Consider the following 115,343-nt stretch of genomic DNA (forward strand, 5'->3'; position numbering starts at 1 on the left):
TAATCCTGCTGAAGGGCCATCTACTGGTGTACCACCAGGAAAATTAACATGTATATCATATTGATGTGCAGGGACACCAATTGATTTTAAGTATGTAACAACCGTTTCGACAGACGCACGTGCCATACTTTTTCGTTTAATTGATTTGGCTTGTGTACCTAAGGTTTCTTCTTCGGCGATTCCTGTAATCGTAACATTACCATTATTTGTAGCTGGAAGAATGAGCACTTCAATTGGTAGTAAATGACCAGTATTTGGTCCTGATACACCTAATCCATTAATTCTTCCAATTTGATTTTTTGGTAAAATGCGCTGCGTCATCTTAGGTATTAATTGACTAACATCGGCAACCCAATTTACATCTGCTTCATTTATTTCTTTTCTTTTTTGATTTTTTGCTACAGTTGAAGCAATCTGTATAATATTAACTGCTTCACGCCCATTGTTTGCATAAGTAGTCAACAAATCTAGCGCTTTCGTACTCAAATTACTTCCAATCTTTTCAGCTGCTCTTGTACCAATAAGCTTCATATCATTTTGATCTAGTGCTTTAAAATAGATTTCTAAACATCTAGAACGAATTGCCGGCGCTATTTCTTCAGGCCTTCTAGTCGTTGCACCAATTAATCGAAAGTCAGCAGGCAACCCTTCCGAGAAAATTTGATGGATATGTCGTGGTATTTGCTCATTCTCTTCACTATAATAAGCACTTTCAAATAGTACTTTTCGATCTTCTAACACTTTAAGCAACTTATTCATTTGGGTTGGATGTAGCTCTCCAATTTCATCAATAAATAGAATTCCACCATGGGCATTAGACACGGCTCCTTTTTTGGGTTGAGGAATACCTGCCTGCCCCATCGCACCTGCGCCTTGATAAATTGGATCGTGTACTGAACCAATAAGTGGGTCAGCAATGCCTCTTTCATCAAATCTTGCAGTCGTTGCATCAAGTTCAATAAAAGGTGCAATTCTTGAAAACGGTGAATCTTTACTCTTTTTTGCCTCCTCTAATACTAAACGAGCTGCCGCTGTCTTACCTATACCTGGTGGACCATAGATTAAAACATGTTGTGGGTTACTATTACAGAGCGCTGCGCGTAATGCCTCAATCCCTGCTTGTTGTCCGATCACATCGCTTAACGTTTTTGGGCGAATCTTCTCAGATAATGGCATAGTTAATTGAATTCGTTTCATCACATGTAATTTTTCTAACTCTTTTTTTGATTCTTTCTCAACGCCATGTTTCGTTGCACGTTGACTTTTAAGTAAATTCCAAAAATACAATCCGATAACAATACCAAAAAAGAGTTGAATCATCATGACAACACTAACAAGTTCCATTTTTTACCTCCAATAAAAAAATAGTAAATAAAGTTGAAATAAATTAGATCTTCATTTTCTTATATTTTATATAGGTTTTTAAACGATACTTGTTAGTATTTCCGCAAATGTTGAAGCTAAACAACGTTTTTTTAATTCCTTTATATGTACTAGAAATCCCTTGCTATCTACATAACAAGGGATCTCTAACACATTGTATTAGCAAAAGTTACGCACTCTCTTTTGGTGACTGTTTGTTTTTATCTTTGATTGTTCCATCTTCTAAGACTAACTTAGGATGACCATCTTCTAATATTACAGTATCTTTTGTAATAATACATTTAACAATATCATCACGTGATGGAAGTTCATACATCACATCAAGCATAATATTTTCTAGAATAGATCGCAAGCCACGAGCGCCTGTTTTACGTTCGATGGCAAGTTTAGCAATTTCTTTTAATGCTTCTTCTTCAAATTCTAGATCAACATGGTCCATTTCAAATAACTTCACATATTGTTTTACAAGTGCGTTTTTTGGTTTTGTTAGAATTTCAATCAATGCTTCTTCATCTAGCGGCTCTAAACTTCCAATAACAGGAAGACGACCGATAAATTCTGGGATCAGACCAAAACGAAGCATGTCTTCTGGTAGTACTTTGGATAATAGAGCGCCTTTATCTAAATTATCTGTTTCAGTATCTGCGCCAAAACCTATTACTTTCTTACCTAATCGACTTTTAATAATTTGTTCAATTCCATCAAATGCTCCGCCACAAATAAATAAGATATTTGTGGTATCAATTTGAATAAATTCTTGATGTGGGTGCTTTCTTCCTCCTTGCGGTGGAACGCTAGCAGTTGTACCTTCTAAAATTTTTAATAATGCTTGTTGAACCCCTTCACCAGAAACATCTCTTGTGATCGAAGGATTTTCTGATTTTCTAGCCACTTTATCGATTTCATCGATATAGATAATACCTTTTTCAGCTTTTTCTACATCATAATCTGCTGCTTGAATCAATTTAAGTAAGATATTTTCTACATCTTCTCCCACATAACCAGCTTCAGTTAATGATGTAGCATCCGCGATCGCAAAAGGCACATTAATAATACGTGCTAATGTTTGAGCTAATAATGTTTTACCGCTACCGGTAGGTCCAATCATGGCAATATTACTTTTTGCTAGCTCCACATCATCTGTTGCTTTCGGTGCATTAATACGTTTATAGTGATTGTATACTGCTACTGAAAGGTTTTTCTTTGCTTTCTCTTGACCGATTACATAATCATCAAGAATCGTACGAATTTCTTGTGGCTTTGGAATATCTGTGAATTCCACTTCTTCTTCTGAACCTAATTCTTCTTCGACAATCTCGGTACATAATTCTATACATTCGTCACATATATAAACGCCTGGACCAGCTACAAGTTTACGAACTTGATCTTGGCTTTTTCCACAAAATGAACATTTCAATTGTCCTTTTTCTTCATTAAACTTATACATCTATTTCACCCCTCAAGTGTAAGTATCTACTGAAACAGGAAACAGAGCATGCGTAATATTCCCTATTACTTCTTCTTCACATCATATCAGATAAAAGCACCTTAATAAACTAAAATACTCTATCAGTTATTCTATACAGTTTACCCATTCCAATCACGCAATAAACTTTGCGATTAGAACTATAACCAAGTCCGTCATTATTCAAAACAGAAGATGTTGTAATAATCGTTATCATATATAAGGTACATTTCATTATGTATAAAATTAAGTATTTGTCAACTATTATATGTTATATGTATGTAGCAGTTAAAAATGTACTTATATTTCATATTATGTAGAGAAACAAGACAACAAATGCCTTGTTTCTCAGTAATTGAATCCTTATTTCGCGGTACTATTTTCTACTAAGAAATCAATTGCTTTCTTAAATTTAAGATCTTCTTTAATGGCATCTGTGTTGCCACCTAGCATTTGAGTCAATTGCTCAACATCTACTTGATACATGCTAGCCATTGATTCTAATTCTTTATTAACGTCTTCTTCTGTTACTTCCAATGCTTCTACATTAGAAATTGCTTCCAATACTAGATTTGTTTTCACACGTTTTGTTGCATCTTCTTTCATTTGCTCTTTCAATGCATTCTCATCTTGTCCTGAGAATTGGTAGTACATATCCATTGTCATACCTTGCATTTGTAGTCTTTGTTCAAATTCACGAAGCATACGATCTAATTCTGTTGTTACCATTGCTTCTGGAATATCAACTTCTGCATTCTCAGATGCTTGATTAATTAGTGATTCACGTTTGTTATTTTCAACTTCTTTTTCTTTTTGATCTTGTAGACGTTTTTTGGTTTTTTCTTTTAATTCATCTAAAGTCTCTACTTCTTCATCTACATCTTTTGCAAATTCATCATCCATTTCTGGTAATTCTTTTGCTTTGATTTCATGAATAGTAACTTTAAAAGTAGCTTCTTTTCCAGCTAAATCTTCTGCATGATATTCCTCTGGGAAGGTAACCGTTACTTCAGTTTTTTCTCCAGCTTCTTTTCCAACTAGTTGTTCTTCGAAACCTGGAATAAATGATCCAGAACCGATTTCTAAGGAATGATTTTCAGCAGCTCCACCTTCAAAAGCTTCACCATCAACAAATCCTTCAAAGTCAATGACAACGGTATCGCCATCTTCTACTTTACCTTCTTCCTTAACAACAAGCTCTGCTTGATGTTGGCGTTGATGTTCCAATTCATGTTCTACATCTTCGTCAGTTACCTCTACAGATTCTCCTTCTACTTCTAAACCTTTATATTCACCTAATGTTACTTCTGGTTTCACTGTAACATTTGCAGTAAAAATAAGTGGTTGTCCTTTTTCAATTTGCTTGATATCTACTTCTGGTTGATCAACTGGTTGAATTCCAGCTTCATCAATTGCATTAGCATATGCTTCAGGCAAAATGATATCTACTGCATCTTGGTATAATGATTCTACACCAAAACGTTGTTCAAACATTCCACGAGGTATACGTCCTTTACGAAACCCAGGTAGTTGAACGTCTTTTACTACTTTTTTGAATGCTTCGTCTAATGCTTTATTAAATTGCTCTGCATCCACTTCAACAGTTAAAAGGCCTTGATTGCCTTCTTGTTTTTCCCATTTAGCTGTCATATTATTTCCCTCCAAAAATCTTATAAAAAATTCTATTTGCCGTTCATTCATTGTACGATTCTACTATACGAGGCCGAACGCAAATTACAACCACTTTATTATAACATAAACGTGCTCCCTTTCAACATTTAGTCATTGGGAACCTAAATATACACCTTAATTCTTCATCAATGAAAAGTATACTTTTTCATAATATAATAGATCTTCTATGTATAATGCAAGGGTTTCACTAACGGATTTAGATTGTATTGAAGCTTCATCCATAAATGAAGCAGAAGCTAAGTAAATAATCGCTTCTTTTATTTGTTGAATATGTATGTTTTCCGAAATAAACGGATATAAAACAAAAAAGTACCGATAAAGCATTTGATCCGCTAATTGATACAAGGAAGGATTTTTCTGTTCGATATCCTCTAACTCTTTTTTAACTTTCTTATAAATGGGATCATCCGTCATATACGGATGTGAGTTTGGATTAATTTTCATTTTTTTAGAAAACTTTTCTATCTCTATACATCCATTATAATCGTTAGCTTGTAACAAACTAAGAATAACTGTTTTAACCATTGGATTAACCAATGGATCTACGAGCATATTTTTAAAAGAAGAGATAAAAGGAGTGATATCCGTATGGTGTAAATGATTAACAAGATGCCACTGTAGTACATTATCTTCTTTTTTCACTGCTTCTTCCAATTGTTGCAAAGTTGCTGTAGTCTGTTTATCTGTTTGTTCTTTTAAAAGTGTATCATTTAATTGATATAATGTATTTAGTTGTGATCGATAAGGCTCAGGTACCTGTTCTTCATTATCAAATACATCATCAATTAATTCAGAAACATTCTTATATTTATTCGCCTGAAATAATAAAGTTGCATAGATATGTACATAAGCAAAATAATAATCATCTTTTTTAGCCAGTAATTCTTCACATAGAATTTCTGCTTCCTTTTGCTTGCCTAACTCAATAAAACACGTAAGTTTCGCCATATCAATTTCCTGGTTACTGATTTTATAATCCAGTAAAATATTTAGCTGTTCCAATGCATCTTGATATCTTTTATCTCGTACTAATTGAAAAGCTTTTTCCTCAATTTTATCCTTCCATTTTGGAAAGATAACTACTTTTTTATCATGTTGCTCCATGATCAACCCCTACTCTCAAAATCAAATTTTTAGAGTCACAGCATCCCTTCATTATTATTTATTTGATCCTTTAGTCATTCCTTCCCTTTTATTCATTATTTCAAACAATCCAGTTGCAGACAAGCCTGCAAAGCCTCCAGCCCATAATCTTAATACAAGATCCATTGTTGTGAAAGGGTAACTTATTGCACCAATTATAATACCAATAATAAAGCTAATCATCGGAATAATATTTTTAGGTAATGCAACTGTTTTTTTCACTAATTCAACAAGGGCAGTAACGATCGGCAAAAGCACTGTAGCAAACATCATTACTTGTTCCATTATACCCACCTCCACTATAGCATACGATGAAGAAGAATGGAAAATGAATATAGACATTGAGATTATACAAAAAAAATCAACACAAAAGATGTTTTTGTTTCTAATATAATCTAAACTTATTGTTTCTTTGTTTAGTGGATAAACACCTTTCCCAATTCCTTTTCTGTTCATATACTAATTTTAGTAATAAATAATTAAAAGTAGGTGATTAATTTGGCTGTGTTATGTGATGTCTTAAATAGGGGAGGCATTGTCTCTTGCTTTTTGAGTGATAGTAATGGTGATCCGATTGACCCATTTGATCCTTCGTCAAATTTGTGTCAAGAAATGAATGGTAACTCAGATAAAAGAAAAAATGTTCCTGTTATTCTCCCCTCTGGAGAAGAAATTGTATTACAAAAAGTAATCATACAAAAATCAGGCTATATTGTTGTAAAAGTGTCAAATGGAAGGAATACTTGTTTTTCAGATCCTATTCCCTTTAATAAAACAGAAGATATATTACTTTGTGCACCTGAAGGAACAACTGTAGATTGTAGAATTACTGATTTTGAATGTTCAGCAACTATCAATTGTCAAAATAGTATTTATAAATCCGTACAAGTTAATCTAGATATTTGTCAAAGTATCCAAGCAGTAGCAAATGCTACTATTAAGGTGGATGAAAGGTTCTGTCAACCTAGAGACCAAATTTCACAGAATCGTTGTGGTACACCTTCGATTCCATCAAATTGTAACGTGTTAGAACACCATAATAAAGAAAATAATTCCCAAAATATTCAAAAGCCAACTAATGAAGATTGTAAAGAAAATCAGCCAGAAAAAATCTGTATTAATGTACCAAAAGTATATGATTGGACGATACAACAAACAACAATAAATATTAGAAAAAGTGCAGCAGAAGTACCTTTCACATGTAACATTTGCACACTTGAACTATTTGCACCAGATAAAATTACATGCGAGGGTACCATAACTGGCAGACTCACTTGCGATGACATGCCCGTTCAGGGAGCACTCATTGAATTTAGCAATTTTCCAGCTATAGGCACTTTCACACCTAATCCTGCCACAACAGCGGCAGATGGGACATTTTCTACTACATTAACTATCCCAGAAGGCACTCCTCTCCTCTCTACAACTGTTACAGCTAGTACCGTAATAAATAATAAGCCACTATCTACATCTGTTACTTTGCAAGTTGAATGTCCAGGTGAAGCATGCCCTTGTAAATTCAGAATCGGTGTAGAGGGAGGAGCAGCTCCTACAACTGTAAATGTTACTAGAAACGGTGTTCCTACTACTTTGTCTGGCACCATTAATGTTACGGCTATACAATGTTTTACAGCAGCTGCTATGTGTAATCCAGCAGTAGATAACTTTAACGTTAATTTCGGGGATAACGGTAATACAATTAACTTTGTGAATGGTAGACGAATAGAAATTGAATGTGATGGAAACACATTTGCAAGAGTAAGGGGTGTAGCTACGGCCACAGGGAACTTCTTGCCTAATGGATTATATGAAGTCACTATAACCTTAACAATTGGTGCTGGAGATATAGGTGTGTGGACAGTTAATGCATCAGATATGCAAGGGAATACTTTCTCAACTACTTTCTCAGCTGAGATAACTCCAATCACATTTATTGGTGCTTGTGACGAACGACCATAGAAAGAAGAGACAATGTGGTAATGTTTCTTTCCTTTTTAAATAAAGGAATATTCTAAAATTTAAGCACAAGCACAGATAAAACGAGACGCATGTAAAATAATCAATTAATGGGGAAGAGTAAAGAGGTTTCTATCCATTTAAAAAAGAGGAGTGTTTTAAACACTCCTCTTTTCATATTAATTCTTTTTATTATGTTTATGCTTTTCTTCTTCTAATTACAAAGGCGAATCCAATTGCCATCATAATCAAACCAATCAAAATTAAAGTATACATGTTTGTTGCTGTATCAGGAAGTTCTGACGAATCTGAATCTTCATCCTGATTGTTGTCAGTTGATTCGTTATCTGATGACTCACCATCAGATACCTTTGCTAACGCTGAGATTGATTGCTCTAAATCAACAATTGACTTATCAACTTCATCCTGTGTTGCATCAGCATTGGCTAACACTTCTTTTGCTGCTGCTAGCGCAGTGGTAAACCCATTCCAGCTATCAACTGTATAATCTGATTCCACTTTCTTTTCAGCAGCAGTTACAGCAGTTTCAAGTGCTGATTTGTCTACTTCTACTTCTTCGACTTTTTCTTCTAGATTATTTTTAGCTTCAATTAAAGCTGTCATCGCTGCATCTACTTCTTCTTGCGTTACTTCATCATCAGCTAATGTAGCATTCGCTGCTGCTAATGCAGTTGCAAAAGCATTCCAGCTTTCTGCTGTATAATCTGATTCAACAATCTTATCTGTATTAGATATTGCTTGTTCTAGATAGGACTTATTAACTTCTTCAACTTTTTCTTCTAATTGCTTAATCGAATCATTCAAAGCGGTTACAGCTGCATTGACTTCTTCTTGTGTAGCTCCAGCATTAGCTAGTACATTATTTGCTTCTGCTAGGGCAGTGGAGAACACGTTCCAGCTAGCTGCAGTGTAGTCTGACTCTACTTTATCCTCTGCATCAGATACAGCGGTTTCAAGTGAAGATTTATCAACTACTACCTCTTTATATAGGTTAAACTCTGCACCAGAACCAAACTCTTGATCAGTATCAGAATCAGCAGTAATCACTTTAAAGTTGATATAGGACGCTTCAACTGGTTGATCGAAGCCGACATATTTAACCGTATTATCGAAGTCATCTCCGTCGTTCCAGTCCAATTCAGCTTTCATTACTAACTGAGCATCTTCTGCACTGTTACCAGCGTAGATTTCAAAGATATCGACTCTACCGTTTGTTTGATTTTTACCAGTATAGTTCTTATCCTGTCTTGGTAAATAAGAGAATCCTTCAATGGTTTGCACTTCACCTAAATCAATTTCCACGTCATATGGCCATTCTATTGGTGTAGCTCCTGTCCAATCTGAATGCCAATGAGTAGAAGAATCGCCATCAAACATCTTATCTACAGGTGATTGGTCATATTCACTGCTTGCAGAATAGGTCCAGTTTTCTCTGTTGTAAGTATCAACATTATCTGGTACCTGCGTACCAACAAGTGGTACTTCTACATCGGAAGCAACTAATCCTTCTTCAGCTTCTAAAAGCTTTGCGAGTAATGCATCCACCTGATCTTGTGCTAAATCATCTTTATTTTCAAGTTGTCCCTCTACATAGCCAATGCTTTCATTAAATGCATCTACACTAGCTTCAGTATAATTAGTAGTATCTAGGTTCTTTAATTCATCTAGATATGTCGTTAATTCAGTTGTGTCGCCTTTTTCAACTAACAACGCTTTCGCAGATTCAATACTTGCTACTGCATCGTCAAGTTCACCTTGTGTTGCTTCAGCATTTTCGAATACACCATTCGCTTTTGCGTAAGCGTTTTCGTATGTGCTATAAGATGAAGTTGTATAGATCGATCCATCTAGTTCTTCTGATAATAAAGTTTCTAAGCTAGAGCGATCAGGTAAAAAGCTTTTATTCGTTGAAGTATTCATTTCATAAATAACTGGCTCAACGTCGCCCCAAGTCAACTTAATTTCAAAAATGTTTTCATAGAATGGATTGTAAATGGTATTTAAACTTTCATCTAAAACACCTAACTCAACCCACTCGTCTTCCCCAACTCTAGCGGTTACTGTAGCATTTGACATTGCATTAGAGCTTTGAACAAATGTCATTACACTTACATCTGTATCTTCTGATAGACGGTAAGTAAATGATCCTTCTGTTTTATTCGTCATATTCGGCTTAAACGCTGTTGTCAAATCTCCATCTTGAAGACGTTTAGGGCCAAATCCTTCTTGCTCAATTGGATCTACTACATAAGTTGGATTATTTTCTGTTCTTACATATTCTCCGTCATTAATAACAATTTCATTAATTTGAGCAAATCTGTGTAGATAATTAGCTGTAATTAAAATTCTAATATATTTGGCCTCGATGCCACCTATATCATCATTTCCATAATAATAGTTTCCTGGATTATCAGAATCATGTGTGTATCCATCTGCTATCAAATCTGCATAATCTGATTCACCGTCAGCAAGATTATCCTCACCATCACCTAAAGTAATAACATCTGTCCAATTCTCATTATCCATGGATAATTGAACTTTAGCATCACGGATATAGTTTATATTATTTTCATCATTATAGACTCTTAAACTATTAAAGATTCTAGGCTCGCCTACGGAATAAGTGATATATTGACCTGGTCTTTGGAAATCCGTGAAGTTCGCACTTGTTCCAAATTCTTTATCAAAAGGAGCTAATAGTGTACCCGCGTTTCTTGAGTCACCATCACCATACCATTGAGAGATTCCGAAATCTGAATCTACAAAACTTGGCCCGTATTTTTCCTTAGACTGTACGCTAAATTCGTTAAGATCAAAAGTAATATTTTCATCAGTATTATTGATTAGTCTTACGTATCTAGCAATAGTTCCTTCATTAGGAGTTGTCCACTCTACTTCATTTGCAGAAGACTCCAATGTTAGTTGATCACTTGTTGTGTTCACAGTAACATTATCTAATTCTTTAAGACGTTCTAATTTAACACCCACATATTCTTGTGGTTTTAGAGTAATATTTGTTGTTTGAACTAAACTTGTATTTTCTAGTGTATGTTCGGCTGAAATGCTTTCGTAATTTCCGTTATTTGTATACGTGTATTCAGAAGATACACTTGCCTTTTCAACTCGAATCTCACTAAATTTAATCCAAAAATTAACTTCTTGTAGATTTCTCAAACGTACATATCTTGCTTGAATACCAGTTAAATCCTCTTCAACTTTATCCATTCCAGAAGCTGCACCATCATACGTCTTATACTCTGTATAAGTCTCACCGTCAGTTGAATATTCTAATGCATATTTTCTCCACTTATCACCATTATCTCTACCAACAGCAAAATATACTTCGCCTATATCAGTTACCTGTTGTAGGTCAACACCAATATAGTCACCCACAACTGAAGTATCCTTCTTGTCCCCTGATGGATCATACCAGATATATGAACTATCATTTCCATCAAATAGATTGTCTTCCGAACCTTGATACACACTAAAGTGATCGGGAACGATTAGGTTGTATTGTAATTCACCTTGTTCATCTTCTTTATCATTTTCATTGATAACAATATCTTTAATTGCAAACCAAGTTCCATTACGGTCTTCTGTTGCAATAAGGCGAACACCTTTTGCTTCAAGGTCTAAGTTCTCTTCTACAACTTGAGCAACATGGCCATATTCAGCACCAGGTACGTCAAGCCATTCTTCCCCGTCTACTGTGTACTGTAATTTACTTGCACCAAACGTATCGGCATCATTTCCATTACGACCTAATTCAAATCGCACTGTATTAATCTTTAAAGGTTTTTCATAGGATAAGCCAATAAATGTTCCAGCACTAATAGAACTAGGGCTTTTATAGATAACTTCACTACTCTTATTATTATCTAATAAATTACTTAAATCACCTGTTGGATTGTCTGTACGGTTTGTAATAACTTTAGCTGGATTACTATCAGGGTCTACTATTGACTGTACCTTAACTGATACATCACTTAACAATGTTTCAATAAATGGTACAATATGCTGCACCCCTACTTCAGCGTATTGATAGTGATCAATGTATAAGAATGGGTGATCCTTCGATGCATTGAAGGAAGCTTGTCCTTCACTATAATTTTCCCATACAGCAGTCTTATCTCCCTGCTCATGAGCAATCTCTGCATTTAACAAAGAAATAGCTGCATTTGCCGTATCAATAGCACTATCTAACCAATAAACAATCTGATCTTTCGTTCTTTCGTTTCCAGGATTTTCTTTGTACGTAAGTGCTGCATCGCGAATAACTTCAAATTCTGTAATTAAATCCTGTGCTTGCTCTGTAATACTTCCACTACCTAACGCTTCTTTAAATGCATTTAATTTTGGAGCTAGTTCCACAGACTCCTCTAATTTAACTACACGAGAATCCATATCTTGGTTAATCATATGCTTAGATAATTCTTTTAACGCATTAGAAGCTGGCGTTTCATTAATATTTAAATGATCCATGTATGCAAAAGAATCTTCCCAGTTTTGTTGTGCTTGTTCAGCACTATCCCAAATGTTCCATGCATAATCTGCATTAGCAAAAATCGCTGATTTACTTGCTTCTGACTGTTGCATTGGGTTTAATACAATACCTTCAATATAATCGGGATTAACATTAGGATGTAGAAATTCTTCATTACCACCCATAATTAAGTGTTGTTTTGAATTATCACTACAAGGCCAGTTAATCCACAAATATGGTGCACGTCCTGCATTATTTGTGAATGATTCCGTAAAGTTTTGAGAAACCTCTCCCCAAACTCTACCTCCAGTTTGAATAATGCTTACAGATTCAGGCATTTGATCTAATGTCTGGATTTGGTTACTGTCACCCCAACCCATATAATCATTTGGACAGAAAACCATATCGGTTACTAGACCTTCATAGTTTGCTTGTTGTTCGATTAACCAATTGGTTAAATCAGTCATCAATCGAACATATGTCTGAGGACCTTCAGCAGGTACTCTTGCATCGTCCGCTAAAATAGAAAATTTACGAACACCAGCATCCAACAGTTGCGTGAATTTACGCTTCACAACTTCTAAGTCTTCTTCATAATGTGCATCTGTATCAAAACGAACTGGATCATGCATAAATGTATGCAACGCATACACGTATCTAGTTTTACTTGCATTACCCGCTTCAGCAAGTTTACTAATTTCAGCTAGTTCTTCCTCTGAATACAATTCTCTCCAATTTTCATTATGCTTTGGATCGTCCTTTGGTGCATAAATGTAAGAGTTCATTTTAAACTCTCCACCGTATTTCATTAATTCTGCACGATCTACATTAGACCAAGGCGTTCCATAATACCCCTCAATAAAACCTCTACCTTTTACATCAGCATAGTCTTTAATCGTTAACTCACGAATAGTGTTACTTTGCATTTGCTTGAAAATATGCTTTACAGAAGTTACACCATAAAAAGCAGAATCAACATCTTTACCTAATATAGCGATTACATTGTTGTCAATAGAGACAATATGAGAATCTAATTTCTCAAATAATGTCGGATCGGTTAATCCATTATCAGTAAAATATTGATCAACATATCCATTTGATTCAAATGTACCTACTAAAATATTAGTCTTGCCTTCTACTATTTCAGTAGACTCTGTAGATTGAATGTTTTTAATAGCTAATACTTCTTCCACCCGTTGTTTCGTATACGAATCTATGGCAGATTCATATACCACATTCACCGTTTCACTTAATTCGAATTGCTCATCTTGATAGTTTAATTCGTGTGGATTTGGGTAGATTGTATAAGTCTCTGCTTCAGAGTCAGCTGAAGCTGCAGACACCGGTCCAATTGAACTAAGCATCGGACTAAATACCAAGGTAAATATCATTAGTAAATGTAAAAATCGACTCTTCTTCAATATGATCCTCCTCAGATGTTTTTGTTTGTTCATTCACAAATTTGTGAATGCGTTATCAAATTTGTTGTAATCGCCTCCTCACCAAATTTTACTACTTACAATCTAACTATATCCATGTTGTCTATACCAGTCAATATGTTTTTAATAAATTTTGAAATTTTTTTAGGGATTTTGTCACATAGTAAATCTAAAAGTGAATTTTTATCCAGAAACTAGTCTACTAATGGATTTTTCTTCTATTTTGGAAATTTCATATTATACTATTATATTTTAAATTGCGACTGATTCATTGTTAGTGACTAAAGATTGGATGATTAGGAAGGATGAGAAAAAATATAAAAAAGAGATTTTATTTAAAAGAAATGCAGCCTCGAATGATAAGATAGCTGTTAAAATAACAGAAAGCAAATATAACTATTTTTTACTAAATTTAAAAATCAAAGTAACAACAACAGAGATTATTATATAAATTAATACCCAAATAAAAAATGATTCATTGAAAACAGTAAAAGTTAAGACAGTAAAAACGATCAATGTCAATAATGGCATCACAAACCACTTTTTAAATATAAAATAGCCCATTATTGAGGCTACAATAATAATGATCGGACATATAAATAATGCAAAAAGAAATTCCATATTGTTTCATACCTCCCCTTAAGTTTTATTTCCATTCACAAACAAAAAACCTCACAACCGTTGAGGCTGTAAGGCTTTAACTAGCGTCCCAGGAGAGATTCGAACTCCCGACCCACAGCTTAGAAGGCTGTTGCTCTATCCTGCTGAGCTACTGGGACATATGGAGCGGGTGAAGGGAATCGAACCCTCGACATCAGCTTGGAAGGCTGAGGTTTTACCACTAAACTACACCCGCATATTTTTTAAAAGTAACTTATCATTTTTTTACGTAAGACATGTCCCTGCATCTACTAGCTGATTCAGGATGTTGCATGCTTCGGGACAACTCGCTGCATTTTCGATGATGTTTCGCTCGTGGCTGAGGTTTTACCACTAAACTACACCCACATATTTTGTTTGCATTATGTAATCTATTGCTTCTCTCGTAACAGACAAGATTAATTATAGTAATTATAGATGTATTTGTCAATGATTAATTAAAAAAAAGTTTGCGGGAGGGAATTGTTTCTCCCGCAACAGCTTTTATTAAAGTGTTGTTTCAAACGCTAAGTCTTTCACTTCATTCCCTTTAATATCATAAAAAGTAACAGTAAATGTACCTTTTTGATTCCAAGAAGCAATTGCATATGTTTTTTCTTCTCGAATACGTGGGAGTCGAATACTGCCTGGATTTATTATAATATGATCTTCCAATTGCCAAACACCTGCAATATGTGAATGACCATGACATATAATCTGTGCACCAAATTCTTCCGCACGATACGAAACTGGCATTAGTGACATTTTCACATTATGTAAATGTCCATGTGTAATGAAAAATTTTACATCTTCTACATAAAAATCTAATTCATTTGGATATCGAGAATCGAAATCACAATTTCCTGCAACTTTCATAAAATGCCTCATTGGCTCTTCATCAAAATCTAATTCTGAATCACCACAATGAATCATATAGTCTACTTGTTCTTTATACTTGTCTTTAATAGCAACTAACTCGTCGGTCCAGCCATGGCTATCACTGATAATTAATACACTTGGCATGTGATCACTCCTTACTGCTCTTTTACCCAAGATTCCAGCTTCTTTAACGCATTTCCTCTATGACTAATCGTATTTTTTTCAGATGCTGAAAGTTCTGCCATTGTTTTTTCCATTTTTATTGGTTGAAAGATAGGATCATAACCAAAACCATTTTCACCAATTGGTTGATGGGTAATTGTTCCTTCACATGTACCTCGTTTAGTAATCGTTTCTGCACCTGGCCTGGCAACTGCTAATACACAAACAAAACGTGCTGAACGACTTTCATCCGGTACGTCTTTCAATTCAGTTAAAACTTTATGTAAGTTATCTTTATCATTTTTATCTAAACCAGCATACCGTGCAGAATAAACACCTGGTCTTCCATCTAAGTAATCAATCTCTAGGCCAGAATCATCCGCTAACACCGGCATACTCAAGGATTTTGCAATCGTCTCTGCTTTTAGTATTGCATTTTCTTCAAAAGTGGTACCTGTCTCTTCAACATCCTTTATTGGCTTTTCTAAATCAAGTAAAGATAGTATCTCAATATCGTATTTATCAAACAAATGTCGAAAGTCTTGTACTTTTCCTTTATTTTTTGTTGCAATTAACAACCTCTTCATTCGTTATTCCTCTTCCTTTGCATCTAAAAATTGTTTCCATTTCCCAATTGCTTCTCTCTGCTTCTCAAAAATTTCTTTTAATCCTTGATCAGCAAGATTTAACATCGTTTGTAATTGAGCTGGGCTGAATGTTGCTTCTTCTCCTGTTCCTTGTATTTCAACAAACTCCCCTTTACCTGTCATCACAATGTTCATATCCACGTGTGCTTGCGAGTCTTCTTCATACTGTAAGTCTAAGATCTCCGACCCATTCGGCATCACACCAACAGATGTGGCTGCTAAATAATCAGTAATAGGCAATTTCTTTAGAACCGCTTTATCAATAAGCTTACCAAAAGCTAATACCATTGCAACAAACGCTCCTGTAATAGAAGCCGTTCTTGTTCCACCGTCCGCTTGTATCACATCACAATCAATCCAAATCGTACGTTCACCGATTTTATCTAAGTCAACAACAGCACGTAACGCTCTACCAATCAAACGTTGAATTTCCATTGTTCTACCCGAAACTTTCCCTTTAGAAGATTCACGAATATTGCGTTGATCTGTTGCTCTTGGAAGCATAGCGTACTCGGCTGTAATCCAACCTTTTCCTTGCCCTCTCATAAATGGTGGGACGCGATCTTCAATACTTGCATTACATATCACTTTCGTATCACCAACTGTTATCAAAACCGAACCTTCTGGATGCTTGGTATAATTAGTTTCAATTGTTATATCGCGCAATTGATTTATTTGACGATTATTTGGTCTCATTTTTCATTCATCCTTCCTTGTCATACTAACTTATCTTAACATATTTTCGACTAATTCGAGAAATTTCATGTAAAAAGAAATTAATCTATTTCATGAAAAGTTTAACTAGTGGCAAGCCTTCAAGAATAGATAGTAAACAGGTTACACGTATACTTGTACACCATAAAACAATAACTTCATATAAATTATTTAGAAATAACATGATTTTCTGATCTTAAAAAAAAGAGCTGAAAATACACAGCTCTTTTCTCAAGATTATAAACTTCCGGTTGGAACAAATGTATCTCTTGTAACAGGCTCTGTATACGGAACACCATGCTCATTAAACACTTGGTCTATGCCCTCTACTTCCACTGAAACCGCATCAACTTCTGTTTTATCGGTTAATGTCCGAACTAGCGTCTCCATCACTTCATCAGAAATCGAGGAAGTATTCTCATCATTCAGTATCTCTTTACTAAACATAACGCGTAAAACACCATCATCTACTGTAGGCTCATCCAATATGGATACATTTGGATTAAAGACATTTAGTAAATTTGAACTATAGGACGGTCCTTCTAATAATGCTTGTACCATCGATTGATAATCTGTTTGCTCGTCCATTTCTACATACTGTGTTACCGGTACATAATAAAACTGTTCATCTTGTTGCATTGGATAGTAAAGCGTAACAGCTTTACTATCCATTAGATCAATCCCATCTGGACTATAAATGTTTATTCCATCGGCACGAGAATACCCCTCTTGTAGTGGCGTTCCATTCACAGGCATTTCCGATTGTTCATAGCCATTAATCCAGAGCGTAATTCTGTCTACATTATCAAATTGTGTCAGAGTATAGGTCATTGCTTGAATAATCTCTTCTTCTTCTTGTGGTTGATAATTCGTAAATTCTTCCGATACATCTACGATTAGTGTACCATCTGCTTGAAGATTTAATCCTATTATTTGCGTACCAGCAGGCAATACTGCTTCAAATCCATTAGGTAACATGGATGATACTGGTCCATCTTTTATTAAATATTCCAATACTTGTTGCGCTACGGTGTCTGTTTTTGGTAACTCAACTGTTTGTGGTACAATTAATCCTTCTTCATTTAATAAATACAATTCACGAGGAATCGTTTCTGCTTCAGGAGCTTGTACCTCTATCCCTTCTCCCTCTTCAGATGTATCACTTGCTTCACCAGTTGCTTCTTCACTTGATGGATCTTTTGGCACATCTATCTCTTCTAATGTTTGTTCTCCTTTAAATAATCCACACCCAGTTGTCAACAAGAGTACAAACAACATAAGAAACCCCATACATAATTTCCGTTTCAATTCTACACTTACCTTCATGCTTTCCCCTCCTACGATGGTTTGTACTATTATGTATACGAGCATGTTATTTAAAATAGACCATTTGAATCTTAGAAAAACAAAAACAAGTGGTTTGTCCCACTTGCTTAGGTAGTTGTAAGGTATGCTGTTTCTAATGTTGTAATTGGAATATCTAACCACTGTTTTGCGATCTCTGCAAATACTTTCGAGGATCCAGTTGTATAAAAAGCATGTTTGGGTACACGTTCTCCCTCATACAACAATGATTGATAACCTAAAATTGCACTTACTTCACGAGCAGTCTCCTCACCAGAAGAGATAATGGTTACTTCTTCTCCCATTACAGCTTGAATCGTATGTTTTAACAATGGGTAATGTGTACATCCCAATATTAATGTGTCGATAATTTGCTGATTTTTTAATCGTTGCAAAGAATCATTCACAACATGGTAAGCTTCATCTCCAGTTAAAACCCCTTTTTCCACCATTGGAACAAATCGTGGACACGCCAGATCATGTACTTCAATTTCAGAATGTATACTATGTAGTGCATCTGGATATGCTCTACTCTGAATTGTCCCTTCTGTTCCAATCACACCAATCTTCATATTTTTTGTCATTTTTATCGCTGCGCGAGCTCCTGGCTGAATTACACCAATTACTGGGATAAGTAATTTTTCTCTAAGTAAATCTAACGTGAAAGCAGTCGCAGTATTACAGGCGATAACTAACAATTTAATATTTTTTTCCATTAGAAAATCAACCATTTCCAATGTATATTGGATTACTTCTTCTTTTGGTCTCGGACCATAAGGACACCTTAAGGTATCTCCTAAATAGATTAGTTGTTCCTTTGGTAATTGACGCATAAGCTCAGTAGCTACTGTCAGACCACCAACTCCTGAGTCAATGACTCCTATCGGCTGATCCACATAAATCCCCTCTTCTTTTGTTACATTTTGTTGTTTTTTTCTTTATCTATTTTCATTTGATTATGAAGCAGTTGTAGAATATCATAAAGCATGTCCACTCGACCATGGGGTACATCATTTAGCACATCCTTAAGGTATGCTTGCCTTTTTTCAATTACTTCACGAATAATCTGCTTTCCTTTATCTAATAAATGTATTCGAACAACACGTCGATCTTTTGTATCTTTTTTTCGTTCTACTAATAAGTTTTTTTCCATTCGATCAACTAAATCAGTTGTTGTACTAAATGCTAAATTTATTTTATTCGATAATTCACCAATTGTTAAATCTCCATCTTCTAATAGCCATTGCAAAGCAATAAACTGTGGTGTCGTAATTGGATAATTATTTAAAATTTCTCGTCCTTTTTGTTTGATAATACCCGAGATATAGCGTAATTCTTTTTCAATCTCTGCTATTGTTGTTGCACTTTTTATTTCCTTCACGAGGGCAATTCCTCCTTTAATAGTACATTCATACTGTATCATATCATTTTTTAAGGTGGGATGGATATATTTTGTCTATAAAGCTCGGAGAAAGACTGCTTTTTAACGGATTTATCTGTGACTTCTAACTGGAATTTATGTTATAATATAACAAATACTACAAATATGTGCTTGGACGATATATCACTGTTTATCTTTGGAGGGGAAAAATGAAAAAAATCTATCTTTCACTTGTTTTATTTGCTTTAGTAATTAGTATATTCCTTTTTATTCAAAGTAAAAAGGACTTAAGCATCTATCAAACTGATGTACATTTTTCTGATATACATATACTTGATTTTACATTAGTCAATGCTGACAACAAATTGTATATTCCCCCAAACTACAAATTCAAGAAAATATTAGATAATAACATTAAGGATATAAAGATAGAGCTATTGTACAATGACCAACACATCAATGCTTGGGTATTTCAATTCGATCATCAAAATCTTATCGAACAGGATTCTGATTTTATCATTGATAATGTAACATTTGATAGAGACGATTCTATCGCATTTAAAGTAGCTTATCTTAGAGATGGTGAAGAAGTTAATTTAGTTGATGAAATGAGGCTTGCTGAGATCTTGCATTTAGGAAATTAATAGTGATCTTGATGTAGGACTTTAAATGCTGTGCAAATTTAAAAATAGATTGGTAACTGAAAATGAATGTATTGATACTACGAAATGTATATACTGTTGAATACTACTATTGTTTGTAACTTTATTCTGATGCAAAAAACCGACTTTCAGAAACGAAAGTCGGTTTTTATTAGAGCTTTAGTTCCCCCATACGAAGAAGCTCTACCACAGCTTGCGAACGCCCCTTTACACCTAGCTTCTGCATTGCGTTCGAAATATGATTCCTTACTGTTTTTTGGGATATAAACAGTTCCTGGGCTATTTCTTTTGTTGTTTTATCCTGTACTAAAAGCTCAAACACTTCTTTTTCTCGTTTGGTCAGTAATTGCTTCGGCCTGTAGTCACTATCCTTCAAGTCTTAACCCCTCCTTGCTGTTCTTAGAGCCGCGCTTTGAAGGGTATTTATTTAGTCAGAGTATTTTATGTTCTAAAATTCGTTTCTGTGCTTGCTTTATCATCTTTTATAATAAATACACGGTTGTCCTACTATATCTAATGAATTAAACCACTTTTCTTCGCTTGTTCAGAAACTTTTCTAATTTGGGCATCCAAAGGTTTTTTTAATAAAATAGCAAATAAAATGGCCACGATCATGAATGAAAATAAAACAAGTATATCTCGAACGACAATTTCTATCACCATTCCTCCTACTGCCTCACGTAATAAACTAATCGCATACGTAAATGGTAAAAACGGATTAATTGTTTGGAAAAACGAGGGTGCTACTTGAATTGGAAATGTACCACCAGATCCGGATAATTGAAGTACTAACAAAATAATTGCTAGCCCTTTCCCTACATTCCCAAAGACAGAAACAAGCGTGTAAACAATCGATATAAATACCATGCCAATAAAAATAGCAAAGAGCACAAACCAAACTGGCTCTTTCACATAGGCATCTAAAATAAACAAATCACCTAATGTTACAATTAGTGCTTGCATCAATCCAATGCTGGCAAAGGTTAAACCTCTACCAAAATAAACATGATGATGCTTATAAATATCTTCCCTGTTATGAACATCAACTGTTAATAAAGAAATTAGTAATAATGCTCCAACCCACAAACTTAGTGTCGTATAAAATGGAGAATTAGCTGATCCATAGTTTGGAATTGGGAATACTTTATTCTCACTTAATTCAATCGGATTGGCAAGAAAATCACTTTCCTGTTCAATATCGTTCTTCAATAATTGAATAATGTCTTCTAAATTGTGGTTTCCTTCAAACTGTCTAATTTGATCAGCTGTATGTCGCACCGTATCTTCTAAGCCAGGTAGATCATTCTGTATAATATCAGCTATCTTGTGAACTGATTTTTCCAAACTAGGAAGCCGATTGTTAATAAAATCTGCAACCTTATCTACTTCTTTTGTCGCTTCTGGTAAGTCTTTTTCAACAAACGATGCTGCTCGTTGCATTTGCTCCTTTATCTTAGGGAATTGATTCTGATAAAAACGTACCGCTTGATTAACTCCGCTTTCTACATCATCAAGTTTTTCATTTATTGTTATCGCTGTTTGATGAATTTTATTCCCTATTTCAGGTAGACGTTCTTGTAATTCCTTAATCCGCTTTTCCCCATAATTTAATGATTCTTCTGTATTCTTTAGGATGACCTCTACTTTTGATAACGCTTCTTGTGCTTGCTGTAAATTGTCACTAGCGTTCGCTGCACTCTCCTCTATATGGCCAATCCCTTCATCTATAGCTGGAGAAGTTGTTTGATCATAGTCTGTAACAAGTGTATTAGCTTGATTTACAGCTTGATCTGAAACTGCTATCAAGCGTTCTGTTTGACTGTCAGTAATGTTTAGAATATTATTTTCCATCTTCGTTAACATGTCTTGCTCAGATTGGAAACTCACTTGCAATGCTTGCAGATCACTGAAGGTTTTTTCTATATCGTTATTACTTGTTTGCTGATTAAGTATTTCCAATAATTGTATGGATTGATCTATACTAGATATACTTGACTTTAGATTACTTAACAGCTGTGGGATAGCCTTTTCGATTTCAGAAGTAGTTAACTCGTTATGATCTAGTTGAACAGCAAACTGATGGACAGCACTAGCTGTTTGCTGATAAAGTAATATATTTTGCTTTAATACAGGGTTAACTGTATCTAAAGCGCCACTGTTATTTTCTAAATAGTCACTGATCGCTTTTGCAAACGCTTCATTATTTTCTGCAATTTCTTTCATTTCAGGTAACGCATCTTGTGCCTTATCCACTACATCCTGTGCTTTTCGTATGTCCTGCAATGTATTAGCGACCAATTCTTCAATTTTTGCAAAGTTTTTATCCACGTCAATAATGGTATCAGCTAATTGTTTTATTTCTGGCATTTTATCTTGTAATGTAACAATGCCTTCTCCTACTTTTTCTATTTGTGGCATTTTCTCATTTAATCGAACCACACTATCTGCAGCATCCATTATTTCAGGCATGACTTCTTGAAGTTCTATTACTTTTTCTGCTTGTTTATTAATTTCGGGTAATTTCTCTTCAAGAGTAATGGCCTTATTTCCTAAGGCCTCAATATCCGGTAGTCGCTCTTCTAATGCAAAAACCTTATTTTCTATATTACGGATAGTTGGTAATTCTTTCTCTAATTCTATACCTATTTCATTGAATCCGGTCAATACCGCTTGGCTAACTTGCTCGACAAAGCTTTCACTTGTCTGTTTTACGATGGTGGAGGCACCTGTAGATGTCATTTTCGGTGCAATGGCGTTAATTTTCTCATTTACACTATATTCAATAACCGGTCTAATTTGTTCATCCTCTAATAATGTGGCAATCTTTTTAGAAAAATCAGTCGGTATATAAATACTGGCATAATATTCTCCGTGTTTAACACCTTGATCCGCATCTTTTTTTGAGACAAAGGTCCATCCAAGTGCATCATTATCTTCTAAATTCTCAATAATTTGATCACCAATATTGAGGCCGTTCCCTCTTACCTCCGTTCCTTGATCAGCATTTGTAACTGCAATAGCGATATCACTTGTATTGGAATACGGATCCCATGATGCTTTTAAATTAAACCAAGCATATAAAGAGGGGAGCACCATTAATGCAACAATTAAGAATGCTGCAACAGGCGTTTTTATAATATTTATCCAGTCCGTTCTTACAATTTCTATAATCTTTTTCATGTTTACACCTTCTATATTTTCGTTTCATTAACATGGATGTTATTGTAAATCTTTCTCTTTTAAATGTCACGTCATTTGTCTATTTCATCTTATATATTAGTAGAAATGACCGTTGCAATCTTTTTCTTTTCAAGCGATAATATAAGCAGGTTATTGGTAGGAAGGGGAAAAATTAGTGCATAATAATTTACAAAAAACAGAGGATATTGCAAACCAAATGCAAACAACAGGTAGCGGTTATGATTTACTTCGCTATGTTTGTTTACCAGATTTGCTTGGAAAAGATGCAACAACAATCCTTTACATACTTGGGAAAAATATGGCTAGACAGATAAAATGGGAATCTCTAGATCAAATAAAAGACTTTTTTTACAAAATCGGTTGGGGAGAATTAGTTGATGTGAAAGAAAAGCGTAGGGAATATATTTTTGAATTAACTGGCGCAGCTATTACTCAACGAATGAAACAAGACATTATCACTGATTATCGACTCGAGGCAGGTTTTTTAGCAGAAGCAATACAGCAACTAAAGCAACTGGATTGTGAATGTATCGATGAAATCAAATCGAGAAAAAATGTTGTGGAATTAAAAGTACTTCTATCAAAATAAATAAGCTAAAAATTATGATGCACCTTATGCGTAGAGCGTTTAAAACTTCTACATTTAAGGTGCATATTGTTATTAGTCATCTTTTTTTCTACTTAAATGATCCAGAATCGTTTGTGCCGTTGGTTTAGGTATCCCTAATCGCTGGAGTTCTTCTATTGTTGCTTGCTTGATCTCAGTAATGGATTTGAAATGTGTTAATAATAATTTTTTGCGTTTTTCTCCGACACCAGCAATGGCGTCTAACTCTGACTTAAACGCACTCTTCCCTCGTAATTGACGATGAAAGGTGATTGCAAATCGATGGACTTCATCCTGAATACGCTGGATTAAGTAAAATTCTTGTGATTTTCGATCCAACGGTACTGTCTCTGGAGGTACGCCATATAGTAATTCACTTGTCTTGTGTTTATCATCTTTGGCTAAACCACATAATGGAATTTCTAATCCTAATTCGTTTTCTAATACATCTGATGCCGCCCTCATTTGGCCTTTACTTCCATCGATAACAATTAAATCTGGTAACGGGAGTCCTTCTTTTAACACTCTTGTATAACGTCTTCGAACGACTTCTCGCATCGTTTCATAATCATCTGGGCCTTTGACATCTCGGATTTTGTACTTCCGGTATTCTTTTTTTAATGGACGACCATCCATGAAAACAACCATAGCTGAAACAGGGTCGGTACCTTGGATATTTGAGTTATCAAATGCTTCAATTCGATGTGGTGTTTCTATATGGAGCTTTTCACCTAGACCTTCCACCGCTTTAATCGTCCTAGCCTCATCTCTTTCAATAAGGGAGAATTTCTCTTCTAGAGCAATTTCAGCATTTTTTCCTGCTAAATCGATTAGTTCTTTTTTTCGTCCACGGTATGGAATCGTTACATCTACCTTTAATAACTCACTTAATAATTTATAATCGACTGGTGCAGGAACTAACACTTGCTTTGGTTTTGGATGATTTTGATGCAAATAAAAACGTCCCACAAAACTCATAAACGTCTCCTGTGCATCATCATAAAAAGGAAAAATCGATACATCACGTTCAATTAATTTTCCTTGTCTAATAAAGAAAACTTGTATACACATCCATCCTTTATCATAGGCATAATGAAATACATCGCGATTCACTTGATCGTTTAATGTCATTTTCTGTTGTTCCATTACTGCTTCAATATGTTGGATTTGATCTCTCAATTCTTTTGCTCGCTCAAAATTTAATGCCTCACTAGCTTCTATCATTTTTTGTTCAATTTGCTGCTTAATTTCTTTATGACCACCATTTAAAAAAGATACAATTTGTTGCACAATTTGTTTGTATTCCTCAACAGTTGGTGGCGTTTCCGAACAAGCTAGGCATTGATGCATATGGTAATATAAACAATGTCTCCCAGGAGGGTTATTACATTTTTTTAAAGGATACATTCGATCAAGTAGTTTTTTTGTTTCTCTTGCCGCTAGAACGTTTGGGTATGGTCCAAAATATTTTCCTTTATCTTTCTTCACTTTACGTGTAATAGTTAATCGTGGATGACGTTCATTTGTAATTTTTAAATAAGGATAACTTTTATCGTCTTTTAACAGGACATTATATTTGGGATCATATTTTTTTATTAAATTCATTTCTAAAATTAATGCCTCGATCTCAGATGAGGTAACAATATACTCAAAGTCAACAATTTCTTGCACTAAGCGTTGTGTTTTTTGATCATTTGCACCTGTAAAATAAGAACGCACACGATTTCTTAATAATTTAGACTTACCGACATAAATAATTGTGCCATGCTTATCTTTCATTAGATAACAACCTGGTTGAGCAGGTAGCACGGCTAATTTTTCTTTTATTTTATCTGACATGATAGACACTCCACTAGATATACTTCCTCTATTGTATAATAAAAAATAATCCCCTGCTACATGAAAGTAACAAGGGATTCATTTAACAGCACGTATTATGATGCGTGTTTATTAATTAACTCAATAAGTGCTTCTTTTGGTTGATAACCAACTACTTGATCTACCACTTCTCCATCTTTGAATAATAGAAGTGTTGGAATACTCATCACACCAAATTTTCCTGCAGTTTCTTGGTTATCATCAACATCTAGTTTCACAATTTTCACTGTATCGCTCATTTCACCATCAATTTCTTCCAATACTGGAGCGATCATTTTACATGGACCACACCAAGTAGCCCAAAAGTCTGCTAATACTAGACCTTCACTTGTTTCATTTGTAAACGTTTTGTCTGAAGCTGTTACGATTGCCATTTATTTCGTCCTCCTTTATTGCTTAACCATACTCTTGTTGTAGTATACCATGCCATTTTAGAAACTGGCTACTAGTTTGCTCATTTGTTACTTTCCCCTAAAAAATAAGAATATTGCATCTGGTTGGTAATATTAATTTTGAAATGTTAATTATATGCTGGACTAACAAATAAATCACCACATGTGTAGTCAATACGTTTAGAAAACAAGAATACTCCTTTTAAAAATTAAACGAAGGAAGTCTATATGATACTTGCTCCGATGATAAATGATAATCCAATGGATAGAACCATAGAAAGAAACCCTACGGCACGATTATCATTTCCTATTTCTTCATCTATTTTGTACGTTGGGGTTAAAAATTCAAAAATAAAATATCCAATTAAAAGTAACAAAAAGCCAAATGCACCCCAACTAACACTTTCAAGAATCGTATCGTTATGTTGAATGGAGAATCGAAATACGTTAGCAATTCCGAATACTTTACCTCCGGTTGCCATAGCCACAGCAAAATTACCTTGTTTTATTTCTTGCCAATTCTTATAGGATGTTACAAGCTCAAATATTGCTAAAAATAAAATCATACAAAGGATGACTACACTATAACGAGCAGCTGATGCAACAAATGCATTTTCCCAAAAAGCTGACATGATATACATCTAAATCTCCCTTTCCTTTCTTCTTAACTTATTGATTGTTCACACCAATTTAAATTCTTTCGTAAAGTGAACTTATTTAAACTCTAATATAGTTACACCACTTCCACCCTCATTCATTCCACCAGCTCGTTGATTATTTATTTGTGGATGTCGTTTAGCAAAAGCTTGTACACCTTTTCTTAATGCTCCTGTTCCTTTTCCATGAATAATAGATACTCTTGGGTATCCTGCAAGCAGTGCATCATCAACATATTTTTCTAGCTGATGTAACGCATCTTCGTATCGTTCTCCACGTAGATCAAGTTCAGGCTTTACATGATAATTCGATCCCTTAACTGTAGCCATAGGTTTCTCTATAATAGGTTCTTTAGATTTAACAAATTGTAAATCTTTACGTTTTGCTTTGACTTTCATAATACCAACTTGCACTTCATATTCATTTTTACTTATTTTCCTCACAATACTTCCTTGTTGATTTAATGTTAATAATAGCACTTCATCACCAGGCTCTAACTCACGATTTGAATTGTTTGTCGCTTTATTTGTTTGTGTTTTTTTATTCGTCAGTTTCGGTTGTGCTTCATCTAATAATTTCCTTGCTTCAATCCATTCATGTTCTTTTAATGTAGCCTGATGTTTCATTTCTCTAATTGTAGATACAATTGCTTCTGCTTCTTCTCGTGCCTTCTGTACTGCTTTTTCTGCTTTCTCTTCTGCTTTTTGATACAAAGCTTCTCTTTTCTTGTCAAGTTGATTCCATTGATTTTCTAGATCTTTCTTTAGTTGTGCAGCTTGTTCTAATAACTGAGCTGCTTCTTCATGATCTTGTTCTGCTTCTCTTTTTGCATTTTCTAGTGATGCAATCATATTTTCTACACTCGCTGAATCTGCACCTATATGTCCTTTAGCAGATTCAATCACTTCTGAACTTAGCCCCAAACGTTTAGAAATCTCAAACGCATTACTTCGTCCAGGAACACCGATTAATAAACGATAAGTCGGCTGAAGTGTCTGGATATTAAATTCAACAGAAGCATTGATTACTCCTTCTCGATTATAGCCATACGCCTTTAATTCGGGGTAATGGGTTGTTGCGATAATGCGTGCATTTCGCCTAACAACTTCATCTAAAATTGCCATCGCGAGGGCTGCTCCCTCTTGTGGATCTGTCCCTGCACCTAATTCATCAAACAAAACTAATGTTTTCTCATCCACATGTTTTAAAATGTCTACAATATTGGTCATGTGTGAAGAAAATGTACTAAGACTCTGTTCAATAGATTGTTCATCCCCTATATCAGCAAATACGTCTTGAAATACAGCTAATTCACAACCGTCTAATGCTGGAATCTGGAGACCAGATTGTGCCATTAATGTACACAAACCAACCATTTTCAATGTGACGGTTTTACCACCAGTATTTGGCCCAGTAATGACAATTGCATGATAATCTTTTCCTAGTGTGATATCGTTTGCGACTACTTCTTCATCTGCTAACAATGGATGACGTGCTTGCTTCATTTCAATAATTCCTTGATCATTCATCTTTGGCATTGCCGCACGCATTGATTGTCCTAAATGAGCTCGAGCAAACATGAAATCTAGTTTAGCTAATACCATTACATTATGAGCTAAGAAGTCATGATCAGAAGCAATCCTAACAGATAGATCACGGAGAATTCGATCAATCTCTGTTTTCTCTTGTGCTTTTGCCTCTTGAAGCTGGTTGTTTAACTCTACCACTGCCTGGGGCTCCATAAATAAGGTTTGACCAGATGCTGACTGATCATGAACAATACCACCGATCGCTCCACGATATTCTTGTTTTACTGGTAATACATAACGATCATTACGAATCGTTACAATAGCATCAGATAACATGTTGCTTTTCGATTTCGTATAATTATCTAGTTTATCTCTTACTCTGGATTCATTCGTTCTTATTTTAGACCGAAGGGAGCGTAATTTATCAGATGCACCGTCCATGACATGACCATGGTCATCAATACAACTCTTAATTTCTGTTTCTAATTCATTTAATGATGCTATTTCCCCCACTAGATTTCGAATAATGGGAAGTGATGGTTCCTCCATCGTATCAATAAATCGTTTAAGCTGTTTGCCCCCGTAAATAGTGCCTGCAACTTCTAAGCATTCCTGTGCATTTAAAGCACCACCAATAACTGCGCGCTTTATACTCGGTCTTATATCAACGACACCACCAAGTGGCACATTTCCTTTTAAACGAACAACATTCACTGCTTCATCTGTTTCTTCTTGTAATTGAAGCACTTCGTGGAGATCTGTCGAAGGTTTTAGCTTTCGTGCTTGTTCTTTCCCGAGCGATGATGCTGCATGATCTTCTAGTTGTTCCATAATTTTATAATATTCTAACACATGAAATATTCGATCATTCATTTGTTGTGACCCCTTTTACCGTTTGCTTTGAAATAAGTCAATAACTTGTTCTTTTGTCCAAGTATTAATTACTGTATCTTTTTCCAACCAACCACGCTTTGCCATAAGAACACCATCATTCATATAATCAAGTGATCCTTCATTGTGTGCATCCGTATTAATAGCAATTTTCACACCCTGATCTTGTGCCAAGCGCAACCATTCTGGTGCTAAATCAAATCGATTTGGGTTTGCATTCAATTCTAACACAGTGCCTGTTTCCTTCGCCCGCTGAATCAATTGTTTTACATTTGCTTTGTATCCTTTCCGTCGGCCAATAATTCTCCCGGTAGGATGTGCAATGATAGTAACATAAGGATTATCACATGCATGATAAAGCCGTTTCATAATTTCTTCTTCTGTTTGATTAAAACTTGAATGAATCGCACCAATTACATAATCCATTTCTTTTAAAAACGTATTATCAAAATCTAAACTGCCATTAGGCAGAATATCCATCTCGACTCCTGCAAAAATATGAATAGCTGGATATTTTTGCTTTAAGCGTTCAATTTCCTTTCTTTGTTCAAGCAGACGTGTCTCATTTAATCCATTCGCTACTTTCAAGAACTTCGAGTGATCGGTTATTGCAATATAATGATATCCTTTTTCCAATGCAGCCTTAACCATCTCTTCAATCGATTGCGCACCATCACTCCACGTTGTATGCATGTGTAAATCACCTTTAATATCTGAAGGTTCTATTAAACTTACTTCTCTTTCAAATGCTTCTAGCTCTCCAGCATTCTCTCTCAACTCTGGCGGAATATAGGATAAACCAAAATGCTGAAAAAATGCCGCTTCTGTATCAAATGTTATTACTTCACCGGTATCATTATTTTCTACACCGTATTCACTAATTTTTTCATTTTGCGCTTTAGCTCGTTGGCGCATTGCCACATTATGATCCTTTGATCCCGTAAAGTGGTGTAACGTTGTTGCAAACTCCTCAAGTTTTACAATACGAAAATCTACAGAAACGTCATACGATTCCTCTAATACAATCGAAACTTTCGTATCACCCGATGCAATAATTTCTTTTATATTGGTTATAGCTAATAGCTCGTCTCTGACTTGATGAGGATGATCACTTGCAATGATAAAGTCTAAATCTTTCACTGTTTCACGCATGCGACGAATACTACCAGCACGGGAGTACCGCAATACAGCGTTTATTTCTTTTAAGTAAGCTTCTAATTTTTCAACAATCGGTAGCATCATTGCAATTGGTAGACGATCAGGTTGACTATTCACTTCATCTAAAGCTTTCACTATTTTTTCACTTGTTTTTTTACCAAATCCTTTTAATTCAGCAACTTTACCAATAGTACATGCCTCACGTAATGTATCTGCATCAATGACATTTAATTCTTGATAGAGTTTGGCAAGTTTCTTCCCACCTAATCCAGGTAAATTTAATAAAGGAATTAAGCCTGCAGGGATCTCTTGTTCCAAATTAAATAAAGTGTCTGAACTACCTCGCTGAATATACTCGTCAATTACAGCAGCGGTTCCTTTACCAATACCATTGAGCGCGGTGAAATCATCTATTTCTGATAATGAACGATTATCTGTTTCTAATGCTTGTGCCGCTTTTCGATAGGCGGATATTTTAAAAGGATTTTCTCCTTTCAATTCTAAATATAGCGCTATTTTTTCTAATAAACCAATGACATCTTTTTTGTTTATCTGGGTCATTGTATTCATCCTCCGATCCTTTTTCAGTAGAGAAACCCTTGCTTTTAAATATGTGCAAGGGTTTCTCTTATATACTTATTACAACATTATTTACCAAACAAACTTGCAACATGCTCAAACCATAATGATTTGAGTTCTGCAGATAATATTGGGGTATGTTCAATGATAAACTGTGCAACAGAAGATCCCTCTATTGCTTGCTGCACCATTCCAACCGGTACAAGAGCTGCTATGTAAAGTAAAACAAACAAGACAACATACGATTCGATAAAACCTAATATTGCCCCTAATAAACCATTTATCGAGTGTAATACAGGTAGTTCTGCAACAAAATCTAACATGGAACTGATAATACTTATAACGATTTTAACTCCGAAGAAAATGATCGCAAATGCTATTGCATTATAAAATGCATATTCAAGTGGCAATGAATCTAAAAAGACTGCCCAAGTTTCTCCCTCAGGTAAATTAGGGTAAGGAATCCACATGTTCAGTTGTTCTGCTAGTTTATCATAGTACATTGCGGCCACAATAAAAGCTACAATAAATCCTATGAGGTGAAATACTTGTAAAATAAAGCCACGTTTTAATCCTCGTAATAAACCTAATAACAATAGGCCAATTAATAGTACATTAATCATGATATTCTTGGTCCTCTTTCTGTTTTAAAGTCTGTTGAAGTTCTTCATATTTCTTTTGTAATTTAATATAATCATTCATTGTATTTACTGCTGTTAATACGGCTAATCGAGAAGTATCCAAACTTTTATTTACGTCATGGATCTCTCTCATTTTTTCATCGACTAAACTCGCTACTAATTTAACATGATGTAAGTCTTCTTCTCCTATTATCGTATATGTCTTACCATATATGTCAACCGTTATCCGTGTTTTGTCTGATTGGGACACCGACTATACCCCCCTCAATTCTATCAAATCCTAAATTTAATATTAACATGAACAGAATCATTTAGGAAACTATTCTATTGCGTTTTCTTTTGCTATACTTAATCTATCTTATCAAAGAAGGAGTTATTATGGGACAAATTGTACTAAAATTGCCATTAAATAAAATAGAAGAAATGAAAAAATCGTATCAATCACAATTAAAAAATCCACCTCAAGGAGCTATATTTGCTGCAAAAACACTAAACAGTTCTATAACAGCATACCGTTCTGGAAAGGTATTATTTCAAGGGAAAAATCCAGAAATAGAGGCTAAAAAATGGGGGAACATTGAAGAAACAGGTCCAGTTAATCCACCTAAAAAAGCAAAACAAAAACAACATAACTTTGTGCCATACCCTAATTTATTTAATGAATCACATATTGGATCAGACGAAGCAGGCACGGGAGATTACTTTGGACCAATTACTGTAGCGGCAGCCTATGTGGAAGAAAGCCAAATTCCGTTATTAAAAGAATTGGGAGTAAAAGACTCAAAGAATCTAACCGATGCAACCATTACATCCATTGCAAAAAAACTCTTACAGCTCGACTTACCGTACTCTTTAGTTGTGTTACATAATCAGAAGTACAATAAACTACAACAAAAAGGGTGGTCACAAGGAAAAATGAAAGCAATGTTACACCATCACGCACTAAATCAACTAATGAAAAAAATCGATCCCCTAAAGCCGAACGGGATCATCATTGATCAGTTTTGTGAACCACATGTATATCAACGTCATCTACAATCAGAACAAGCAACTTTACAAGAAAATGTGTATTTTATGACAAAAGCTGAAAGCCATTCTATTGCGGTTGCTGCTGGTTCCATTATTGCACGCGCTAGTTTTGTCCAAGAGATGAACAAGTTATCAAGCAAAGCAGGTATGAACTTGCCAAAGGGCGCATCGGCTAAAGTTGATCAAGTAATTGCTTCTATGATAAAAAAATATGGAAGAAATAGTCTAAACACATTTGCCAAAGTTCACTTTGCAAATACGAAGAAAGCATCAGCTTACCTATAAAATAGGTTATCGCGCGTTTTATTATTATCCCCCCTTTAAAGAGGGGGCAGCGCGAGTAAGGAATAGACCTCACTAGGCTCGTAAACGAATGGAGGTCTATTTTTTATCGTCAAATTCCTTACAACGAGTGTTGCAAAAGCGATCATTAAAACCAATGTCTCAATAGGTAAATAATCTTATAGAAAATATTATTCGGAACGATTGAAGCATAAATTTTGTTCCGTTAAATTATACTTTCGTTATGGCATAGAAGTTACTGCTAATTCTATAAAACCTGTCAGTATAACCAAAAACACCATAAAGGAAGTTGAATATAATATAAGTTTCCTCACCATGTTTGGCTGTTTAATTTGTTTAAATACGACAAAACCTAATATAATTGAAATGAACCAACTAATTAACCCCCACAATGAAAATAAATACGGTGAATTTGCTATCCAAAATACTGTAACAAGTAAGTAAAAAAGCATTATACCCCAAGCGAACCCTTTCATATTTCTTCCACCTTCCAACTAAAATTAATATTCTCATTAAATCAACTTGTGAACTAGTTGATTAAGCTTTATACAAGAAAATAGTTCTTCAGTTGAAGAAAATAGAATACATTATATATCCTATAATTATGATTACTACAATTAATCCTCCAATTGTAGGACCACCAAAAAAAGTCCTGTTCAGCCCATCATCTTCTGGGTTAATTTTACTCTTGTAGCTCCCGTTACGATTATTATTTCTCAAGTAATTCACCCCTGAAATTATTAATTTGCGAAAACGCTTTATACTTAATTACGAGCTAATTGTTTAATAAGTTCCAATCTCAATATCTTTATTGAATGAACCTATCTTTTAGTTCAAATCAAATAAATAATCATGTTTTTAACAGTTGATTTAGTCTACTTCCAAAATACAAAAGAAATGGTGCCATAAAGCAAGTGATTAAGATACCCAGAAGTTCAGGTATAGTAAAGGAAGTAATAATAGAATAAAATCCATAGTTGAATACCATAAAAATCGCCACTAGTAACTGGCCGTTTTCGGCTACTATACCGGAACCAAAAGTCGTTATTAAATATCCACTGATCCCCAACATTATATTTATAGTGAAAATGATGGCAGTGGATTTTATTAATAATTTATTAGAAAACCCTTTAAGATATCTTTTTCCAAATACCAAATATAGACAGAGAATAAACACCGTTACAAAGCCACTTAGTATATTCCTTACATTATCCTGAATCATTATTTGCTCAAAACTGTTCATTATATTAAGCATAAATGCAGCTATTAAACCAATAAAAAGATGAATGATAAATGGTTTAACATACATTATAGGATTTGAGCTATGAAGTTTATGAAGTTCATTTCCAAGTATTGTTGGGTTTCCCATCTGCTTTATCGCTTTTTCCTCTGCTTTATTATCAGTATAACCTTTTTGAATCCATTGTTTTTTAGATTGATTTAAGTGATAGTGTAACTCTGCTTCAATCGATTTTTTATTTTTTGGGGATTGTATTTGTTTTATCACTTCATTGATGTAATCCTCTATTTTCATTTTAATCACTCTTCCGCAATTTTTCTAATTAAAATACTATGTTTTTCTTTTTTCTTTTCCTTTTCCAAAACCGCTTTTCCTTCCTCACTTGTTTGATAATATTTTACCGCTTTGTCATTCCAATCACTGATCACATAGCCATTTTGCTCTAATTCGTGTAACAAAGTATATAAATTCCCTTCATTTTCTTTAAACGATTCCAATCCTCTTGCATGTAGTAATTGAATCAATTCAAATCCTGTTTTTTTATTCAATAGTAGCTGTAATGCTGCTAAACAAATGTCTTCTTTACTCTCGTTTTCTTTGTTTATCTTATCGTGCACCCGATTACGATGTCGTTCAGTAAATTGTAACTGATTAAATGTTGAATCATTCATTATCGATCGTAACTTCCTCAATCTATTTTCCATTATAGTCAGCCTCCATTTCTTTCTTAATTAATTCTTTAGCTTTTCTGAGACGTGTTTTTATCGTATTCTGTTTTACTTTAACTAAGTTAGAAATTTCCTTTATCCTCAGCTCTTCAAAATAATACAGATAGATGACTTCTCGATATTTAATTGGTAACTGCATGATGGAAGAAACTAACCTAGCATCTCTATCTTGTTGAATAATCGCATCCTCTACACTATCTTTTTGTCCTATATCAAAAAGAAAGTCTTCTGTTGAATGAACGACGTTTTTGTTGTACCAACTTTTCAGATAATCCTTACATGTATTTATTGCAATTTGCCATAACCATGTTCTGAATTTTGATTTCCCTTTAAATGTATGAAGGGTGTGATAACATTTCACAAAAATATCTTGTGTTAAATCCTCAGCTAGTTCTTTATTATTTACATATGAATAAACCAATTGTAATATCTCTTGCCCATATGTAGTCATGATCTCATCTATAATTTCTAGATTATTATCTGTTTCGAAAGTTTCAGTTGTCCATTTTGCCACAACCTTCCCCCCTTTTACTTATTTAGACGAAGCACGATAAAAATAAGTTTTTATTTTTAACCATTTATTTTTTAAGTAAAAAAAGTAGTCCATTTTTGAGTACAATGTTATTGCACTCAAAAGATGAACTACTTCATTATCTAACTTCTTAATTCTGCTTTATGCGCATCTTTTACTGCTGTTAATAGCGCTTGATAAGATGCTTCTACTTCCTCATCGGTTAATGTACGTTCTGGGTCTAAATAGAGCAAATGGAAAGCTAATGATTTCTTACCTGTCTCTAAATGTTCCCCTTGATACAGATCAAACACCTGTATTTCTTTTAATAATGGACCAGCATTGGTTTCTATTGTTTGTTGAATATCACCTGCAGAAACAGTTTCATCTACAACTAGCGCAATGTCACGCGTAACTGTAGGATAACGTGGTATTTTATTAAAGTTTGGTTCGTTTTCGTGTTGTTCGATCAGATAAGCTAAATCAATATCAAACACAAATGTATCCTTCAAGTCAAAATCTTTCTGTAATTTTGGATGTACTTGACCAACAAAACCGATTACCTTATTATCCACCTTCACAATTGCTGTACGCCCAGGGTGCATACCATCGATCTTCGCAGGCTCGAAGGTAGTATGAACATGTAATCGTTCAAATAATCCCTCTAAAATCCCTTTTAATAAGAAGAAGTCGACTACTTTCTTTTCTTGTTGCCAAGGATGTGTAAGCCATTCACCAGTTATTGCTGCTGCAGCTCGCAACTGTTCTTTCGGTTGTTTTGTCACCTTTTCTTCTTCAGAAATAAAGATCGTTCCAACTTCATAATAACCAAGGTTGGATTGCTTACGTGCCACATTATAAGCTAATGAATCCAGCATTTCTGGTAGAATACTTAATCGAAGTGTACTATGTTCTTCACTCATTGGCATAGCTAAACGAATTGGTGTTACCGCTTGTTCCTTAATTTCAGGACTAACTAACAGATGCGCACGATTCGTCGTTGTTAACGAGTACGTAATAGCCTCCATTAAACCGGCACCTTCAAAATAACTTTTCACAAAACGTTTAAGTTCTTGTGCTTTCGTTAATCCGCCTGCTTGCGCTGCACCTTGAGGCAATGTATATGGTAAGTGATCATAACCATAAATACGAGCAACTTCCTCTAACATGTCTTCAAATTGACTAATATCTTGTCTTCTTGTAGGAATTGTTACGTCAAACGTTTCTCCGTCTTGTTCAAATGAAAATCCTAATTTTTTTAAGGTTAAAGCAATATCTTCATCTGACATATCTGTTCCAAGACGATTATTTATTCGATTCGTAGTAATGATAACTTGTTTTTCTGATTTATCGAGCTGATCAAAAATAGCAGGCTCACTTAGCACCGTTCCATTTGCATAAGTCGCTAATAATTGACAACCGCGAAGTCCCGCTGCATAGACACGATTTGGATCAATTCCTTTTTCAAAGCGCGCACTAGACTCACTGCGTAATCCATGATCTTTTGATGCAATGCGAACGGCTTTCGGATCAAAATAAGCTGCTTCTAATAGAACAGTTGTTGTTGTATCCGATACTTCGGCATTAGCTCCACCCATTACACCTGCTAGCGCTGTAGGTTCTTGTCCATTCGTAATGACTAAATGATCAGTCGTTAACTCTCTTGTTTGATCGTCTAATGTCGTCATGGTTTCATTCTGTTTTGCACGACGAACGACGATTTGGTCAGAACCGAATGTATTAAAGTCAAATGCATGAAGCGGTTGACCATATTCAAGCAACACATAGTTGGTAATATCAACCACATTATTAATCGGTCGAATACCAGCTGCTATTAAATAATTTCGCATCCATAAAGGAGATGGTCCTACCTTTATATCATTAACAACAAATGCAGCATAATATGGATTCAATTGTGGATCTTCCACTTGCAATCCAACTTCATCTGTTGCTTTTGCTTCAATCATGCTCACCGATGTGTCCGGAAGTTTAACATCCACATCTAAAATAGCTGCTACTTCATAAGCAACACCAAGCATACTTAATGCATCTGATCGATTTGGTGTTAATCCAAGTTCTAAAATGGCATCGTCTAAATTTAATAATTGTAAAGCGTCATCTCCAGCTTCTACATCATTTGGAAAGACGAATATTCCTTCTGCTACATCTTTTGGTACATACTTTTCCTCAATGCCAAGCTCTTGCAACGAGCAAATCATTCCATTAGACTCTACACCTCTTAGTTTGGCCTTTTTAATTTTAAAGTTTCCAGGTAAAACCGCACCAGGCTTTGCAACCGCAACTTTCTGTCCTGCTGCAACGTTCGGTGCACCACAAATAATTTGTAACGTCTCTTCCCCTACATTTACTTGACATAAATTTAATTTGTCCGCATTCGGATGTTTTTCACAACTTTCTACATACCCAACTACAACATTAGTACTTTTTTCTGCAATATAATCTATGCTTTCAACTTCAATACCTGTTTTAGTTATTTTATCGGCTAAAGTTTCAGGTGTTAACCCTTGTAAATCAACATAATTTTTCAACCAATTTAATGAGACAAGCATATTATTCCTCCTTTTTATGCTTTATGATATTGTTTTAAGAATCGAACATCATTGGTATAGAAATGTCGAATGTCATCGACACCGTATTTTAACATCGCAATTCGCTCTGGTCCCATACCGAAAGCAAACCCACTATATACAGATGGATCATATCCTGCCATTTCTAATACACGTGGGTGGACCATCCCGCCTCCTAGAATCTCAATCCATCCTGTTTGTTTACATACAGAACAGCCTTTGCCATGACAAACCTTACATGAAATATCCATTTCCACGGATGGTTCTGTAAACGGGAAGAAGCTTGGACGTAATCTAATTTCTCTTTCTTCACCAAAAAATTGTTTAGCAAACTGATTTAGCACGCCTTTTAAATCACTCATACGTACGTCTTTATCTACATAAAGACCTTCTACTTGCGTAAATTGATGTGAGTGTGTTGCATCATCCGTGTCACGACGATACACTTTCCCTGGGCAAATCATTTTAACAGGCTTATTCCCTTTGTATTCATTCATAGTTCGTGCTTGAACAGGTGATGTGTGCGTACGCATCAGTAATTCTTCAGTAATATAAAAAGAATCTTGCATATCTCGTGCTGGATGATCTTTTGGCAGATTTAAAGCCTCAAAATTATAATAATCTGTTTCAACTTCTGGGCCTTCACGAACTTCAAAGCCCATGCCAATAAATAAATCCTCTATTTCTTCTACAATGCTCGTTAAGAGATGGGCTCCTCCAACAGAAACGGGACGTCCTGGTAAAGTGACATCAATTTTTTCTGTTTCCAACTTCTTTTCCAATGCTTGTGCTTCAAGATCTGCTTTCTTATGATCCAATTGATTAGCAATTACCTCTCTGACTTTATTAGCTAACTCTCCAATAACCGGGCGCTCTTCTGGAGACAATTTCCCCATACCTCGCAATACTTCGGTTATTGGTCCTTTTTTACCTAAATAAGAAACACGAATCGTTTGCAACTCATCAAGCGTTGTAGCTTCTTCTACCTTGTTTAACGCTTCTTGTTGCAAAGCTTGTAAACGTTCCTTCATTTCAAACACCCTCCTAAAAGACACTTTTTTTGCAATAAAAAAAGCCCCTATCCCTTGTAAAAAGGGACGAGGCTTGGATCGCGGTACCACCCTTGTTGACAAATTATGATTTGTCCACTTAAATTGATAACGGAAAACATTTCCGGTAACGTTCTTACTTGCCAATAGCAAGGTCCCAAACGCCAGCTCCAGAGTGAAAATTCAACCTTACTACAATGAAAAAAGCTTACAGTCCATGGCCTTTTATCCCTATGCATTGTATCATTGTAACGTCTACTGACTCTTTCTTCGCCTATTTCTATTCATTTTCTGAGTGTTTTCGCTCGAATTTCTCCCTTTATTATAGGAAAGTAAAGCATAATATGCAACTACTAACCTAAAAATTATCTGTATAATTATTAGAGAACCATTTGATAGATCATGATACCAGCTGCCACACTGACATTTAGTGACTCTGCTTGACCATAGATAGGAATATGTACACGTTGGTCTGCTTGCTGTAATAAAGCAGGAGAAACACCTGCACCTTCATTACCTACAATAAGTGCCACTTTATCTGGAACAGTTAACTCGTTGATCGCATCCGCTTGCTCTAATGTAGAAGCCCATATAGAAACAGCTTCTTTTTTTAACGTTTCACAAGTCTCTGCTAAATTTGCTTGAATAATAGGCAGGTGAAAAATTGAGCCTTGTGTTGATCGGATTACTTTATCATTAAATAAATCAACTGTATTCTCACCTAAAATGACACCAGAAAATCCAGCAGCATCAGCTGTACGAATCATCGTTCCAACATTTCCAGGATCTTGGATAGAATCTAATAATAATAAACGATGATTGCTTGATCGTTGTACTTCTTTCTGATTTACTACCGCCATGATTCCTTGGGGTGCTTTTGTATCTGCTAAATGATCCATTACGTTATTTGAAACATTAACGATGGTAACATTACCAGTATCAAAAGGGATGCCTATGTTTTCCTGCACAATGATCGCTTCAATAGACCAATCACTTTTCATTGCTTCTTCTACTAAGTGCATGCCTTCTATTAAAAATTGTTGCGCTTCTTCACGATATTTCTTTTTCTTTAGCTTATTCCACTGCTTGATCGTTTCATTTTTCACTGATGTAATCATTACAATCATCCTTTACTTTTCTCTTGTCCTATCATACATATTTTTTAGCAGTATGGTCAAACTAAATTCAACTAAATTATATGTTGAGGTGATTACAGTGGATTTAAATTTACGTAAAGCGATTTTAGAAAACATTTCAGATAACAACAAAGAACAATTAGAAGCAACAATCGTTGACGCCATTCAAAGTGGAGAAGAAAAAATGCTACCTGGTTTGGGTGTTCTATTTGAATTAATTTGGAAAGAGTCAGACAACACTGAAAAAGAAGAAATGTTGAGTGCACTAGAACATGGTGTAAAACAAACACACTAACCCACTGTTTTATTTTGATTTAAAATATTACATTGCCATGCTCCCCTACTTCAGATAAACTATCAGTATGTAGGTCATGAAAGAAGGGGATCGGCAATGGATATTCGATTACTACAAAGCATGATGAAAGCACAAGCAATGGCGAATTTTTCATCAAGTACAACTACTACTCCATCTAACGCTTCTTCTATATTTAAAGAGATGCTAGGAATGATGATGTCAGAACAGCTTCAATCTTCATCTAATACATCTATTCGTAATAAATTACAAACAAATGATAAAGCAAACAACCATTCATATGGAAGCATATCACCTGTTCCAGCAAGTATCTCCAGTGATGTTCAAAGTATTATTGATCAGGCTGCCAATAAATATGATGTAGATCGAGATTTGATTGCCACAGTTATTCAAACCGAATCAAATTTTAATCAACATGCAGTAAGTAGTGCAGGTGCACAAGGCTATATGCAATTAATGCCAGGAACAGCAGATGGTCTTGGTGTAACGGATGCTTTTAATGCTAAACAAAACATTTACGGTGGGACAAGTTATTTAAAACAGATGCTTGACAAGTATAACGGAGATACTTCATTAGCACTTGCAGCATATAACGCTGGACCTGGTAATGTAGATAAATATGATGGAATTCCTCCCTTTAAAGAAACACAAAACTATGTTAACAAAATTATGAATCAATATATTTAAAAAAGTTGCTGAAGTATCTACCTCAGCAACTTTTTTGCTTTTTTTCTTTAGTTAAAAGTAATTTCTTTGACTTTATCTGCGTCTAATCCTTTAATCACTTCAACAATTAATTGTACCGCATGATCAAAATCATCTTGGTGAATCATGGCAGCATGTGAATGAATGTATCTTGTTGCAATGGTAATTGATAATGCCGGAACACCGTTTGCAGTTAAATGAATCGAACCAGAATCAGTTCCACCACCAGCTATATTCGCATATTGGAATGGGATATCATTCGTTTCAGCTGTTTTTACGACAAAATCACGCACACCTTTATGAGAAATCATTGATGCATCATATAATATAATTTGTGGTCCGTCTCCAAGTTTACTGTCTGCTTCTTTTGGAGAAATACCTGGTGTATCACCTGCGATACCAGTATCCACTGCAAACCCAATATCGGGTTTAATGGTGTTTGTAGCTGTTTTTGCCCCACGTAAACCTACTTCTTCTTGTACTGTACCAACACCATACACAACGTTCGGATGCTCGACATCTTTTAATTGTTTCAATACTTCAATTGCGATGGCACAACCAATACGGTTATCCCATGCCTTTGCTAATAGTAACTTTTCATTTTTCATCTGAGTAAATTCAAAGTAAGGTATAACAGAATCACCAGGACGTACTCCAAACGATTCCGCTTCTTCACGACTAGCTGCACCAATATCAATGAACATATCCTTAATTTCATAAGGTTTTTTACGTGCTTCTGCCGGCATGATGTGTGGAGGCTTTGAACCAATAATACCTGTAATATCTCCTTTTGATGTTTGAATGGTCACACGTTGCGCTAACATCACTTGGCTCCACCAGCCACCAATGGTTTGGAAATATAAGAAACCATTGTCGTCAATTCGCGTTACCATAAAACCAATTTCGTCTAAATGTCCAGCTACCATTACTTTTGGTCCATCTTCTTTACCAACTTTTTTGGCAATTAAGCTACCTAGATGATCCGTATAGACTTCCGTAGCATAAGCGGAAATGTATTTCTTCATTACCTCTCTAGCTTCTTTTTCATTGCCTGAAATTCCTTTTGCATCAGTTAATTCTTTTAGCATCGTAAGTCTGTCATTTAATTTTGTCATTATGTATCTCCTCCCTTTCTAACATTTATTATAGACCTATTCTTATCTAATTCAAAAGTTTTAAATCAATAATTCTGATCTTGCCTATTAAAATTTGTCTCATTTTTATCTATGTATGCTTGCATAATTGCTGTCTCCGAAAAGCCAAGAACTTGTCCTAAACGTAAAAACAGACCAAAAAGTTGCTGATAGGTTTCGGTGTTTGTCTTCTCTTTAAAAACTTGAATAGATTGATATACTTGGTGGAATAATTCTGTAGTATCCGCTTGAATGTTTGGGATATCAACCCTTTCAGGTTCAAAGCCCAGATCAATACCAAGTGATAATATAAAATGAAGTCCGTCAACATACTCTTCTAAAATAACTGTATCTTCACTTGGGCCTTTCTTACTCCAAAATTTAAAACAACGCGTCTCATTAGCAAGTTCTCCTATTTCAACAAGTAAGGCTAAAACTTTTTTATCAAATATTTCGCTGGTTACTAATGCATGATTTTGTTGTATGTAGGTATCTAATTGTTTTTGCATAGTAAATAGCTTTTCCCAATTCATCTTTATCCCTCTTTCTGTGGCAAACTTTTTTCATTATAACATGAAATAGTTTATTTTCGTGAAACGAAACGTTATACTTATCCGTATAGTAAGGTGATCTTGCTAATAGGGAGTCGATGAAAATGTTTATTGTGTACCTATTTCGTGTTTTTATCTTTGTAGCTATTCTTTTTCTGCTATATACTGCGTATAAATACATCATTAATCCAAAGCGAAAACTTGAAGTGGCTAGGGATAAAAAACAATTTTACTTTTTAGACGATCCAGATAATGTGAAAAAGAATTTTTTGATGACATACAAGGGGATTTTATTTGAGGGTGAGAAATATATTGGAACGACAGAAAATGCTTTTGATGTCGTTTCGATTATTGTATACACCAAACACCCTAATCAATTAAAAGGGTTAGAGCGTGATGATTTATATTTCCTTGAGAAAGAAATACTCATTCATTACCCGCATGCTAAAATAGAGTGGAAGCACCCAATTAATCAATTGTTCGATTTTTATTAAATAAAAAATGAAACAGTATTTTATCTGTTTCATTTTTAGATTACATCGCTATTTGTCGTCTCTGGATGAAAGAAATCTTGCCAGCTAATGTATATTTCTTTTCTCCTTACGAAATATAAAATTGGTAATACACCTACCATCATACTACCTGCCATAATTGGTGAAAAATTGGTAATTGATTCTCCAATAGATGTATACACGACTGCAAGTGGGATGTTAGAAATAAAAGATGCGCGCATATAATCTTTTAATTGCCTTGATAGTTCTAAAATACACAATGACAATAAATGAAAATGAATGAATGGAATTAAGCGTAATAAAGCGATCTGTAATGTAGTTAAGTCTCTTTGTTTTCCTAGCAATTTTTGTTTCATGCGAAAAAAGCGCTGAAGCGTACTAGGCATTATCTCTGTCATTTTATAGAAGGTAAGACTAGATAATGTAATACCTATTAGTGAATAGATTATCCCTGGTACAATACCAAATAAAAGTCCTCCAGTAATGCATAGAAAAACGACGGGAAGAAATAATAATGGCCGAAGTAAATGCAGTGCAATAAATATCAAAGGTGCAAACATCCCCGCTGTCTCCATCATCATCGTGACAGAAGCACCGATATACTCCATAACTTCTCCTCCTTCACAATTATTCTATGACAGGAGACGAGCCTTTATGACATGATCTATACTCTATTTAAAAACAAAATAAATATGATTTGTAAAATCAGTAACATTGGCATTCCGATGATAAATGTCCGATGTTTTGTTTTATGTCGAAAAAACCTCATACCAATGATACTTCCAATTGATCCCCCAATGATCGCAACAAGCCATAACTTTTTTTCAGGTATACGCCACTTCCTTTTTTTTGAACGGCGCTTATCAATCCCCATCATTACAAATGACATGCTATTCACTATAATGATATAAATTAAACTAATCCATTGCATAGCTTTTCTCCTTTTATAAAATAAGCATATTACTTTTATTTTGGTTGTATCAAAATTTAGCTTTTCGGATATTTATTAATTGGTATTTTTAGTATTAGTAATGAAAACAACAAAATAGAATTGATTAGTTTTACTCACCAAAATCAGTTATCTTATTGTACAACCATAAAAAAGAGCTACGTCTTCATAACGAAGATGGTAGCTCTTAGTATCATTACTTATTTTAAAGCTGCTTTAGCTTTTTCAGCTAATTGTGCAAATGCTTTTTCATCATTAATAGCTAAATCAGAAAGCATCTTACGGTTTACTTCAATACCTGCTAATTTTAAACCATGCATTAAACGGCTATATGAAAGATCATTCAAACGTGCAGCAGCGTTAATACGTGCAATCCATAATTTACGGAAGTCACGCTTTTTCTGTCTGCGGTCACGATATGCATATTGACCAGATTTCCATACTTGTTGCTTTGCTGTTTTAAACAGCGTATGTTTTGAACCATAATATCCTTTTGCAAGCTTTAATATACGTTTACGACGTTTACGTGTAACTGTTCCACCTTTAACACGTGCCATAGTAATTCCCTCCTATATATCTAAACAAAATCAGTTCGTTTATAAATTATTTGTTTGGTAACATTTGTTTAATACGTTTGTAGTCACCAGCAGATACGACTGCACTTTTACGTAGTTTACGCTTTTGTTTTTGTGACTTATTCGCGAACAAGTGACTTGTATATGCGTGAGAGCGTTTAAGCTGCCCAGTACCTGTTTTTTTGAAACGTTTTTGTGAGCCTTTATGAGTTTTCATTTTTGGCATGAGTAGTTCCTCCTTTTAAAACATAAGCAAATATTATTTTTCTTTAATTGGTCCAAGCATCAAGAACATACTACGACCTTCCATTTTAGGCTTTTGTTCTACTGTGGAAAGATCCTTACATTCTTCAGCCATACGTTCTAATACTTTTTGACCTAATTCTTTGTGAGTAATCGCACGTCCGCGAAAACGGATCGAAACTTTCACCTTATCGCCTTTGTCAAGAAATTTTCTAGCATTACGTAATTTGGTATTAAAATCATGTTCTTCAATACCTGGGCTTAATCGAACTTCTTTGACATTAATCACTTTTTGTTTCTTACGCGCTTCTTTTTCTTTCTTTTGTTGTTCAAAACGGTATTTACCATAATCCATGATACGGCATACCGGTGGTTTTGCATTAGGTGCAACTAAAACTAAATCAAGATTTCTTGTTTGCGCAATATCTAATGCTTCCTGACGTGATTTAACACCAAGTTGATCGCCATTTGAATCAATGAGTCGAACCTCTCGTGCTCTAATTTTCTCATTGACATTCATATCTTTGCTAATAATCAGCCACCTCCGTGAATTTTTAAAAGCGTGATGAGCTATGATCCATTACTATTATCTATATATAACAGCAACCAGACCGTTCTAATGGTCTCCTTGACAAGTTCGATCATTGATTCCATTAAAAAAAGTGTCGGTACACATTGCACCCACACGTCTCCAAGTTAATACTCTTACATGGTAACCTGCCAACTACATATCCTATGTGTCGATCAGGCGAGAAGCGGGTGCCTCTACTTGTCTTCAGATCATATTCAATTACACTTTTATTATAATAGCATGGTTTAGTAATGCTGTCAAACATTACTTTTCTAACTAACTTATAATTTCACGTTTGCATTTATCATCTTACAGGGCCCGTGTTGTTCATTACTATTTTGCATTTCATCATTTAGTTTACAGCATATATTCTTATTTTGCTAGTAATTTATTTAGAGCCGAACGATTAACAATTTATTAAATAAATTGAACAATAGTTCGGCTCTTTCCATTATTAAAAAGCTTTATGCCTAACTCTTACATTTTACTTAAATACACTTTAAATTCAAAACTAATTTATTTCCTCCTTAGATCTCTTTCTAAAAAACATAAATGCAATAATCGCACCAAATAGAATAAACAGTAGGCCTACTACTACCCAATTATACGTTGATGTTGCTGTATCTGGGAGGTTATCGCCTATATTTTCATTATTTGATTCATTACTGTCAGAATCTACACCAGGTTGCTCTGTAGTGGAAACCACGCGCATTGGAGCAAAGATGCTAAAGTGTGCAGTATTTGCAGTTAACATACCATTAGATAAGTCACCTCCAATAAGTTCCCATTCATTTGTTTTTTCATTAAAATAATATACACCCGCTTGACGTCCTTTTTCAAACGGTTCAACTTTAAATGTCAAAGTCACTGGGTAATCTTCAAATTGATTTATTGTCTCGTCTTGTTCAATCGTAAAATGATAAATCGAACCTATTATCTCAAGTGAGTCACTTTTATTTATTTTACTTTGACTTATTGGTGTAATCGTAATAGTAAGATCTTCTCTTTCTTTTAACAAAGCAGACATCATGGATAACTCCACATCATTTTTTTCAACCTTAATCTTCGCATTTAATTGTATTAACTTAGATACTTGCTCTGATGTTAACAATAATTCTTCTATATCTAATTCGGTGATATCAATAACGATTTCTCCATTTTCGGCTAATTTTTCAAGGACTGTACTTTCTATAATCGCCTGATTGTTTTGCTTGTTTGCACTGACATGAATAGTTGGTTGCTTTTCAATATCTCCTTCATCCGGATCAATTGTTTGTAAACCATCGATCGCCGTTTGTAATGTATCGATCGCTGATTGCAATTCTTCTTCAGTCTCAACTTTTTCTAATGCTGATTCTGCTTGAGTTATTGCTGCTTGTAACGCCGTGAAGCTTTCCTCTGTGTATTGGTTTTCTTGATTAGAGATGTCACTTGCTTCTTTTATCAAGCTCTCAAGCTCTGTTGTATCTACTGGATCTGGAATATTGTTTTCCAAACCATCGATCGCTATTTGTAATGCATCGATCGCTGCTTGCAGTTCTTCCTCAGTCTCAACTTTTTCTAATGCTGATTCTGCTTCAGTTATTGCTGCTTGTAACGCCGTGAAGCTTTCCTCTGTGTATTGGTTTTCTTGATTAGAGATGTCACTTGCTTCTTTTATCAAATTCTCGAGCTCTGTTGTATCTACTGGATCTGGAAGTGGCTCTCCTTCAGGTAACGTCTGATAAAATCCAACTTCTGAAATATAAACAGGTCCTCTTGACTGTAAAATTCTCAACCTAAATTCATCTGACGTTACGAGATCATCCAACGTAATGATACGCTTGTATCCAATGACTTCATTCGTATAAATCTCTTCCCAATTTCCATTACTATCTTTTGCATCGATCACAAAAGACTCCACTTGTTGACCAAAATTAATATTCTCTTGTAATATAATTCGTTTGACCTCTACTTGATCATCAAACTTAAAATAAAGTTTACTATCTTCTGTTGAATCTGTATGCCAAGATGTATCATAATCTCCGTCAACAACATCAGTCGCATCCGTAGTAGTACCTTCAACTTCTGCAGTTGCCTTTGCATTTTCTGTATAATCTATAGCAAAATCACGTTTGATTGACTCATGCCATTCCTTTAATCGCTTAACATCTTGTTCTGCAAATTTCCCTTCTTTATTCGGTGGAATATTTAAAAGTAAAACAGAATTTCTAGCAATCGAATTATAATAGATATTCCTTAAATGCTCTACAGATTTTGGTTGTTGATTATCATGATAGAACCAACCTGGTCGAATACTTACATCCACTTCCGCTGGCCACCATCTTAGATGATCCATCCCATTTGCTGCTGCATCTCTTAAAACATCTCTACTCCCCAAATCAGATGAATGATGTGATGGATAAGCACTTTGGCGGCCATTTTCTCCAGTTGTAGTGGCTAAAACACTCCATTCATTTTCACGAGCCCAGCCAGATTCATTCCCTACCCAGCGCACATCTTGCCCTGTTACAGCAATAACTGCTTCTGGAGCTAATTCTTCAATGAGTGTATAGTAACTATCCCAATCATATGGTTCATAGACATCACCCGGGATATGACCTTGCGCACCATCGAACCATACTTCTTTTATTTCTCCATATTCTGTTAACACTTCGTACAACTGATTTAACATATATTCACCATAATCTGTTACTGGAAGTTCAAATTGTGGTAAACTTTCATCACCTATACGATCATCATTTTCCACTAATGTAGGAATTGTTCTCACTTTACGTTCACTGTTGTTTCCAAAAACACCTTTGCTATATTGATCATGGTCGCCCGGTGATAAGTAAACACCTACATCAATTCCATATTTACGCATAGATTCAGCAAATTCTTTTAAAACATCACCTTGCCCATCTTTATAGGGACTACTAGCTACACCATAATTTGAATATCTAGATTGATATAACAAAAATCCATCATGGTGTTTTACGGTTAAAACCGCCATTTTAAATCCGCTTTCTTTTAATGCTCTTGCCCATTGATCTGTATTCAAATTTGTTGGATTAAATTTAGTTGTATCTAAATTAAACCCACCCCATTCGACACCATAGTACGTATTAATACCATAATGGATAAACGCTGTTTGTTCATATTGTTGCCATTCGACTTGTTTAGGCTTTGGTCGAACATAGGATGCTTTTGCTGCAATAGCAGCTGCACATTCGTTACCACTTATCTCAATTTCAAAAGACGGTTCGATATCTTCAGGTACAAAACACGCTCCACCGGTTAACATTAATTGTGTTTCCCTAAAAGGACCCTCCAAAGAAGAATGAGCTACTCCTAAAATGTTTCCAGAAGCATCTTCATTCAATTGAGACAAGACGATATGATCACTACTTATAGTAAGAGGTTTCGATAAATCAACGGTATCTCCAACTTTTTCAGTGTCTACTAACATTTTCAAGGATATCGTATTATTGTTTAATTCATAAACAAATGACAGATGAATATACTCTTCGTTAACATATTGCGATAGATCGTAAGTTTGTGTTCTTTCTCCATTTAAGATTAAATGAATGTTTTTTCCATCTGCTGCACTTTTTATAGAAACTGTATCGCCAATTTGAAACAATGAGACTTGCTTATCGAGTAAACTCGGTGCAATTAATACTTCCGAAATAAAACCATCTTCAAAAATATTTGTTCCTTCTTCACTATTAGAAGGAGTGAATGTAAGATGAGCACCTTCACCTGATAAATTAATTTTACCAAGACCCTCTTTCACTCCTCCAACAATATCTAATACTCCGTCTACTAGTTCATCATCTGATCCTGTATATACTTCTTCAGTAATATCACCTTGCCAATAGGATAACAGTTTTCTATCAATTTTGGTTAGCTCCATTGTTTTCAATAAAGATGCATTAAATGCCCCCTCAAATGTAGTTACAACTGCAGAAGATACCGAGCCATTAAAGCCTCGTTCTAACGCCGCTGGATGTACATCATTACCAAAAGCAAATTCATTCTCTATATTACCTGCAATCGCTGCTTGACTGTTAGATGTTACAACTGGAAGTGCTTCTCCATTTAAGAATGCATGCATTTCCGCCCCATTTTCTTTTGGTATATATGCAAAAGCAAAAGCATGTCTTTGTCCAGCTTCTGGTGCAGCAATTTGTTCTTTAGCAGAGGACCAACTACCATTATTATTAACTTCAAAGCCATATTCAAATTCTGATGAAGATGTATATCTTGCATACATATTTCCACCAAACGCAAGTAGTGTATCTTGTGCATTTTGATTTGCTTCTGGGACAAATTCTACTTCCATAATAAATGGTTTTGTTACATTCCCATCTAATATAAAACTTTCTCTAGGTTGAAAATTAATTCCTTCTGTACCACCATTTAATGGAACTGAACCTTGCACAATTTCTTCATTACCAGACTTTTGTGTTAACATACCATCCATTATCTCTCCTGTCGCATTTGTATAACCTGCTTCAGAAGAAAACGCTCCGGTAAAATAAACATCTAATATATCTTGTTTATTCGTTGGTTCATCGGGATCAGGTGTAATTGTTTTTAGCATCGATTCATTAAATTCACCACTATATATTGTAGCTATTGCTTTTAAGATACTTCCTTTAAACCCTCTATCTTTTCCTGCTGGATGTACATCATTACCTATACCTAGCGCATTGGCTTCTTCCCCTTGTGAACCTGCAATCGGCGGTTTACCATTCTCTGATGTAACCGTTGTCAATTGTTTGCCATTTAAATACGCTCTAATAGTTGCTCCATTTGCAGTTGGACTATATACCATCACAAAGGTGTGTTCTTCTTCAGGATTAGGTGCTGAAATGACTTCCTTTTCGGTATGCCATCCTGACTCATTTCGAACATCAAAGCCATATTCAAGCTTGCTAGGATCATTATTACTATATCTAGCATAAATATTACCACCAATAGCAACTAACGTACCCATCTGATCTTGAGATTCTTTAGGATTAAAAATCGTTTCAACGATGATAGATTGGTCTACGTACTCCTCTCCTAATGCATCAAGCGTAGTAAATTCCATACCATCACTGTCCCCATTTAGTATCATTTGTTGATCTGTTAACTGTTCATTACCTGATCGAATGGTTAAACTACCTTTTATTTGTTCATTCTCTTCTGCCACATACTCATTACCTTGAATATTACCATTAAAATCTACTTCTAGTATCTCATTAAGATCATTGTTTTTAGACAACAAAGAACTAGGGTTAGTTGGAAAAATCGAATGAATCAGTAACACTACCATAACTATGACAAATGACTTCTTGGTACCCTTTCTTACACCTCTTATTTTCACCATCTCTTCCCCTCCTGATTTGGTAGGTCGGCTTGATTTAACACTGTGTTTTATCCCAAACAAATGAACTTACACTACAAAACACCTCCTCACTTTTACTTATAAAAGGTAAAAAAAATGGAGTAATACATCTATAAATCTAGATGTATTACTCCAAGTAGAAATTATTACTTTATTGATTATTAAGTGGTATCTATATTATTTAGCACCATAAAAAAACGTTCTGTTTGCAATACTATTGGGCATTGCAATTTTAAATCTCATATATAAGCACTATATCATAAATAACGTTATATTTCATTCAATATAAAATAAAAAGTATTGCTGATTACAAAAGGTTTGGAACATTAAAACAATGACCAAACCTTTTTGTAGTTAGTTATTATAGAGTTAATTTACTTACTTTTGTTAGCTTAACACTCTTTCTTGTATTTCAGTTGTAATCTTTTTAACAAAATCAGCTAATTCGATTGTTTCTGAATCTTTCTCTCCATAGCGTCGAACATTTACTGCACGATCTTCCATTTCTTTATCTCCGACAACAAGTGCAAATGGGATCTTTTCTGTTTGTGCTTCGCGAATCTTATAACCAAGCTTTTCATCACGTTGGTCTAGTTCCACGCGTACTCCCGCAAAACGAAGTGCTTCTTCGACTTCTTTCGCATATGCTGCATGTGCATCCAATGAAACTGGAATAATTCTTGCTTGAATTGGTGCTAACCAAGTTGGAAATGCACCTTTATACTCTTCAATTAAAAAGGCAACAAAGCGTTCCATGGTTGATACCACGCCACGGTGGATAACAACTGGACGATGTTCTTTTCCATCTTCACCAATGTATGTTAAGTCAAATTGTTCTGGTAAATGGAAATCTAATTGAACGGTTGATAGTGTTTCATCTTTACCTAATGCAGTTTTCACTTGGACATCCAATTTTGGACCATAGAAAGCCGCTTCTCCTTCTGCTTCTACATACTCAAGTTTCATATCTTCCATTGTTTCTTTTAATAATGATTGTGCTTTATTCCACATTTCATCATTGTCAATATATTTCTCTTTGTCTGCTGGATCACGATAAGATAAACGGAAATAATAATCCTCAATGCCAAAGTCTTTGTATACATGTTGAATCAATTCAACAACACGTGTAAATTCATCTTTTAGTTGATCCGGGCGTGCAAAGATATGCGCATCATTAAGTGTCATTGCGCGAACACGTTGTAACCCCGCCAATGCTCCAGACATTTCATGGCGATGCATCATGCCTAATTCAGCAATTCGTACTGGAAGATGGCGATAACTATATAGTTGATTCTTATAAACCATCATATGATGGGGGCAATTCATTGGTCGCAACATTAAATCTTCATTATCCATTTCTAATATTGGAAAATTATCATCTTTATAATGGTCCCAATGTCCACTCGTTTTATATAGTTCTATATTACCTAATACTGGAGTATAGACATGATCATAGCCCAATCGTTCTTCTAAATCTACAATATATCTTTCAATCGTACGTCTAATAGTAGCTCCTTTAGGTAACCACAATGGTAAGCCTTGTCCGACTTTTTGTGATACAGTGAATAGTTCCAGTTCTTTCCCTAGTTTACGATGATCTCTTTCTTTTGCTTCTTCACGCAAACGTAAGTATTCATCTAAATCTGCCTTCTTTGCAAATGCAGTTCCATACACACGTTGTAACATTTTATTATTACTGTCTCCACGCCAATAAGCACCAGAAATACTTAACAATTTAAATACTTTTATTTTGCTAGTCGAGGGGACATGAACGCCACGACATAAATCAAAGAATTCTCCTTGTTTGTAAATAGAGACCTGCTCTCCCTCAGGAATTGCATTAATCAGCTCTATCTTCAAATCATCCCCAATTTCTTCAAAGCGACGAATGGCTTCTTCACGAAATACATCTTCACGTACAATCTCAAGATTCTCATCAACAATACGTTGCATTTCTTTTTCTATTTTTGGCAAATCTTCAGGGGTGATGGATTCTTCCATATCAATATCATAATAAAAGCCATCCTCAATCGTTGGTCCAACGCCTAGTTTCACGTTTTCTCCATATAAACGTTTAATAGCCTGAGCCATTACATGAGCAGTCGAATGACGCATTATATCAATGCCTTCAACTTGTTTGTTTGTAATAATCGCAATTTCCCCATCATGTGGTAGAGGTGTACGTAAATCGAAGTAGTCGCCATCTAATGTAACTGCTAATGCTTGTTTCTTTAATCCTGGAGAAATGGATTGTGCGATGTCCTCTCCAGTTGTTCCCTTTGCGAATTCTTTCTTTGCACCATCTGGAAATGTGATAACGATTTGTTCATCCATGTTTGTTCAACTCCTTTTTTGATGTTAGATTCATTCGGTAGCAGAGGAAGTTATATACATATAAAAAACGCCCATCCCTCTGCTTTACTAGCAAAGGGACGAGCGTTGACTCGTGGTTCCACCCTTAATTTCTGAATCAATACGTGATTCAGCTTCATTCACCCTTTAACGCAGGACTACGCTGTTTTTTACTTTAGTCTGTTCAAAAACAGAGTTCAGAGGTGGTAATGATATGCAGAGCGGACAGGAAGCTTCCAGCATTTTGCCTCCCTCTCTAAGAACGTCATACAAACATCTTATCCTCATCAAAACTTTTCCTATAATCATGGATATGCTTTGTATTATAGAATGATTTATTTAAAAAATCAAGCCTATTTATTCTACATGTGCAAAAGGAAAAGACTGTAGACGCTTATATGTGACTTGTTCTTGAAAGATATTTCGGACAGCAGTCGTCTTGGCTTCGCTAGGATCACGTCCGTAAATATAAATATGTGAAGGTGAGAGTGCTAGAATTGGTGTTAAATTTAATTCATTTTCATCAAGTCCTACAATATATAAAGGTTTTTGTTGAATGAAGTCCTTCAATTCCTCAGATGTAAATTTGTGACCATCTTCTCGATAAAAAGTAAACTGGTTTCCTTGGACAATATGTAGTACATTGGATTTGACGGACTGATTAGCGATATAATCACGGAGAGATTGAATAAAGTGCTGATACTGTTCTTCTTGCTTCCATTCATCAATCGCATACCCTATTTCTTTGATCATTAACGTATAAAATAAGTCATCATAAGAAGTAATACATGCATGGTAATCGAATGGATTTTCATCCTCGATTCCTAACATAATAATTTGTAATAATTGTTCTTTTGCTTCAAATTCAATTGTATTTCCCTTAGCTAATACTCGCTCAAATACTAATTCTAAAACAGCATTAATCTCTTGTTTATCCTCAAAATAATAATGTTCTTTTATCATTTCAATTAAGCTTTCTTTTTTTGAATGAACAAGCCACATTTCTAACAGCAAACTAGCAAGATCATCACCTAAATCTATACTTTCCTCAGAAGTAATAGTAATTATCTTTCCTCCTTGTTCATATATTTCACAAATTAATTGATCCCTTGCTAGTTTGTCATAAAATAACATCTTATCTTTTTCATTGTCCATTAATATTTGAATCATTTACATCACCCTATCCCAATCAAACTGTTATATTATATGGGACAAGATTAAAAAAAATGAATCATTAACATACGGTTTTCTAAATAAAAAGTTGCCCAGTTTGGACAACTTACATAAAACGAATAAAATCCCTATTTTCTTCTGTTCTCTGAAAAAAGTGGAACATTTTCGCTTAATTGTTTAATTCGCTCAATAATACGTCCCGCTTTCAATTCCTCAATATCCCCTTTAGAAGTTACAGCTAAATGTTTTTCCAACTGCGACAGGCTATAATTGGAACTAAAAAATACAGGTAAACGTTCCATCATTCGATATTGTAAAATGGATCCAAGAATTTCATCTCTAAACCAAGCAGATATTGATTCTGCACCAATATCATCAATCATTAGTACAGGAATTGATTTAAATTGTTCGATTTTATTTTGTAGCGAGTCATCACCAAGAGAGGACTTCATTTCACGAACAAATTCAGGCATATAAATCAACATACAAGCAATATTATGATCAGCCAATTCATTAGCAATTGCGCCTAAAAAATAAGTTTTACCCACCCCAAACGGGCCATAAAAGTACAGTCCTTTTTCAGGCACTTTCCCCTTATCTAGCTTACTGACATAGGAAATTACTTTTCTAATAGCATCATGTCTCTTTGGATCTCGATCATCTAGCTGACGAATAGATGCTTGAAGGATATCCTTTGGCATATGCAAGCTTTTTATTAAATTCGCCCGTTGTTGCTGCTGTTCTCGTTGAATTTTATACTTACATTTTTCATAATAGATATGAATTTCTTGCCCATTAATCTCAATACGTGGTTTATAACCTGGTAATACATTATTTGAGCAACCACCATTTGGGCAATTATCACAATTTTTATTTTGAGTATGATATTCATACAATTTCATTAACTGTCTATCAATGGCTTCATTTGTTAAGGATGGGTTACTTTCCAATATTACTTTCACTTCAGGATCAGCTAATATTTCTTGCTTCATTTCCCCATAAATCGTTTGAAAGGAGCGGTTTTCTCTCATCCATCTTTTTAATGAGCTCTGAATAGGTTCCATCTAGACACCTCCTTTATAGATGATTCTTCTTTTTATTATAGTCACGCAATAGCTCACTTACATCTGAAGTAGAATCTGAGGACTGTTGCTCATTTTGTATTTTCTGTTCATCTTGTTCTTGTTTATCTTTTTGCTTCCTAAACCAATCAGGAACAACTTCTTTCTTACCTGATTTTTGATAGCGTGGTTTTTTTTGAGTTGACCATTGTTGATATTTATTATGTTCAGATTTAGCTAAAGTCATGGCTTGTCTAACTGTTTTAACATTCTTTCTAGCCCAATGACTTGCAATTTTTTCTAAATATGACTTTGTTAATTTCATGTCTGTTTTTAACATCACATAATGAATAAGAACATTCATTACGCCAGGTGTTAGACCTTGTTGGGACATCACGTCAGCTATCATTTTTAAATCCTGTTTTGATGCTTGATTACCATTAGATAAATCCTCTAACAATTGCCTTGGAGAGATTTCTTCTAACATTTGAACAAACTGATCTTGTCTGTTTGTTGGTTTGTCTTTTTTTGTTTTTAATTTTTCTTTTTGATCTACTACTTTTAAAGATTTGCTACTTTCAGGTGTAACTTGCTTGTACAGATCAAAGCATGCGGATTTGAATTCTTTTTCAATTAACACATACTGATCAGACAACGCCCATACAACTGCCTTCTCTATGTCTAAGGTGGTTAAATCATATAGTGATGCCATTTGTTGAATTATTTTTATATTAAAAGGAGTTAATATTTTTTCAACTGGTAACATTCGCTCAGATAGTAATTGTGATAAATCATTTATAGAAATGGTAGTTCCAGAAATATTTGGTCCTTGGTTTTCTATCGTATCAATGGCTTTAACAGACATATCTCTTTCAACAGGAGCTTTTTGAAATATCTCATCAAATTGTGCTGTAATATTTGTTCCTCTGTTTCGATTCTGTTTTGTTCCTTGTGCATATAGTTGGTAAAGCTCATTCGTTTTATCAGCACCAATCTGATGATACAGCAATTGCGATAGCATGCCATCTGAAAAAAATTGCAAAGGAGTACATGGCATCATCAATTGGTAGGTAAAAATTGTTTCATTGTCATTATCTAATTGGTATGTTTCTAATAACCCAATTGCTTCAAGTTTTTGTCTTGCTTGATAAATCTCAGGTAAAGAGAGATTTACAAATTGCATCAAAGAATGGTGTGTATAAGGATCTTGCTTGTTTGGACTACTTTCATATTGACTTAATAGTGTCATAAACAATGAAACAGCATGAACACCAATCAATGGTTGATACAACTGCATTAATGATTGCAAATGTGCATGGGTAAATTCTTGTTTTAAATAAATACTATAGCCTTGGTTAGGTAATAATTTACCTATATGCTCCATGACTGTTTCCTCCTCTCCCACCTACTTTAGTCAGTAAAGAAAAAAAGAGCCAATTTTGGCTCAAATGGCTTATGATTTATCATCAGCATTGTTTATTATATCTTTTAATTCATCTAAAAAGACACTAATATCTTTAAATTGACGATAAACAGAAGCAAAACGAACATAGGCCACCTCATCAACGGAGGATAGCCTTTCCATAACTAATTCGCCAACTTCTTTACTTTGTATTTCAGATATACCACTATTACGGAGTTCCTTTTCTACATCTAAAGCTAATTCTTCTAACTGTTCTAAAGCAACGGGTCTTTTTTCACATGCTTTAATTAGTCCACGTATTAACTTCTCTCTACTAAAAGCTTCTCTAATACCTTCCTTTTTAACAACGATCAGTGGGATTTCTTCCGTTCTTTCAAATGTTGTAAACCGAAATTCACAAGCTTCACATTCTCTTCTTCTACGAATGGAACGACCTTCTTCTATTGGCCTAGAATCTAACACTCTCGTATGCTTATCATTACAATTTGGACAACGCATGATAACCCATCCTATTCTTTATACTTCTAATTATCTAATATTTTCAATATATGGCATTTCTTTTTTTAATTGATTGTATAACTTTGGAATTAATTTATGGCTATAACCTAAGTCAAATGGAATTACAGATTCTGTTGTAACAGAAAAATCGACTGCGGTCTGAAATGGTTTTACCATAATAATCGTTATAATAATAAATGTTTTCCTTTTTCCTTTAAAAAACAAACTTATCTCACCATGTTCTTTTGATGTAGCTATAATATCACAACCTGGTTTGTTGCGAAAGTATGATTCTATTGTCTGAAATGCTTTATCTTTTGTCGTTTTGAAATAATGTGTTTGTAATTGTTTATCCCAATGTTGTTCGCTTGTTTCTGAATGATTATTGAATAATTTTTCAAATGATTCTCGCAACCCCATATCATACACCTCTATTATTTTATATCAATAGTATAAGTGTAACATGTTTCAGTAAGGAAAACGATATCACTAAGAGCTATTTTTTATTTATTGGTTCACAATTCAATTAATTATCTTATCTAAACAATATAATATGAATAATTAAATGTTATAATAAAAGCTCCTTTTTCTGCAACAATCTCGAAAAGGAGCTTATCTTATTTATTCGTTTATACTAAAGTGCACGATGTTTTGGAACAGAAATTGGTCCCATACCACGAGGCACTTCTGCTTTTTCACATTTTTTGGATTCCAGTGCTTCAGAGATGTAATCACAAGCAACATTTGGATCAATAATATCACCACATGTATAAACATCAATACTTGCATAGCCATGCTCTGGAAAACTGTGAATTGTTAAATGAGATTCAGAAATGATAACAACACCACTAACACCCTGTGGTGCAAATTTATGGAAAGCTACTTCACGAATCTCTGCACCAGCCTTTAATGCTGCGTTTACAAAAATTCGTTCGATCTGCCCCATATCATTTAACGTATCAATATTACAATCCCACATTTCAGCAATAACGTGTCTACCCATTGTATCCATTAAAATCCCCCTTACATATTATTCCTTTTCAAATAAACATGCATGAGTTGCCACGGGGGAAAGTTAGTCCAGAGAGATCCTAACCCTTTAAGCAACCATTAACGAAAATAAAAAGCATACCTAAATCAAATTTAAAACATATGCAAAAAAAGTATATATGGTTTTGTTATTTTTGGCAAGCTATTTTTTAATTTGAAAACTGATATAGCGCTATTTTATTATCATTCTATATGTAATAAAGGATAGCTTACTCCTTTTTAGAGTAGCCGTTAAAATAATTTTTATGAGTCATTACACTAATTTATTCATTATTTTTTCACATTGTTCTTTGGTATCTTCTATGGAACCATTATTATCAATGACAAGATCCGCTAACTCCGCTTTTTTACGAATAGAAAGCTGTGAATGAATTCTTTTTTGTGCTTCTTCTCGTGATAACTGATTTCTTTTCATTAATCTTTCTAATTGAATATCAGGATGAGAATACACAACGATCACAAGATCGACTAAATCCTCTAAGTTACTTTCAAACAATAAGGGGATGTCCAACACGATAATCGGTTGTTTTTGTTTAATCAATTGATCACGTTTGTCTAACATTACCTTTCTTACTTGAGGATGTACGATTTCATTTAATTGTTGTCTTTTGCATTCATTCGCAAATACAATATTTCCAAGTTTCTTTCGATCTAACTGACCATCTTTTTGCAAAATGGACGCACCAAATGTCGCAACGATTTGTCTATATGCTTTTTGATTAGGCTCTACTGCTTCTTTAGCAATTCTATCTGCATCAATAATTGGAATGCCTCTTTTTCGCAACATATTTGAGACCGTACTCTTCCCTGAAGCGATCCCCCCCGTAAGTCCAATTATTTTTGTCATATCATTCGTCCATCCTTTCTAATTAGCTAAACCATCTTTATAATACCAATTAAAATTAAAAGAATACCAGGTAATATACTTAAACGTGTAAACGTGTTACAATTCGATAGTCTCTTTCCAGTTTGTAATCCTAAAAAGAGAAACGTACTAGTAGCTAAACCAATACTTATAGCGGAAAGAATAATTGGTAATCCAACTAAAGCAGAACCAATCCCTGCTGCAAAAGAATCTAATGATAAAGCTACACCTAATAGTACTACTTCTATTCCAGTAATATTTCCCGATCTATCCATGTCAGCTAACATGGGCTTTTTTAAAATTTGAATCACAAGACCAAGTGATTTTATCTCAATTTTCCATTCCAATGAAGTTTTGTGTGCTTTAGAATCGCTTGATCTAAAAACAGATATTAATACCCAAACGCCAATACAAACCAATAGTGAACCACCAATTATATCAGCTGTAAAGGGTGTTATAAAAACTGAAATTGAGTTACCAATAATCATAGCTATAAAAAACACAATGGCTGAAATCACACCAATTACAATAACGGAACGAACAGAAAGCAAAACATCCCTCAACCCATATGTTAAAGCAACCGTAAAACTATCCAAACTTACCGCAACCGTAAGCAACAATATCGTTAGTATTGGTGTCATTAATAAATACCCCTTCCCTGACTTTGCGACTATACTATATCAATAGTATATGGAAGGAGTATTTGGGCGTGCATTAAACCATCTAACTCTCAAACGTTAGCTATTATCTAACGTTTGACAAACTTCACAAATATGAGTTCCTCTGTTGGAAACTTTCATTTTACTAATTGGATGTCCACATCGCTTACAGGGTTTATTTTCTTGACCATATGCAAATAATTGTTGCTGAAACATACCCATTTTCCCTTGGGTATTGACATATGAACGAATGGTTGTTCCACCTTGTTCTACCGCTTCTGTCAAGGTTTGTTTTGCTTCCGCAAGAATAACCCGCAACTCTGTATCAGATAAAGAACTCCCTTTACGTAGTGGATGAATCTGAGCTCTAAACAGTGTCTCGTCAACATATATATTCCCTAATCCTGCAATCACTTGTTGATCTAATAAAATATTTTTAATTACTCGATCACTTTTTTGGATTAGTGGAATAATTCGTTCTATAGAATAATTATCCTCAAACGGATCTGGTCCTAATAGGCTTAACGGCTTGCTTGTCTTTGCCTCTTCTTTAGAAAATAAATGCATCGTTCCAAATTTACGAACGTCTTGATAACGCAATTGTTTCCCACTTTTTAAATCAAATACAACATGCACATGTTTATTTATTGGTTCACTCGGTTGAAATACACTATATTTTCCTTCCATTCTTAAATGGGACACAAGTGTGTAATGTGTTAATTCAAATAATAAAAATTTACCTTTACGATGAATATCTTGAATATATTCTCCCTTTATTAATTCAATAAATCGCTGCGAATCATCTGGGTGTTTGATTATTTTTGACCAGTTCACTGTCACATCGTGAATAATCTCACCAACAACTAGCTCTTTCAATGTTCTTCTTACCGTTTCTACTTCTGGTAATTCTGGCATATTTTATCCTCTCTTTATTTTGCATCAAACCATGTAGTTCCATATGCATAATCTACCTTTAATGGAACAGATAGTGAAACCGTCTCTTCCATTATTTTTGGTACCAATTGTTTCAATATTTCGATCTCTTCTTCTGGTGCTTCGAGGATTAATTCATCATGCACTTGTAATAACATACGAGCCTGTAATCCTTTTTCTGCTAATGCATGTTCTAAATCAATCATTGCTTTTTTAATAATATCTGCAGCACTACCTTGAATAGGTGTATTCATTGCTGTACGTTCTGCAAAACTACGCATATTAAAATTACGACTTGTAATATCCGGAAGATAACGTCTGCGGTGCATGATTGTTGTAACAAAACCAGTCTGTTTTGCTTGTTGCACCGTATCGTCCATGTATGTTTTTACACCAGGGTAGCTTTCAAAATATCGATCAATAAACGCCTTTGCTTCTTTTCTCGTAATCCCAAGATTCTGTGATAAGCCATAATCACTTATACCATAAACAATACCAAAATTAACTGCTTTCGCCTGTCGTCGCATATCACTATCCACTTGATCAGCTGTTACATGAAATACATCCATTGCTGTCCGAGTATGAATATCCATATCATCTTTAAATGCTTGTACTAGTTTCTCGTCTTTCGCAATGTCTGCTAACACACGTAATTCAATTTGGGAATAGTCGGCAGCAAAGATGGTCCAATTGTCTTTCGAAGGGATAAAGGCTTTTCTTATTTTCTTCCCTTCCTCTAATCGAATTGGTATATTCTGCATATTAGGATCTGTTGAACTTAAACGACCTGTTTGTGTAAGTGCTTGATTGAAACGTGTATGAATCTTTCCATCTTTATGAATAACTTTTAACAGCCCTTCAATATAGGTGGATTGCAGCTTACCTAACTGACGATACAACAATAGTTTCGGTATAATTGGATGTTTTTCTTGTAACTGCTCCAACACATCAGCAGAAGTCGAATAACCTGTTTTTGTTTTTTTAATCACTGGTAGTTCTAATTTTTCAAACAAAATTGGCCCTAATTGTTTTGGTGAATTTAGGTTAAAAGATTCTCCTGCTAAGTCATGTACTTCTTTTTCTATTTTATCCAAACGTGTTTTCAATTCACTTTTCATTGTTTCTAATTGACCTTTGTCAATATAGACACCTCGGGCTTCCATTTTCCCTAAAATTAATGCAAGTGGCAACTCGAGTTCATATAATAATTCTAATTGCTGATTTTCTTCTAATTCTTTTTCAATCTCAGCCTTTAAAGCAAATAGAATAGAAGTTTTTCTCCCTATATGATCTGCTAACTGATCTTGATTTGGCACTTTTTGTTTAGCGCCTTTGCCATATACCTCTTCATCAAACAAAACTTGATTATATCCCCTTCGACTGCTAATTGCAGGAATATCATGATGATTTTCGGATGGATTTATAAGATAAGAAGCTAATAATAAATCAAATTCAATCCCTTTTATATCAATGGATTTTCGTTGTAAACCTACCGTGACTTTCTTCGCATCAAACACCCATTTCTTTTGCAAAGGGTCTTCTGCCCACTGCTTAAATGTAGAAGATGCTAATGCAATATCTGTAGGAACAAAGTACGTTTTATCTTCAGTTGTAATACCAATTCCTTCAATTGGCGCTACATGATAATTATCTGCTAAAATTTCCACTGTTAAAGCTACCGATCCATTAAATAAGCTCTCAGGAATAGCATCTAAAATGTCCACTTTTATATCATCTAATTGTACCTGATTATTCTCTTCTTCATTTGTATTTCCTGAAATTCTAGTTAGCAAGGATTGGAAACCAAGCTCTTGGAATACTTTTCTGATTTTTTCCGTTTCATACCCCGTATATTCAGTATCTTCCAACGCAATTTTTATAGGGGAATTACAGTTTATTGTAACAAGTTGTTTACTCATTTTTGCATCTTTTTGATGATTTTCTAATTTCTCTTTTAATTTCTTTCCACTTATTTCATCTATATGAGCAAAAACATTTTCTAAAGTGGAAAACTGCTTTAATAATTTTACCGCTGTCTTCTGCCCAATGCCTGGTACACCAGGAATATTGTCTGAACTATCTCCCATTAAAGCCTTCATATCAATAATTTGATCTGGGGATATTTCCATTTTTTCTTTCATAAATGTAGGTGTATAAGCATCAATATCACTAAGACCCTTTTTGGTTAATTGTACCTGTGTCTTATCAGAAACAAGCTGAAGCAAATCTTTATCGCCTGAAATAACCCGAACATGAAATTCATTGGCTTCTCCTATTTTAGCCAACGTGCCAATAATATCATCTGCTTCAAAATTATCTAATTCATAATGTTTAATCGAACTAGCATCTAACAGCTGCTTTACTAGTGGAAATTGTTCTGCTAATTCCGATGGCGTCTTTTGTCTACCACCTTTATAGTCCTTATATGTGTCGTGACGAAAAGTAGTCTTCCCTGCATCAAATGCAACTAGCATATGTGTTGGTTTTTCATCTCCTAGAATTTTTAATAACATATTTGCAAAACCATACACTGCATTTGTATAAACCCCTTTATCATTGTTTAAAAGTGGTAAAGCAAAAAAAGCACGATATAAAATACTATTTCCATCAATCAAAACTAATTTATTGCTCATTATATAAAACTCCTTCCACGTTGATCGTATGTATACGGACTAATTGTCTTTATTATTCTATCATGTTTAATGAAAAATAGAAAAAACCTCATCCCCAAAAACAAAACCTGCTAAGGAATGAGGTCATTATCTATTCTGTATAGCCTAAAAGTGAGTTTGTGTATGGTGAGTCACTTGGTAAGATAATGGTTGTATCACCGTTTATTGTCTTTTTATAAGATTCCAACGTACGATATAATTGATAAAAGGCAGTGTCTTTTTTGAAGGCTTCATTATAAAGTTTAGCTGCTTCCTGCTCTCCTTCAGCACGAATTTGAGCAGCTTTTGCCTTTGCTTTAGATAACATCTCTTTTACATCTCTGTCGGCTTGAGCAATAATTCGATTTTTTTCAGCTTCTCCTTGTGATAAATATTCTTGTGCTTTTGATTCTCGCTCAGAAATCATACGACGGAATACGGATTGTTCGTTTTCATCTGGTAAATCTGTTCTTTTGATTCGAACATCATCTACTTGTATACCATAGTTATCCCTTGCTAATAATTCATTCACACGTTGGGTCACACGCTGATTTAAATCGCCTCTCGTGCTACCTTCATCGTTGATAATTTCATCGTAATTCATTGTACCTAATTCAGATCGAATCACAGAGAAAATGAATTCACCCATTCTAGATTCTGCATTAATTTCTGTTTTAGCATTGGTAATCATTAGTGTAGGATCAATAATCTCCCATACCGCATAATTATCAATAATCATACGTTTCTTATCCAACGTATTAATTTCTTTTTCAGTTACGTCATAGACCATTTTTTTGTTTGGCAGCGTAGTAACCGAATGTAACAAAGGTATCCGGAATTTCAACCCGGGATCATTTTCAATTCTAATGACTTCACCAAACTGTCTAACAACCTTATATTCGCCTTCTTTTACAATAAACATGCTACTAAAAACCAAAAGTAAAATGACAATAACGATTAAAAGTGATATACCAAATCGAACCCAACGCTTTATATTAACTGGATGGTTATCCTTTTGATCAAATATTTGCTCATCACTCATCTTGATCACCCTTTTCTGTATCAGAACTTTCTGGAGTAACGGTTTTTAATTGATTTCCATTACCATTCAACGGTAAATACTTAATTGTATTACCGTCATCATTCATAATATACACATTTGCTTCTGGTAATACTTTCTCTAATGTTTCCATTACTAAACGCTGTCTTGTAACAGCTGGATTTGATTGATAAGCTTCATATAATGCATTAAAAGCAGCTACATTTCCTCGAGCTTCTTCTATACGCTCTACCTTGTCTCCTTCAGCTCTTGAGATAATCGCATCTTTTTCACCTAATGCTTCTTCCGTTTGTTGATTTTCATACTTTTCTGCTTCATTTTTCTTTGTATTCATTGTTTCTCTAGCATCTGTAACTTTCATAAAGGCTTGACGAACTTCTTCATTAGGCAAATCTACTTCTTGTAGCTTCACATCAGAAACGGAAATACCTATTTGATAATCTTCTATAAGTTCCACTAACAATTCTCTTACTTCATTTTCAATCTGTGCTTTTCCATCAGTCAATGCCTCATCAATGGTTGAAGAACCTATAATACTACGCAATGAAGCGGATGTTGCATTGTATAATATTTGATTAGGATCTGTTGATTCAAATAAATATTTGTCTGGTTCAGCAATCTTCCATTGAACAACCAAGTCTGCTTGCACAATATTCTCATCACCAGTAATCATGCGCACCGTATCAGCATTTTTATCACTTTTCTGACTATAACCAAAATTCAAACTAAAGGTTTCTTTGGATACCTTATGTACTTCTTGAATCGGCCATGGCATTTTAAAATGCAGGCCAGAATCAGTTACTGCTTCATCGGCGTTTCCAAATGTAACAATAACCGCTTGTTCTGATTCATCAACAGTAAACCAGCTGGTTAGCCCAATAATAGCAAGTAAACCAACACTAACAACGATTGCTAGCCAGGTGTATATTTGCTTTAGTGTCATTAATTATTCCCCCTTGTTATGTTGTTAATTATATTTACGTTTAAAATACAAATAAGTTTCAAATAAAAGAAAGCAAAACTCTATGACAGAGCTTTACTTATCTTTAAAAGGTTTTATTTTAGGAAGAGTAATAGTAAAGGTTGTTCCACTGTCAAGTTCACTAGTTACATTTATTGTTCCTTTATGAGCCTCCACTATATGCTTCACAATCGCAAGCCCCAGTCCAGTCCCACCTGTGTTTCGGCTCCTCGCCTTATCCACACGATAAAACCTTTCAAAAATTCTATTAATTTTATCTTCTGGGATACCTATTCCATTATCTTTTACGGTAATAACAAGATAGTTATTTTCTTGCTTTACTTTAAAATCAATGGACCCACCTTTAGCGGTATAATTAATCGCGTTATTGAGTATGTTAATCAAAACTTGTTTCAGTCGATCAAGATCTCCCTCAATTTCTAACTGCTCTTTAATCTCAACATTAAAATGAATCATTTTTTTATCGGCTTGATGTTGAATAATCGGTATAATTTCTTGATTTATCTTTTCAGAAATTTGTATACGTTGATACTGTAATTGCATTTCATCTTTTTCTAATTTTGATAACTCTAATAAATCATGAACTAAAGATTGGATCCTGTCACTCTCTTTATAGATAATTTTTAAAAATTTTTCTTGAACGGCAACATTACTTAAATTCTCATCTAATAATGTTTCTGCGAACCCTTTTATTGATGTAATTGGTGTTTTTAATTCATGTGACACATTTGCAACAAAGTCTTTTCTGGTTTGCTCTAATCTTTTTAAATCTGTAATATCATGAAATACTAATACGGCTCCCTTTAATGTTTTAAATTCATTAAAGATAGGTGCTCCTACTATTTCTATGTATCTTTTTTCAATATCCATTTCTATTGTAAAAGCATTTTTTACCTTTTTTTCATACAAAAATGCTTCTTGTACTACTTTATGGATAGGCTTTTGTTTAAAAACACTATAATATAAAAAACCAACATAATCCTTTTTTGATTGACCAAACAATGAAAGAAATTTTCTATTGACTAAGTGAACATATCCACGTTCGTCAATTAGCATAACACCGCTTTCCATGTTATCAATGACTGTCCGTAATTGATTCCCCTGGATTTTTTCTTGAATTTTCATCTCTTGCAGATTTCTTGCCAATATATTTAATGCATTACTTAAGTTAGCTATATCTCCATAGTAAGATTCATATGCTCGAACTTTATAGTTTCCTCCTGCCAGTTCTTCAGCAACTGTAGCAGCAGATTGCACAGGTTTAATATATCGATCAATAATTTGATGGATCATAATTAAAAAAATAATAAACCCACCAATGAGTGTAAGGATCACTATCATTTTTTCATTATTAATAGCTAATGGCATGAGAATAAAGCCGATCCCAAACAATATGAGTGCTACTACGAATGCATAGGTTAAAAAAAGTTTTGTTGTTGATGGTTTCATGATGAAGGATTCTCCATTTTGTATCCAAGACCACGAATTGTTTTTATATAGACAGGGTTCTTTGTATCGGGTTCTATTTTATCTCTTAAGTGACTAACATGTACATCAACGATACGGGTATCTCCTACAAAATCATAATTCCATACAGCACTTAACAACTGATCACGAGACAATACTTTCCCTTTATGTTTCGCTAGATATAACAATAATTCAAATTCTTTTCTAGTAAAAGATAATAATTCTTCTCTAATAAGCGCTTCATACTGTTCGGGGTAGATGGTTAATTCTGCTATTTTTATAACCTGTGATTGATTATCTTTTTCTTGTTTATTTGTTCGACGTAAAATTGCTTTAATACGTGCCACCACTTCTTTTGGACTAAATGGTTTTGTTAAGTAATCATCCGCCCCTAGCTCAAGTCCAAGGATTTTATCAAATTCATCATCCTTTGCTGTTAACATTAAAATTGGTGTATCTATTTGCTTTTGTCGCAGCTGTTTACATACTTCTGTACCATCTAGTTCAGGAAGCATCAAATCAAGGACAATAATATCAAACTCATTTGATACAGCTTTTTCCAGTCCTTCTTTTCCGGTAAAAGCTGTATCTGTCTGAAATCCTGCTTTTTCAAGATTATATTGTAATAATGTTACAATTGAATCTTCATCATCTACAATTAATACACGTTGATCCATCTATTTTATGCCCCCATTTCATTTCTATCTTACTTTCTTCTTTTCATCATACAATGAAGCATAGATAAAGTGAATACAGTTATGGTATAAATTAGCTATTATTATTGTAAAAAAATCTTTACAAAATTAACATTGTATTCATATTTAAAAATTATTTTATTATATTTTCCAATTTTTCATCCTGATATAATAATAAATTAAGATAAAAAAGCTGTTACATGGGTTCATTCTACCCATGCAACAGCTTTTTATGTTAATCCATATTATCGATCAATGCTTGGCCGAATGCAGAAGTTTTCACTTCAGTTGCATTTTCCATCATACGAGCAAAGTCATAAGTTACTACCTTTGAACCAATGGTCTTGTCCATTGCTTTTGTAATTAAATCAGCCGCTTCTCTCCAACCAAGATGTTCAAGCATTAATACACCAGAAAGGATGACAGAAGAAGGATTTACTTTATCTAGTCCAGCATATTTGGGTGCAGTACCATGTGTTGCTTCAAAAATAGCATGTCCTGTTTCATAATTAATATTTGCCCCTGGAGCAATACCAATTCCACCAACCTGAGCAGCTAGTGCATCAGAAATATAATCTCCATTTAGGTTCATTGTAGCTACAACATCAAATTCTTTAGGTCTTGTTAAAATTTGTTGTAAGAAAATATCCGCAATTGCATCTTTAATGATAATTTTACCAGCTTCTTCAGCAGCTGCCTGTGCTTTATCAGCAGCTTCACGACCCTCTTTTTCAACAATTTGGTCATACTCAGCCCAAGTGAATACTTTATCTCCGTATTCAGCTTCAGCCAATGCATAGCCCCAATTTTTAAAGGATCCTTCTGTAAACTTCATAATGTTTCCCTTGTGTACCAGTGTTACACTTTTTCTACCTTCTTTAATTGCATACTCAATCGCTGCTCGAACAAGACGGTTTGTTCCTTCTTCAGAGACTGGTTTCACACCGATACCAGATGTTTCAGGAAAACGAATGTTAGTTACACCCATTTCATTTTGTAAAAAGTCAATAACTTTCTTAACATCATCTGAACCTTTTTGCCATTCAATTCCTGCATAGATATCTTCGGTATTTTCACGGAAAATAACCATGTTTGTATCTTCTGGACGTTTCACTGGTGACGGCACACCATCAAAATAACGAACAGGACGAAGACAGGTAAATAGGTCTAATTGTTGACGGAGTGCTACATTTAATGAACGAATTCCACCACCGATCGGTGTTGTCAAAGGTCCTTTAATTGCAATCTTATACTCTCTAATGGTTTCTAGAGTTTCTTCTGGTAACCATTCTCCTGTTTTATCAAAAGCCTTTTGTCCAGCATAAACCTCTTTCCAAACAATAGATTTGGTACCATTATAAGCTTTTTCTACTGCTGCTTCGATTACTTTACTAGCTGCCGCCCAAATATCTGGGCCAGTTCCATCTCCTTCAATGTATGGAATAATTGCATTATTAGGTGTTTGAACAACACCATTTGTTACTGTGATTTTTTCACCTTGCGTCATTTTTTATTTCCCCCTTAAATATAATAATTCATGTATTATATCGTCTATTGACGTTCTTCCAAAGAAATAAATGGTTGGAAAATTGGACCAACATACTCTGCGCGCGGACGAATTAAACGATTATTTTCATATTGTTCTAAAATATGCGCTAACCATCCAGACGTACGACTCATCGCAAATATTGGTGTAAACAAGTCATGAGGAATCTCAAGACAATGATAAACAGATGCAGAATAAAAATCTACATTAGCTGGCAAACCTTTTTTCTCTCTTATATATGATTCAATTTTGACAGACATCTCATACCATTTAGATTGGCCAGTTTTTTCAGTTAACTGTTTAGACATTTCTTTTAAATACTTCGCCCTTGGATCACCCGTTCGATAAACTCTGTGGCCCATTCCCATTATTTTTTCTTTCTTGTTTAGTTTTTCTTCAATATAAGGTATTGCACGATCTACTTCACTAATTTCAGTTAGCATACGCATTACTTGTTCATTTGCTCCTCCATGGAGTGGGCCTTTTAAAGCACCAATTGCAGCAGTAATCCCTGAATAAAGATCAGATAGAGTTGCTACGCATACGCGAGCGGTAAAGGTAGAAGCATTTAATTCATGATCTGCATGTAGAATTAAAGCTTTATTAAACGCTTCTATTTCTAATTCATCGGCGTCTTTACCACGAAGCATATATAAAAAATTAGCAGCATAGCTATAATCTTTTTTAGGTGTAATTGGTTCTTGTCCATTTCTTATTCTCGAAAATGCTGCAATAATTGTTGAAATTTTCGCTTGTAATCGAATTGCTTTACGAATATTAGTATCATGATTCATCTTTTCCACTTCGGGATCATATAAACCAAGTAAAGATATTGCTGAACGTAATGCAGCCATGGGATGTACAGTAGAAAGATCATACATATAAAAATGTTGAATAATCTCATTAGGAATTTCCATACTAGATGCAATTGATTGTTTAAATGTACTTAATTCAGTTTGTGTTGGAAGTTTTTTGTGCCACAGTAAATAGATAACTTCCTCAAAACTAGAATGTTTTACTAGATCATCAATTTGATAACCAACATATGTTAGTTGGTCATCAATTATTGAACTAATTGATGATTCCGTCGCAATGACTCCTTCTAGTCCCTTGGTAGTTGACATTGCATTCCTCTCCTTTATTTTCACATTTCCGTTCTTTAATGTCATTATCTCGATATTTTGTAAATATTCGACCTATTTAAAAAAGTCTTATAGTTCAAAATTCCCCCATAAGCTATATAGACACAACTAAAAATATAACCGAAATGTAAAATGTTTTATCTCTTAAATAGTTGTTAAGAAATTATAAAATCAACAACACGCATAACCATATAAGCAATGCCTGCTCCTATTAATGGGCCTACTGCAACTCCCTGAAAAAAAACGACTGCTAGAATTGTTCCCATTACTAGGGCTGTAGTTAAATGTGGATCATTTGCTAATAAATCTAGTCCACCCCTAGCCACAATAGCAACAAACATGCCGGCTCCTAATGCAATCCAACCATAGTAAGATTTAATACTCGAGAAAAGATCACTAAAGCCAATATCGCCATTAGCGATTGGAACAAGGACAGCTACAGTAATAATCGTTACTCCCCAGAGCATTCCCTTGTCTTGTATGTATGGAAACAATTTATCATCCATCTTAAACAATTGAATTCCTAACAGAATATAGACTGCAATCATAATTGATTGGTTTTTTCCAATATAGCCTAGCGCAAATAAAATTAATAAAAACACAGTTGATTGATTAAACATGCACACGCCTCCAAGTTTTCATTTAAACGGCGATTAATTTTTATATTATCACATATTTCGTCCAAATGGAAAATATCTTTACTATAGATACTAATTTTGGAGCGATATATATGCTGTCTGAACCTACAGTTAAACGATTATTACGTTCGTTAAATGTTGTTGTGATTTTTTGCATGTCGTTTATTATCATTTATTTCTCTATCATTTATATTTATCCATTTCTGATTGCTTTCTTATTAGCTACTCTGCTTATAAAGCCTATTCATTTTGTCGAAGAAATGTTACCAGTCTCTCGTGGCTTTGCATGTTTGATTGTATTAGTTGGTATTTCCATACTTGTTACATTACTATTGATTTTTAGTACGATTGAGTCGGTTCAAGCATTCAAATATTTGTCCAAACATATACCTGAACACATACAAACCGTATCACAATTCATACAGTTACAACTAGAGAATCACTTGATTCCTTTTTACCATAACATCATCAATCAATTTGATGCATTAGAGCAAACGCAACAGCAAGCAATAATCAATCAATTACAACAGTCTTTACAACAGTTTACTCAAGCAAGTACAAGCTTGATTGAAAACATCTTTACTAGCTTAATAAAAATGATCCAAACCATCCCTACTTTTTTTTCTATTTGTATTTTTATATTGCTTGGAACATTTTTTATTTGTAAAGAATGGTACAAGCTACAAAAAATTTATGAATTACATGTACCTTCATTTTTTAAAGATTTTTCCTTATCCATAGGTTTAACTAGTAAGAAAGCCATCTTTGGTTACTTTAAAGCACAAATACTATTGGTATTGATTTCTACATCCATTATTTATTTTGGATTTACAATAATTGGGGTGGACTTTGCTTTTACATTAGCGCTATTAATCGGACTAGTAGACTTTATTCCTTACTTAGGAACTGGTATATTTTTCATCCCATGGATTGGTTATCTTTTTTTAGTTGGAGATTATACGTTAACGATTCAATTGGCTATACTGTATGGGATCGTTGTTTTACAGAGGCAAATAACAGAGCCAAAATTAATGGCTACGCATATTGGTGTTAACCCTTTGCTTGTGTTAATGGTAACTTTTGTTTCCTATAAAATATTTGGAATGTTAGGAATCTTGATCGCCCCATTATTCACTATTTTGCTTCAAGTACTATATCAATCAGGCTTAATTAAGGCAGTAGGGCATTATATCAAGTATGGTAATTTTAAATAATTATTACCTTCTAAAAATTGTAATTGTCCCTTTGTTAAGCATTGATTGTAACATCTGTTGTAACAAATGTTTTAATGGTTTTCTTGTGGTGGGTAATAACAATAAAAAACCAATGGTATCAGTAATAAAACCTGGTGTTAAGAGGACAACAGCACCAATTAAAATACAGATACCATCAAAGATTTGTTCAGCAGGGAGCCGACCATAACTCATTTCTCTTTGGGCAAGTCGTAGGGTTTGTAATCCTTCTCGTTTTGCAAGGTATGCTCCAAAAACTCCAGTTAATATAATGAAAAAAATAACCCACCAAGCACCAATTATATTACCAGCCCATACAAAAATGCCAATTTCCAATGCTGGTACAATAATAATCAGTAAAAATAACCAACGAAACATTATGCTCTCCCCTTTTTGAACAGATGGTTAAAAGGAGTTGTCATAGAGACAACTCCAATTAGCAACTGAATAATAAATTACCTAGTAATCACTTCATCTTTTTAAAAGTTCAGTCATAGTCTTATTTCTTTAATAAAAAATAATTAAACAATGATATTTTTACAATATGCTGGCATGTCCCTCATAAATATCGCCTTTTTTCGCATCAATCGTAATTTCTGAACCGTCTTCTAAAATATTCATTGCTTTTTTAACACCTACAATGACAGGAATACCTAAATCTAAACCTACTAAAGCAGCATGTGATGTTAAGCCACCTTCTTCAGTGATAATTCCGCTCGCTTTTTCAAGCGCTGGCATCATGTCCTTATCTGTGCCATAAGTAACTAAAATGTCACCTTTAGCTACCTTTTGCTTTGCTTCATCAGCATTTTTAACTAATGCCACTTTTCCAAAGCAACTTCCTTTCCCCACACCTTGTCCGTCAGTAAGTACATCACCAATCACATGTATTTTCATAAGATTTGTTGTACCACTTTCACCAACTGGAACGCCGGCTGTAATAATCACACGATCGCCACGTTTGAAATGGCCAGTTGATAGTCCTCTTTGAATCGCATGATCTAGCACGTCATCTGTAGAGTAAGCTAATTGACCATTAATGGTTTGCACACCCCAAACAAGTGAAAGACGGCGGCTTACTCGTTCATCAAATGTTAAAGCAACAATTGGTGCTTCTGGACGATATTTTGAAATCATTCGCGCAGTATGGCCACTAACAGTTGGTGTTAAAATAGCATCAACATTCAAGTTCATTGCGGAGTGATTAACAGATTGACTAATGGCATCTGTAATCGTAATTTCACTAAATTTTGACAAATTATCTAATATTGTTTTATGATCGATGCCTGTTTCTGCTTTCATAGCAATATTACTCATTGTTTGTACTGCTTCTACTGGGTAATCACCAGCTGCTGTTTCACCGGATAGCATAATGGCATCTGTACCGTCAAAAATTGCATTTGCAACATCAGAAGCTTCTGCTCGTGTCGGTCTTGGATTACGTTGCATAGAATCTAACATTTGTGTCGCAGTAATTACTGGCTTACCAGCAATATTACATTTATGAATCATTTCTTTTTGAACTAGTGGTACATCTTCAGGAGGAATTTCGACACCTAAATCACCACGCGCAACCATTAAACCATCACTAACTTGAAGAATAGCTTCTAAGTTGTCAACACCTTCTTGGTTTTCAATTTTTGGAATAATATGAATAGATGATGCATTATTTTCATCTAATAATTCTTTAATTTCTAATACATCAGACGCACGACGAACAAAAGAAGCAGCAATAAAATCTACCTCTTGTTCAATACCAAATTTGATATCTGCAGCATCTTTCTCTGTAATACCTGGCAAGTTAACACTTACATTCGGTACGTTAACACCTTTTTTATTCTTCAATATTCCTGAGTTCAAGGCTTTTGTTTTTAGTTCGTTTTTGTCAGTAAGAATTTCTTCCACTTCTAATTCAATCAGCCCGTCATCTAATAATATTTTTGATCCTTGATGTACATCATTAATTAATTCAGGGTAAGTAACAGCAAACTTTTCTGATGTACCAAGTACAGTGTCGTCCATAGATACATTTATATTATTACCTTTAATAATTTCCACTTGCCCGTCTTTCATTACCCCAGTTCTAATTTCTGGACCTTTTGTATCCAAAAGAATTGCAACAGTTTTACCCGTTTTTTCTGAAGCCTCACGAATATTTTTTATTCGTTGACCATGTTCATCAAAATCCCCATGGGAAAAATTAAGTCTTGCTACATTCATTCCAGCTTCAATTAATTGAACTAGCTTGTCCACTGATTCTGAAGCTGGACCAATTGTACATACAATTTTTGTTCTTCTCATTGCTAAATTTCCTCCTTCAAGATATTGAACCTTTTAAAAACTTACTTTATCATTAACTATTTAAATAGATAATTGATTTGCTAAATTAACCATGTCCATGTCAACTTCATGTTCACCTGTAAGTATATGCATAATATCATGATCGATTAATTGATTATTTTGAATCCCGACCATACGTCCAGCTTTTCCTTCAAGTAGTAAATCGACTGCTTTTGCACCTAAGCGACTTGCTAAGACACGGTCAAAACCTGTAGGTCTACCACCACGTTGAATATGTCCTAATACCGTTACCCTGGTTTCCATGGCTGTTGCTTCTTGAATTTTAGTACCGAGGTCCATTCCGTTGCCTACCCCTTCAGCAAGTACGATAATACTATGCTTCTTGCCACGCTCTTGTCCTTTTTTCAACCGATCAATGACCATATCAAAGTCATGAGGTTTTTCTGGTATTAAAATACTCTCTGCACCATCAGCTAAGCCAGCCCAAAGTGCTAAATCACCAGCATCTCTCCCCATAACCTCTATAACATATGTACGTTCATGCGATGTTGCCGTATCTCGAATCTTGTCAATAGCATCGATAATTGTATTTAATGCCGTGTCAAATCCAATCGTGAAATCAGTACCAGTAATATCATTATCTATTGTACCAGGCACACCAATACAAGGATATCCTTTTTCAGTTAACTTCACAGCACCTTGAAAAGAACCATCCCCTCCAATTACAATTAAACCCTCAATACCAAATTTATTTAATTGTTCAATTGCTATTTGCTGTCCTTCTTCTGTTTTGAACTGTTCAGAGCGTGCGGAGTATAGTATCGTGCCCCCTCGTTGTATAATATCACCAACAGAACCAATTTCTAATTTTTGAATGTTACCTTCCATTAATCCCTGGTAACCATTATAGATTCCGTAAACCTCCATTTCATGAAAAATCGCTTTTCGCACAACAGCACGAATAGCTGCATTCATTCCTGGAGCGTCACCTCCGCTAGTTAAAATCCCAATTCTTTTCATTTTAATCACCTCAGCTAAAATAATTCTGTTAAAAACCTGGAGCTTATTATTATAAATATAATATTCATTGATTCCATTTTAGATTATACATGAAAGCGCAAATAATCTCACCCCTAAATATGACAATTTGTTGCTTTTTCATTCGATTTTCATTAATTATTCAAAAATAGACATTACCATGAAAAATTTAATCAATATCGAATAAGGGAAATTATTAGCGCTTCTTTACTTATTATTCATATGAACCAATTTTCTTATATTTTTCCCACCTTTTTTGAATTAATTCATCTTTCGTTAATTGTTCAAGTTCATTTAAAGATTGTTTAAGTTGTTGATCAATTTTTTCAGCTTGCATTTTCACATTTTGATGTGCGCCGCCTCTTGGCTCAGAGATAATCTGATCAATTATTTGTAGCTTTTTTAAATCTGATGCAGTAATCTTTAAAGATTCAGCAGCCTTCTGTGCATACTTAGAATCTTTCCATAGGATACTTGCAGCACCTTCTGGAGAAATAACAGAATAGGTGGAGTTTTCTAGCATGTGAAGGTGATCTGCTACACCGATCGCCAATGCTCCACCACTACCACCTTCGCCAATAACAATAGATATAATTGGTACGTTTAACGATCCCATTTCCATTAAATTACGAGCAATAGCTTCGCCTTGTCCCCTCTCCTCTGCTGCTTTACCAGGATGTGCACCCTTTGTATCAATAAAAGTAATAATTGGACGATTAAATTTTTCTGCTAATTTCATTTGTCTCAACGCTTTACGATAACCTTCAGGATGAGGACTACCAAAATTTCTAAAGATATTGTCTTTCGTATTTTTTCCTCTTTGATGCCCAATTATAGTTACTGGTTTATCATGAAACTTAGCTATCCCGGTTACAATTGAAGCATCATCACCAAATAAACGATCACCATGTAGCTCAATAAAATCGGTGAAGATATTGTCTACATAATCTAATGTTGTAGGACGATTAACATGTCTTGCAATTTGAACTCTCTCCCAAGGATTTAAATTACTATATATGTCCGATTCTAATTTCTCTAATCTCTTTTCTAATGTTTTTATTTCATTAGACAAATCAATTTCGCTACCTTTAGTTAATTTTTTCAATTCACTAATTTTTTCTCTAAGTTCTACAATTGGTTTTTCAAATTCTAATACTTGCTTCAAACTTGATCGCCCCTAACTTGATGAAGATCTAAAACAACGGACAGTACTTGTTTTAACTCGTTTCTAGGTACTACTTTATCTATCTGACCATGTTCAAGTTGAAATTCCGCTGTTTGGAAATCCTTTGGCAATTTCTCACGTATCGTTTGTTCTATGATTCTTCTTCCTGCAAAACCTATTAATGCACCTGGTTCCGCAAAGTGATAGTCACCTATGGATGCAAAACTAGCAGAAACACCACCGGTTGTTGGATTTGTCATTACTACAATCATACATCCACCGGCCTGATTAAATCGTTCAACAGCAATGGATGTTTTTGCCATTTGCATTAAACTAATCATACCCTCTTGCATTCTTGCCCCACCTGATGCAGTAAAGAGGATGATTGGGATGTGTAATTCTCTTGCTCGTTCAATTGCTTTTGCAATTTTGTCTCCTACTACAGAGCCCATGCTCCCCATTCTAAAACGGGCATCCATTACCGCAATAGCAGTTCGACAACCATTCATTTTTCCTTCACCTGTAATAACCGCTTCAGGAAGATCTGAATTTTTTTTATCTTTTTCTAACTTTTTTTCATAACCAGGAAAATCCAATAAATTTTTTGAAGTTACATCCTTATCCCATTCTTCAAACGTACCCTCATCCATTAAACTATTAATACGTTCATATGCAGGTAATTTATGGTGATAACCACATTCTGGACAAACATTTAAATTTTTGGTCCATTCTTTAACATAAAAAATTTTTTGGCAACTTTCACATTTTTGCATTAAACCTTGTGGAATTTCTTGTTTAGCTTTCTCACTTGGAATGGATGCATATTTCTTCTTTTTTGTAAAAAAATTTTTAATTAGCAAGGATAATTCCTCCTATTTCAACAAATTGGCTAAAAAATCTCTTCATATAAGCCTTCAATAACTTTATATCATTCATGCTTAGACGTGTTTTTATTTATGATTCATGTAAGATATTTATTTATGTTTTCTTGCTACACCAGTTTCGATCGCAGCAGACGCTACCGCTCCAGCAACTGTCGTAGAAACACGTGCGTCAAATGGATTTGGGATAACATAATCAGGATGTAAATCTTCCTCATTAATTAATGTAGCAATAGCTTTCACGGCTGCTACTTTCATTTCTTCATTAATATCTGATGCCTGTACATCAAGTGCACCTCTAAATATCCCTGGAAATGCTAGAACATTATTTACTTGGTTAGGATAATCAGATCGACCTGTACCTACAATAAATGCCCCTGCCTTTTTAGCTGCTTCTGGACTTATTTCTGGATCAGGATTTGCCATTGCAAACACAATTGGTTGCTCACACATTGATTGTATCATGGTTTCTGATACAAGATTACCAAGTGACACACCAATAAATACATCTGATCCTTCCATGACTTGTGCTAGATCACCCGTTTGATTCGTTCGATTGGTGTAGGTAGCAATTTCTTCTTTAATAGGATTCATCCCTTCTTTTCTTCCTTGATAAATTGCACCTTTTGAATCACATAAAATAATATCCTTAACTCCAAAATAATGAAGTAACTTAACAATAGCAACTCCTGCGGCTCCAGCTCCATTTACTACAACTTTTATAGTATCAAAGCTTTTATTAACTAAGCGAAGAGCATTAAATAAACCGGCAACAGTCACAATTGCTGTACCATGCTGATCATCATGAAATACCGGAATATCTAAAGCTTTTTTTAATGATTGTTCAATATAAAAACAATTCGGAGCGGCAATATCTTCGAGGTTGACCCCTCCAAATGTAGGAGCCATTAATTTAACTGCTTGTATAATTTCATCTACGTTTTGTGTATCAAGACAAATAGGAAAAGCATCCACGTTGGCAAAGTTTTTAAATAGAATTGCTTTACCCTCCATCACTGGCAAGGCAGCTTGTGAGCCTATATTTCCTAAACCTAAAACGGCTGAACCATCAGTTATTACTGCAACCATATTTGATTTCATTGTATAGGTATAGGCTAATTCTTGATTCTCGGCAATTTTTTTGCATGGTTCTGCTACTCCTGGTGAATAGGCCAAACTTAAGTCATCTTGGTTATTCATTCTGACTTTCGATTGAACCGATAATTTACCTTTGCAATTATGGTGCATTTCTAAAGCTTGATCTTTTAACGTAGGCATACCTGTGCTCCCCTTTTAAAGAATAATTTTTATAAAAGCGCAGAGCGTTGGTTCTGCCCCTAAGATTTAGGACTAAAAGGAACAGGCGCTCCGAGCTATCTATCTTAAATTTATATTTTCTACTTTGTGAAAAACATTGGTCTGATCAATAACTATTCTATTATAGCAGATCGAATACGGCTGTAAAGTTCTAGCTTGTAACACCTTTTACTTTTTATTTTTTTACTACTACATTCTCTCGTCCGAATATTTTATATAATACCGATAAACAATTTCTTTCTATTTCTAAGTTGTATTTTGAATCTAGCTGATAAGTTTGACCTTCAGAAGCGTGATATATCATTACTTCAGTCCCACCCGGATATAAATCTGCTAACCTTTGTAATTCTCCTAAAGCATGATTTTCATCTTGATAGTTAACTTTTATATATATTCTTGACGTTTCTTGTTTTCTAATTGTTTTAAAATCAAACGGTTGTAAGGTAGTAACGATTACTTGTGTTTTATAGTTACGTAATTCAACTTTACCAGTTATATCTATAAAACTTTCTTCTTTCAACCATCTTCTCACTTGGCGAAATTGATCTGGAAATATTACCGCATCTAATTCATATGTCTCATCAGAAATGGTTAAAAACGCCATTTGATCTCCTCTTTTAGTTCGTATTACTTTTATCTTTTGAACTACCGCGACTAATTTTCTGTTATTTTTACCTATTAAATCTTTTACTTTTGATAAAGGAATATATCCCTGACTACGTAATTGTTCTCTATAAGCTAAAAGAGGATGATTAGAAATATATACACCTAATAATTCCTTTTCAGCATTTAATTGTTGAATCGTTGTAAATGGCTCTACTGTAACATAATCAACATCTAATTCTAATTCATTTTGAAAGAATGATGATTGATCAGCGAATTCGTTAAAAAGCTCCGCTTGTTCCAATGCTTGATCTATTGTGGCTAATAATGACGCTCGATCATCTAGTAAATCATCAAAAGCGCCAACCAAAATAAGTGATTCTAATACGTTACGATTGATAATTTTCAAAGAGACTCGCATACAAAAATCAAACAAGCTACTAAATGGTTTAGACTTTCTTACTTGTACAATTTCTTTTACAACTTGATGTCCAATACCCTTTATTGCCCATAAACCAACTCGTATATGATTATCTTTGACATTAAATTTACCAATACTTTTATTAATAGAAGGAGGCAACAAATTTATGCCCATCGTTTTTGCTTCATTTATATATATCCTTATTTTATCCTGTTGACCGGTTACACTACTCAAAATTTCCGCAAAAAAATACGATGGATAATGTGCTTTTAAATACGCTAACTGATAAGAAATCTTACTATAAGCAACAGCGTGACTTCGGTTAAAACCATAATTTGAAAATCTGACAATCCAATCAAAGATATTTGTTGCAATAGTTTGATTGTATCCATTCTTTTTACAACCAGCTAAAAAAGAATGTTCTAATTGTTTCATTTCATTCTTGTTCTTTTTACTTACTGCTCGACGCAAAATATCTGCTTGTCCAAGTGAAAAACCGGCTAATTGATTGGCAATTTGCATAATTTGTTCTTGGTAGACTAATACACCATAAGTTGGTGCTAAAATAGGTTGTAAGTCAGCATGTAAATAGTCAAGCTTTTCTTTTCCATGTTTACGATTAATATAAGTTGATATAAATTCCATAGGTCCTGGACGATAAAGGGCATTAACCGCAACAATATCTTCAAATTCTGTTGGTTGAAGCTCGCGAAGTACTTGTTGCATTCCTTGTGATTCTAATTGAAACACACCATTTGTTTGGGCGCGTCGCAACAAATCAAGTGTTTTAGCATCATTTAATGGTAATTCTTTTAAATCAATTTGTTTGTTTTCAAACTTTTCAATGGATTGGGTGATTCGTTCAATCAATGTAAGATTGCGTAATCCTAGAAAATCCATCTTTAACAAACCAACTGCTTCTACATCATTCATTGCAAATTGTGTAAGACAAGTTCCCTCATGTCCCTTTGTTAACGCAACTCTATTAACTAAATGTTCATTACTAATGATTAAACCAGCAGCATGAGTAGATAAATGTCGCGGTAAACCTTCTAATTTGGTTGCTACTCTAAACAATTGTTGTAGCTTAGGAGTTTCTTTAATATAATTCATTAAATTGGAAGATGCCTTTACACTCTGCGTGATGGAATGAACACTTTGTTTGGGTATTTCATTTAAAATAAAAGAAGTATCTTCAACTGAAATCTCCATTGTTTTTGCCAATTCTCTAATGATGGAACGCGTAGCAAAGGTGCCGAATGTACCAATTTGTGCTACATGATCATCGCCATATTTATGACGAACATACGCTATTACCTCATCACGTCGATGATCAGAAAAATCAACATCAATATCAGGCATCGAAATACGCTCTGGGTTTAAGAACCTTTCAAAGAGCAAGTTATATTTAATTGGATCAATTTCTGTTATATTTAATAAATAGGCAACAATTGATCCTGACGCTGATCCACGTCCCGGTCCAACCATAATTCCGTTATTTTTTGCATATGCAATAAAATCCCAAACAATCAAAAAGTAATCACTAAATTGCATTGTTTCGATCACGCTTAATTCATGATTGACACGGTCTTTTACTATTTGACTTGCATTTGGGTATTTTGTTAGAAGTGCTTCTTCACATAATATTCTTAATAAGCTACTTGCAGATTGACCTTCCTCAACGGGATACTTTGGTAATGATGGATCATTTAATGGTAATGAAACATTACACCGCTCAACTATCTCCTCTGTTCCCCTAACAACGTGAGGCCAATCTTGAAACCATGTTTCCATTTCTTCTTTAGAGCAAAAATATTGCTTTGTCGTTGTAAAATCTTGGTGATCAGACCAAGCTGAACCCTTATCCATTGCTCGTAGACAGGTGTAAGCTGGGTAATCATCCTCTTCTAAATAGCGCACATCATTAATGGCAACAGCTTGATTGGGTAAATCTCCGAGAACTTGCTGTAAAATAGGGAAATACGTTCGTTCACTTCTTTGAATACCAATATACACGTTAGTATGCAATGTGTGATTCCACCGATTTACATACATCATTATGGATGTTTGATCCTTTGTTTCTAACATTTTAGTAATATGTGTATTTTCCATAGGTAGAATAATAAACATATCGTTTATAAAATATCGTAACTCTTCTAATGTTATCGATTGCTTTTCTTCTAGTTGCAACCATGAACTAAGCTTCAGTAAATTTTTATATCCTTGATTGTTTCGGGCTAGTGTAACACAGGAAGTAGTCTCACCATTTTCTTCTCTCACATAAACAATCATTCCTAAAATTGGCTTTATCCCTGCTTGCTTAGCAAGTTGATAAAAATGAACAGCTCCATACATTACCATTTCATCCGTTAATGCAACAGCATGCATATCATATTTTTTTGCTTTTTCTATTAATTGTGGTAATTTCACTGTACTTTTCATAAAACTATAACCACTTCGTACAAATAAGTGAGAAAATGCCAATGTATTCCCTTCTTTCCGTTGTGCACACTTTATATCTATTATTGTAGTTGATTCAACAATTACTTAAAAATCAATAACATACGTTGTCCACAGATTTCATATATTATATTACAACATGGATTAGATAAAAAATATATATTGATTTTAGTTTATACTTGCCACATTATTTTTTCAAATAAAGGGGTTAAACATAATGGAAGAGCGTTTTCTAGCATCCATGATTCAATGTTACTTCATCGCCCTTGGCGTAGTGATCGGTGGAGCATTCATTGGTAGTATTGGGGCATTTGCAACTGGTGAACCTCCTCTTACACTAATGGGGAGAATTGCAAAAAGCTTACGTATATGGGCTATTGTTGCAGCGATCGGTGGAACATTCGATGCCATATCTAATTTTGAGAAAGGAATATTTGAGGGATCAACAATAGATATGCTAAAGCAAATTATTATTATCATCACTGCAATGGGTGGTGTACAAACCGCCCTCCTTGTCATTGAATGGTTCATTCAAGAGGAGATAGATTAATGCATATCCCACCATATTACAAACGTGAGAGTTGGCAACGCTTCTTGGCTGGTACCTTCGCGGGCGCTATTATTGCTTTTTTTGTTTTTGTTTATATGTATGGACAACTATACGAAGGTTGGGTAGAAGAAAATCTAGAACTTCGTGCGCAGTTACAAGAAATAAAATCAAACTATAAAGCTTTAGAGGAAAGTAACAAAGAATTAGATCAACGTTATCAACAGAAAGCAACCGTATCATCTATCGAAATAAATATATCCAATCAAAAACAATTGAATTTAGACCGTCTAATTATTCGAGAATTTGAAGAAGTGATAAAAAAAGAAATAAATGAAGTAATTGGAAAAGAAGTAGACGATTTGTCAGAAAATTATTCTTTCCTCATTCGTACAATTGAAAATAAAACATATGAAATTCATGATTTTTCCTACCAAGCAAAAGTTCAACATTTATTTGTTACAGAGAAGTTAGAAGCTCATATTAAGCTAACCATTGCTAATTAATTACTCTAAACTGTCAGACCTAACATCGTAAAAGTTTGACATAAATCAAGCTTTTACGATGCACATTATCTTTAGCTAAAATTTCATATCAAGTGTTTTGACATGCTTTTTCTAATTCATCTATTACCTTTTCACTGTCTTCCCACGCATAAATGGTTGCCCCTGATGCCAATGGATGACCACCACCATTAAACTTCGCTGCAATTTCATTAATTACTGGGCCTTTTGAACGCAACCGTACGCGAATTAAATCATCTTCTTCCACAAAAATAACCCAAGCTTTAATCCCTTCAATATCTCCTAGAATACCAACGATACTACTTGTTTGTTCTGATGTTAAATGATATTTTTGTAAAATTTCTTTTGTGATTTTAATGGCACTAACACCATGTGATGTCACAGTAAAGTGTTGTAAAATATATCCTTTCAAGCGAGCAATATTGACTGATGTTTTATACAAATCATTATATAATTGTGAACGATCAAAATTATAACTTGCTAGTTCCGCTGCGTATTGAAATGTTTTCTGTGTTGTACTAGGAAATAAAAACCTTCCTGTATCACCAATAATGCCACCGTATAATAGTTTTGCTGCATTATCTGGCATGTTTAACCCTTGACTTGCTTCAGCTTTAAATAATTCATAAATCATTTCACTTGTTGAACTAGCAGTTGTATCAATCCATGAAATATCACCATAAACATCAACTTCAGGGTGATGATCAATTTTTATTATTTCTTTTGCAGTGTCAAACCGATGGTCTGCAATCCTTGCTTTATTAGCTGTGTCACAAACAATGACTAACGCTTGTGTGTATTTATCATCTGTTACTTCATCCATGGTTGCCAAAAAGGACAAACCAAGATCATCATCTCCTACTACAAATACTTCTTTTTCCGGAAAGCTTGACCGAAGAATTTCAGCTAGTCCAACTTGAGAACCGTAAGCATCTGGATCTGGACGAACATGACGATGAATAATAATTCGATTATATTTTTTTATTTTATTAATAATTGCTTCTTTGTAGTTCATTCCTTCACCTCTTTATATTAGTAACGATCAATTAACTGCGCAATTAAAATAGCTTTTCCTACAATATCTTTTTCATTATATACTTCAATATCTATCTTAGCAGACTTTCGTCCAATTTCTAATAAGCGTGGACGTATCTCTAACGTGCTATCTATTTGAACTGGTTTGATAAAATAAACAGAAATGTTTTCTACAACAAGATCTCCCTTTTTCAATTGTCTAACCATGCGACTACCCGCTTCCGTTACAAAGGAAACAAGTACACCATAAGAAAGTGTTCCTAATGCATTGGTCATTTGTGGCGTAACATCCAAACGAAAAGCCATTGCTTGTGGATCATCAGATGCAACGGTTAGTCTACTGGTGACAATATCGTCAATTGTTTCTCCAACTTGTGGTTGTCTTTGAACATGCTGTAATGCTTTTAATACATCTTGTCTTGAGATAAGACCAAGTAGTTTATTATGATTATCTACTACTGGCATAATTTCTATTCCTTCCCACACCATCATATGCGCTGCATAAGCTAAGGAAGTTTCTTTTAATACAGTCATTGGATTCCTTGTCATTACCTTGTCAATCGTCAAGTGACGTTGTTTACCTATGATATCTTTTGAAGTTACAATACCAATCACCCGATTTTGATCATCAATAACAGGATATCTGCTATGGGTTGTACGTTCATTTAATTGATACCAAGTTTCTAACGGATCCTTACCAGATAAATAATGTGTACTGTCATACGATGTAAAAATATCACCAACTAATACAATTTCTTTTTTAATTAATTGATCATAAATTGCACGGTTAATCATTGTAGCTACTGTAAATGTATCATAACTAGTTGAAATAATAGGTAGTTTCTTTTCATCTGCTAATCGTTTTACATGATCATCTGTATCAAATCCACCAGTAATTAATACAGCAGCTCCTTCATTAATAGCCAATTCATGCGCTTCTACACGGTTACCAACAATTAATAATGAATCTTTTTCGGTATAGCGCATCATAGCATCTAATTTCATTGCACCGATAATAAACTTATGTAATGTTTTGTATAATCCCTCTCTACCACCTAATACTTGGCCATCAACGATTCCAACAATTTCTGCAAAAGTAAGATGCTCGAAATTTTCTTTCTTTTTTTGTTCAATTCGAATGGTGCCAACACGTTCAATTGTGCTTACTAACCCTTGATTTTCTGCTTGTTTAATTGCTCGATAGGCTGTTCCTTCACTAACATTTAATTCTTTAGCGATTTGTCTTACTGAAATTTTATTTCCTACCTTGAGTGATTCAATAAATAATAGAATTTGTTCGTGCTTTGTAGCCAAGGTTTTTCACCATTCTTTCTATCTGTACTAATATCATTCTTCTTAGTGTTATTATACAGCTAAGTAACGTTCGTATCAATTTTTCATTCTTTTTGGCACATTAATTTCTGATGTAGCATGCTGTGAATGATGATCAATTCTTAATACAATTGCTAAATTAGCTCCAATCACTAATAAGAAAAATCCTAGCCAACTAAACCAAAATAGATGAGCTGTACTATTTGCTTGTGCTTCCATTGACGGAAAAGCCATATACATTAAAAATGCTGCTAACAATAGACGTAACCAGGCATACTGTTTTACTTGTTTCATTGTTATCCTCCCTCATGCTTGTTTTATGATAAGTTTATGCGATGCTGTAAGCAAACATGTTTGACACATGTAGATTAAAAAAACAAAATAAAGAGGCTGGGACAAAACAACATTTCTCTTTTTTAAACACGAACAATTAATTATATGCAACAAAACGAACACCGCTGTGGAAATAAGCTCCCTTTCAGCAGGCACGGCTTCGGGGCCACATGAAGTGGGTCAGTTAGACGTTGTCACAGGACGTGACGATCTTAGTCTAACATTCCTTTAAATAAAAGTAGTGGATCTTCAGCTCGTGCTGTTCCCGCAGGACAAGGAACGCTTCGGCAGCGATACATCGCACGAAGAAAATTGCTTTTTATTTTCGAGGAGTGTCGCATATTTCCACAGCTAATCATTAATTCCACTTAAATTAACGAACCTTAATTCGTTTATTCAGAATTAAGGTTCGTTTTTTGATAATCACTATTTAGTTTTGTCCCAAGCTCTTTATTTTGTTTTCGTGTATTTAGTAGTACTTCCAAGAGCGTTCATATATTTGAATTAGTCGAGGGTCTATCAATGTATTAGGCTCTATCACAACTTTTTCTCCATTGCGTTCGATTTCTTTATCAATATCTTTCCCGAATTGACCTAGAGATGGAAGTAATCCTGTACTTAGAAATTCTGTATCTACGTTTACTGTTAAACGATCTAAATGTATGGAATTTCTACTAGCTAAAACAAATCCCCAATTTCCAAAACTAGGTATATCCACATGAAGGTTTTCTACTTTCAAGTTATTCGATGTTATCGTCTCTGAAATAGTCCAATATACCTCAGGGGCAAAATAAGGACTTGTTGCTTGGACCATCATTGCACCATTTAAGGACATGTGATTTCGTGCTAATGCATAAAATTCTTTTGTATAAAGTTTATTTAAGCTTTCATCATTTGGATCAGGTAAATCGATAATAATGACATCAAAAATGCGATTTGTAGTTTCTAAAAAGTTATAAGCGTCCTTATGCATAATCGTTACTTTTTCATTGTCAAGAGCGTGTTGATTTAATTGTAATAGCTTTTCATTTGTCTTTGCTAAATCAACAACGGCAGGATCTAGATCTACCAATGTGATAGAATCAACATCGTCATATTTCAGTACTTCTTTTGCAGCAATTCCATCACCACCACCTAGTATTAATACATCATTAATAGATGCTGCCTGTTCCATTACCGGATGAACAAGCGTTTCATGATAACGATGTTCATCAATCGAACTTAATTGTAAGCCACCATTTAAATACAACCTAACATCGTCGTTATTTTGTGTCATGACAATTTTCTGATATTTACTCTCCTCCATATGAATAATCGGGTCTTTATATAATTTTTGTTCAAATGAAAAGGCCATTTCTTCCCCAAAAAGCAAACCAAGTATTAACAAAATCCCAATGATTATTCCAACAACCAAATGAATAGCAAAATGTTTTATCTCTTTTCGAAAGAGAAATAATACAATGATTGCGACAGTTAAATTAATACATCCAACTAAGAATGCAGTTTTAACCATCCCTAATTGTGGTCGTAATAAGAAAGCGAATAAAAGTCCTCCAACTAGCCCACCTGCGTAATCTGAGAATAAGACTCTTGCTGTACTACGATTAAGAGACACACCTATTTCATTTGCTTTTCTAATTAATATAGGTAATTCTACACCTGTAAGAGCACCTATCGATAATGTAATAATATATAAAAACAATGCGTCTGTTCCTGCTGGTGAAAAAGCAGTAATTCCAAACATAAAAAAACTAGAAAAACCACCAAGTAAAGCAACTAAAAATTCGATATAAACAAAAGCTACAATCAAATTTTTTAATACTTTTTCACTAACACTTGCTCCAATACCCATTCCAGTTAAAAATAGTGAAATAGTCAGTGTGTATTGTTTTACACCATCGCCAAGTATATAAGAACCTAAAGCTCCAAATAAAACCTCGAAGATAATTCCACATATGGAAACAATTCCAGATGCCCAATAAATAAAGTGACTTTGTCGAACTGCTAATTGATTCAAGATATCTCACTCCATCAAACATGTCATATTACTAACTAAAATTACAGATTCACACATTTCAAAAAAGAAGACCTGACTGCATAGCCAGACCTTCTATAAACCCTTAGCCTTTATTATGTAATTGATGCACCAATCACAAAAGCTAACCCTAGTGATACTGCAAATGAAATAATCCCTACTGCAATATTATTCTGCTTGACTTTTTCTTGTACGGAGAACTTATGCGTAAAGAGTTCAAATAGTAGATAAGCAATCATCTGTAAGGTTACACCATATCCACCCCATACAACAGTTTCCCAGACAGTAATGCTATGGTAAATAGCAAAAGATAATATGATACAAATACCTATAATTTTGCCTGCAATTGATAAAGCTACTGCTTGATTGCCTTTAGCTATTTCGTCCCAGTCTTTATATTTGGTTGTAATCCATTCAAAAATCACTAGCCCTATTAATACAACAATAATTGCCAATAAAAAATATATAAATGTTGCAATAAAAGCATTCATTTTATAAATTCCTCCTTTTTATTATTTACCTGCACTTGGTCCTCCACCTCTAGTTGAAAACATACCTCGATTAGTTCGATTTGTTACGACATCACCACCAAATGATTTTGTTCCGGTTGTATATCCACCATAACAGCTACCTGCAGAACAAGTGTTACGTTTATTCTCAGCCCAATTATCTGCGGATAACATTCGATTTAACATAGCAAAAGCAAAGAAATGATTTAAATAGTTAGGAGAATAATTATTTCGAACAAACCTATCTGGTGCTACTTCCATTAATATCACTTGATCCTCTTCCTCACTTTGTTTAAAAGTAACAAAATGATTAGGGTAAATTAACATTTGCTGATTATTATATTTTTCACTTATTTCTTTCGGTGGCATGGCACTAGCAACTTCATCCACTAACTCATCTAATGTAAATTGTCTGGTTGCATAAATGTTTGCTTCTGCGGAATCACTTACTACTGTGTCTAATTTATAGAAAACGTCAGCTAAAAGACTTTCAATATCCATAGGAACTCCCTTGTTTAAGCGTTCAGTTAGTTGAGCTTGTGAAGCTTCATCTGGAATTTCATCTACTGATGCAGGTTCCGCTTCTCCACACGCAACAAGTAAGGGGAGGAGAGTTAGACAAAGTAATAAAAGCCATCTTTTCATCTTAATCATTAACCTCCTTTCATTATTTAATATATAGTTTACTTTACAATCTAAGTAAATAAAGATAGCCTCTGTAACTTGTGATTACAGAGGCTACTCTTCCATTTATCGTATTATTGTTTACCCATTTTCTTCTTTAAAGCAGCTAATTCATCATCTACTTCATTCGTTTCAAGTGCTTCAAACTCATCATCTAATGAACGACTCTCCGTTGACATGTCATCACTTGTATCCGCTTCTGCTTCATATTGTAGTACTTTTTCTTCCATGCGTGAGAAACCTTGTTTTGATTCATCACTTCCAATCGAAGACATTGTACGATTAATTTTTGTTCTAGTTTTTGCAGATTCCGCACGAGCTTTAAGGGAATCCTTTTTCAATTTCATATCTTGATATTCTTTTTTCATTTCATCTAATTTTTTACGGAGCTGATCAGAGTCTTGTTTTGCTCTTTCCCATGATTCTTTCAATGTATCTGCTTGTTGTGTGTGCTCTTGCTTATCCTCTAACGCACGACGAGCAAGATCCTCATTCCCCGCTTCAATGGCTTTTTCGGCTTGTGATTGACGTTTTTCTACCATCGACTGCGCATCATCATATTTACGTTTTAGCATCTTTTCATTAGCAATTTGTTTTGCGACAGCACTTTCCGCATCACGTATGTCTGATTCCATATCTCTCATATATTGATCAAGCATTTTAACTGGATCTTCTGCTTTATCCAACATAGCATTTAATTCCGAACCCACTACTGTCTTTACACGATTAAAAAATTTGAACATTACTTATTTCCTCCTTTAAAATTAAGAACCTGCAATTATTTTTATTTCATAATCTTCTATTTCATACCCAATACTAGCCTCTATCTCACTTCCCCAGTCTTCTAGGCTTATAAAAGTCTCCTCAGCATTATCATAATACTCAGCATAGCTAATCATTCTACCATTGATGTTACGACTCCTTCCCTCTCCTGTTACGCGCGCTTGGCCTTGTTCATCCAAATAGAATGTTTTACCGTCATGTTCTAGTTGTTGAGGGTAAGGTTTTTGTACGGATAATGGAATATTTTTATAGATACCTAATTCCAACGCATCATCCATTTCAGCTGCCAGCCAGATCGTATTTCGCCCTTCTAATAACTGGTAACTAATCCATTCGTAAGCATCTTGTCTATAAGTGATTTTCCCAACCACTTCATAGTCAACTAAATCATAAACAACAATATCTCCTACTTCAATCGATAACGGATCCCTTTCTTTCACAAGTGATTTATTCTCTTTTTTCTGAAAAAGCTTAGAGAATATTCCCATTGGTGCACCTCTCTCTAATCTTTATAGTATTATGTACGCGTGTTAAAGTCGAATAGTTTCAACTTTTCTTCAATTTTTCTGATTTTATTTTATCTTAACACAAATTAATATTGTAGACATAACATTTACTAGTAGCAATCTCACTTTAAGTCTAGAAATGATGAAGCTTTTCTAATTCTATTTCTTATCGTTTTGTTTGTAGCGAATATTGCGTATGCCTATAACATCAATAAATATGATACAATATTAGTAACTTAATGATAAGGGAGTGTTTTTCTATGACAACTGAATACCAACATATTGTAGTCGCAGTAGACGGTTCAAAAGCTTCCGAAAAGGCGTTTAAAAAGGCAATTGCTATTGCTAAACGAAATAATGCGCAGTTAATTATTTCACATGTGGTTGATACAAAAACAATTTCAACTGCAGAAACGTATGATCAATCATTAATCAATCGCTCTGAAACGTACGCAACACAATTACTCGAAGATTACCAACGTCAAGCAAGTGCTAAAGGAGTAACCAATGCAGAAACGCATATCGATTATGGTTCACCAAAGGTTCGTATTCCAAAACACGTAGCAAAAAAATTCGATGCTGATTTAATCATCTGTGGTGCAACTGGGCTAAATGCTGTAGAACGTTTCTTAATTGGGAGTGTTTCAGAAAATATTACAAGGTATGCATCATGTGATGTATTAGTTGTACGCTCTGAACAAGATGAAGATGAATAAGTAGTGATTTCAATTATAACTTTTCATAACTAGAAAAAAGCCCTTTTTCTGCTTACTATGGCATGCAGTAAAAGGGCTTTTATTTATTTATCAATAATATTATTCATGTAAAGCTAAGCGCTGTACATCACGAGCAATCATTACTTCTTCATTTGTCGGAATAACGATTACTTTAACTGGTGAGTGCGGATAGTTTACAAATGATTCTTTACCTCGAACATCATTTAATGCAGGATCCCAATAAACACCCATAAATTCTAATCCTTCTAGTACGCGTTCTCTTACTTCTTTACTGTTTTCACCAACACCAGCAGTGAAAACAATAGCATCTACACCATGCATTTTTGCCGCATAAGAACCAATATATTGGTGAATACGCTCAGCAAAGATTTTTAGGGAAAGCTCCGCACGTTTATCACCATTTTCTGCCTTCTCTTGAATGTCCCTAAGGTCACTTGAGAAACCAGATAATGCTAACATACCACTTTCTTTATTCAATACATGTAACACTTCATTTACTGTTTTACCCGTTTTCTCCATAATATATGGAATTAGAGCAGGATCAATATTTCCAGAACGAGTTCCCATTGTTACACCAGCTAGTGGAGTGAATCCCATAGACGTATCGATTGATTTACCATTTTCCACAGCTGCAATACTTGCACCATTACCTAAGTGACATGTAATTAAACGTAACTTATCTAATGGTACACTCATTAGATCTGCTGCACGCTCTGATACGTATTTATGTGACGTACCGTGGAAACCATATTTACGAATACCATATTTTTCATAATATTCATATGGCAAACTATACAAATAAGATTGTTCAGGCATTGTTTGATGAAAAGCTGTATCAAAAACAGCTACTGATGGTACACTAGGTAAAATTTCTTTAAACGCACGTATACCAGTTAAGTTAGCCGGATTATGTAATGGGGCTAATTCAGAAACTTCCTCAATTTCATGAATAACTTCATCTGTTGCTAATACTGAGTCACTGAACTTTTCTCCACCATGAACGACACGGTGACCAATACCATCAATTTCCTCTAAGGAGTTAATCACACCTGATGCCTGTAATTTTTCTAATAATAATTTAACAGCTACTTCATGGTTAGGTATATCTGTCGTAATTGAATCTTTATTTTCACCACATTCTAAGGTAAATACAGAGTCACTAATTCCAATTCGTTCAACTAATCCTTTTGCTAATACAGTCTCTTCAGGCATTTCAATTAGTTGAAATTTTAATGAAGAACTACCAGCGTTAATTGCTAAAACATTACTCAAACTTATTCAATCCTTTCAATTTAACTACGATTTAATTTACATCCAATACTATTCTAACCAAGTATGTTGACAGATTGCAACATAAACCTCTAATGTTAGCGTTTTCCTTCTAAATTTCTTATTTTCTAACAATTAATATCCTTCTTCTTTGAACCAATTATTTATTTTTTCTACAATTTGTAATGTTGCTTTCGGGTTTTTAAATGAAGGTAATTGTGCAATTAACGCTTGTTTTGGCGACTTTGTTTGTTTTCCTTTTTTTTGTAGAATCAATATGCTTTTAGCCTGCTTTTCAGAAGTAAAAATACTGCTAGGCAATTGCAATAACCCAACTATATGGGAATGCTTTTGCAAATAAAGATGCAATTTATCTGATTGATCACTATTAAATAAGAAATTAGGAACAACAAACACCAAAAATCCACCTTCTTTTGTGTAATGCATACTTTGCTCAATAAAAAGATGGTGCGCATAGGCATGTCCTTCAGGAGAATGTAATTCGAAAGATTGTGCTCGCAAATCATCTGGGTAATACCCAACAGGTAAATCTGATACTACAAAATCAACTGGGTCCAACAAAAGTGGCTGGAGACTATCCTGATGAAATAAGTCAATTTTTATTTGTTGTAGATTAGCATTCATCAATCCTAATTGAATTAATGTAGTGTCTACATCACTTCCATACGCTTTATAGCTAGCTTCTAACTGATTAATAATAGATGTTAAGAGATTTGCCGATCCAATAGCTGGGTCAAAGATGCGAATATCTTTCTGTTTACTAACAAACTTATTTACAATATAGCCCACAAACATAGCAACTGTATCTGGTGTAATTAAATGTTGCTGTTGTGTCGCTCCACGCATTCCCTTTAACGTTGCTAATTGAACTACTTTACGAATTTCTTCCTTTTCCAACTTGGCTATCGTTAATGTCTTGATCGATTCATTTAAATAGTCCATTGTGTCATTTAGTAATTCCCCATTTGATGTTTTTGAGAATATGTATTCCAAAGCAATTACTAAGCTATCCAGATAGGTAATGTTCTCTTTAGTTTGTATATTTTCAACGATATCATCTAATAATTCGAAATATTTCTCCACATTTTTCTGATCCATTTATCTCCCTGCCTTTTTAATTTTCAATTTAATAAGTAATTCACCTTCATTTTTTGTCTAAATGTAACCTTTTTATGAATAAAAAAGAATGCCAACAACATTATGAAGGCATTCTTTAAAGATGTCTAGTAATTTATTTGTTAGATGCGTTACTATTGTCATTCTTTGAAAGTATTTCTTTTATTTTATCTAATGCTTGTGGTGCTACTTCAACCAATTTTTCATATAAATTAGCGTGTTGATGTAAATGAATCATTTGTACACCTTGTTTATTAACGATTAAAAAACCGATTGGTGTAATTGTTACACCACCGCCACTACCACCGCCAAATGGCAATGATTGATCAGAAGAGTCACTACTTTGGTCACTATCACTTTGTTGACTTGCTTGACCAAATTCACTGCCTCCAGCAGCAAAGCCAAATCCCACTTTAGATACAGTAATAATTGTACTTCCATCCGGAGATTGAATTGGATCACCAATTATCGTGTTAACATCAACGATTTGCTTTAGGTTTTCCATCGCAGTCGTCATAAGTCCCTCTATAGGATGTGTATTGTTCATTTTGCATATCTCCTTTATTTTATGAATTTAAACCCTTCACTGACTGATTAATTTTTCTAAATGTATAGATAGCTTGTCCTAAACGCAATGAAAAGATACATTCATATGTGGATTGAAAGGTCAGTTTTTCAAAATCAGAGTGAACTTGTATTACAGGAACTTCTTTTAAATGAAAGGATTGATCTAATATTGCTAATAGGCTGCCTTTTATTGACCAGAGCAAACCTGTAAATATACCGGTTGATGCTGCATCTTCCATACCAATAGTTGTATCCCATTGAATAATTTCTAATGTAATTTTCTTTAAATGTTTTATTATTCTTATACCTGGCATATTTATTTTTTTATTTTCGTTCATTCCATTTTTATACATCTTTATTTTTTCTGTTAATACTTCTAAATCCATAGATGCATGATCGGTAGTGCCATTCCATTGCTTATCATAGGTTAAGATCGGAATATAGGCTATTGTTATTTTCATTGATAGGATCAGTTCTTCGTTGTATGCTAGTTTACATTGAAGTTTTACAGGTAAAAATATAGAAAATATGAGGAAACAGAATAACAGAACAATGATAATAACCAGGATAAACATGAAATGACACCTCCCATATTAGTATGGGAATAATTAGATTTTTCTAAACGTATCACTTATTGTAGGTTTAATAAGATATTATTTTGGATATAAGTTAATAAATGAATGCTTATATAGGAGGAATGATGATGGCTTCATCTATATATTTTTATTACACCAAAGAAAGTGTTAACAATCAGGAAGTAGATTCATTAGTGGAAATGGCTAATACATATGGTTTTGAAATTAGTAATGACGGGAAAAAAGCTGATATTATTATTTGTTTAGGTGATGATGGCGTTTACTTACAAGGGGTCCGTAATACTGGATTTAGAAGTGATTGTCTATATGTAGGAATGACAAAAGAAAATCAATCTGGATTATATAGTGATTTTTTATTTACTGCCCCTAGAGAAATGTTTGAGGCTTTATTATCAAGTAACCTACAGGCAGATCAGTTTCCAATTATCAATGTTTCTATTAATGATGAGGCACCTTTCTATTGTTTAAATGAAGCTAGTGTACGCTCTTCAATCATTAAAACCATTGCAATTGATGTATATATTGATGATACCTATCTTGAACGATTTCGAGGAGATGGATTAATTGTTGCAACCCCAACAGGTAGTACCGGTTACAATAAATCTACCCAAGGTGCAATTTTAGATCCTACGATACCATGTTTTCAAATGACTGAGATTGCTTCACTTAATAATAATCATTATCGTACGCTAGGTTCCTCACTTGTTCTGTCTAAAGGGAAGAAACTTCGGTTAGAAATCATACAAGACGGAAATGACTATCCAATTATTGGATTGGATAATGAGGCTTATTCAATTCGAAATATCACTGATATTACCGTAAGTATGACTGACAAATACATTCAAATGATTAAACTTCCTGATAATAATTATTGGGAGCGAATTAAGCGCACTTTCCTTTAAATCTTTAAATTAAATTCATTTTTTAAAAAACAACACGTCATATTAAGTAATGACGTGTTGTTTTTATTATTTTTTTTCATACATTATGTCACCATCAACTACTGTTTTCACTACATTAACTTCTTCTTTCTCTTATTGTTTTTATTATTTTTTTTCATACATTATGTCACCATCAACTACTGTTTTCACTACATTAACTTGATCAATTTCTTCCTTGTTTATTTTAAATAAATCTTGGTCAAGAATAGTAAAGTCTGCTACATATCCTGGTGCAATCATTCCTCGTTCTGTTTCTTTATTGATTATATATGCACTTCCTTTTGTATATAAGGAAATAGCATTGTAAACAGATAATTGTTGTTTTTTATTATAAATTTCTCCATCTATACTAGATTTTCGTAAGACAGCAGCTTTTATTCCTACTAAAGGATTAACATCTTCAATTGGCGCATCAGATCCAGCTGCACAAGGAATACCGGCTTCAAGGAAGGTTTTCCATGCATAAGATTGTTCTGCTCTTTTTTCCTTTATGCGGTCGATTACCCATGGAAAATCCGATGTGACAAAGGACGGTTGAATATCTAAAGCTACGTTCGTTTTTTTTAATTCCTTAATTATATGTTCATTAACAATTTGAGCATGGATAATTCGATCACGTCTTCCATTGTTCAATGGGTACTTTTGTATTAATTTCACAATAGTTTGAATTGCCTTATCACCAATCGCGTGGACAGCTATTGGTAAACCTAGATTTCTTGCACGCCTTATTAAATGTTCTAAATATTTTTGAGAATGAATAGGTATTCCTTTATTGGTTTTGTCATCACTATAAACATCATTTAGCCATGCTGTTCTTCCACCCAATGCGCCATCAGAAAAAATCTTCATAGCACCTAAATGAACAAATGTACCGCCTTGTCCATAAGTTAAATTTGCAGCGATCATATCATCCAAGACTTCATGATGTACTAATAAGTGTGCGCGGAATTTCTTTTTAGTAGCTAGTACCATTTTATAAGCAGTAAGCGTTTTTTTAAAACTATCGTGGCCATAATAAGCTAAGTCTTCACTATGTCCTCCAACAAGTCCTAAGGAAAGCAAATGATCAATTGACATGTTAATAAGTTCAGCTAATTTTTGTTGTGAAATATCTGGAAGCGCTTGTTTTATCAACTCTTGGGCAGTATCTAAGAAGTAACCAACTGGTTGCTCCTGAGTATCACGAACAACCTTTCCACCCTGAGGGTCTGGTGTATTCACAGAAATTCCCGCTAGTTTCATTGCTGTTGAATTTGCTAAAACAGCATGCCTACATATTCTTGTTAACATAATAGGATGAACTGTACTAACTTGATCAAGCTCTGTGTGGTGAATAATTCTTGGATTATCCCACTGATTCTCATTCCACCCTTCGCCAATAAGCCATTCTCCTTCACCTAGCTCTTTTGCACGTTGGCAAAGGGAATATAGTACTTCTTCAGCACTTTTCATCTGGGATAAATCTAGATGTTTCAATTTCTCCCCATGGCCAACAATATGTAAATGACTATCCACAAACCCAGGATACATCGTTTTACCATTTAAATTCTCAAAACTTTTAATTTTTTCCGAGAAATTTTCAATCAATTCGTTATAGGTTCCTGTTGCAATAATACGTCCTTGATTTGTATACACTGCTTCATGAATTTCATTTTCTTTTTCCATTGAATAAATGGTACCACCATACCATAACGTCCCCATATCCATTTTCCCCTTTATATCCTTATATGTACCATAACATATCAGATGTCAACGCTATTTAAAAGAGTAGTGCTTTATAAAGCACTACTCTAAGCCATCATATATTATTTTGGTTGTCCACCTAGTTGTTGTTCTGCCATTTGAACTAGACGTTTTGTGATTTCTCCACCAACAGAACCGTTAGCACGAGAAGTTGTATCAGCTCCAAGATTTACACCAAATTCTTGAGCAATTTCATACTTCATTTGGTCTAATGCTTGGCTTACACCAGGTACTACTAAGTTATTTGAAGAATTGTTGTTAGCCATGATCTTTTCACCTCCTCTGTGGTACATTTGTAGAATGTGCAGAAAGAGGTGTTGTCATACAAAAAAAAAACTGGTAGTTGTTTCAATAAACACCTATTTTTATTTAAAAAAAATCAAAACCTTATCAGCCTAAAATAAAGCATCAAAATCATTATTATTAGACGCTTGTGTTAAAGTAATCGTCTCAAGGTTACGCATTATTTGTTCTATATCATCACCCATGTCCATTAACCCTTCGAAGTACTTTACCTTATCAAGTTTCGGTTTTGTTTTCGGTGCCTTAGGCACAAATACCGTACAGCAATCTTCGTGTGGTCTAATCGATATATCATACGTATGAATGTCTTTAGAAATACGTATGATCGCTTCTTTATCCATTGAGACTAATGGACGTAATATTGGATAGGCTGTAGTTTCATTTATTGTATGCATACTTTGCATCGTTTGACTTGCTACCTGTCCTAAACTTTCACCAGTTGTTAAAGATAAAATATTCTCTTTTTCAGCAATCTTTTCACTTATCTTGAGCATCATGCGACGCATAACTGTCATGGAATAGCCATGCGGAATTTCTCGATGGATTTTTTGTTGTAATGCAGTAAAAGGAACGATATGCACTTTTATTTGATTACCATAGTATGTTAGATGCTTAGTTAGATCAAGGACTTTCTGTTTTGCAGCTTCACTTGTATACGGTGGAGAATGAAAATGAACGGCTTCTAACTTCACTCCTCTTCGCATCATTAAATAACCTGCTACCGGACTGTCAATTCCACCCGACAACAACAGTAAGGTTTTACCAGCTGAACCAACCGGTAGTCCGCCAGCACCTTTTATCTTTTTCGATGTAATGTAAGTTGCTTGTGTGCGAATATCGATATGCAACTCCACATCAGGATGATGCACATCTACTTTATAATTATCTGTATTCCTTAATAAATGAGAACCAACAACATGATTGAATTCCTGTGATCCTATAGGAAAAGATTTATCTGCTCTTCGTGTTGTAATCTTAAATGTACTGGACGCTTGGTTGTCTTTTAAAGCTTCTAATGCTGCAGCTTTAATTTTTTCCTGATCATTTTCAACTTTAATAGCTAAACTTAGACTTTGAATTCCAAAAATAGATTGACATGCTTCAATGATCGGAGTCGGTTCTTGTCCGTTTAACATAATTGTCATACGATCTCTGGCATTGTGAATTTTAACTGCTGGAAAATGATTCAATTTTGTTCGAACATTTTCATGTAACTGATATATAAATTTTTTTCGGTTTTTCCCTTTTAAAGAAAGTTCACCATAACGTATTAGTATATGATCATATAACATTTTATCTACCCCATTACTAAACTTAATTGTTGTATAACTTTGCGTAAGGAACGACAGAACAGCTCGATTTCCTCTTCTGTATTTTGGTATGAAAAGCTCACCCGCAAACCAGATTTTGTACGTTCTTCTGATAATCCAATTGCACGTAATACAGTACTTTCATCAGGCTTTTTCGATGAGCAGGCTGATTTAGTTGAAATAAATATATCTCTCTCACCAAGAGCGTGTATAATTACTTCGGGCTTATATCCTGGAACAGAAAAATTAAAGATATGTGGTGCCTGATCTTTTGCTGTATTAAACTGAACCGATGATATTTCCTGTAAAAGATCACGTAATAATTGATTTAATTGATATAAATAGTTTCTATTATTTTTTTGTTTTTCATTAATTAATCGCATTGCCTTTACCAAGGAAACAATACCGGCAACGTTTTCTGTTCCAGAGCGATAATTAGATTGTTGCGCACCACCATCAAATAATGGAAATATATTTATCCCTTTTCTTATATATAATAAGCCAGTACCTTTTAGTCCATGAATTTTATGACCCGAAATCGTGCATAAATCTACTCCATCTTTTTTTAGTGATAAGGGCACCTTACCAAAACCTTGTACATGATCAACATGAAAATAAGTAGTTGTACGATGTTTAACTAGTTCTCCGATCTCTTTAACTGGTTGAATGGAACCAAGTTCATTGTTGATATGCATGATACTAACCAGGATGGTATCCTCTCTTAATGCTTGTTGCACATGATGTACATCAACAATTCCTTTATCATTCACAGGTAAATATGTCACTTCAAATCCAATATTCTCTAATGATTTACATGCTTCCATTACGGAAGGATGCTCAATCTGACTCGTAATAATATGTTTTCCTTTGTTTTGATGTGCTAATGCAATTCCCTTAATTGCAATATTATTCCCTTCAGTTCCTCCTGATGTAAATACCACTTCATTTACATCGATATCTAGAATGTCCGCTGCTTGCTCGTGGGCTTTTCGAAGCAATGTTTGTGCCTCTAAACCAAAACGGTGAATCGAAGAAGGGTTACCATAATATTGCTGTGAAATCTGCTGAAAACTTTGTAATACAGTAGAATCTGGTTTCGTTGTCGCGCTATTATCAAAGTAAATCATTTTGCGTCTCCTTGTTCTCGATTATGCAATGCAATATATTAACATAGAAAGATCACAATAGAAAGTTATCTATGCAAAATCGTTAAATATTTCTTTTGTGTATAATTAAATCATTATTATTTAAGAGCCGTTAAAAATCCCTTACTACTTTCCAGTAAGGGACCTAAACTAATTCAAATTAATATTTAATGCACTCAATAATTCATCAATTGAAACTGGATTTTTCTTTTCCATCTCATACATGATATTTTGTGTTGGATTAGAATGCGCTGGTTGTTCTTCACTATTTGCCTCAACAGCGTTTATTGTAAAGTTATTATGTTCATTCTTAGATGACATTACTCGCACAAACTGGTCTTCATTTGCTAGCTTTTCTTTTTGGAAAGATACTACTTCTTGATTCAACGTTATCATCGATTCTTTCTCATCAATAAGTAAGAAAAAGAATAACACCCAAACAATAACTGCAAATGAAGCTAAACCAATAACATAACCTTTTTTCAATTCTTTTCATCCACCTTAAACTGGAACTTCCATAAATTCTTTTAATCGATTCAATGCCCCTGGTTCAATTTCTTCCAACGCTTTTGTAGCCGTATCTAATGCAAGTTCATACTCAAAATTTCTAAATTTTCTTTCCGCTTCTTGCAATTGTGTCGCCAATAACGGATACTTACTACGATATCGATTAGCATATTGAATAACCTGTTCAACTAAATAGGCTTGTTCAATTAATGCATTGCTTTGTTTAACTAGTGCCTCTACTGTCGTTTCAGCCTCTGTCAAGGCATGGGATACTTCCCCCATATCTAAAGGTTGTTTTTCAAGTTTCTGAATGACTATATCACTTTTGCCAGTAGCTTCATCCAATAAATTCCACAAAAAAGAGGGGATACCTGGTAAATTGCTTTTTTGCAATTTTTTATTAATATCAAACAATTCCTGTTTTAAATTTGACACTTTTTCTCTTGCTTCTAACTCATCTTTTCGAATGGTTTGAAGTTGATCTTTAAATTCTTGATGCGAATGATGTAACTGATCTAGATCATCTTTGTTTGACTTTAATTGATCTTTTAAAGTGACATATGTTTGTGTCTCACCTTCCAAGTCAATTTCAATTTGAGCCAATTTTTTTTCTAATTGATGAATCCACTTTTCCAAATTAGCATATAACTCTAAATCATTTTCCTCTAAATAATAAGTCTGTTGTAATTGCTCTACTTCTTCATTTGTATCTTTAAAATCATCAATCGCATTTTCTAGACTGGACTTCACACTAGATATGTGATTTTCAATATAACTTTTCGCCCTTGCTTCTTCTTCAAGCATTTCATAAATTTCCGTTAATCGTTCCTCAATACCTTGTGTAAGATCATATACCTGATATAAATCTCCATTTTCTAATTGTTCTACACTAATGGCTAGCTGTTCTAAGTAATTGTTTAATTCCTTATCTAGCTCTAAATGCTCAACGCGATATCCTTCTTCTTTCATTTGTTCTATACCTGCTAATAATTCTTTGATTTGATCAGGAATCTCTTTTTTGCATTTTTTATAAATGAGAGGAAACTCTTCTAATTTTTCAGCTACATGAGCAACAGAGTCTGACAATTCATCTACCAAGTGCTTTGCTTCATAATAATTCCCTAAATCAACTTCTTCTTGATATTTTTCTAATAGCTGTTGAAGACCAATTATTTCAGATTCAAATTTCGGTTCAGCCTTACCATATAAATAACGATTTTGCAGCAAAGAATGGCGTAATTCTTTAATCTTAGGCTGCATCTCCTCTATTTGTTTTCTGCTTTGTTTTTCTGAATCAAGTAAATCATTTAGTTCTTTAAACATTTGCTTAATTAATTCTTCAATAGTTCGTAAAATATTTTCCACTTCTACAAGATTTTTCTTTGCAGCAGAAATACGAAATCGGTCAGCAGCTTCCTCAGCGTCTAATAAAAACTCTTCAATATCTGGTAGATCTCTTGTTAAAATTTGATCCCATGTGCTTTTCCAGCTCTCAAACTTTTCCTGTGTTTCTCCGGACAAATTTAAACTTTTTACACGTTGAAGTTCACTTGAAACGTTACGATTCATGATATCCATTTTCCAGCTCTCATGCTGATCTACTTCATCATATATTTTCTTCCTTAAAATGAGTCCAACAATTATTAATAAAATTAATATCAGAATTCCACCAATGATATACCCCACCATGCGAATCCTCCTCAACCAACACCAATCTATCCTTTTTACAATTTAATGGAATTTTAGCGAATGGATATAGTTATTATGTTACAAATCATTATGCAAACGTCTACAAACTATTTATTATGTATTACTAATATCATATCATGTTCAAACAAGTTTTTGCTAAAAAAAATCAAAATTATTAACAGATTGACAAATTTCTTCTTTTCAGTTGAGTATTTCCTTTTCAGAGATACCTAATCAACCTATTAGGTTAATTGCCATACTTGATTATCTTAGTCTATAATAGAATGACATTTAATACTGCTTTTTTTAAGTGTGGAATAATAACTATTATAGTGATAAACAGGAGGGATCTTATGTTTCATGCGGAATCATATACATCATCTAGAGAAGAAGATTATCAACTAGTCATTAAACAGCTGGAAGCACTTTTAAATGGCGAAACAGATCAAATAGCTAATCTTTCAAATGCTTCTGCTCTTTTAAATCAGTTTCTAACAAATATCAATTGGGTAGGCTTTTATCTATTAAAACATGATGAATTGGTATTAGGACCTTTTCAAGGGTTACCTGCATGTGTACGCATACCAATAGGTAAAGGAGTTTGTGGGACAGCTGTCAGTGAACGATCTACTCAAGTAGTTGCTGATGTGAACCAATTTCCTGGTCATATTGCTTGTGATGCTGCTAGTCAATCTGAAATCGTCATTCCAATTATTGTAGATGGCAACGTATTTGGTGTTTTAGACATTGATAGTCCAAACACAAATAGATTTGATGAAGTTGATCAAAAATACTTAGAACAATTTGTGGAAGCATTAAAAAAATTCATTTAACTTTATATCATCAATTAAATTGAACAGTTCACTTACACAGCAGATGTAGTGAACTGTTTTTTAATAAAATTAGGAAAGAACTGTCTGATTTCTGAACTCGACTCCTATTCTCGCTAATTGGTTGATTATTACTTGAATTGTATAGGGATGAAGTAATAGTAAAAGCGTTTGATTGCCAAACGCTTTTACTAAGTTATATTTATGTTATCTTTGCAACTCCATTTTTCCCTAAACGCTTGGCCTCGTACAATGAACGATCAGCACGATCGAATATCGATTGCATTTTTTCTCGATTGTCTTGGTGCCAATGGGCAATTCCAACAGAAACGGTGATTACGGGATTAGTACTCTCTTCAATTTGAATGACAATCTTTGAAGCAACACGCATCCCTTGTTCAATATTCATATTGGGTAAGTAAACAGCCAGTTCTTCTCCACCCCACCTTGCAGCAAAACCCGGCTCGTTAATATTTTCCCGAATGATATTCGCAACCTGTATAATTAAAGCATCTCCTACCTCATGACCATGCGTATCGTTAATCTGTTTAAAATCATCGATATCAATTAATAAAAAAATCCCTTGCTCATCTATTTGAACATGTTCTCCACATTTTTCATCTAAATATCTCCTTGAATATAGTTTAGTTAAATAGTCAGTTATTACAGATTGTTCAAGTTGTTCTCGTAATATAGAGTTTACAAATGCTAAAGTAGAGTGATCAACAATAGATTGAATTAGTTTAAAATCATCAAATGAAAAAAAGTTGGGTTCATGATGCGATAAAATAATCACACCTTTTAGTTGATCGGATTGTATCATTGGTACAATCATAGTTGAACGAAGCTGTATGTTACAATTCGAATATTTTTTTGAAAAGTCTCCAACAAAAACAGCTTCTTTTTCAGACTTAATAACCGGAAATATTTCTTCAGCAAACCATGAAAATGATGCATTATAAAAATATGTAGAAGATTCTTGCAATACTGTGTAATTAGCTTCTTGATCAAACAATATAAATGCAATATCATCTACATGAAAAGTGCTCTTTAATTGTTGTTTTAAATAATTGGCGGTATCAGACAATCTTAAATTCGAATTTAGTTTATGTGTAATATCGTTAATTAGTTGTAAATCCGAAATTAATTGTGTGGATTGTTGATATAATTGTGCATTTTCCAATGCATTCCCTGCTGTATCTGCTAAAAATCGTATAAAATCAATCGTATCGGGTTGAAATTCTAAAATTTGTGCGACTTTAATTTGAAGTACACCGTAAATACCTTGCTTGCCTCTCAACGGGGCAAACAAATTCGATTTGTTTTTCCCTATATTTTGTTCAATTTTAATTTCTCCTGTTGAAAACGAAACAACACTCAATTTATTAGCGAATGTTTCATTATAAATTAATTCTGTTGCAGGTAAATTATTTATTTCCTTAATATTAGTAGATAAAAATAATTGACAGGTAAAGTCAGGGTAAATGGATTGAATTGTATATACTATTTCAGATAGTACTTCACTTGGATTCATTGTAGAATGAATTTTTCTTGTAACTCGATACATCAATTCATATTTATTTGCTTTTTCGTTTGCCTCCATGTGGTAATCTTTCTCACCTAACAAAAAATATATTTCTTTACATAACCTTTTAACTAAGGACTGAAAGTTTGTTGATCTATTCTCCTCTCTAGCAAAACCTAACAACAAATAGCCAATTGGTAAATGACATTGTTGAATGGGTATTAGATATGCTAAAGATAACTGCATGTTAATAAGTGCTTTATTACCGTCAAATATAAATGATTCTTTATTTATTAATTGATCTTTACTTATTACATCATCTAAAAATATGAAACGTTTAAATATTTTTTTCGTTTGCTCATTTTCCTGAACAATTTCATAATCTTCCTTGGATGGTTCGTAGAGATATAATGCTGTATATGTGGCATTTGTTGCTTTTCTTATCTGTTTAATCATTTCTTTATGTAACGCATGTTTACTTTTAACCTTTGTGAACACATTATTAGAAATTATAGCACCGTTTAAATGGTTTTCTTTATATTCCATTATTTTCTCACCTAGCATTCATAAGATTTATAACATGGCGAAAATGTGTCAATAATAAACTTACATATTGTTACTATTATATCACATTATATACCAATGTTTGTTATTTTTCTACTGAATAGTAGTTCTATTTTCTCACTAAATATGCTATACCTTTTTATCTGTTGACTTAAACATAAAAAAAACTTATAATGTACTTTGTGTAAAAAAGGTAGCCTATGTGAACCACCGGCTGATCATTTTGTTCCTTAGCTTTTTAAATTTTACAAAAGTAAGGTGTATCGTGTAACTCTCTGCTGCTGGAGCGATGGTACATGAAAACAAAATGGCTGACGATCATGGAACGCACTGTCTTATTTTATGCAAATCTATATATATAAAGGAGAAGATGTACAATGGCTCGCTATACAGGTCCTGTATGGAAAAAGTCTCGTCGTCTCGGAATTTCATTAACTGGTACTGGTAAGGAGTTAGACAAACGCCCTTACGCACCTGGACAACATGGTCCAAATCAACGCAGAAAGCTTTCTGAATATGGTTTACAAATGCAAGAGAAGCAAAAACTTCGCTTCATGTATGGGGTAAACGAACGCCAATTCCGTAACCTATTTGATAAAGCTGGTAAAATGAAAGGTATTCATGGTGAAACATTCATGATTCTATTAGAATCTCGTTTAGATAACCTTGTATACCGCTTAGGTCTTGCACGCACGCGTAGACAAGCTCGTCAATTAGTAAACCACGGACATGTAACTGTAGACGGAGGTCGTGTTGATATTCCTTCTTACAGCGTAAAACCTGGTCAAGTTATTGGCTTGCGTGAAAAATCAAGAAACCTTAACATCGTGAAAGAAGCGGTTGAAGCTAACCCATTCGTTCCAGAATATCTTTCATTTGATGAAGAAAAACTTGAAGGTACATTCTCTCGCTTACCAGAGCGTTCTGAACTACCAGCTGAAATTAACGAAGCACTTATCGTTGAATTCTACTCTCGTTAATCGGGATAGACTGAATAAGAAATGCAAAAAAGCCTTAAAATGTTGTTATATCAACATTTTAAGGCTTTTTTAGGCTCTATACTAAATGTAGTGGTGTCCCTTGATCTTTCAAGGCATCAATAGAAGCAAAAAAATACACGCATTCCCCTCTCTTTTGTTACCCTAAAGTTGTAGACAAAAAGGAAAAGGAGAGGGAAAGCGCGCAAAACAATTTTATCATAGAAATGTTAGGGATTAAGACAAGCATATAGATATTTGGGATATGCGTAGTGAATCAGATGCCTTTTATGTAAAGTTAATTACAGCGGTTAAGAAACAACAATGCCCGATCTGTAAAAAGAAAACAAAGCGTGTTCATAATTATCGTACCCAGCATATTCAAGGGCCTATTATTTCAAATAAACCAGGCCATCATACATTCTACGAAAAACTTGACATGGTGGAAAGATATCAACGAAGTACACGGTCCATTCAAACAACTGCGCTAACTTATACGGCAGTGTATTGGGCACTAGATGAAGTAAGGCGTGAAGTGCAACGAACGTTAGATAAGAAGGCTCGCATTCGTATGAAACGAAGTAAAAAATTACTTTGGAAGTCCAGCTATAAATTGACCGAAGAAGAACAAGAAAAAGTAAAGCAATTACTCAAAATAGATGTCCGATTAGATGAAGCATACCAATTGAAAAACAAGCTTGGTCAGTGGTTTAAAGAAAGTGATGAAAAGACTGCCAAAGAAGGATTAGAGACATGTCTGAAAGAAATGAGGATGTCAAATATTGAATCCTTTCACAAGGTCGTGAAGACATTTAAACGTTGGAAACAAGAGATCCTTCAATCTTTTATGTACCCCTTTAATAATGGATACATCGAGGGTGTGAACAACACGATAAAAGTGACGAAACGCATGTCTTATGGAATTAAGAGTTTTGAGCGTTTGAAAAAGAAAATACTATAGCGACAAGAGATAAGAAAAGTTTTATTATAAAAGCGCCTTAGCAGAGGAAATATGCGAGACTCCTGCGGGAACAGCACGCGTCCGAAGATCCACTTGGTAAAGTGAATTTCTTTACCAAGTTAGCTTCGGCCGTGCCCGCGGAAAGCGAGTGTATTTCCCCTGCGGTTTAGGTACAAGCATTGCTTATAATAAACTTTTTATAAAAGAGATGGTGGAGCGAGAACCACACCACCACATTTGACAGAGAACCCGAAAAACACACGCAAATATTTTGGAGACAAGAGGTCACTAATTTATTTCACGAACACTATTTTTTTCTATTAATTTAGGTGTTAAACAAATTTCTTTATGTGTTTTTTTAGGGTCCTTTATTCTTGAAAGTAATAAATGAAGGCCAGCCTGTGTTAAATCCTTGACATTTTGCTCAACAGAAGTCAATTCAAGACCTATTAAATAAGGATTTATCGTGTTGTCATAACTAACCAATGATATATCTTGTGGTACTTTTTCATTTCTTTCATTTAGTAACTTTAAGAATCCTAGAGACATCATATCATTCATTACAAATACAGCCGTTATCTTACTGCTCAATAACTTCTTCCCAGCATTATAACCGCTTTCCAATCGATAATTTCCTTCTACAATATAATCAGATACAATTTCACAATTATTTTCATCCATCGCCTTTTTGTAACCTTGAAGCCTGTACTTTCCATTAATTGAACTAAAAGAACTAGCAATACAACCTATTTTTCTATGACCCTTTTCTATTAAATACTTAACTGCTAAATACGCACCTTTTTCATTATCAAAAATCACTTTATCACAAGCATGTTCTGAAAAAACGCGATCTAACATCACATAAGGAATCGTTAATTTTTCTAATTGTTCTAAAAGCTGTCTATTATTCTTGTAAGATTCATTACTAGGTATAATAAATATACCGTCTACTGAACGATTATGTAAAAAGTGTAATAACTTTAAATCTTGTTCATATTGATCATTTGTGTTTGAAATAATTAAAGTATATCCTTCTTTTCTACAAACTTCTTCTAAGTTTTTGGCTAAAGAAGAAAAAAATATATTTCCAATATCGGGTAATATTAAACCTAGCATTTTTGTTTCTTTTGTTACTAAACTTCTTGCTATTTGATTTGCAGAATAATTATATTCCTCTGCTATTTGTTTAATTAATTTTTTTTTCTCTAATGAAATTCTACAAGGTCGATCGTTAAGAACCAAAGATACTGTAGTAACGGATACATTTGCTTTCTCCGCAATATCTTTCAATGTGATTTTCATAATCCAAAGCCTGCCTTTAATACATATTCACAATCGTTTATATACTATTAATTATTTCATACATGTGGAAAAATAAAAAGTAGCTAAATCAATAATTATTGATTTAGCTACTTAAAAACACTTTTATCTTAAAGGAATATTATCATAGAAAGGATAAACATAAACACGACACCTGAAATCATTGGTACGGATGTTCTTTTAATAATATCTATTGGATTTAGTTTTAATGTACCTGCTATAATCAATACAACTGCTGCTACAGGTGAAACAGAACGTAGTAGATTTCCTGCTAATCCCATTGGTACAGAAATAGCTATTGGATTAATTCCTGCTGCCTCTGCCAAAGGAACCATTAAAGGTATCATAGCAAAGAATAAGGCAATTCCGCTCCCACTTAGAAGTACAATTACTGCTGTAAATCCTACTAATATTAGAGGTAAGATGAAGTCTAAGCCACTTCCGTGCATGTTTTCCATCGCTTGTTGCAATGCATTAATTAAGCCAATCGATTGTAAACCAGTAACGAATACAGAAGCAGCAACAATTAGTGCAACAACTGAAAATACAGAGCCCATTCCCTCAAAAAATATCTCGGTATTTGATAAAACATCTTTGCTTCCTTTATGACGAATTAGTTCAGCAAATATAGCTATAATCATAGAAAGAAGGACTGCAATTTCAACACTTATTGTAACTTCTAATCCAATTGTTGTATCTAGAATAAAGGATGCTAACAATAGAATAATTGGAAATACAGGTAATAAAGTATAAACGAATTTGAACAATCTATTTCCTTTAATTTCTTTAATTTCTTTTAATTCAACTTTCTCATCAGAAACTGCTGTAGGCATTTTTTTATCCATTCTTCTTTGCCAAAAGAAATGCACAATTGCAACAAATAGTAATGTAGGTATAGATACAATTGCATGATAACTAAATACATAATCTGTTACACTTAAATCAGCAAATGCAGTATATTTTGATAGTTCTTCTGCAATGGCAACATTATCACTACCTAATGGTGTTGGTATAATGGTTGCGGAAGAAGCGATAATCGCTGCAGTCGTTAAAGGTGTCATACCTGCTTTTTTAAGCACCGGATACAACGTTGCAAGTAATAGAATCGACAATGTTGAAGCACTAGGAATAACTAAAGAAAGCAAATTTCCAATTAGAAAAACAATAGGTACTAGAATATAAACAGATTTAATTTTTCCGATCGGTTTCGTTAATGCTTGTACAGTTAAGTCATTGGCACCTATAGAAGACATATAAGCCGTGTAACCACCAAGCATTAGAATAATCAGCCCTGCTTTAGCAAATGTAGCTTTAAATTGTTGAACAATAATTTGCAAAGGGTCTAGCAAGAAAGATCCCGTTGGTTCGAAATTCTTAAATACAATCTCATTTCCCATAAATAAACTGATTAAAATTAATAGAATTCCCATGGATAGTAATGCCATCTTTATATCCATTTTCTTTAGCAACATATAGACGATTACAACAACAGATAGTATAGCTGATGCATACATTATTAAATCTTGTATCATTTTATCTCCTCCATTCTAAATTTAGTTGCATTTTTGTAAGCTGCTTAGGAACCATTCTTTAAACATTACAGGGTCTAAGCTAGTACATACTTTAGCGTTATTTGGTTGTTTAAGGTATCCTTTAAGATCAACAACTGTTGCACCAGTTGTTAAACTACCTGTCAACTCTACATCAATAAAGGTATCAGCAACTTCAAACATTTCTGGCTTTAATAAGTAAGCAATAGCACAACTATCATACATTTTAAGTCCAGTCTTCATACTGCCACCACGATACTTTTGAAAAAGATGATAAATCATATTGCCTGTATGATTCATTGTCTTTAATTTTTCACTATCTTCAGGATAAACAAGGGCTTGCAAACCAACATCTAATCCCGCCATTACAATTGGCAGATTACTCTTGAATACAATTTTAGCAGCTTCAGGATCAGCAAATATATTAAACTCAGCTAGTACTCCAGCATTTCCTCTTGCTGTAGATCCCCCCATTAACACAATTTCTTTAATATTGTCTTTTATCTCTGGATATAATTTTAGTAAAAGGGCAATATTGGTTAGTGGTCCAATAGGGACAAGGGTTATTGGTTCTTCACTATTAATTATTTCTTTATACATTGCATTGACAGCGTTTTCTTTAACTACCAAATGATAATCAGGTTCATCAAAATCATAACCATCCATCCCTGTACTCCCATGTACATTACTAGCATCAATTGGCTCTTTAATAAGTGGTTGATTTGCTCCAATAGCCACAGGGACTTCTTTCTCAAAAAACTTTAGTAACCTCAATGCATTATAAGTAACTTTATCAACATCAACGTTACCCGCAACTGTTGTAATTAAACGAACATCTAATTCTTCACTATATAACGCTATGGCTAAAGCAACTGCATCATCAATTCCAGGATCTGTATCAATAATAATCGGTCTTTTAATCATTTTTATTCTTCCTCCTTAAAATGTTCTATCTCATTTTTAAAAGGGATAGCTTCTTGTGCACCATTTTTAGTTACAGTAAGCGCTGCTGCCTTTGAAGCATATAACATGCTTTTATCCATCTTTTCACCCTTAGAAAGTGAATATAATAATGCTCCAATATAGGTATCTCCTGCTGCAGTCGTATCAACTACTTCTGCTTTAAAACCGGAAACTGCCATAGACTCCTTTTGATCTCCATAAATACTTCCTGCAGACCCTAAAGTGATAATGACAGAAGAAACTCCTTTATTTAAAAAATAAGCAATAACTTCTTTACTTTCTGGCTCTGTTGTTGGATATATACCTGTTAGAAATTCACTTTCCGACTGATTCACAATTAATAAATCAATGGATTGATAAGCATTATCTTCAATATACTTAGCCGGCGCTGGGTTTAAGACGGTAAACATATTTCTTTTCTTTGCTTCCACAATTGAATGCATGACGTTTTTGTGACCAGTTTCAAACTGTGACAAGAAAATATCATCTTTCACCGCAATTTGGTCTAATGCTGTTGAAACATCAGCAGATGTTAAAGCGTGATTTGCACCAGAATTAATGATAATACGGTTATCTTTCCCACTTCTTATTATCATTGCAACTCCTGAAGATAATGTATTTGACTTTGTGATAAATTTACAATTAACATCGAAAGATTGAAGTGTGTTTATAAGTTGATCGCCAAATACATCTTCCCCTACACTGCCAATCATGTACACTTTTGCTCCACTTTTTGAAGCTGCTACCGCTTGGTTAGCGCCCTTCCCTCCGGGCGTAAGAAAGAATGAATCTCCTTCTATCGTTTCTCCCTTCTTTGGTAAATCTTCTGTTCGAATAGACATATCCATATTTAGACTTCCATATATAATAATATTTTTCATTTAATTCCCCTATCTTCTTTAGTGAAATTATTTTACAATAAAACGTTTTATCAATGTGGTAAAACGTTTTATCACATTTAGAATAAACGCTTACATAATAAATGTCAAGTACAATTTAAAATTTCATAGATAGCCTCATTTAGATTTACTATCGTAAGTATAAGTCGTTTAGATTGTGTTATACATACTGCAATGTGGATTATTCTTTTATCAAAAGACATGAAAAAGAAGATGATTCTGTATTAAACAGTAATCATCTTCTTTGCTTACTTAATTAGATAAATATTGTTAGATAGTTTAATATGCACTCCAGCCATTATCTGTTGCCAAAACAACACCATTAATTGCTGAAGATTCATCACTAGCTAAAAATACGGTAATATTTGAAATGTCTTCTACTGATAATGGTTCACCCATTAGATTTGTCCCACGTATAGCCAGTTCCATTCCTTCTTTATCCAAGTGATCCATTGAATGTGTTAAGCCAGTTTTCACTTGCGAAGGAGCGATTGCATTTGCACGAATACCTTGTTTTCCATAATGAGAAGCGACATTCTTTGTCATACCAGCAACAGCATGTTTAGCAGCTGTGTAAGTTAGTCCACCCCTACCTCCGGTTAGAGCAGTTATGGATGCCATATTAACAATAGTTCCGCCGCCTTGTTTAACGAAAGCAGGAATAACTTTGCGCATGGTTCGCATCACTCCACCAACATTAATATCCATGACTCTATTCCAAACTTTATCTTCGACATTTGGGGCTGCTTGCATATTATCTAAGACCCCTGCATTGTTTACTAGTATATCTACTCTACCAAATTTTTCAATCGTTCGATCGATCATTTTATTGACATCTTCTTCGTTTACAACATTTACATTGAAACCGATTACATTTTCATGTACCTCTTTTAACTCTTCAACAGTTTTTGTTAAAGCATCCTCATCAAAATCAGCTATTACTACCTTAGCTCCTTCGTGCGCAAACCTTGTTGCAATAGCTTTTCCAATTCCATTACCACTTCCAGTTATAATAGCAACTTTTTCTTCTAAACGCATAGAATCCCCTCCATTCCATTATAATTGTTCTTATTTTTATTTTACCGTTAAATGGTTTATATTTCAATAAAAGGATATTGGTTCTCTATTAAGTATTAAAAAGGATATAATACAAAAAAGGTATGAAAACTAAAATTAGTTTCATACCCTTTTTGATTTTAATTTCGAATTAGATAATCAAATGCACCTAATGATGCAGCTGCTCCTGATCCCATCGAAATAATAATTTGCTTATATGGTGTATCAGTGCAATCACCTGCTGCAAAAACTCCCGGTACACTTGTAGCACCGCGCTTATCAACAACAATTTCACCTATACGATTTCGTTCAACGGTGTCTCCTAGCCATTCTGTGTTTGGCACAAGACCGATTTGGACAAAGACACCTGCAAGTTCAATATGGTGTTCCTCATTTGTATCACGATCAACATAGCTGATACCATTTACTTTTTCGTCACCAGTAATTTCAGTTGTCTTTGCATTTTTTATTACAGTAACATTTGGTAAGCTGTATAGTCTTTCTTGAAGAACGGCATCTGCCTTTAGTTCAGGCATAAATTCAAGGACAGTGACATGTTTCACGACACCAGCAAGATCAATCGCTGCTTCTATTCCTGAGTTGCCTCCACCAATAACTGCGACATCTTTTCCTTCAAATAACGGACCATCACAGTGTGGGCAATAAGCAACACCTTTATTTTTAAATTCAGCTTCTCCAGGTACGCCAACATTACGCCAACGAGCACCAGTAGATAAAATAATGGTTTTACTTTGCAGGGTTGCTCCATTCTCAAGTTCTAACTCAAAAAGGTCTTTCTTACTAAGTTTATGTGCTTGTTGAAGCTTCATCACATCAATATCATAATCATTAACATGTGCTTCTACACTTGCCATCAATTTTGGACCTTCTGTATAAGTGTTACTGATAAAGTTTTCAATTCCTAATGTGTCCATTACTTGACCACCGAAGCGTTCCGCAACAATTCCTGTGCGAATTCCTTTTCTAGCGGCATAAATAGCAGCGCTGGTGCCAGCTGGTCCGCCTCCAACAACCAATACATCAAATGGATCTTTCTCAGTCAATTCTGATGGATCAGGCGTATTACCAATTTGACCAAGAATCTCTTCAAGGGACATACGTCCACTACCAAAGAAATTCCCATCAAGGTAAACAGCTGGGACAGCCATTACATCTTTACTTTCTACTTCTGTTTTATATGCAGCACCGTCAATCATTGTATGTGTAATATTTGGATTAATCACACTCATAATATTTAAAGCTTGCACCACATCTGGACAATTGTGACAGGTTAAGCTTACATATGTCTCAAAATGATATTCGCCTTTTATATTCTTGATTTGATCAATCACACTATCTTCTACTTTTGGTGGACGACCACTTACTTGTAATAAAGCAAGAACTAAAGAAGTAAATTCGTGTCCTAAAGGAATACCAGCAAATGTTATGCCGGTTTCCTCATTGATACGATTCACACTGAAACTAGGTGTACGCTTTAATTGCGCTTCTTGTAACGAAATTTTTTCAGACATATCTGCAATTTCGTTTACAAGTTCTTTCATTTCTTGTGACACTTGATCTGTACTTGCGCTTATTTTAATTAAAATATCATTTTCCATTAATTCTAGATATTCAGCAAGTTGTTGCTTGATATCTTGATCTAACATATTTATCGCGCTCCTTAAATTTTACCTACAATATCAAGACTAGGCTTCAGTGTTTTAGAACCTTCTTCCCATTTTGCAGGACAAACTTCACCAGGATTTTGGCGAACATATTGCGCAGCTTTTACTT

General features: G+C 34.3%; 103 protein-coding genes, 2 tRNA genes and 2 other annotated features (2 of these 107 running past the window's edge). Of the genes, 15 read left to right on the top strand and 90 right to left on the bottom strand.

Going from position 1 to position 115,343, the window contains the following annotated elements; all coding sequences use genetic code 11:
• From lonB to BN1058_RS11485, 5 genes are all read right to left on the bottom strand, one after another.
• Positions 1 to 1,344, bottom strand: partial view of an ATP-dependent protease LonB gene (gene lonB / locus BN1058_RS11465; protein ID WP_090857609.1) — the 5' portion only. It extends 306 nt beyond the left edge of the window; 1,344 of the gene's 1,650 nt are visible here — the first part of the coding sequence; its start codon is at positions 1,342 to 1,344; its stop codon lies beyond the left edge, outside the window.
• 208 nt (positions 1,345 to 1,552) lie between these two features.
• A complete protein-coding gene (gene clpX, locus BN1058_RS11470; RefSeq protein ID WP_090857612.1) occupies positions 1,553 to 2,830 on the bottom strand; it encodes an ATP-dependent protease ATP-binding subunit ClpX in 1,278 nt (425 codons plus the stop codon).
• A 381-nt stretch (positions 2,831 to 3,211) separates the two neighbouring features.
• Entirely contained in the window at positions 3,212 to 4,498 is a 1,287-nt protein-coding gene (gene tig / locus BN1058_RS11475; RefSeq protein ID WP_090857615.1) for a trigger factor, read from the bottom strand.
• Positions 4,499 to 4,654: 156 nt separating this feature from the next.
• Complete coding sequence (locus tag BN1058_RS11480; protein WP_090857618.1) at positions 4,655 to 5,644, bottom strand: tetratricopeptide repeat protein; 990 nt, start codon at positions 5,642 to 5,644, stop codon at positions 4,655 to 4,657.
• A gap of 54 nt (positions 5,645 to 5,698) precedes the next feature.
• A complete protein-coding gene (locus tag BN1058_RS11485; RefSeq protein ID WP_090857621.1) occupies positions 5,699 to 5,968 on the bottom strand; it encodes a holin in 270 nt (89 codons plus the stop codon).
• A 213-nt stretch (positions 5,969 to 6,181) separates the two neighbouring features.
• Here BN1058_RS11485 and BN1058_RS14540 point away from each other — a divergent pair, with 213 nt between their 5' ends.
• A complete protein-coding gene (locus BN1058_RS14540; RefSeq protein WP_255307064.1) occupies positions 6,182 to 7,642 on the top strand; it encodes a BMQ_0737 family morphogenetic spore coat protein in 1,461 nt (486 codons plus the stop codon).
• A 195-nt stretch (positions 7,643 to 7,837) separates the two neighbouring features.
• Here the strand turns inward: BN1058_RS14540 and BN1058_RS11495 are convergent, their stop codons facing one another.
• From BN1058_RS11495 to BN1058_RS11540, 10 genes are all read right to left on the bottom strand, one after another.
• The gene (locus tag BN1058_RS11495) at positions 7,838 to 13,567 is read right to left on the bottom strand and encodes a beta-N-acetylglucosaminidase domain-containing protein (protein WP_176694511.1); all 5,730 of its coding nucleotides are present in this window, start codon (positions 13,565 to 13,567) and stop codon (positions 7,838 to 7,840) included.
• A 414-nt stretch (positions 13,568 to 13,981) separates the two neighbouring features.
• A complete protein-coding gene (locus tag BN1058_RS11500; RefSeq protein WP_090857628.1) occupies positions 13,982 to 14,206 on the bottom strand; it encodes a DUF2651 family protein in 225 nt (74 codons plus the stop codon).
• A gap of 84 nt (positions 14,207 to 14,290) precedes the next feature.
• Positions 14,291 to 14,364: transfer RNA gene (locus tag BN1058_RS11505), tRNA-Arg, on the bottom strand.
• 3 nt (positions 14,365 to 14,367) lie between these two features.
• A tRNA-Gly gene (locus tag BN1058_RS11510) sits at positions 14,368 to 14,441 on the bottom strand.
• A 290-nt stretch (positions 14,442 to 14,731) separates the two neighbouring features.
• A complete protein-coding gene (locus tag BN1058_RS11515; protein WP_090857631.1) occupies positions 14,732 to 15,247 on the bottom strand; it encodes a metallophosphoesterase in 516 nt (171 codons plus the stop codon).
• An 11-nt stretch (positions 15,248 to 15,258) separates the two neighbouring features.
• Complete coding sequence (locus tag BN1058_RS11520; RefSeq protein WP_090857634.1) at positions 15,259 to 15,852, bottom strand: XTP/dITP diphosphatase; 594 nt, start codon at positions 15,850 to 15,852, stop codon at positions 15,259 to 15,261.
• Between the two features lie 3 nt (positions 15,853 to 15,855).
• Positions 15,856 to 16,608, bottom strand: coding sequence for a ribonuclease PH (rph, locus tag BN1058_RS11525; RefSeq protein WP_090857637.1), 753 nt, complete (start codon positions 16,606 to 16,608; stop codon positions 15,856 to 15,858).
• Between the two features lie 255 nt (positions 16,609 to 16,863).
• The gene (locus tag BN1058_RS11530) at positions 16,864 to 17,952 is read right to left on the bottom strand and encodes a GerMN domain-containing protein (protein ID WP_090857639.1); all 1,089 of its coding nucleotides are present in this window, start codon (positions 17,950 to 17,952) and stop codon (positions 16,864 to 16,866) included.
• Between the two features lie 107 nt (positions 17,953 to 18,059).
• Positions 18,060 to 18,866, bottom strand: coding sequence for a glutamate racemase (gene racE / locus BN1058_RS11535; RefSeq protein ID WP_090857643.1), 807 nt, complete (start codon positions 18,864 to 18,866; stop codon positions 18,060 to 18,062).
• 20 nt (positions 18,867 to 18,886) lie between these two features.
• Complete coding sequence (locus BN1058_RS11540; protein WP_090857646.1) at positions 18,887 to 19,351, bottom strand: MarR family winged helix-turn-helix transcriptional regulator; 465 nt, start codon at positions 19,349 to 19,351, stop codon at positions 18,887 to 18,889.
• Positions 19,352 to 19,560: 209 nt separating this feature from the next.
• On the opposite strand from BN1058_RS11540, the gene BN1058_RS11545 reads away from it, so the two are divergent.
• Positions 19,561 to 19,995: a hypothetical protein gene (locus tag BN1058_RS11545; RefSeq protein ID WP_090857648.1), complete on the top strand. Its 435-nt coding sequence runs from the start codon at positions 19,561 to 19,563 to the stop codon at positions 19,993 to 19,995.
• A 169-nt stretch (positions 19,996 to 20,164) separates the two neighbouring features.
• Here BN1058_RS11545 and BN1058_RS11550 read toward each other — a convergent pair whose 3' ends face one another.
• Positions 20,165 to 20,389, bottom strand: coding sequence for a helix-turn-helix domain-containing protein (locus tag BN1058_RS11550; RefSeq protein WP_090857651.1), 225 nt, complete (start codon positions 20,387 to 20,389; stop codon positions 20,165 to 20,167).
• A 137-nt stretch (positions 20,390 to 20,526) separates the two neighbouring features.
• Positions 20,527 to 23,193, bottom strand: a complete 2,667-nt coding sequence (locus BN1058_RS11555; RefSeq protein WP_090857655.1) for a YhgE/Pip domain-containing protein — start codon at positions 23,191 to 23,193, stop codon at positions 20,527 to 20,529.
• Between the two features lie 175 nt (positions 23,194 to 23,368).
• Between BN1058_RS11555 and BN1058_RS11560 the strand changes: the two genes are divergently transcribed.
• Complete coding sequence (locus BN1058_RS11560) at positions 23,369 to 23,803, top strand: YslB family protein (protein WP_090857658.1); 435 nt, start codon at positions 23,369 to 23,371, stop codon at positions 23,801 to 23,803.
• A gap of 72 nt (positions 23,804 to 23,875) precedes the next feature.
• Here BN1058_RS11560 and uvrC read toward each other — a convergent pair whose 3' ends face one another.
• The 7 genes from uvrC to zapA form a co-directional block, all read right to left on the bottom strand.
• Complete coding sequence (gene uvrC / locus BN1058_RS11565) at positions 23,876 to 25,660, bottom strand: excinuclease ABC subunit UvrC (protein ID WP_090857661.1); 1,785 nt, start codon at positions 25,658 to 25,660, stop codon at positions 23,876 to 23,878.
• 95 nt (positions 25,661 to 25,755) lie between these two features.
• Complete coding sequence (trxA, locus tag BN1058_RS11570; RefSeq protein WP_090857664.1) at positions 25,756 to 26,073, bottom strand: thioredoxin; 318 nt, start codon at positions 26,071 to 26,073, stop codon at positions 25,756 to 25,758.
• 242 nt (positions 26,074 to 26,315) lie between these two features.
• A complete protein-coding gene (locus BN1058_RS11575; protein ID WP_090858289.1) occupies positions 26,316 to 26,723 on the bottom strand; it encodes a DUF350 domain-containing protein in 408 nt (135 codons plus the stop codon).
• A gap of 81 nt (positions 26,724 to 26,804) precedes the next feature.
• Entirely contained in the window at positions 26,805 to 29,150 is a 2,346-nt protein-coding gene (locus tag BN1058_RS11580; RefSeq protein ID WP_090857666.1) for an endonuclease MutS2, read from the bottom strand.
• Positions 29,151 to 29,165: 15 nt separating this feature from the next.
• Entirely contained in the window at positions 29,166 to 30,887 is a 1,722-nt protein-coding gene (gene polX, locus BN1058_RS11585) for a DNA polymerase/3'-5' exonuclease PolX (RefSeq protein WP_090857669.1), read from the bottom strand.
• A gap of 86 nt (positions 30,888 to 30,973) precedes the next feature.
• Positions 30,974 to 31,528: a CvpA family protein gene (locus tag BN1058_RS11590; RefSeq protein WP_090857673.1), complete on the bottom strand. Its 555-nt coding sequence runs from the start codon at positions 31,526 to 31,528 to the stop codon at positions 30,974 to 30,976.
• Positions 31,521 to 31,796, bottom strand: a complete 276-nt coding sequence (gene zapA / locus BN1058_RS11595; RefSeq protein ID WP_090857676.1) for a cell division protein ZapA — start codon at positions 31,794 to 31,796, stop codon at positions 31,521 to 31,523. The genes BN1058_RS11590 and zapA overlap by 8 nt, the downstream gene beginning before the upstream one ends.
• Before the next feature lie 128 nt (positions 31,797 to 31,924).
• Between zapA and rnhC the strand changes: the two genes are divergently transcribed.
• Positions 31,925 to 32,860: a ribonuclease HIII gene (gene rnhC / locus BN1058_RS11600; protein WP_090857679.1), complete on the top strand. Its 936-nt coding sequence runs from the start codon at positions 31,925 to 31,927 to the stop codon at positions 32,858 to 32,860.
• 239 nt (positions 32,861 to 33,099) lie between these two features.
• On the opposite strand, the gene BN1058_RS11605 is transcribed toward rnhC, so the two are convergent.
• From BN1058_RS11605 to BN1058_RS11635, 7 genes are all read right to left on the bottom strand, one after another.
• Complete coding sequence (locus BN1058_RS11605; protein ID WP_090857682.1) at positions 33,100 to 33,354, bottom strand: hypothetical protein; 255 nt, start codon at positions 33,352 to 33,354, stop codon at positions 33,100 to 33,102.
• A gap of 374 nt (positions 33,355 to 33,728) precedes the next feature.
• Positions 33,729 to 34,412: a permease prefix domain 1-containing protein gene (locus BN1058_RS11610; protein ID WP_090857685.1), complete on the bottom strand. Its 684-nt coding sequence runs from the start codon at positions 34,410 to 34,412 to the stop codon at positions 33,729 to 33,731.
• Between the two features lie 5 nt (positions 34,413 to 34,417).
• A complete protein-coding gene (locus BN1058_RS11615; protein ID WP_090857687.1) occupies positions 34,418 to 34,822 on the bottom strand; it encodes a PadR family transcriptional regulator in 405 nt (134 codons plus the stop codon).
• Positions 34,812 to 35,360: a sigma-70 family RNA polymerase sigma factor gene (locus BN1058_RS11620; RefSeq protein WP_090857690.1), complete on the bottom strand. Its 549-nt coding sequence runs from the start codon at positions 35,358 to 35,360 to the stop codon at positions 34,812 to 34,814. Before BN1058_RS11620 ends, BN1058_RS11615 begins: the two co-directional genes overlap by 11 nt.
• A gap of 140 nt (positions 35,361 to 35,500) precedes the next feature.
• Positions 35,501 to 37,927 carry a phenylalanine--tRNA ligase subunit beta gene (pheT, locus tag BN1058_RS11625; protein WP_090857693.1) on the bottom strand — a complete coding sequence of 809 codons (2,427 nt, stop codon included), beginning with the start codon at positions 37,925 to 37,927 and terminating at the stop codon, positions 35,501 to 35,503.
• Between the two features lie 14 nt (positions 37,928 to 37,941).
• A complete protein-coding gene (pheS, locus tag BN1058_RS11630) occupies positions 37,942 to 38,976 on the bottom strand; it encodes a phenylalanine--tRNA ligase subunit alpha (RefSeq protein WP_090857696.1) in 1,035 nt (344 codons plus the stop codon).
• A gap of 398 nt (positions 38,977 to 39,374) precedes the next feature.
• Positions 39,375 to 40,112 (bottom strand): TrmH family RNA methyltransferase, encoded by a 738-nt coding sequence (locus BN1058_RS11635; RefSeq protein WP_090857699.1) that lies wholly within the window; start codon positions 40,110 to 40,112, stop codon positions 39,375 to 39,377.
• Between the two features lie 97 nt (positions 40,113 to 40,209).
• Between BN1058_RS11635 and sspI the strand changes: the two genes are divergently transcribed.
• Both sspI and BN1058_RS11645 read left to right on the top strand, forming a co-directional pair.
• Positions 40,210 to 40,425 (top strand): small acid-soluble spore protein SspI, encoded by a 216-nt coding sequence (sspI, locus tag BN1058_RS11640; protein WP_090857702.1) that lies wholly within the window; start codon positions 40,210 to 40,212, stop codon positions 40,423 to 40,425.
• A gap of 96 nt (positions 40,426 to 40,521) precedes the next feature.
• A complete protein-coding gene (locus BN1058_RS11645) occupies positions 40,522 to 41,130 on the top strand; it encodes a lytic transglycosylase domain-containing protein (protein ID WP_090857705.1) in 609 nt (202 codons plus the stop codon).
• 47 nt (positions 41,131 to 41,177) lie between these two features.
• Here the strand turns inward: BN1058_RS11645 and BN1058_RS11650 are convergent, their stop codons facing one another.
• Together BN1058_RS11650 and BN1058_RS11655 are read right to left on the bottom strand one after the other, a co-directional pair.
• The gene (locus BN1058_RS11650; protein ID WP_090857708.1) at positions 41,178 to 42,263 is read right to left on the bottom strand and encodes a M42 family metallopeptidase; all 1,086 of its coding nucleotides are present in this window, start codon (positions 42,261 to 42,263) and stop codon (positions 41,178 to 41,180) included.
• Between the two features lie 65 nt (positions 42,264 to 42,328).
• Entirely contained in the window at positions 42,329 to 42,814 is a 486-nt protein-coding gene (locus BN1058_RS11655) for a dUTP diphosphatase (RefSeq protein ID WP_090857711.1), read from the bottom strand.
• A gap of 122 nt (positions 42,815 to 42,936) precedes the next feature.
• Between BN1058_RS11655 and BN1058_RS11660 the strand changes: the two genes are divergently transcribed.
• Positions 42,937 to 43,326 (top strand): sigma-w pathway protein ysdB, encoded by a 390-nt coding sequence (locus BN1058_RS11660; RefSeq protein WP_090857713.1) that lies wholly within the window; start codon positions 42,937 to 42,939, stop codon positions 43,324 to 43,326.
• A 35-nt stretch (positions 43,327 to 43,361) separates the two neighbouring features.
• Here BN1058_RS11660 and BN1058_RS11665 read toward each other — a convergent pair whose 3' ends face one another.
• The 24 genes from BN1058_RS11665 to BN1058_RS11780 form a co-directional block, all read right to left on the bottom strand.
• Positions 43,362 to 43,952, bottom strand: coding sequence for a TVP38/TMEM64 family protein (locus BN1058_RS11665; protein WP_090857716.1), 591 nt, complete (start codon positions 43,950 to 43,952; stop codon positions 43,362 to 43,364).
• 56 nt (positions 43,953 to 44,008) lie between these two features.
• Entirely contained in the window at positions 44,009 to 44,275 is a 267-nt protein-coding gene (locus tag BN1058_RS11670) for a DUF1294 domain-containing protein (protein WP_090857719.1), read from the bottom strand.
• 218 nt (positions 44,276 to 44,493) lie between these two features.
• Positions 44,494 to 44,850 (bottom strand): 50S ribosomal protein L20, encoded by a 357-nt coding sequence (gene rplT / locus BN1058_RS11675; protein WP_090857722.1) that lies wholly within the window; start codon positions 44,848 to 44,850, stop codon positions 44,494 to 44,496.
• A gap of 46 nt (positions 44,851 to 44,896) precedes the next feature.
• A complete protein-coding gene (rpmI, locus tag BN1058_RS11680) occupies positions 44,897 to 45,094 on the bottom strand; it encodes a 50S ribosomal protein L35 (protein WP_090857725.1) in 198 nt (65 codons plus the stop codon).
• A 33-nt stretch (positions 45,095 to 45,127) separates the two neighbouring features.
• Positions 45,128 to 45,631, bottom strand: a complete 504-nt coding sequence (gene infC, locus BN1058_RS11685) for a translation initiation factor IF-3 (RefSeq protein WP_141652146.1) — start codon at positions 45,629 to 45,631, stop codon at positions 45,128 to 45,130.
• Positions 45,632 to 45,761: 130 nt separating this feature from the next.
• Positions 45,762 to 45,888 (bottom strand) — a sequence feature (ribosomal protein L20 leader region).
• 305 nt (positions 45,889 to 46,193) lie between these two features.
• A complete protein-coding gene (locus tag BN1058_RS11690; protein ID WP_090857731.1) occupies positions 46,194 to 51,041 on the bottom strand; it encodes an alpha-L-fucosidase in 4,848 nt (1,615 codons plus the stop codon).
• A 405-nt stretch (positions 51,042 to 51,446) separates the two neighbouring features.
• Positions 51,447 to 53,393 carry a threonine--tRNA ligase gene (gene thrS, locus BN1058_RS11695; RefSeq protein ID WP_090857735.1) on the bottom strand — a complete coding sequence of 649 codons (1,947 nt, stop codon included), beginning with the start codon at positions 53,391 to 53,393 and terminating at the stop codon, positions 51,447 to 51,449.
• 91 nt (positions 53,394 to 53,484) lie between these two features.
• Positions 53,485 to 53,711: a binding site (T-box leader), on the bottom strand.
• Between the two features lie 57 nt (positions 53,712 to 53,768).
• Positions 53,769 to 54,581 (bottom strand): sporulation protein YtxC, encoded by an 813-nt coding sequence (ytxC, locus tag BN1058_RS11700; protein WP_090857738.1) that lies wholly within the window; start codon positions 54,579 to 54,581, stop codon positions 53,769 to 53,771.
• Positions 54,582 to 54,712: 131 nt separating this feature from the next.
• Positions 54,713 to 55,648: a primosomal protein DnaI gene (gene dnaI, locus BN1058_RS11705; protein WP_090857741.1), complete on the bottom strand. Its 936-nt coding sequence runs from the start codon at positions 55,646 to 55,648 to the stop codon at positions 54,713 to 54,715.
• 13 nt (positions 55,649 to 55,661) lie between these two features.
• Entirely contained in the window at positions 55,662 to 57,029 is a 1,368-nt protein-coding gene (locus BN1058_RS11710; RefSeq protein ID WP_090857744.1) for a replication initiation and membrane attachment family protein, read from the bottom strand.
• A gap of 69 nt (positions 57,030 to 57,098) precedes the next feature.
• Positions 57,099 to 57,566, bottom strand: coding sequence for a transcriptional regulator NrdR (gene nrdR, locus BN1058_RS11715; protein ID WP_090857747.1), 468 nt, complete (start codon positions 57,564 to 57,566; stop codon positions 57,099 to 57,101).
• A gap of 30 nt (positions 57,567 to 57,596) precedes the next feature.
• Positions 57,597 to 57,986: a cytosolic protein gene (locus BN1058_RS11720; protein ID WP_090857750.1), complete on the bottom strand. Its 390-nt coding sequence runs from the start codon at positions 57,984 to 57,986 to the stop codon at positions 57,597 to 57,599.
• A 214-nt stretch (positions 57,987 to 58,200) separates the two neighbouring features.
• Positions 58,201 to 58,578, bottom strand: coding sequence for an adenosylmethionine decarboxylase (gene speD / locus BN1058_RS11725; RefSeq protein ID WP_090857753.1), 378 nt, complete (start codon positions 58,576 to 58,578; stop codon positions 58,201 to 58,203).
• A 291-nt stretch (positions 58,579 to 58,869) separates the two neighbouring features.
• The gene (gene coaE / locus BN1058_RS11730; RefSeq protein ID WP_090857756.1) at positions 58,870 to 59,463 is read right to left on the bottom strand and encodes a dephospho-CoA kinase; all 594 of its coding nucleotides are present in this window, start codon (positions 59,461 to 59,463) and stop codon (positions 58,870 to 58,872) included.
• Positions 59,464 to 59,489: 26 nt separating this feature from the next.
• Positions 59,490 to 60,122: a sporulation membrane protein YtaF gene (gene ytaF, locus BN1058_RS11735; RefSeq protein WP_090857759.1), complete on the bottom strand. Its 633-nt coding sequence runs from the start codon at positions 60,120 to 60,122 to the stop codon at positions 59,490 to 59,492.
• 96 nt (positions 60,123 to 60,218) lie between these two features.
• Positions 60,219 to 61,055: a DNA-formamidopyrimidine glycosylase gene (gene mutM, locus BN1058_RS11740; RefSeq protein ID WP_090857761.1), complete on the bottom strand. Its 837-nt coding sequence runs from the start codon at positions 61,053 to 61,055 to the stop codon at positions 60,219 to 60,221.
• Positions 61,056 to 61,069: 14 nt separating this feature from the next.
• Entirely contained in the window at positions 61,070 to 63,706 is a 2,637-nt protein-coding gene (gene polA / locus BN1058_RS11745; RefSeq protein WP_090857764.1) for a DNA polymerase I, read from the bottom strand.
• A gap of 130 nt (positions 63,707 to 63,836) precedes the next feature.
• Positions 63,837 to 64,766, bottom strand: a complete 930-nt coding sequence (gene hflC / locus BN1058_RS11750) for a protease modulator HflC (RefSeq protein ID WP_090857767.1) — start codon at positions 64,764 to 64,766, stop codon at positions 63,837 to 63,839.
• Entirely contained in the window at positions 64,759 to 65,727 is a 969-nt protein-coding gene (gene hflK / locus BN1058_RS11755) for an FtsH protease activity modulator HflK (protein WP_090857770.1), read from the bottom strand. The genes hflC and hflK overlap by 8 nt, the downstream gene beginning before the upstream one ends.
• A gap of 93 nt (positions 65,728 to 65,820) precedes the next feature.
• On the bottom strand, positions 65,821 to 67,215 hold the full coding sequence (gene pnpS / locus BN1058_RS11760) for a two-component system histidine kinase PnpS (protein WP_090857774.1): 1,395 nt from the start codon (positions 67,213 to 67,215) through the stop codon (positions 65,821 to 65,823).
• A complete protein-coding gene (locus BN1058_RS11765; RefSeq protein WP_090857777.1) occupies positions 67,212 to 67,910 on the bottom strand; it encodes a response regulator transcription factor in 699 nt (232 codons plus the stop codon). The genes pnpS and BN1058_RS11765 overlap by 4 nt, the downstream gene beginning before the upstream one ends.
• Before the next feature lie 253 nt (positions 67,911 to 68,163).
• A complete protein-coding gene (icd, locus tag BN1058_RS11770) occupies positions 68,164 to 69,435 on the bottom strand; it encodes an NADP-dependent isocitrate dehydrogenase (protein ID WP_090857780.1) in 1,272 nt (423 codons plus the stop codon).
• Positions 69,436 to 69,479: 44 nt separating this feature from the next.
• On the bottom strand, positions 69,480 to 70,598 hold the full coding sequence (gene citZ / locus BN1058_RS11775; RefSeq protein WP_090857783.1) for a citrate synthase: 1,119 nt from the start codon (positions 70,596 to 70,598) through the stop codon (positions 69,480 to 69,482).
• Positions 70,599 to 70,771: 173 nt separating this feature from the next.
• Positions 70,772 to 71,236, bottom strand: coding sequence for a DUF441 domain-containing protein (locus BN1058_RS11780; RefSeq protein ID WP_090857786.1), 465 nt, complete (start codon positions 71,234 to 71,236; stop codon positions 70,772 to 70,774).
• A gap of 110 nt (positions 71,237 to 71,346) precedes the next feature.
• Between BN1058_RS11780 and ytvI the strand changes: the two genes are divergently transcribed.
• A complete protein-coding gene (gene ytvI / locus BN1058_RS11785) occupies positions 71,347 to 72,468 on the top strand; it encodes a sporulation integral membrane protein YtvI (protein WP_176694513.1) in 1,122 nt (373 codons plus the stop codon).
• A gap of 3 nt (positions 72,469 to 72,471) precedes the next feature.
• Here ytvI and BN1058_RS11790 read toward each other — a convergent pair whose 3' ends face one another.
• From BN1058_RS11790 to dnaE, 7 genes are all read right to left on the bottom strand, one after another.
• Positions 72,472 to 72,864, bottom strand: coding sequence for an FxsA family protein (locus BN1058_RS11790; protein ID WP_090857792.1), 393 nt, complete (start codon positions 72,862 to 72,864; stop codon positions 72,472 to 72,474).
• 159 nt (positions 72,865 to 73,023) lie between these two features.
• A complete protein-coding gene (gene pyk, locus BN1058_RS11795; protein WP_090857795.1) occupies positions 73,024 to 74,787 on the bottom strand; it encodes a pyruvate kinase in 1,764 nt (587 codons plus the stop codon).
• 60 nt (positions 74,788 to 74,847) lie between these two features.
• Complete coding sequence (gene pfkA, locus BN1058_RS11800; RefSeq protein ID WP_090857799.1) at positions 74,848 to 75,807, bottom strand: 6-phosphofructokinase; 960 nt, start codon at positions 75,805 to 75,807, stop codon at positions 74,848 to 74,850.
• A gap of 232 nt (positions 75,808 to 76,039) precedes the next feature.
• Positions 76,040 to 76,990 carry an acetyl-CoA carboxylase carboxyl transferase subunit alpha gene (gene accA / locus BN1058_RS11805; RefSeq protein ID WP_090857802.1) on the bottom strand — a complete coding sequence of 317 codons (951 nt, stop codon included), beginning with the start codon at positions 76,988 to 76,990 and terminating at the stop codon, positions 76,040 to 76,042.
• On the bottom strand, positions 76,987 to 77,850 hold the full coding sequence (gene accD, locus BN1058_RS11810; RefSeq protein ID WP_090857806.1) for an acetyl-CoA carboxylase, carboxyltransferase subunit beta: 864 nt from the start codon (positions 77,848 to 77,850) through the stop codon (positions 76,987 to 76,989). The genes accA and accD overlap by 4 nt, the downstream gene beginning before the upstream one ends.
• 114 nt (positions 77,851 to 77,964) lie before the next feature.
• Positions 77,965 to 79,149 (bottom strand): NAD(P)-dependent malic enzyme, encoded by a 1,185-nt coding sequence (locus BN1058_RS11815; protein ID WP_090857809.1) that lies wholly within the window; start codon positions 79,147 to 79,149, stop codon positions 77,965 to 77,967.
• 214 nt (positions 79,150 to 79,363) lie between these two features.
• The gene (gene dnaE / locus BN1058_RS11820) at positions 79,364 to 82,696 is read right to left on the bottom strand and encodes a DNA polymerase III subunit alpha (RefSeq protein ID WP_090857812.1); all 3,333 of its coding nucleotides are present in this window, start codon (positions 82,694 to 82,696) and stop codon (positions 79,364 to 79,366) included.
• Between the two features lie 193 nt (positions 82,697 to 82,889).
• Here dnaE and BN1058_RS11825 point away from each other — a divergent pair, with 193 nt between their 5' ends.
• Together BN1058_RS11825 and ytrI are read left to right on the top strand one after the other, a co-directional pair.
• Positions 82,890 to 83,222, top strand: a complete 333-nt coding sequence (locus BN1058_RS11825; protein WP_090857814.1) for a sporulation membrane protein YtrH — start codon at positions 82,890 to 82,892, stop codon at positions 83,220 to 83,222.
• A complete protein-coding gene (ytrI, locus tag BN1058_RS11830) occupies positions 83,222 to 83,725 on the top strand; it encodes a sporulation membrane protein YtrI (RefSeq protein ID WP_090857817.1) in 504 nt (167 codons plus the stop codon). The genes BN1058_RS11825 and ytrI overlap by 1 nt, the downstream gene beginning before the upstream one ends.
• Before the next feature lie 88 nt (positions 83,726 to 83,813).
• Here ytrI and BN1058_RS11835 read toward each other — a convergent pair whose 3' ends face one another.
• The 8 genes from BN1058_RS11835 to BN1058_RS11870 form a co-directional block, all read right to left on the bottom strand.
• Entirely contained in the window at positions 83,814 to 84,758 is a 945-nt protein-coding gene (locus BN1058_RS11835) for a DHH family phosphoesterase (RefSeq protein WP_090857820.1), read from the bottom strand.
• Positions 84,759 to 84,775: 17 nt separating this feature from the next.
• Entirely contained in the window at positions 84,776 to 86,092 is a 1,317-nt protein-coding gene (locus BN1058_RS11840; RefSeq protein WP_090857823.1) for a DRTGG domain-containing protein, read from the bottom strand.
• A 75-nt stretch (positions 86,093 to 86,167) separates the two neighbouring features.
• Positions 86,168 to 86,404 carry a hypothetical protein gene (locus BN1058_RS11845; RefSeq protein WP_090857826.1) on the bottom strand — a complete coding sequence of 79 codons (237 nt, stop codon included), beginning with the start codon at positions 86,402 to 86,404 and terminating at the stop codon, positions 86,168 to 86,170.
• Positions 86,405 to 86,912: 508 nt separating this feature from the next.
• Positions 86,913 to 88,463 (bottom strand): polyamine aminopropyltransferase, encoded by a 1,551-nt coding sequence (locus BN1058_RS11850; protein WP_090857829.1) that lies wholly within the window; start codon positions 88,461 to 88,463, stop codon positions 86,913 to 86,915.
• A 110-nt stretch (positions 88,464 to 88,573) separates the two neighbouring features.
• A complete protein-coding gene (locus tag BN1058_RS11855; RefSeq protein ID WP_090857832.1) occupies positions 88,574 to 88,969 on the bottom strand; it encodes a DUF350 domain-containing protein in 396 nt (131 codons plus the stop codon).
• 21 nt (positions 88,970 to 88,990) lie between these two features.
• Positions 88,991 to 89,632 carry a DUF4247 domain-containing protein gene (locus tag BN1058_RS11860; RefSeq protein ID WP_090857836.1) on the bottom strand — a complete coding sequence of 214 codons (642 nt, stop codon included), beginning with the start codon at positions 89,630 to 89,632 and terminating at the stop codon, positions 88,991 to 88,993.
• Positions 89,633 to 89,745: 113 nt separating this feature from the next.
• The gene (locus tag BN1058_RS11865) at positions 89,746 to 90,414 is read right to left on the bottom strand and encodes a PspA/IM30 family protein (RefSeq protein WP_090857839.1); all 669 of its coding nucleotides are present in this window, start codon (positions 90,412 to 90,414) and stop codon (positions 89,746 to 89,748) included.
• 21 nt (positions 90,415 to 90,435) lie between these two features.
• Entirely contained in the window at positions 90,436 to 90,942 is a 507-nt protein-coding gene (locus tag BN1058_RS11870) for a DUF4178 domain-containing protein (RefSeq protein WP_090857844.1), read from the bottom strand.
• A gap of 278 nt (positions 90,943 to 91,220) precedes the next feature.
• Here BN1058_RS11870 and BN1058_RS11875 point away from each other — a divergent pair, with 278 nt between their 5' ends.
• Positions 91,221 to 91,676: a universal stress protein gene (locus tag BN1058_RS11875; protein ID WP_090857847.1), complete on the top strand. Its 456-nt coding sequence runs from the start codon at positions 91,221 to 91,223 to the stop codon at positions 91,674 to 91,676.
• Between the two features lie 99 nt (positions 91,677 to 91,775).
• On the opposite strand, the gene BN1058_RS11880 is transcribed toward BN1058_RS11875, so the two are convergent.
• The 4 genes from BN1058_RS11880 to BN1058_RS11895 all read right to left on the bottom strand — a co-directional run bounded on the left by BN1058_RS11880 (position 91,776) and on the right by BN1058_RS11895 (position 95,245).
• A complete protein-coding gene (locus BN1058_RS11880; protein ID WP_090857850.1) occupies positions 91,776 to 92,969 on the bottom strand; it encodes an acetate kinase in 1,194 nt (397 codons plus the stop codon).
• A gap of 132 nt (positions 92,970 to 93,101) precedes the next feature.
• Positions 93,102 to 94,085, bottom strand: a complete 984-nt coding sequence (locus BN1058_RS11885) for a class I SAM-dependent methyltransferase (RefSeq protein ID WP_090857853.1) — start codon at positions 94,083 to 94,085, stop codon at positions 93,102 to 93,104.
• Between the two features lie 133 nt (positions 94,086 to 94,218).
• Positions 94,219 to 94,650 carry a GerW family sporulation protein gene (gene ytfJ, locus BN1058_RS11890; protein WP_090857856.1) on the bottom strand — a complete coding sequence of 144 codons (432 nt, stop codon included), beginning with the start codon at positions 94,648 to 94,650 and terminating at the stop codon, positions 94,219 to 94,221.
• Positions 94,651 to 94,669: 19 nt separating this feature from the next.
• Positions 94,670 to 95,245, bottom strand: coding sequence for a DUF2953 domain-containing protein (locus tag BN1058_RS11895; protein ID WP_090857859.1), 576 nt, complete (start codon positions 95,243 to 95,245; stop codon positions 94,670 to 94,672).
• A gap of 128 nt (positions 95,246 to 95,373) precedes the next feature.
• Between BN1058_RS11895 and BN1058_RS11900 the strand changes: the two genes are divergently transcribed.
• Positions 95,374 to 96,168, top strand: coding sequence for an NAD kinase (locus tag BN1058_RS11900; protein ID WP_369688257.1), 795 nt, complete (start codon positions 95,374 to 95,376; stop codon positions 96,166 to 96,168).
• Positions 96,169 to 96,312: 144 nt separating this feature from the next.
• Here the strand turns inward: BN1058_RS11900 and BN1058_RS11905 are convergent, their stop codons facing one another.
• The 6 genes from BN1058_RS11905 to ezrA form a co-directional block, all read right to left on the bottom strand.
• Complete coding sequence (locus BN1058_RS11905; protein WP_090857865.1) at positions 96,313 to 97,908, bottom strand: amidohydrolase; 1,596 nt, start codon at positions 97,906 to 97,908, stop codon at positions 96,313 to 96,315.
• Between the two features lie 104 nt (positions 97,909 to 98,012).
• Positions 98,013 to 98,216 (bottom strand): alpha/beta-type small acid-soluble spore protein, encoded by a 204-nt coding sequence (locus BN1058_RS11910; RefSeq protein ID WP_090857869.1) that lies wholly within the window; start codon positions 98,214 to 98,216, stop codon positions 98,013 to 98,015.
• A 129-nt stretch (positions 98,217 to 98,345) separates the two neighbouring features.
• Positions 98,346 to 99,545: a tRNA uracil 4-sulfurtransferase ThiI gene (thiI, locus tag BN1058_RS11915; RefSeq protein ID WP_090857872.1), complete on the bottom strand. Its 1,200-nt coding sequence runs from the start codon at positions 99,543 to 99,545 to the stop codon at positions 98,346 to 98,348.
• Between the two features lie 5 nt (positions 99,546 to 99,550).
• A complete protein-coding gene (locus tag BN1058_RS11920; protein ID WP_090857875.1) occupies positions 99,551 to 100,690 on the bottom strand; it encodes a cysteine desulfurase family protein in 1,140 nt (379 codons plus the stop codon).
• Positions 100,691 to 100,858: 168 nt separating this feature from the next.
• Positions 100,859 to 101,194 carry a hypothetical protein gene (locus BN1058_RS11925; RefSeq protein WP_090857878.1) on the bottom strand — a complete coding sequence of 112 codons (336 nt, stop codon included), beginning with the start codon at positions 101,192 to 101,194 and terminating at the stop codon, positions 100,859 to 100,861.
• A 15-nt stretch (positions 101,195 to 101,209) separates the two neighbouring features.
• Positions 101,210 to 102,904, bottom strand: coding sequence for a septation ring formation regulator EzrA (gene ezrA / locus BN1058_RS11930; protein WP_090857882.1), 1,695 nt, complete (start codon positions 102,902 to 102,904; stop codon positions 101,210 to 101,212).
• 353 nt (positions 102,905 to 103,257) lie between these two features.
• Between ezrA and BN1058_RS11935 the strand changes: the two genes are divergently transcribed.
• Complete coding sequence (locus tag BN1058_RS11935) at positions 103,258 to 103,737, top strand: GAF domain-containing protein (RefSeq protein WP_090857886.1); 480 nt, start codon at positions 103,258 to 103,260, stop codon at positions 103,735 to 103,737.
• A 199-nt stretch (positions 103,738 to 103,936) separates the two neighbouring features.
• On the opposite strand, the gene BN1058_RS11940 is transcribed toward BN1058_RS11935, so the two are convergent.
• A complete protein-coding gene (locus BN1058_RS11940) occupies positions 103,937 to 105,805 on the bottom strand; it encodes a sensor domain-containing diguanylate cyclase (RefSeq protein WP_176694514.1) in 1,869 nt (622 codons plus the stop codon).
• Between the two features lie 395 nt (positions 105,806 to 106,200).
• Between BN1058_RS11940 and rpsD the strand changes: the two genes are divergently transcribed.
• Both rpsD and BN1058_RS11950 read left to right on the top strand, forming a co-directional pair.
• Positions 106,201 to 106,803: a 30S ribosomal protein S4 gene (gene rpsD / locus BN1058_RS11945; protein ID WP_090857891.1), complete on the top strand. Its 603-nt coding sequence runs from the start codon at positions 106,201 to 106,203 to the stop codon at positions 106,801 to 106,803.
• A gap of 262 nt (positions 106,804 to 107,065) precedes the next feature.
• Positions 107,066 to 107,761, top strand: coding sequence for a transposase (locus tag BN1058_RS11950; protein ID WP_255307065.1), 696 nt, complete (start codon positions 107,066 to 107,068; stop codon positions 107,759 to 107,761).
• Positions 107,762 to 108,049: 288 nt separating this feature from the next.
• On the opposite strand, the gene BN1058_RS11955 is transcribed toward BN1058_RS11950, so the two are convergent.
• From BN1058_RS11955 to ahpC, 7 genes are all read right to left on the bottom strand, one after another.
• Positions 108,050 to 109,063, bottom strand: a complete 1,014-nt coding sequence (locus BN1058_RS11955) for a LacI family DNA-binding transcriptional regulator (protein ID WP_090857894.1) — start codon at positions 109,061 to 109,063, stop codon at positions 108,050 to 108,052.
• Positions 109,064 to 109,191: 128 nt separating this feature from the next.
• Positions 109,192 to 110,613 carry a C4-dicarboxylate transporter DcuC gene (gene dcuC, locus BN1058_RS11960; RefSeq protein ID WP_090857897.1) on the bottom strand — a complete coding sequence of 474 codons (1,422 nt, stop codon included), beginning with the start codon at positions 110,611 to 110,613 and terminating at the stop codon, positions 109,192 to 109,194.
• Positions 110,614 to 110,634: 21 nt separating this feature from the next.
• A complete protein-coding gene (gene rihC / locus BN1058_RS11965) occupies positions 110,635 to 111,555 on the bottom strand; it encodes a ribonucleoside hydrolase RihC (RefSeq protein ID WP_090857900.1) in 921 nt (306 codons plus the stop codon).
• Positions 111,556 to 111,557: 2 nt separating this feature from the next.
• Entirely contained in the window at positions 111,558 to 112,475 is a 918-nt protein-coding gene (rbsK, locus tag BN1058_RS11970) for a ribokinase (protein WP_090857903.1), read from the bottom strand.
• A gap of 297 nt (positions 112,476 to 112,772) precedes the next feature.
• On the bottom strand, positions 112,773 to 113,531 hold the full coding sequence (locus BN1058_RS11975) for an SDR family NAD(P)-dependent oxidoreductase (protein WP_090857906.1): 759 nt from the start codon (positions 113,529 to 113,531) through the stop codon (positions 112,773 to 112,775).
• A gap of 158 nt (positions 113,532 to 113,689) precedes the next feature.
• Entirely contained in the window at positions 113,690 to 115,216 is a 1,527-nt protein-coding gene (ahpF, locus tag BN1058_RS11980) for an alkyl hydroperoxide reductase subunit F (protein ID WP_090857909.1), read from the bottom strand.
• Positions 115,217 to 115,230: 14 nt separating this feature from the next.
• A protein-coding gene (ahpC, locus tag BN1058_RS11985; protein ID WP_090857912.1) for an alkyl hydroperoxide reductase subunit C crosses the window boundary here: on the bottom strand, positions 115,231 to 115,343 show its final stretch. Its footprint extends 454 nt past the window's final position; only the last 113 of its 567 coding nucleotides appear in the window; its start codon lies beyond the right edge, outside the window — the gene reads right to left on this strand; its stop codon occupies positions 115,231 to 115,233.

Origin of the sequence: Paraliobacillus sp. PM-2 (assembly GCF_001368815.1) — a bacterium.
In the GTDB taxonomy this organism is placed as follows: domain Bacteria; phylum Bacillota; class Bacilli; order Bacillales; family Amphibacillaceae; genus Paraliobacillus.

Coding starts and splice junctions, on each gene's coding strand:
- BN1058_RS11790 (WP_090857792.1), bottom strand. CDS start 72,864: ATGTTTCGTTGGTTATTTTTACTGATTATTATTGTACCAGCATTGGAA.
- BN1058_RS11590 (WP_090857673.1), bottom strand. CDS start 31,528: ATGATTAATGTACTATTAATTGGCCTATTGTTATTAGGTTTATTACGA.
- pyk (WP_090857795.1), bottom strand. CDS start 74,787: ATGAGAAGAACAAAAATTGTATGTACAATTGGTCCAGCTTCAGAATCA.
- BN1058_RS11875 (WP_090857847.1), top strand. CDS start 91,221: ATGACAACTGAATACCAACATATTGTAGTCGCAGTAGACGGTTCAAAA.
- ytrI (WP_090857817.1), top strand. CDS start 83,222: ATGCATATCCCACCATATTACAAACGTGAGAGTTGGCAACGCTTCTTG.
- BN1058_RS11860 (WP_090857836.1), bottom strand. CDS start 89,632: ATGAAAAGATGGCTTTTATTACTTTGTCTAACTCTCCTCCCCTTACTT.
- BN1058_RS11555 (WP_090857655.1), bottom strand. CDS start 23,193: ATGAAAAAGATTATAGAAATTGTAAGAACGGACTGGATAAATATTATA.
- BN1058_RS11515 (WP_090857631.1), bottom strand. CDS start 15,247: ATGCCAAGTGTATTAATTATCAGTGATAGCCATGGCTGGACCGACGAG.
- BN1058_RS11905 (WP_090857865.1), bottom strand. CDS start 97,908: ATGGGGACGTTATGGTATGGTGGTACCATTTATTCAATGGAAAAAGAA.
- icd (WP_090857780.1), bottom strand. CDS start 69,435: ATGACGCAAGGTGAAAAAATCACAGTAACAAATGGTGTTGTTCAAACA.
- BN1058_RS11975 (WP_090857906.1), bottom strand. CDS start 113,531: ATGCGTTTAGAAGAAAAAGTTGCTATTATAACTGGAAGTGGTAATGGA.
- dnaI (WP_090857741.1), bottom strand. CDS start 55,648: ATGGAACCTATTCAGAGCTCATTAAAAAGATGGATGAGAGAAAACCGC.
- BN1058_RS11645 (WP_090857705.1), top strand. CDS start 40,522: ATGGATATTCGATTACTACAAAGCATGATGAAAGCACAAGCAATGGCG.
- hflK (WP_090857770.1), bottom strand. CDS start 65,727: ATGACACTAAAGCAAATATACACCTGGCTAGCAATCGTTGTTAGTGTT.
- thrS (WP_090857735.1), bottom strand. CDS start 53,393: ATGGATGAACAAATCGTTATCACATTTCCAGATGGTGCAAAGAAAGAA.
- tig (WP_090857615.1), bottom strand. CDS start 4,498: ATGACAGCTAAATGGGAAAAACAAGAAGGCAATCAAGGCCTTTTAACT.
- rihC (WP_090857900.1), bottom strand. CDS start 111,555: ATGATTAAAAGACCGATTATTATTGATACAGATCCTGGAATTGATGAT.
- BN1058_RS11615 (WP_090857687.1), bottom strand. CDS start 34,822: ATGGAAAATAGATTGAGGAAGTTACGATCGATAATGAATGATTCAACA.
- BN1058_RS11900 (WP_369688257.1), top strand. CDS start 95,374: ATGGCTTCATCTATATATTTTTATTACACCAAAGAAAGTGTTAACAAT.
- dcuC (WP_090857897.1), bottom strand. CDS start 110,613: ATGATACAAGATTTAATAATGTATGCATCAGCTATACTATCTGTTGTT.
- pheT (WP_090857693.1), bottom strand. CDS start 37,927: ATGCTTGTCTCATTAAATTGGTTGAAAAATTATGTTGATTTACAAGGG.
- citZ (WP_090857783.1), bottom strand. CDS start 70,598: ATGTCAACTACCAAGGGACTAGAAGGAGTCATTGCGACGGAATCATCA.
- BN1058_RS11950 (WP_255307065.1), top strand. CDS start 107,066: ATGCGTAGTGAATCAGATGCCTTTTATGTAAAGTTAATTACAGCGGTT.
- BN1058_RS11870 (WP_090857844.1), bottom strand. CDS start 90,942: ATGGGAATATTCTCTAAGCTTTTTCAGAAAAAAGAGAATAAATCACTT.
- BN1058_RS11610 (WP_090857685.1), bottom strand. CDS start 34,412: ATGAAAATAGAGGATTACATCAATGAAGTGATAAAACAAATACAATCC.
- ytxC (WP_090857738.1), bottom strand. CDS start 54,581: ATGATTCAAATATTAATGGACAATGAAAAAGATAAGATGTTATTTTAT.
- nrdR (WP_090857747.1), bottom strand. CDS start 57,566: ATGCGTTGTCCAAATTGTAATGATAAGCATACGAGAGTGTTAGATTCT.
- ytaF (WP_090857759.1), bottom strand. CDS start 60,122: ATGACACCAATACTAACGATATTGTTGCTTACGGTTGCGGTAAGTTTG.
- ytvI (WP_176694513.1), top strand. CDS start 71,347: ATGCTGTCTGAACCTACAGTTAAACGATTATTACGTTCGTTAAATGTT.
- BN1058_RS11935 (WP_090857886.1), top strand. CDS start 103,258: ATGTTTCATGCGGAATCATATACATCATCTAGAGAAGAAGATTATCAA.
- polA (WP_090857764.1), bottom strand. CDS start 63,706: ATGAGCAATAAATTAGTTTTGATTGATGGAAATAGTATTTTATATCGT.
- pnpS (WP_090857774.1), bottom strand. CDS start 67,215: ATGAAACCATCAACAACAAAACTTTTTTTAACCTATGCATTCGTAGTA.
- infC (WP_141652146.1), bottom strand. CDS start 45,631: ATGAATGTCAATGAGAAAATTAGAGCACGAGAGGTTCGACTCATTGAT.
- rpmI (WP_090857725.1), bottom strand. CDS start 45,094: ATGCCAAAAATGAAAACTCATAAAGGCTCACAAAAACGTTTCAAAAAA.
- trxA (WP_090857664.1), bottom strand. CDS start 26,073: ATGGCAATCGTAACAGCTTCAGACAAAACGTTTACAAATGAAACAAGT.
- BN1058_RS11545 (WP_090857648.1), top strand. CDS start 19,561: ATGAAAAAAATCTATCTTTCACTTGTTTTATTTGCTTTAGTAATTAGT.
- BN1058_RS11855 (WP_090857832.1), bottom strand. CDS start 88,969: ATGAATGCTTTTATTGCAACATTTATATATTTTTTATTGGCAATTATT.
- hflC (WP_090857767.1), bottom strand. CDS start 64,766: ATGAGTGATGAGCAAATATTTGATCAAAAGGATAACCATCCAGTTAAT.
- BN1058_RS11720 (WP_090857750.1), bottom strand. CDS start 57,986: ATGGGGTTGCGAGAATCATTTGAAAAATTATTCAATAATCATTCAGAA.
- BN1058_RS11660 (WP_090857713.1), top strand. CDS start 42,937: ATGTTTATTGTGTACCTATTTCGTGTTTTTATCTTTGTAGCTATTCTT.
- BN1058_RS11670 (WP_090857719.1), bottom strand. CDS start 44,275: ATGCAATGGATTAGTTTAATTTATATCATTATAGTGAATAGCATGTCA.
- rph (WP_090857637.1), bottom strand. CDS start 16,608: ATGAGACCAAATAATCGTCAAATAAATCAATTGCGCGATATAACAATT.
- ezrA (WP_090857882.1), bottom strand. CDS start 102,904: ATGGTGGGGTATATCATTGGTGGAATTCTGATATTAATTTTATTAATA.
- speD (WP_090857753.1), bottom strand. CDS start 58,578: ATGGATACAATGGGTAGACACGTTATTGCTGAAATGTGGGATTGTAAT.
- BN1058_RS11845 (WP_090857826.1), bottom strand. CDS start 86,404: ATGAAACAAGTAAAACAGTATGCCTGGTTACGTCTATTGTTAGCAGCA.
- polX (WP_090857669.1), bottom strand. CDS start 30,887: ATGACCCAGATAAACAAAAAAGATGTCATTGGTTTATTAGAAAAAATA.
- BN1058_RS11575 (WP_090858289.1), bottom strand. CDS start 26,723: ATGTCAGCTTTTTGGGAAAATGCATTTGTTGCATCAGCTGCTCGTTAT.
- BN1058_RS11885 (WP_090857853.1), bottom strand. CDS start 94,085: ATGGATCAGAAAAATGTGGAGAAATATTTCGAATTATTAGATGATATC.
- pheS (WP_090857696.1), bottom strand. CDS start 38,976: ATGAAGGAACGTTTACAAGCTTTGCAACAAGAAGCGTTAAACAAGGTA.
- BN1058_RS11690 (WP_090857731.1), bottom strand. CDS start 51,041: ATGGTGAAAATAAGAGGTGTAAGAAAGGGTACCAAGAAGTCATTTGTC.
- thiI (WP_090857872.1), bottom strand. CDS start 99,545: ATGTTATATGATCATATACTAATACGTTATGGTGAACTTTCTTTAAAA.
- BN1058_RS11920 (WP_090857875.1), bottom strand. CDS start 100,690: ATGATTTACTTTGATAATAGCGCGACAACGAAACCAGATTCTACTGTA.
- BN1058_RS11485 (WP_090857621.1), bottom strand. CDS start 5,968: ATGGAACAAGTAATGATGTTTGCTACAGTGCTTTTGCCGATCGTTACT.
- BN1058_RS11835 (WP_090857820.1), bottom strand. CDS start 84,758: ATGAACTACAAAGAAGCAATTATTAATAAAATAAAAAAATATAATCGA.
- BN1058_RS11825 (WP_090857814.1), top strand. CDS start 82,890: ATGGAAGAGCGTTTTCTAGCATCCATGATTCAATGTTACTTCATCGCC.
- BN1058_RS11605 (WP_090857682.1), bottom strand. CDS start 33,354: ATGAAAGGGTTCGCTTGGGGTATAATGCTTTTTTACTTACTTGTTACA.
- BN1058_RS11955 (WP_090857894.1), bottom strand. CDS start 109,063: ATGAAAATCACATTGAAAGATATTGCGGAGAAAGCAAATGTATCCGTT.
- coaE (WP_090857756.1), bottom strand. CDS start 59,463: ATGACAAAAATAATTGGACTTACGGGGGGGATCGCTTCAGGGAAGAGT.
- BN1058_RS11530 (WP_090857639.1), bottom strand. CDS start 17,952: ATGAAGGTAAGTGTAGAATTGAAACGGAAATTATGTATGGGGTTTCTT.
- BN1058_RS11710 (WP_090857744.1), bottom strand. CDS start 57,029: ATGGAGCATATAGGTAAATTATTACCTAACCAAGGCTATAGTATTTAT.
- uvrC (WP_090857661.1), bottom strand. CDS start 25,660: ATGTCAGATAAAATAAAAGAAAAATTAGCCGTGCTACCTGCTCAACCA.
- BN1058_RS11665 (WP_090857716.1), bottom strand. CDS start 43,952: ATGGAGTATATCGGTGCTTCTGTCACGATGATGATGGAGACAGCGGGG.
- rnhC (WP_090857679.1), top strand. CDS start 31,925: ATGGGACAAATTGTACTAAAATTGCCATTAAATAAAATAGAAGAAATG.
- BN1058_RS11480 (WP_090857618.1), bottom strand. CDS start 5,644: ATGGAGCAACATGATAAAAAAGTAGTTATCTTTCCAAAATGGAAGGAT.
- BN1058_RS11910 (WP_090857869.1), bottom strand. CDS start 98,216: ATGGCTAACAACAATTCTTCAAATAACTTAGTAGTACCTGGTGTAAGC.
- rbsK (WP_090857903.1), bottom strand. CDS start 112,475: ATGAAAAATATTATTATATATGGAAGTCTAAATATGGATATGTCTATT.
- rpsD (WP_090857891.1), top strand. CDS start 106,201: ATGGCTCGCTATACAGGTCCTGTATGGAAAAAGTCTCGTCGTCTCGGA.
- BN1058_RS11580 (WP_090857666.1), bottom strand. CDS start 29,150: ATGAATGATCGAATATTTCATGTGTTAGAATATTATAAAATTATGGAA.
- mutM (WP_090857761.1), bottom strand. CDS start 61,055: ATGCCAGAATTACCAGAAGTAGAAACGGTAAGAAGAACATTGAAAGAG.
- BN1058_RS11815 (WP_090857809.1), bottom strand. CDS start 79,149: ATGCCTACGTTAAAAGATCAAGCTTTAGAAATGCACCATAATTGCAAA.
- BN1058_RS11650 (WP_090857708.1), bottom strand. CDS start 42,263: ATGACAAAATTAAATGACAGACTTACGATGCTAAAAGAATTAACTGAT.
- BN1058_RS11865 (WP_090857839.1), bottom strand. CDS start 90,414: ATGTTCAAATTTTTTAATCGTGTAAAGACAGTAGTGGGTTCGGAATTA.
- BN1058_RS11520 (WP_090857634.1), bottom strand. CDS start 15,852: ATGAAGAGGTTGTTAATTGCAACAAAAAATAAAGGAAAAGTACAAGAC.
- BN1058_RS11655 (WP_090857711.1), bottom strand. CDS start 42,814: ATGAATTGGGAAAAGCTATTTACTATGCAAAAACAATTAGATACCTAC.
- ytfJ (WP_090857856.1), bottom strand. CDS start 94,650: ATGAACAATACACATCCTATAGAGGGACTTATGACGACTGCGATGGAA.
- BN1058_RS11780 (WP_090857786.1), bottom strand. CDS start 71,236: ATGTTTAATCAATCAACTGTGTTTTTATTAATTTTATTTGCGCTAGGC.
- ahpF (WP_090857909.1), bottom strand. CDS start 115,216: ATGTTAGATCAAGATATCAAGCAACAACTTGCTGAATATCTAGAATTA.
- BN1058_RS11500 (WP_090857628.1), bottom strand. CDS start 14,206: ATGGAATTTCTTTTTGCATTATTTATATGTCCGATCATTATTATTGTA.
- BN1058_RS11940 (WP_176694514.1), bottom strand. CDS start 105,805: ATGGAATATAAAGAAAACCATTTAAACGGTGCTATAATTTCTAATAAT.
- clpX (WP_090857612.1), bottom strand. CDS start 2,830: ATGTATAAGTTTAATGAAGAAAAAGGACAATTGAAATGTTCATTTTGT.
- BN1058_RS11635 (WP_090857699.1), bottom strand. CDS start 40,112: ATGATTACATCAGTGAAAAATGAAACGATCAAGCAGTGGAATAAGCTA.
- rplT (WP_090857722.1), bottom strand. CDS start 44,850: ATGGCACGTGTTAAAGGTGGAACAGTTACACGTAAACGTCGTAAACGT.
- BN1058_RS11895 (WP_090857859.1), bottom strand. CDS start 95,245: ATGTTTATCCTGGTTATTATCATTGTTCTGTTATTCTGTTTCCTCATA.
- BN1058_RS11765 (WP_090857777.1), bottom strand. CDS start 67,910: ATGGATCAACGTGTATTAATTGTAGATGATGAAGATTCAATTGTAACA.
- pfkA (WP_090857799.1), bottom strand. CDS start 75,807: ATGAAAAGAATTGGGATTTTAACTAGCGGAGGTGACGCTCCAGGAATG.